Here is a 114,982-nt window from a genome sequence, read left to right on the forward strand (position 1 = left end):
CCCGATCATCACGCCACGCGTGAATTTGTCAGCCAGCCTATCGGAAAATCGGCAGACGTGATGTACAGCTATCTGTCGCTGGTTCAGGACGATCCGACCGTGCAGATTGTGAATAATGCGCAGCGCGATTATGCAGAGCGCTTTATTCAGGGCGATCCGGATCTGGCCAATCTGCCCGTGCTTTCCGCCGCCGCACCGTTCAAAGCCGGCGGCCGTAAAAACGATCCGGCCAGCTATGTGGAAGTGGAGAAAGGCCCGCTGACCTTTCGTAACGCAGCGGATCTTTACCTCTATCCCAATACGCTGGTGGTCGTAAAGGCCAGCGGTAAAGAGGTAAAAGAGTGGCTGGAATGCTCGGCGGGTCAGTTTAACCAGATCGATCCGGCCAGCACTAAACCGCAGCCGCTGATTAACTGGGATTTTCGTACCTATAATTTCGACGTTATTGACGGTGTGAGCTACCGAATCGACGTCACGCAGCCTGCCCGCTACGATGCGGAATGTCAGTTGATTAATGACAAGGCTTCCCGTATCCGCGATTTAACCTTCCAGGGAAAACCAGTCGATCCCGAGGCGACTTTTCTGGTGGCGACCAATAACTATCGCGCCTACGGCGGCAAATTTGCCGGAACCGGCGAGGATCACGTCGCTTTTGCTTCTCCGGATGAAAATCGCGCTGTCGTAGCGGCATACATTACGGCGCAGACCCGGGCGCATGGCGAGGTCAGTCCGCAGGCGGATAACAACTGGCGGTTGGAAAATATTAACGCTAAGGTCCCTCTGAATATCTTTTTTGAGACCTCGCCATCTTCAAAAGCAGCTGAATTTATTAAAAACCATGGCCAATATCCGCTGAAGCAAGCAGGCCAGGACGATATCGGCTTTGCGCTTTACCATATTGGCCTTAACTGACGAATCTTTCATAAAAAAGCCAGCCTGGCATACAAGGCTGGCTTTATTTATTACCAGTGGTAATAAACTTATGCGCCGGTAGAGGATTTCAGGCTATTAATGGAGTCAATACCATATTTGACCAGGCCAACCACGCCCGCACCAATATCGTTAATCGCACCGGAAATGTTTAACTCCAGTATTTTACCAATTCCGCCGCCCAGCTGGGAAACAGCGTCAACGGAAGAAGTTGTTAAGCCACCGGCAGAGGCGCCCTGGTCGATCACAGAACCGATAAGAAAGCCAATACCTTTGCCGATATCAGAAAAAAGCCCGGCGCCTGCAACCGCGGCAATTTCATTGTTGGTCAACTCGCGCATTTATAGTTCTCCTTGATAATAATATCATCAGCATTACTATGGCATTCATTGCCACGTCGAGAACTTATTTCAAAAAAGCGGCGTAGTCAAACCTTCCTTCAGGATCAAAATAATCCAGCAGGGTATTTTCAGAATCGGCTGAATATATTTTCAACGAGTGAGAAAAGGCTATTAGTTAAAGCATCCGCGTTATTTAACGCGTAATAAAATTCATATCAGGCAATATTGAGGAATAACAGGTCTCCTGCCGGAACAACAACAATCGTTATCCCGGCAGGATCGGCTGTTACAGAATTTCTAACAGCTCAACTTCAAACACCAGCGTGCTGAATGGCGGAATGGAAGCGCCAGCGCCGCGCTCGCCGTAGGCCAGGTTCTGTGGGATAACCAGCTCCCACTTTGAGCCGACCGGCATCAGGGTCAGCGCTTCGATCCAGCCCGGGATAACGCCGCTGACCGGGAACTCAGCCGGTTCGCCGCGCGCCACGGAGCTGTCAAACACGCTACCGTCGATCAGTTTGCCGGTATAGTGAACGCGAACGCGATCCTGGCGAGACGGGATAGCGCCGTCGCCCTGCTTGATGACGCTGAACTGCAGGCCGGATTCGGTGCTGCTCACGCCGTCACGCTGACCGTACTCTTCCAGGAATTTCTGGCCTTCGGCGGCCATCGCCTGCTGACGCTCGCGACGAACCACGTCGGCACGCTCGTGCACTTCACGCAGCGCGCGGTGAACAACGTCAACGGGCACAGCCGGGGAGTTCCCTTCCAGCGCGTCGCGCAGGCCAGCCAGCAGCGCTTCTGGCTGCAGCCCCTGCAGCCCGGATTCCAGCAGCTGCTGGCCAACCTGTAAACCGATACCGTAGCTTGCTTGTGCTTCTACGCTGTCTAAAGAAGGGGTAGTCATGGATTTTCCTTTACTGGTAATAAAACTGAGGACGAAGCATAACAGCGCAGGCAACAGGGGTAAAACGCCATCTTCTTCAGGTGACATTTTCAGCGTAAAAGGAAACAATAACGCTGCTCCGCTTACGCTATAAAAGCCGCGCGGAGAGTGCGCTATCAGCTATATTTCAGTAGAGGTTAACATGGGCCATATTGCCCGCAGACGAAGGAAACGCCGGCCGGCTTTGTTAAAGCGGTTTATTTTATTCGCGCGAGGATCGCGCAAGGAGGACGACGCCATGCCCGTCACTAAAGCGTCACCAGTATCGAAGTGGTTCAACTGGCTCTGGCACCTGGCGGATTCCGCGCGCTGGATGGATCCGCTGCCGTCTTTCCACCGTCGCGGCATTATCCTGGCCGGGGCGCTGGTTTTGCTGGCTTTTTTGTGGCCTTCGCCGCGACAGCCGGAGCAGACGGAGCGCCCCGTTAACGTTGAGCGCACCACAACAGACGTGCCGCTACAGGCGGAGCTTAGCGGTCGGGTGGATAACAGCCAGCAGCCTAAAGGCGATGCTCAGGGACAGTGGACAAACTACCAGATTGCCAACGGGCAAACGCTGGCGCAGCTGTTCCGCAACCACAATCTGCCGGTAAATGATGTATTTGCAATGGCCCGCGTGGAGGGCAACGACAAGCCGCTGAGTAATTTGCAGGCCGGTCAGGCGGTCAGGATCCGCCAGAATTCGCACGGCGTGGTGACGGGACTGGCCGTAACTACGGAGCAGGGGGAAATTTTATTTACCCGCCAGCCGGACGGCGCGTTTCTGCAGGTTCATTAGCCAAACAAAAACGCCGACGCGATGTCGGCTTTTTACATTACCAATCTGCTCAGAGAACGCTTTCCACAAACAAAAACGCCGGCACAAGGCCGGCGTTTTTAAGCGGTAGAGAAGCGATTAAGCTTCAGTAACCACGTTTACAGTCAGTTTAGCGAAGACTTCGCTGTGAACCTGGAAGTCCACTTCGTGCTCACCGGTAGTGCGCAGAACGCCGTTCGGCAGGCGAACTTCGCTCTTGGCTACTTCAACGCCGGCTGCAGTTACAGCGTCAGCGATGTCGCGAGTACCGATAGAACCGAACAGTTTACCTTCGTCGCCTGCTTTAGACGCGATGGTAACGGTGCCCAGTGCATTGATTTTCTCAGCGCGAGCGTTAGCAGCGGACAGAACGTCAGCCAGTTTGGCTTCCAGCTCTGCACGGCGTGCTTCGAAGAACTCAACGTTTTTCTTGGTAGCAGGAACAGCTTTGCCCTGTGGTACCAGGAAGTTACGAGCGTAGCCCGCTTTAACGTTTACCTGGTCGCCCAGGGTGCCCAGGTTTGCTACTTTATCAAGCAGAATAACTTGCATTACCTTATCCTCTTAAAGTCGTTAATTGACAACAGCCGTTACTGATGACGATCGGTATACGGCAGCAGAGACAGGTAACGCGCGCGCTTGATAGCACGAGCCAGCTGACGCTGGTATTTAGCGCGAGTACCAGTGATACGGCTTGGTACAATCTTACCGCTTTCAGTAATGTAGTTTTTCAGCGTTGCGATATCTTTATAATCGATCTCTTGAACGCCTTCCGCGGTGAAACGGCAGAACTTGCGACGACGGAAATAACGTGCCATTTGGCTAGTCTCCAGAATCTATCAATTCAATCTGCTCGGCATGCAGCACCGTCTTATTCAGCCCATTGCGCCCTTGATGGCTGCTAATGAAACCTGAAACGGTGACCGGCGTGCCGACCGTTATACTTTGAGTAATGGCCTGATGGGCTTTGCCGCTGATAATCACCGGCATGCGACACCAGGCTTGCCGGGTAAAACCGGCCTCCACCTGCATCGATCTGTGCTCAAGCACGAACTGGCAGTGTGGAATACCTGAGGGGCTTACTTTACGCATCGGCGTCTTGCACACGGTGCCAGACAGCGTCAGCCGATTAGCCTCCACGGTCAATTACTCTTCAGAATCCCCAGCATCTGCTTCATCAGAGGTTTCGTTAGCAAAATCTTCACGACGCTCACGGCGCTCGTCTTTCGCTTTAACCATCGGAGAAGCTTCAGTTACCGCGTGCTTAACGCGCATAACCATGCTGCGGATAACGGCGTCGTTGAAGCGGAAGTTAGTTTCCAGCTCATCGATCGCTTCCTGCGGCGCTTCAACGTTCAGCAGAACGTAGTGAGCTTTGTGCAGTTTGTTGATCGGGTAAGCCAGCTGACGGCGGCCCCAGTCTTCCAGGCGGTGGATCGTACCTTCTGCACCAGTGATGGTCGCAGAGTAGCGCTCGATCATGCCAGGAACCTGTTCGCTCTGGTCAGGGTGAACCATAAATACGATTTCGTAATGACGCATCGAATTTGCTCCTTACGGATTATTCAGCCTCCTGTCGGGGTCAACCGCGGCCCATGGAAGCAAGGAACGTTATAAGCCGTGACCTGACAACTATCGGGTCACAACCTGAGAATGCGGCTGAAAAATTGACGCGTAATCATACTGGCGGCGGGGGGGAAACTCAAGGTAAAGTCGCGGCCTGATGTAAATTATTTGTCAGCCTGAGCCAGGCTGCGGTGGGAAGCGAAAGGGATCAGGCAATTAGCCTGTTTTTTCGCCCCTGAAGCGCGACGGTAAAAAGCAAGAATTACTAATACACTTTATCGCGAACGGCGCTAAACTTACAGGGTGAAGACAAGACCCTGACGCCCGGCGTCAGATTTGTTACCTGATTGTGGAGTTGAATCATGAAAACCATCGCAATCGCCACCTTACTCGGACTCGCCCTTTCCACCCCCGCCCTTGCCGATACCGACTGTGGGCAGAGCGTAGCCAGCCAGGCGGCGAACAGCTACGTCTATGTAAACCGTATCGATTCGCCAACGGGACAGATGACGGACAAGCCTTTGGTGACGATCCCCGCTGCGCAACGACTGGCGCAGCAGCTGTGATCCCGTCTACAAATGACGTTTGAAAAATGCTGTCGTGGCTTCCAGCGCCGACGGCGTGATGCGATGCCCGATGCCCTGCTCCGTGAGAAACGTCAGCCCGGCATCGAGCTTCGCTTCTCTTAACGCTTTTTCCAGCCGCACGCTCTCTGCCACCGGTACCATCTCATCCGCTTCACCATGCCAAATCAGCAGCGGCCGATCGGCAATTTTCTCCAGCTGCCGACTGATATCATAATCCGCCAGCGGCGCCATTCGCTGAGCAAAAGCCTGCGCCTGCTCGGGCGTATGCACGGCCAGCGGCGGAAACAGCGTGTGGGACAGCGACATATAATAGCCCGACCCCATCAGGCAGGCGACGCTGGTAAAACAGGGGTAGCGCGCCATCGCGCCCAGCGCGGTCATGCCGCCCATTGAGGCACCCGCCGCCGCAAGGCGCGTACCCTCAATCAAATTCTGCTGCCGCAGCGAGGCTATAAGCTGCGGTACTTCATCAATATTGCTTTTCAGGATTTCCCAGAAGTGGGACAGGCGATATTCGCTATCGCCGTTATAGCGCGCGCCGTGCATATCCGCGTCGGGCAGGATCACGCGAAAGCCCGCCAGCGCCAGCGCCACGCCGAAATAGCTATAGACTTCTTTCGACGAGGTAAACCCGTGATAAAAAAGGATAGTAGGCAGCGGCTCGTCTCTTTTGCCTGTCGGCGCGGCGTGCAGACATTCAATCCCCGCAAAAAATTCCGTACTGACTTCAATCATCACTTTCCCCTTAAGTCGTTGCGCTGCAGGCTACAAATGCAAATAGCCAGCTAATCATGCTGTTATTTGAGTTTATTGCTTATTTAATTGATCTGCATGCTGAAGCGCTCACTAAATATTTTCTTTTTCCAGCCGTTAACCGTTATGACCCCCCTCTTTTAATACAGGCTATTTTATGAAATTTCTCGCATTTGGGCGCTGGAGCCTCGGCGTTAAGCTGTCGGTAATAACCTCGCTAAGCGTAGCCGCATTATTTTTAGTTTTAACGCTGGCGCTGACCAATAACGCGTCGAATCAAATGCAGGCATTAACGCTGGAAAATATGGAAAACCAGGTCGACGGTATCGGCGATATGGCCACCATGTTCAACAGCACGCTGAGGGAAGAAGTTGCTAACTATACCGCGCTTTTTCAAAGCTTTTTGCCGAAGCAGTTCTCCATCGATCCTGGCGAACGCGTAACGATTGGGGCCGAACAGGCGCCAGTCCTGCGTGCGGGGCTAAAAACGCTGAATCTGGACGAAAGCCTGGTGGATGATTTTCTGGCGCGCACCGGCGCTATCTCGACCGTTTTCGTGCGTACCGGCGACGATTTCCTGCGCGTGTCGACCTCGCTACGCAAAGAGAATGGCGAGCGTGCTATCGGCACCCGGCTGGATCGCGCCAGCCCGGCCTGGAAAATGGCGCAGCAGGGCCAGATCTTCCAGGGCGTCGCCATGCTGTTTGGCAAACGCTATATCACGCAGTATCAGCCGGTAAAAGACGCCAGCGGACAGGTGGTCGGCATTCTGTTTGTCGGCGTGGATATTACCAAACAGTACGCGTTGATTAGAGAAAAAGTGCTGGTGAAAAAGCTGGGCGAAAGCGGTCACTTCTCCGTGCTGAGCGATGCCGCAGGCAAAACACGCGGCCAGTATGTCTTCCATCCTGAACGCGAAGGCCAGCTGCCGGCCTGGCCGGAAGCCACCCGCCAGCTGCTGCTGAGCCAGACTTCTGGCAAGGTGGAAGTCAAAGACGCCAACGGCGAAACGCAGATCATGGCCTGGCATCATCTGCCAGACTGGCACTGGATAATTCTGGGCGAAGTCAATAAAGCCAGCCTGCTGGCGCCGATCCAACATACCCGCAATCTGTTCCTGACGCTGGGCGCCGCGCTGGTTGCGCTGTTCGCGCTGGGCTTTATCACCACCACGCATCGTTGGATAAGCAGGCCGCTACAGCAGGTCATCGAGCTGGCCGAGCACTACTCTGCCGGTAATTTGCAGGCCACGCTGGAAACCCGGCGCCATGATGAAGTGGGCAAGCTGATCGTCGCGATCAACGGTATCGGCGACGGCCTGGATCGCATCGTGTCTCAGGTTCGTGAAGCCGCTCAGGAGATCAGCAGCGGAACGGATGCTATCGCCTCCAGCAGCGAAAACATCAGCGAGCAGATCACGCGTCAGGCGGCCAGCGTGGAAGAAACCTCTGCCAGCATGGAGCAGCTGAGCGCTACCGTGGCGCAAAACGCCGCTAACGTTTCCCAGGCGTTGACGCTGGTAGGCGAAGCGGCGGCGGCGGTCGGTAAAGGCGGCGAAACGGTGACGCGTTCCGTGACGACCATGACCGACATCAAGAGCGCTTCACAGAGCATTGCCGATATTACTCAGGTAATTGAATCTATTGCTTTCCAGACCAATATCCTGGCGCTGAACGCCGCAGTGGAAGCGGCGCGCGCGGGCGAGCACGGTAAAGGCTTTGCGGTGGTGGCGGCGGAAGTTCGCGCGCTGGCGCAGCGCAGCGCCACGGCGGCCAAAGAGATTGACGGCCTGATTGAAAACTCGCTCAGCAAAGTGGTACAGGGCCACAATCTGTCCGAGCAGACGCGCCAGTCAATGGAGGATATCGTTGGCCGTATCGAGCAGGTGAAAGTGCTGATGAGCGAAATCAACGTTGCGTCTAAAGAGCAGTCGGCGGGCATTGGCCAGGTCAATATTGCCATGAACCAGATTGGCCAGGCGACGCACGAAAGCACCGAGCTGGTTGCCACCTCAGAGCTGACCGCGCAAGAACTGAGCCGCAAAGGCCATCACCTGACCGCTCTGGTGCAGGTTTTCCGCGTCAAGGCATAAAGCATCGGGATAGCTTACACTTCAGGCAGTCCATCAAGAGGAGTGCTTATGTCCAGGTTATCCCTGTTTTTCGTGCTGCTGCTTACGGGCTGTAGCCTGACCCAAACCACGCCGCAGCCGCCCCCGCCGGTACAGGCGCAGGCGCAGGAGATCACGCGCGCGCAGAGCATGACGCTGACGCGGCTCGGCACCGTCAGCGTGTCGGTACGCGGCTCGCCGGACGATGCCGCGCGGGCTATTGCCGCTAAAGCCAACGAGGCGGGCGCGAAGTATTACGTCATCCAGATGGTCAGCGAAACGGTCATGCCGGGCCGCTGGTATTCAACGGCGGTGCTTTATGGGCCGTCAGCTAATGCCGGTGGCGCGCAGTAGCAAACGCTGACAGACTTTTTCCGACAGCGGCGCCGGCCCGCGCAGCTGTCGGCACCAGGCGTCGGCTATGCAGGGTTCCAGCTGCCTCATGACCTGCACGCCGCAGGCCAGGTTGAACAGGCTTTCGCAGATTGCACGCGCCTGGGCTTCCTGCGGATGGCGCAGCAGCAGCTTTAACTGGCGCCAGGCACCGTCGAAGTAGCGGCTTTGCCCTTTCACCGCCTCAAACTCTCTGGCCAGCAGCTCCATGGCGGCTGGCTGCTTACTCAGCACGCGCAATACGTCCAGGCACATTACGTTACCGGCACCTTCCCAGATGCTGTTAACCGGCATTTCACGATAGAGCCTCGGCAGCTCGCTCTCCTCGCAGTAGCCGATACCGCCCAGCATTTCCATCGCCTCCGCGACAAAGCTGATGCCGCGTCTGCACACCACGTATTTCGCCGCAGGCGTAAACAGTCGGCTGAAGAGTTTGCCCGCTTCACCGCTTTCCGCCGACCACGCGCCGGCCAGCCGCAGCAGCATCGCCGTCTGCCCTTCCAGCAGCAGGGCCTGCGAGCAGAGCTGCTGACGCATCAGCGGCTGATCGATCAGGCTTTTGCCCTGCACCTGACGCTGATGGCAATGATAAAGCGCAATGGAAAACGCGCGGCGCATCATCGCATGGCTCGCCAGCGCGCAGTCAAAACGGGTATAGCCGCCCATTTTTAAAATCTGCCGGACGCCTTCGCCCTCTTCGCCAATCAGCCAGCCGCTGGCCGCAAAGAACTCCGCTTCGCTGCTGGCATTGGACCGATTGCCCAGCTTGTCCTTCAGCCGCTCCAGATGCACGGCATTACGGCTGCCGTCCGGCAGCAGGCGCGGCAGGAAAAAGCAGGAAAGCCCGCCTTTGGCCTGCGCCAGCACCAGATGCGCATCGCTTTGCGGCACTGAAAAAAACCATTTATGGCCGGTGAGCCGGTATTCGCCGTTGCCCACGGGTTCGGCGCGTGTGGTGTTGCTCAGCACATCGGTGCCGCCCTGTTTTTCAGTCATGCCCATGCCGATAAGCAGCCCGCGCTTGTGCTCGCCCGGCTGCAAATGCGGATCGTAACGGTCGGAAAGCAGCGGCGTAAGCCAGCCGCGAAAAGGCGCAGGCAGATGGGATTTCAGCAGCGGAATAGCGCCGAAAGTCATGGTGACAGGGCAAAGCGTGCCCGCTTCCACCTGGGCGTGCAGGATAAAGCGGGCGGCCCGCGCGACAAAGGCTGCGGGCGGCGCATTCTCCTGCCACGGCAGGTTATGCACGCGGTTGCTGCACAGCCCCTGCATCAGCAGATGCCAGGCGGGATGAAAGCGCAGATCGTCCAGCCGTTCGCCTACAGCATCGTAGCGCAGCAGCTCCGGCGGATAGCTGTTGGCCAGCCTGCCCAGCTCTGACGACTCGGCGCTGCCCAGCTGCTGCCCGACGGACGCCAGCAGATCGCAGTCCCAGCCCGCGCCTTCGCGCAGCACGGCCTCGCGCAGCGGCGTATCGGAAAGAAAAAGATTGCTGTTGGTCAGCGGACGGGGCTGATTAAAGACGTGGTGGGTACGGTTCATCCTGACCTCCTTCTGTAGGCACACACTCAGTATGCAAAAGAGGACGGCGCAGGCGAGGAGCAGAGAGGGATTTCGGGGCGCGGATCACGCCCCGGCGTGATTATTTCGCGCGCTGACGCACGGCCTCAAACAGGCAGATGCCGGTAGCGACCGATACGTTCAGCGAGGAAACGCTGCCCGCCATAGGAATGCTGATTAGCTCGTCGCAGTGTTCACGGGTCAGACGACGCATGCCTTCGCCTTCCGCGCCCATCACCAGCGCCATCGGGCCGGTCATTTTGCTCTGGTACAGCGTATGATCGGCTTCACCCGCCGTGCCGACGATCCAGACGTTGGCTTCCTGGAGCATACGCATCGTGCGCGCCAGGTTGGTGACGCGGATCAGCGGGACGTTTTCCGCCGCGCCGCTGGCCACTTTTTTCGCCGTGGCGTTCAGCTGAGCGGAGCGATCTTTCGGCACGATCACCGCATGAACGCCAGCCGCATCGGCGCTGCGCAGGCAGGCGCCCAGGTTATGCGGATCGGTTACGCCGTCCAGGATCAGCAGGAAAGGTTTCTCCAGCTTTTCCAGCAGATCCGGCAGATCGTTTTCCTGATACTGGCGGCCGGCTTTGACGCGCGCCACGATCCCCTGATGCACGCCGCCCTCGACCTGGCTGTCCAGCCACTGACGGCTGGCGACCTGGATCACGATGCCCTGCGCTTCCAGCGCCTTCACTACCGGCTGCAGACGGCGATCGTCACGGCCTTTAAGGATAAACACTTCCTGAAAGCGCTGCGGATCGCTGTCAAGCAGCGCCTGCACGGCATGGAGTCCAAAAACTATTTCACTCATTCACTGTTACTCAACTGGTCGTTACATGCCGCATCCGGGATGCGGCGAGGTTATGCGTCTGCCTGCCTTCAGGATGCGGGCGTATCGGTCTTTTTCGCGGCGCGTTTGGAACGCGTCGCGGCGGCGATTTTACGGCTTTTATCCGACGGCTTGCGCGGTTTTTTCTCGCTTTTCGCGCCGTCTGCCGCACCGACCTTGCTTTTGCCGTTGCGGAAGGCGCTGTCCGGCTCGAAGTTCACCTTTTTGCCCTGGTCGCGACGGCGTTTGCCGCTGTGCTGGGCGGCGGGTTTCTTCGCCCGATCGCGCTCGGTTTTGCCTTCGCCACGCGGTTTGCGCGCGCTTGAAATCAGCGCGAAGTCAATTTTCCGCTCGTCCATATGCACCGCGTCCACGCGCACTTCAACCGTATCACCCAGGCGATAGGATTTGCCGCCGGACTCGCCAACCAGGCGCTGCCCGATGGCGTCAAAGCGGTAGTAGTCGTTGTCCAGCGTGGAAACATGCACCAGCCCGTCGATAAACAGATCGTTTAAGCGAACGAAGAAGCCGAAGCCGGTAACGCTGGAGATCACGCCGGTAAAGGTTTCGCCCACCTGATCCTGCATAAAGTCGCACTTCAGCCAGTCGGCTACGTCACGCGTCGCCTCGTCCGCACGGCGCTCGGTCATTGAACAGTGCTGACCAAACTGCAGCATCTGCTGCATTTCGTAGTGGTAGCCGCCGGTTGGCGTGGTGTTGCCCTGCAGCGTGTTGTTCTCTTTCGCCAGCAGATATTTGATAGCGCGATGCAGCAGCAGATCGGGATAACGACGGATCGGCGACGTAAAGTGCGCATAGGACGCCAGCGCCAGGCCGAAGTGGCCGCGGTTTTCCGGGTCGTATACCGCCTGCTTCATCGAGCGCAGCAGCATGGTTTGCAGCATTTCGGCATCGGGACGCGAAGAGATCTGCGTCAGCAGCTCGGCATAATCCAGCGGATGCGGCTTGTTGCCGCCGCCCAGCGTCAGGCCCAGCTCGTTCAGCACGGAGCGGAAGCTTTTGATATTTTCTTCGCTCGGACGATCGTGGTCGCGGAACAGCGCCGGCTCGTGGTTTTTTTCCACAAAGCGCGCCGAAGCGATGTTCGCCAGGATCATGCACTCTTCAATCAGCTTGTGGGCGTCGTTGCGCGCCACCTGCTCAACGCGCTCGATACGGCGATCGGCGTTGAAGATAAATTTGGCTTCGTCGGTTTCAAAGGAGATACCGCCGCGCTGCTCGCGCGCTTTTTCCAGCACCAGATACATGCGGTGCAGCTCTTCCAGATCCTTCACCAGCGGCTGGTACTGTTCGCGCAGCTCCTGATTGCCCTGCAGGATGCTCCAGACCTTGTTATAGGTCAGGCGCGCCCAGGAGTTCATGACCGCTTCGTAATGCTTGTAGCCGGTCAGCTTGCCGGTGGCGGAGATGGTCATTTCACAGACCATACAGAGGCGATCCACCTGCGGGTTCAGCGAGCAAAGCCCGTTGGACAGCACTTCCGGCAGCATTGGTACCACCTGCGACGGGAAATAGACCGAGGTGCCGCGGTTAACCGCTTCGTCATCCAGCGGCGTGCCGGGACGAACGTAATAGCTGACGTCGGCGATAGCTACCCATAAGCGCCAGCCGCCGCCGCGTTTTCTTTCGCAGAAGACGGCGTCATCAAAGTCGCGGGCGTCTTCGCCGTCAATGGTGACCAGCGGCAGATCGCGCAGGTCTACGCGGCCCGCTTTGGCTTCTTCCGGCACTTCTTCCTTCAGCTGGGCGATCTGGCGCTCCAGCGCTTCCGGCCAGACGTGAGGAATATCATGGGTACGCAGCGCCATTTCGACGGCCATGCCGGTACCCATATTGTCGCCGAGCACTTCCACCACTTTACCGATAGCCTTGCTGCGACGGGTAGGACGCTGCATCAGCTCCACCACCACCACATAGCCCATACGGGCGTTCATCAGCTCTTCCGGCGGGATCAGGATATCAAAGCTCAGGCGGCTGTCGTCCGGCACCACAAAGCCGACGCCGGCTTCGGTAAAGTAGCGGCCGACAATCTGGTTATTACGCGGCTCCAGCACGCGCACTACGCGCGCTTCACGGCGGCCTTTGCGATCGGCGCCCATTGCCTGGGCCAGGATCACATCGCCGTGCATACACATCTTCATCTGCTCGGCAGAGAGATAAAGATCGTCTTTGCTGCCCTCGGCACGCAAAAAGCCAAAGCCGTCGCGATGGCCGATAACCTTGCCGCGCAGCAGATCGAGACGCTCCGGCAGCGCATAGCACTGGCGACGAGTGAACACTAACTGTCCGTCGCGCTCCATCGCGCGCAGGCGGCGGCGCAGCGCTTCGGTTTGCTCTTCGCCAGAGATAGAAAGTTCATCCGCCAGCTCTTCACGGCTGGCGGGCTTTTCGCGTTTATCTAAATGGGAAAGGATAAATTCGCGGCTGGGAATGGGGTTCTCATATTTTTCAGCTTCCCGTTCCTTAAATGGATCTTTTGACATAGCGGTTCCTCCGTTGTCATCAGCTGCGGAAAGAGGGTTGCTCAATTCGCAGCAATTGGTAGAGCGGATGGTTGTCGGTAACCAAATCGGCCAGCGTGTAGCCGTCCAGCACGGCGAGAAAACACTGTACGGCCTCGTGCAGCGCCGTTTTCAGGCGGCAGGCCGGGGTGATGTGGCAAAAGTCACTGTGGCAGTTCACCAGCTGGAGCGGCTCCATATCGCGGACGACCTGGCCTATCACGATCTCGCTGGCCGGTTTACCCAACCGGATGCCGCCGTTTTTGCCCCGTACCGCAGCGACATAGCCTGCCCGACTCAGCTGATTGATAATCTTAACCATATGATTACGCGAGACGCCGTAAGCCCCGGTGACTTCCGTGATGCTGGTCATCCTGCCTGCGGGCAGCGCGGCCAGAAAAATCAGCGCGCGTAAACCATAATCAGTGAAACTTGTTAGCTGCACGGTTACCTCAACGGCACGGCGCTAAACGCGCCAGCAATCCGCTCAAAAATGAGTGTGTTGTCAATGATGATAAACCAGCCTTCGCATTCGAGGCCATTTTATTTCAGTAAGCGCTGATAAAGAGAGGGCGGGACGAGAGAGCGGGAGAGGAAATCAGGCCGGATATTGTCCGGCCTGGCTAACATCTTATGCGTCAAAAGGGTCACGCAGGATCATCGTCTCGCTACGGTCAGGACCGGTAGAGATGATGTCTACCGGCACGCCGGTCACTTCTTCAACGCGCTTGATATAGTTGCGCGCCGCCTGCGGCAGGCCTTCCAGCGTTTTCACGCCAAAGGTGGTTTCGCTCCAGCCCGGCAGGGTTTCATAAATCGGCTCAATGCCTTCCCAGCCTTCTGCTGCCAGCGGCGTGGTGGTCACTTCGCGGCCGTCCGGCATACGGTAAGCGACGCAGATTTTAACTTCTTTCAGGCCATCCAGCACGTCCAGCTTGGTCATGCAGAAACCAGACAGCGAGTTGATCTGCACCGCGCGACGCACGGCAACCGCATCCAGCCAGCCGGTACGACGACGACGGCCGGTAGTGGCGCCGAACTCGTTACCCTGCTTGCACAGGAATTCGCCGGTTTCGTCGAACAGCTCGGTCGGGAACGGGCCTGCGCCAACGCGGGTGGAATAGGCTTTTACGATGCCCAGCACGTAATCCACATAGCGTGGGCCCAGACCGGAACCTGTCGCTACGCCGCCCGCGGTGGTGTTAGAAGAAGTTACGTACGGATAGGTGCCGTGATCGATGTCCAGCAGCGTGCCCTGCGCGCCTTCAAACATGATCAGGTCACCGTTTTTACGCGCGCCGTCCAGCAGTTCGGAAACGTCCACCACCATGCCGGTCAGGATATCGGCAATGGCCATGATATCGTTCAGCACTTTGTCGTAGTCGACCGCTTCTTCTTTGTAGTAGTTCACCAGCTGGAAGTTATGGTACTCCATCACTTCTTTCAGCTTGGCCGCAAAGGTTTCTTTATTGAAAAGGTCGCCAACGCGCAGACCGCGACGGGCAACTTTGTCTTCATAGGCTGGGCCGATGCCGCGACCGGTGGTGCCGATCGCTTTGGCGCCGCGCGCTTTTTCACGCGCCACGTCCAGCGCGACGTGATATTCCAGGATCAGCGGACAGGCTTCGGAGATAAACAGGCGGTCGCGTACCGGAAAGCCGCGATCTTCCAGACCCTTCATCTCTTTCATCAGCGCGGCCGGTGAAAGCACCACACCGTTGCCGATGATGCTGGTTACGTTTTCACGCAGAATACCAGAGGGAATTAAATGGAGGACGGTTTTTTCACCGTTGATGACCAGCGTGTGGCCCGCGTTATGACCACCCTGATAGCGAACCACGTATTTCGCACGTTCGGTCAGCAGGTCAACAATCTTTCCTTTACCTTCGTCACCCCATTGGGTGCCCAGTACGACGACGTTCTTACCCATTTCTAAAATCACCGATTGCTTAAAAATGGATTCTACCACCGTAAAACACGTCTTTCAGCTCTTTTAGCACACGTTTGCGTACTTTTTTACCCGTCGCGCGGTCCGGTGCCGACGGGCGCTTTTTCGTACCGTTATCCGCCGCCGTGGACGCTGACGCTATACCAGATCACCAGGCCCGCGACCACCAGCCCGCCGCCGAAACGACGCAGTAATCGGTCGGGAACCTGCGCCATCGTGAGGATCAAACGCCGCCAGATACGCGGCAGCAGCATCGGGCCAATCCCTTCTAAAATCAGCACTAATGCCAGCGCTAACCAAACATTTGCATTCATAAATGACGATCCGGAAAAAAGAGCCGTAGTATGCCACGGCTTTTTACCGGTTTGGCCGGGAAAATGAAAGAAATCATGTTAAAGCGCTAAAACTGTATTCCCGCTTTCAGCCACCACGAGCTGGCGCTGCTGGCGTGCTCGCTGCGTTGCCCTGAACCGTTATAAAAGCGGGACGAAGGCGCAAACCAGGCGGCGCTGGCCTCTATTCGGATATGCGGCGACGCTCGCCAGCCCGCCACGATATCCAGCGCCGATCCCAGCTTTTTCATACTCAGACGATCGTATTTAGCCTGCAGCGCCGTACTGTTTTTGACCTGCTGGCCCAGGCGATCCTGACGGTAGTAATGGCCGATAACATCAAGCGAAAGACGGTCAGTGATATTCACACCCACGCCTGCGGTGAGGATATGGATATTGCTTAGTTCAGGATCGAGCGTGTCGCCATAGATTTTATATTTCGCCAGGCCGCCGAACCGGGCCTCGTTCCCCTGTAATCCAGTCTGTCGATAGCGCCTGGAAACGATATCGCCATCGCGGTCGCCGCTGCCCCAGGCGTAGCCCAGCGTCAGCCGGGGACGTAACGCTATCTGTTTAAAGGTCAGCGTGACGCCGCCGTCCAGCGCATAGCCCCGCAGCGCCTGCCGCGCTTTTTGCCCGCGTACCGCGCCGATATCCAGCCAATGGCTGACCGGTGCCTGCGGAGGCGACCAGGATCGCAGCCCCATGTTGAGCTGCCTGTCGCCTTCTGCGGCGCGATTATACTGCCAGAAGCTATAGCCGCCGACTCGCCACTGTGGGTTGATCCCGTAACGAGAAAACAGCATCAGCAGCGTGGTCTTATCGCCGCGCGTGTGGCTATCCAGCAGGTTTCGCTGCCAGTAATTGACGCGTCCCACGCCTACTGCCGTTTTTAGCGCATCGCCAAAGCGCGCATGGACGCCATCCACGTTTTCATCAACCAGCCATTCCCGCTCGTCGCGCAGCAGCCAGCGCCCCAGCCGCAGTTCGGTTTCCGGCAGCAGCAGGTTATCAACACGCAGCCAGAGCTGGTTGAAGTTCAGCGTATCGGTGGTATTGCCGCCGCTTCCCGTCTGGCGCTTTCGTTTCTGGATCAGCTCCAGCTCGCTGAAAAAAGAGACCGGCTCGTCTTTAAATCCCCGCACGTTCAGCCGCAGCGTCGGCTCGGTTTCTGTTTGATTGCTGCGATCTTCGCCATATCTGAGCTTGCTGTTCTGCAGCGTTTTCGCCTCGTAAATCGCCCGCCAGTGAAAGCTGACCGGCTCTGCCTGCGCCTCGACCGGGTAAAAATGCGGCAATACTATAAGCACAAGCACGCCGCGCCGGATCATCAGCATCCTCTCCGTGCAGCCGCGTGCTTTAGCCGCGCCTCGCAAAGCGCCAGCAGACTGGCCGTTGTGTGGTGACGTTCAGGAAAGAGCAGGCTGATGGCGATATGGCGCGCCAGCGCCAGCGTGGTAAAAATGCTGATATTAGCGATATCCGCTGCGGCCGATCGCGCCAGCCAGGCCGCCAGAAAAGCATCTTCATGCACGGCCAGCGCTTTGTCGTCGCCGTAGTCCCGCAGCGCCTGCTCGCGCAGATGAGCGATATAGTTGCCTGCATCCAGCGATGGCGGCCCCAGGGCGGCAAGATCGAAATCCAGTACGGCAAGCTGCCCTGGCCGTGCGTCCGTCAGCAGCAGCTGGGCGGGATAGAAATCACGATGGAGAAAAAGGCCGGGCGTGGGGCTTAGCGCCAGCGCCAGCTGCTCACAGGCGCGGCTGACGTCGGCTATCCTGGCGGCCCATGCAGGGCGCGTCGTCGCGGCTTGTTTCAGCCGCTGCCGCAGCGTTTCCAGCTCGTCTTTTACCGACCAGCGCTTACCCGCAACGGCCCGCTGCGCGGCGCGGCTGTGCTGTAGCCGGGCCAGCGCCGTGCCGACCAGCTCGCCCGTTGCCGCCAGCTGTTTATTATCCGGCGACAGCGCTTCGGTGACGCGCTCACCGGCGATATGCTGCTGGAGCCAGAGATTTTGCGCTTCGAGCACGGCCAGAGGCTCAGGCACGATAATATCGCTGTCACCGCTAAAACCGTTGCGCCACAGCGCCTGCTGGACAAGAAAACCATGCGGCTCGAACCCTTTATAACGGTATTTGCCAATAATGCTCAGTTCGTCCGGCGCTGACGTCCAGCGCCAGGCCAGCACTGCGCGACGACCGGGCTTGTGGGTAACGAGCGTAGCCTCCTCCAGCATGGCGGCGGCAGGCAATCCCAACGCCTGACGCAGCAGCGGCGCTATGCGCGGCTTGCTCAGCAGCCCGGACAGCGCCGCTGACGGATCGGCGGGCGGCTCGCGCTGCGCCATCAGCTCTTCGGCCCGCTGCAACAGTTCGGCGATATGCTGCGGCCAGCCCGCCGTGCGCTTGCGAAACGGTTCAGCGGCCAGCTGCAACAGCGCCAGCGCCGTATAATCAGCCAGCAGCGGCGGCAGATGGCCGCGCTGCTGACGATATCCCTCATGTAGCGCGGCGACAATCCGCCTGGCCTGGTTTGGCGTCAGCGTTTTCTCAATGACCTGCAGTTCCAGCCTGGCCTGAAAAGCGGCCAGATCGACGGCGGGATGACCGGCTGTGGCTCTGTCCCAGTCAATCAACCGCAGCTGGCTCTCCACGGTGCGTTTGACCACCTGATCGACAGTGAAATCGCCGTGGATAACCACGCGCCGGAACAGGCGACCCGTCAGTTTTTTTGCCAATCCGGTTAACAGTGAGATAAATTTTTCTTGCTGGATGGGCGCCACAACCTTCAGCGTGTTCAGCACCTGCCATGCGTCCCTGATGCCGTCCGGCAGCGGCGCGTCTGGCAGCGATATTTTCAGGCTGTGCAGCCTGGCCAGTTTGCCTCCCAGCAGGAAAACATCCTGCTCCGTCAGGTTGCCGGCCTGCTCCACGCACAGCGTTTCCCCCTCAATCCAGCGGGCGATCAGCAATCGTTGCTCGGGCAGCGCCGCCAGCAGTTCAATTTCGCCGGTGGCGTGCCCCAGCCGGTTGCCTGTCAGCATTGCCTGATAACGTTCATCGCTGGCAAAACGCAGCGTGGCCCAGGGCCGACCGTTGCAGCGCAGCAGCGCCAGCAGCCTGCGTTCCGGCTTATAGCGCAGGATGTTCAGCTCAAGACGCGCCCCGACGGCAATGTCAGGCAGCCAGCTGCGCAGCTGCGCGTCCCGCTCACGCGAGCCATTCAGCAAAGCGAGACCGGGAAGCGCGCGATCGTGCTGTGGATAGCTCAGGATGATCCCCAGCTCGGGAATAGCCAGCGGGGCAAAAGGATCGCCGTTGTTAATGAGCTTTTGCCGTCTGGGATGCCGCCAGGAAACCTCGAAGCGCGTCAGCGTCAGCGCCTTGGCGGCCAGCCAGCGCCGCTCTCCGTCAGCGAACTGGAGGATCAGCGTTGCGACGCAGCTGGTGGCGGGTTTATAACGGATATAGTCGATTTTAAGCGAGCGCAGCCCGGCAAACGGCGGTAAAGCACGTATTTTTGCCGTCAGCAGATCTTCATCAAATAGCGCCGCCAGCCCCGGCAGGTCGCCGTCTTTCCCGATCGGTTCATGTTTATCCCGTAGCATAGGATACGTCCCTGTTGTTGCTTTGCTGTAGTGCCCACAGACAGGCGTAGCGCCCGCGCCTTTCCAACAGCAGCTCGTGCGTGCCCTGCTCAACGATTTCGCCCTCTTCCATTACGAGGATCCGCTGGGCTCGCGCGGCAAAGGAAAGGTTATGCGTTACGATAATCGTAGTGCGGCCAGCCATCAGCCGGGTCAGCGCGCCGGTCAACCGATGCTTGCTTTCGCAGTCCAGGCCCGTATCCGGCTCGTCCAGCAGCAGCACCGGGCTTTGCCTGACGGCGGCGCGTGCAATCGCGATACGCTGGCGCTGGCCGCCGGACAGCGAGTGTCCCCTTTCGCTGAGCACGGTGTCGTACCCCTGCGGCAGCCGCATAATAAACTCGTGCGCGCCTGCCAGCCTGGCGGCGGCGTAAACCTGTTCATCCGTCACGGCTTTCAGCGCCGCCATGGCAATATTTTCCCGAACGCTCAGGCCGAACAACAGGCTGTCCTGAGGCACATAGCTGATATTTTGCCGCACGCTTTTAATCGTACAGTGCCGAATATCCCGCCCGTCGAGCAGAATACGGCCCGCCTGCGGATCGTACAGCCGCAGCAGCAGGCTAAGCAGCGTGGATTTCCCCGTGCCGGAAGATCCGACAATAGCCAGCGACTCGCCGACGCCCAGGGAAAAGCTGATATGCCGCAGCGTGCCGTGCTGTTGCGAGGCCGAATAGCTAAAGCCGACGTCTTCGCAGCAGATTTCGCCGCGAACGCTGACCGTCTGCGCGTCCGGCCGATCGACAATTACCGGCCGGACATCCATCAGGCTGGTGACGCGCTCGCCTGCGGCCAGCGCTTTGGACAGGCGTCCGGCATATTTAGCGTACTCGCGCACAGGCCGAAATGAGTTTTTAAGGTAGGAGACAAAAATCAGCAAATCGCCGGGCGACATCTGGCTTTTCAATACTTCGCTTGCGCCATAATAGAGGACCGCTGCCGTGGCGAAAGCGATGATCAGATCGGCTTTCCGTTCCAGGCCCGCCAGCAGGCGACGGGACTGTACGTTTTGCCGCAGGCTTTTTACGTCGTCAACCGCGAAACGGCCGGCGGCGACGGGCTCCAGCGACAGCGCCTGCACCACGCCTATCGCACCGAGAAATTCAGCGGCGCTGGCAGCCAGCGCCCCTTCCCGCTTGCGCTGATCGCGGCTGACCTTATGCACCTTCACGCTGGTGCGACGAATGCTGAACAGCAGCAGCGGCATCAACAACAGCGACAGCAGCGTCAGTTTCCAGTTGATATAGAGCATCATGCCGAACATGCCGGTCAGGATCAGGATATTCGCCAGCATGGGCACCATCGCCGTAATCATCGCCTCGCGCAGCATGCCGATATCGTTGATCAGCCGCGTGGTGAGATCGCCGCTCTTCGCCTGATGATGAAAGCTTAACGACAGGCTTTGCAAATGACTGAACAGCGCCTGACGAAGCATGCTGATGATGCGATTGCCCGCCATCGCCAGGCCGACGGTGCTCAGGTAGCTCAGGCCGGCTTTGACGGCGGCAATCAGGATGACGCTGCCGGCGCAAAGCAACAGCAGACCCGCCGCGCTAAAATGGCCAACCAGCGTATTCAGCCTGCCCGTAACCGGCGCGCCAGGCTGCGCCAGCACCTCGTCGATAATAAAGGCCAGCGGCCACGGCTCCAGCAGGCGCATGCCCGTCGCCAGCAGCAGGAAAAGGAACGAACGCACGATTAAGCCGCGCTGCTGGCGAAGCCAGGGAGCGAAACGGGCAGCAATGGGCAGCCAGGGCAGAGACATTAGCTTGCGCTCCCGACAGGCATTTGCGCCAACCGCAGCGTCTCGCTGACTATTTTATCCCAGCTGTGATGCTCCGTGACGAAGCGTCGGGCGGCTACCCCCAGGCGCTGGCGCAGCAAAGGCTGGTCCACCAGCTGCCGAAGCAAAACGCAAAGCGCCGTGGCATCGCCCGGCTCTACCAGCATGCCCGTGACGCCGTGGTCAATCACTTCGGCAAGATGGCCGACCCGCGTTGCCACAACCGGCAGCTGCGCGGCCATATACTCATAGATTTTCAGCGGCGAAAAGTAGAAGTCCGCCAGCTGCGGATAGGGCGCGACGGCAATGTCTATCCTGTTCAGCCAGTCCGGCACCGTCGCCGGGCTAACGGCACCGGCGAAAGCGACGCCGGAAATCGCTCTCGCCTGCACCGTTTTTTGCAGTTTCTGCCGCTGTGGCCCATCGCCAACAATCAATAGCCAGACGTCAGGACGCTGCAGCTGGAGCAGTACAAAAGCATCCAGCAGCGTTTCTACGTCGTGCCAGGCCTTAAGCGTGCCGACAAAGCCGATGGTTATCGCTCCCCAGCTGGTTTCCGGCTGTGGCGGCGCGATGGGAGGCCGAAAGCGCAACGGATCGACACCGTTAGCAATAATGTGGATGCGTTCAGCAGAACCGGTAAAGTCAGTCAGCCACTTTTTTACGCCGGGCGAAACGGCAATAACCACCGTCGCGCTGGCAAGCAGCTTTTTCAACACCGCCACGGCCTTCTTTTCTGCCACCAGCTCGCGGTAGCGTTTTTGTTCCTCAATCAGCGGCGCGTTGACTTCCAGCACCGTGCGCCAGCCCTGTCGGTGCGCATACGCCAGTCCGGCGAAGCTCCACAGGGAATAGCGTTCATAGACCAAATCAAACGGGCCTTCCGCCTGGAGCGCCTGCTCCAGCTGAGAATTAACGGCCAGCGCCGTTTCAACCCGCGTCAGCGCATTGTCCACCGCTGGCGGATCGAAGGGATCGAGCGAAACAAGTTTGATCCCTTGTAGATCGTCGGGCGGCGTGGCAATGCGACGAGCAAAAAGCACGATCTTCGCGCCCTGTCGGAGAAGCGCGCGCAGCACTTCCTGAATATGGACGGATGCACCCTTACAGCCAAAAACGGGGATCCCGCTATCTGCACAGATGAAAGCAACTCGCATAAATGAAAATCCTTTTTTCATACGCAGAATTTATTTCTGCTGTGGAGTAAATATCTTTTGCATTTCCATGATGTTACGGTCGATGTCGTAGTCGCGAACAATCATCCTGCGCGCCTGCCTTGCCAGCTTTTCACGCATATCCTGCCCGCTCAGCAGCATCACTATCGCATCGGCCAGCCCGATGGCATCATCAGGGTCGACGCACAGCCCGGTTTGACCATCAATGACCAGCTCCGGGATCCCTGCCACGCGTGTGGAAATCACCGGTGTACCCAACGCCATCGCTTCAACCAAAATGGTTGGCAGACCGTCGCGATCGCCGTCCTCGCTAATGGTGCAGGGCGCAACCACCATGGCGCTCTCCTGCATCGCTGCCGCCACCTGCTGGCGCGGTAACAGACCGGTAAAAGTCACCTGTGCCTGTAGCTCGCAGGCCGCGACAGCCGCCTCAAGCGCCGCCCGTTCCGGGCCGTCGCCAATCAGCGTGCAGTGGAACGGAATGGCTCTGGCCTGCAGCTGCGCCAGGGCGGCAAGCAGCGTCCGAAACCCTTTTTTAGGCACCAGCCGCCCCACCGCCAGAATAGCGGCCTGCCGCCTGAGCGGGGAAAGCCAGGGAAACTGGCGCAGATCCAGACCGTTATAAAGCCGGCTGACTTTCTGCCGATCGCCGCCGTAACGCTCGCATAGCCAGGCAAGATTGTAATCGGACACGGTTATCACATGGCTGGCGTCCTCTATTTTGCGGGCCAGCCGGATATCCGTGTCATAGCGGTAATAGATGTCTTTTGCATGGGCGGTAAAAGACCAGCTTATGTTGCTGAACTTTGCACCAAGCCGCGCCACGGTAGCGGCCTGGGTGGCAAAATGCGCATGCAGATGCCGCAGTGCGTGCTGTCTGACGGCCAGCGCGAGCGCTATGCCCTGCGCCAGCTCGTGCACGTCGTGATCCCGCTCCTCTGCCAGCCGGGTGGCAAAATCAGGCAGCACCTCCAGTGCCTCTTTTACCAGGCTCCAGAAAAGTTCGGTGTTACGCTGCTTATTCGCCAGGCGAATAACCGGCGCTTTCACCGTGCCGATATCGGGCTGAAAATGCGTTTCCATCACCGGCCCGAGCGCAAAAATCGTCAGGCTGAGGCCCGTACGCTCATGCGCCAGGATTTCACTGACGACAAATGTTTCTGAGAAACGTGGGTAGCGTTTCAGCACGTAGCCCACGCGCAGCGGTTCAGACGCCATCAGACATACTCCCCGATACGCCTGCCGTTGAGTATTTGCCGGACGCTGACGGCTACCTTTTCCAGACCGTCAAAATTAAGCTTTTCACGCGGATTAACAAAATGGCGCGGCTGCTTCAGCCAGTCGCCCAGCCGTTCCTGGGTCAGATGAGCCGGATGCAGCGCGTCAATCAACCCCAGCGCGGCAAGTTTCGTCGCTCTGATCCACTGTTCCTGGCGGGGAGCGATGCGCGGCACAATCAGCGCCGTTTTATTAAAAGCCAGGATTTCCGTCAGGGTGTTATATCCGCCCATCGCAATAACGCGGCTGGCGTAGCGCAGCAGTTTTAGCGGTTCCGCCACGAATTCCACCACGGTTTTTTCAGGAAACCCTGCGGCCAGTTTTTTTAGCCGTAGCCGCTGCGGCTCGGGCATCATCGTTCCGGTCACTAATACGCCGCGCATCCCGTTGGGCAATACGGTGCTGACGAAGCTTTCCGCCAGGCGAAAGCCATCCTGCCCGCCGCCCACGACGCACAGCGCATAAGGCCGGGCGACAGGCGCAGCCTCATCATCACCAAAGCTTTGAATGCGGCGCGTCGCGTCCAGATAGCCGGTAAAAATCATCTTATTTTTGGTCGCGGCGTCAAAGTGATATTCGCGAGCCAAATCGTAAAGCGCCCTGTCGCCGTAAACCCAAATCGATGAATAAAATTTCCTGAGCGCCGCACTGTTTTCTTGCTTATGCCACTGTTTTTTCACCGCTTCGGGGTCGTCAATAATATCGCGCAGGCCTAATATCAGATGCGTTTTTTTAGCGGCCAGCAGCGGCAGACTGAGATCCAGCTCGCGCATGGCGCCGCGCGGCACGTTATCCACAATCATAATATCCGGCGAGAAAGCGTTGATAGCCGCGTAAATAATTTGCGAGCGGAGCCTGACCAGCGGCTGAACCTTTTTGCCCAACGCGCGGGGGCGATACTTTCCCTCTACGGTCTTCTGCCAGGAAGGCAGGATAAGGCTGTCTGCGCCGGGCGGCAGCATAAAGGCACCGGCTGCACGCACGCCTGAAATAAGCAATATCTCAGCATCAGGGCAGGCTGCTGTTATTGACTGACTGAGCAACATATTTCGGCGTATATGGCCGAATCCCATTGTATCATGTGAATAAAAGACACAGCGGGGATTTCTGGAAGGATCCATTTCCATTCATCCTGTTATTAACGCTATTTTAAGATGGCCGCCCGGTTATTTCACCCGTAAAACTCCCGGCTTATTTAAAAGCGGCAAACGCTTATCATGGTTAAATATTTGCAGCCATTAATCATTTAATAAAATAAGCGTAAAAAAAGGCTACACAAAGCGCGGCAGGCCGTCAACGGCAAGGGGGAAAAAGCGGAATAATCACATTTTTGCGAGAATATTAATTAATAATTAATTAACAAATGCATTACGCTTGCGGCGAGAAATAAAAAAGCCGGGGAGGATCCCCGGCCTGAGTGTGAAGATGCTTAGCGAGTCGCTTTGGAAGGCGACTGCATAAAGCGGAAGAAGTCGCTGTCCGGGCTCAGTACCATTACGTCCTGATTGCTGTTGAAGCTGCTGTCGTAGGCGCGCAGGCTGCGGATAAAGGCATAAAAATCCGGATCCTGACTGAAGGCGTCGGCAAAGAGTTTCGCCGCTTCGGCATCCCCTTCACCGCGCGTCATCAGCGCGGTACGCTGCGCTTCGGCCAGGGTGCGCGTGACCTCATAGTCAGCGCCCGCACGCAGTTTCTCTGCCTCTTCCTGACCCTGTGAACGCTGGCTACGAGCAACCGCTTCACGCTCGGCGCGCATACGATTGTAGATAGCGTCAGACACCTCGGTCGGCAGGTTGATCTGCTTGATACGCACGTCAACGACCTGAATGCCCAATGCCGCCATACTGTTCGGATTCACCGCTGGCTCTTTGCTGCTGGTTTCGCGCTCTACGCGCGCCGCAGCGGAAGCGATAGCATCATCGGCCGCTGGCGTGGCGATCTCGTCATCCTGGCCTGCGCTGCCGGTGTTCAGGGCGTCACGCACGTCGGTAGTCAACCGTCCACGCGAGTCGGTAACGATATCTTTAACGTCCAGACGACCAATCTCAGAACGCAGACGGTCGCTGAATTTACGTTTCAGCAGCACTTCCGCCTGCGAAACGTCGCCGCCGCCGGTAGCCAGATAGTAGCGGCTGAAATCGCTGATGCGCCATTTGATATAGGAATCCACGATCAGATCTTTCTTCTCTTTGGTGACGAAGCGATCGGCCTGGTTATCCATCGTCTGCAGGCGCGCGTCCAGCGACTTCACGGATTCCAGGAAAGGGATCTTGAAGTGCAGGCCCGGCGCATAGACCAGCGGTTTATTTTCATCGTCGCGCAGTACTTTGCCAAAGCGCATAACGATGCCGCGCTGGCCTTCCTGCACCACAAACAGCGATGCGTAAAGCACCACCAGCACCACAATTAATACCACGATTAATGGCTTACGCATCCTTAATCTCTCCCTTCGCGCTGGGTGTCGTTACGCTGAGCATTAACCCGACGCTGATCCATAATGCTGTCCGGGCTGAACGACGAGCCGTTGCTGGCGCGTTCATTGCTGCCCGAGGCTGCCGGCAGATGGAGCAGGCTGTTATTGTTCTGCCCCGCTGACGCTGGGGCGCTCTGGCCGCGCATCAGCTGATCCAGCGGCAGCACCATCAGGTTGTTGCCCTTATCGTTAACCAGCACCTTACGGGTGTGGCTCAGTACGCGCTCCATGGTTTCAATATAGAGACGCTCGCGGGTAATCTCCGGCGCGGCTTTATATTCCGGCAGCAGCTTGGCGAAGCGTGCCACTTCACCCTGCGCTTCCAGCACGGTACGCGTTTTATAAGCGCGTGCTTCTTCCAGAATACGCTGAGCCTGGCCGTTGGCGCGCGGCTGGACTTCGTTGGCGTAGGCTTCCGCTTCACGAACGTACTGCTCGCGGTTTTCACGCGCGGCAATGGCATCGTCAAAGGCGGCTTTCACCTCTTCCGGCGGACGAGCGGCCTGGAAGTTGACGTCCAGCAGCGTAATGCCCATATCGTAAGGGCGGATCGTCTCTTCCAGCTCGCGCTGGGTATCGCTACGCACGACGGTACGACCTTCTGTCAAAATGCGATCCATCGTTGAGCGGCCGATTACGCCGCGCAGCGCGCTGTCCGTCGCCTGGCGCAGGCTGTCGTCCGCGCTGGTTACGGCAAAAAGATAGCGTTCCGGGTTGGTCACGCGGTACTGCACGTTCATTTCCACGCGCACCACGTTCTCGTCCGAAGTCAGCATCGTTCCTGATGCAGCCAGTTCGCGTACCGCCTCAACGTTGACGGCACGAACCTGATCGATAAAGGTCGGCTTCCAGTTCAGGCCCGGCTCTACCAGATGGCTGAACTTGCCAAAACGTGTTACCACGCCGCGCTCCGCCTCTTTAATGGTATAGAAACCGCTGCCTGCCCAAATCACTACCGCAGCAACGGCAACGATGCCGATCAGGCGACCGCCGCGTCCCGGCGCCTGCTGGCCGCCGTCGTTTTTACCACCGCCGAAACCGCCAAGCTTTTTGCTTAACTTGCGGAAAATATCATCCAAATCAGGAGGCCCTTTATCGCGCCCTCCTTTGTTTCCCCCGGGGTTGCCGCCTTGATTATTGCTGCTCCCCCACGGGTCGCGGTCCTGTCCGTTATTCCCGGGCTGATTCCACGCCATGTTTCTGCTCCATTTATTGTGTATGCGGTGTTATCCCAGAGCCGGGATACGCGAGTCGGGCGTCAAACAATGTAATCCACCAGCTCCGGTTCCTGTTTACACAGGCGGCGCCAGTCAACGATGGGCATGCGTATCTGTAACCCTACGCTGCCGTCATCTTCATTCCACTCTTTTTCTATCGCCTGCAGCTGATAAAAGCGGCTGCGCAGCCGCCCCGCTTCCGGCGGCAGGCGTAAATCGTATTGGGCTATTTCGCCTGCCAGCCGCTCGGTCAGCGCCTGAAACAGCAGCGGAATGCCTTCGCCCGTTTGCGCGGAAACCCAGACGCGAACCGGCAGGTTTTCATCATTGCGATCGATCCTGGGGATAAAATCTTCCAGCGCATCAATCTTATTCATCACCTGTAGCGTCGGAATGTCGTTTGCTTCGATCTCTTCCAGCACTTCTTCTACAGCTTCAATATTCTCATCCACGCGCAGATCGGCGGCGTCGATAACGTGCAGCAGCAGCGTGGCCTGCCGTGTTTCCTGCAGCGTCGCTTTAAAAGCGGCGACCAGATCGTGCGGCAGGTGACGGATAAAGCCAACGGTATCCGCCAGCACCACTTCGCCTACGTCCGCCACGTCCAGACGACGCAGCGTGGGATCCAGGGTCGCAAACAGCTGGTTGGCGACATAGACCTCGGCAGAAGTAATGCGGTTAAAAAGGGTGGATTTTCCGGCGTTGGTATAGCCGACCAGCGAGAGCGTAGGCACATCGGCCTTGTTGCGCGCCTGACGTCCCTGATCGCGCTGCTTCTCTACTTTCTCAAGCCGGGAAAGGATAAGCGTGATGCGGTTGCGCAACAGACGACGGTCGGTTTCCAGCTGTGTTTCACCCGGGCCACGCAGGCCGATACCGCCTTTCTGGCGTTCCAGGTGGGTCCAGCCGCGTACCAGACGCGTGGCGAGATGGCGTAGCTGAGCCAGCTCGACCTGAAGTTTACCTTCGTGGGTACGCGCACGCTGCGCGAAGATATCCAGGATCAGGCCGGTGCGGTCGATTACGCGGCACTGGCACAACGCTTCAAGGTTGCGCTCCTGAGCCGGACTAAGGGCGTGATCGAAGAGCACGACAGAAGCGCCGCTGGCTTTAACCGCCTCGGCTATTTCTGTGGCTTTACCTTCACCAACAAAATATTTTGGATGTGGCGCCTTGCGGCTTCCGGTAATTACGCGTAGTGCTTCGACACCAGCGGAAGAGACAAGAGTTTCGAACTCCTGTAAATCTTCCATATCTCTGTCTTGGGAGAAATAGATGTGTACCAGTACGGCCTGCTCACCGGCATCATAACGGTCAAACAAACTTAAAACCTCTCAGAACCTTGTTGAACCTGCTTTACGATGGCCATACTGCCTGGGATCAGAGGCAAAATGCACATTTGCGCTAACTAGCGACGCCCGTTCGCCTTTTCCTGAGAAGAGGCGCGAGTCAGGGACATTGCCAGGACGGGCGAGCCGGCCCGTCCTGAAAGAAGAGCGATTACTCTGCGTCGTCACTTTCCTGCTGGGGCTGCGATGATGCTCCCTGATTACTGCCACCGTGATGATAGTTGCTGCTTCCGCCACCCGCGTTGTTGCTATGATGGGAGACCGGACGGGACGGAACAACGGTAGAAATGGCATGTTTATAAACCATCTGGCTAACCGTGTTTTTCAGTAAAATTACAAATTGGTCAAATGATTCAATCTGACCCTGCAGTTTAATACCATTCACCAAATAAATCGAAACCGGAACACGTTCGCGACGCAGTGCGTTCAAGAACGGATCTTGCAATGATTGCCCCTTAGCCATTCTATCTTTTCCTTATATGCTTGTTGTTTACTACTTAAGAGCTTGCGCTCTGAAATACTGCGTAAAAATTTGCGCACGATAACGCACCAATTGTACACAATCACCCAGCCTTCGCACTAAGAACCTGTAATACCTCTGCCAGCGCCGCCTCAGGTTGTTCGCTATCCAGCCAGTGAACATCCTTCCAGCCGCGCAGCCAGGTTATCTGGCGCTTGGCTAATTGCCGTGTTGCGCAAATTCCCCGATAAACCATTTCATCGTAATCGATCTCGCCCTGCAAAAATGACCACATCTGGCGATAACCCACACAACGAATGGAAGGCATGTCCGTATGCAAATCACCTCGTGCAAAAAGTGCCCGAGCCTCCGCTTCAAATCCTGACGCTAACATTTGCTGAAAACGCAGCGCGATACGCTGATGGATGGTTTCCCGCTCACGAGGAGCGATGGCAAACTGCACCACCTCGTACGGCAACGCTTCACCTGCGGTTTTCGTCAGTTCTGTTAAAGTTTTACCTGAAATAAAAAAAACTTCCAGTGCTCGCGAGAGTCTCTGGGGATCATTCGGATGAATACGATTTCCAGCAATGGGATCTATTTCACATAACTGACGGTGAAGCGCTTCCCATCCCTCTTCACTCGCCCTTTGCTCTATACGCTGGCGTACTTCAGGATCGGCCGGGGGCAACGGCGATAATCCTTCCAGCAGCGCCTTGTAGTAGAGCATGGTACCACCAACAAGCAGCGGGATACGCCCGCTTCGGGTAATCTCTGCCATTTCCGCCAGCGCATCGCGGCGGAACTCCGCCGCCGAGTACGTTTCAGCGGGATCGCGAATATCCAGTAAACGATGGGGCGCCAGCCGCAGCTCCTCTGCCGAGGGCTTGGCGGTGCCGATATCCATACCGCGATAAATCAGGGCGGAATCGACGCTAATCAGCTCAACCGGCAGCTGCTGGCGCAAGGCTATCGCCAGCGCCGTCTTGCCGGAGGCCGTAGGCCCCATCAAAAATATAGCCTTAGGCCGGCCAGCCGTAGATAAGTCACTCATGCTTCAGGGCATTCATCGCCAGTTCAGTATCAACATACTGTAGTAGTCCGGATGGCGGCGATTTAATCAGCTGCGGGCAAAGTCTTTCGACCTCTGCCAGCAGCGCAATCGCCTGCGAGTGATTCCAGTGCGGACGCTCGGTCACAGCGTGCCGCGCTAACCATTGCGCCACCTGCCTGACCGCAATTTCCGGCTGTTGAGCAAGGTAGCCTAACAGTTCTGGAATCAAGATTTGTAAATTTTGTTGGCGCAATGGTAAAGGTACGGCGCGCAGCGTGATGTGCTGCCCGTCCGCTTCCAGCTCTATGCCCATTTGCTGCAATAACGACGCTAAACGACTGGCAGCTTCGCGCTCCGGCTTCGCCATTTTTATCCTGACCGGGATCAGCAGCGGCTGCGGTTTTAACCCTTCTTCGCCAGGCTCCAGCTGCGCCTGCTTCAGCCAGCGCTCCGCCACCGGCAGCGAAATCAGAGCCAGGCGCTCGCGAGATTCCACCAGCGCAAAGTCGTTATGCAGCACGGTCAGCACGCGGCCAAAGCTTTCGCTGTGACCGCTGAGCGTTGGCTCGGGTTCAGGCTGCGCGCGTGCGCTTTTTGGCTCAACCGGACGCGACGACGCCTCGCGCGCGGCGGGCAATTCAGGCGTTTGCAGCAGCTGGCGATAGAGCGCGCCCTCTTTTTTCTGGTAGCCCGGCTCCTGATGTTGCCAGCCTGCCGCGGCTTTCCCGCCGCTGTTGCCTCCGCCGTTACTTCCGCCGTGGCCGCCAGCATTACCTTCACCATTACTTCCGCCGTTGCCGCCGCCATTACCTCCACCGTTACTGCCAGCGTTTCTGGCCGGTGCAGGCGCGGAAAAATGGTTGCCGCCCGCCGCCTGTCGGTTCTCTGGCTGCCAGCGCTCGGTCGGCGCTTGAGCCGTCACGCCCGGCAGCGTCTCCGCACCGGCTTCCTGCAGCACGCTGATCACGCCCTGATAGATAAAGTCATGCACCAGCCGCGACTGATGGAAACGCACTTCATGCTTGGCAGGATGCACGTTGACATCTACCTGATGCGGATCGATGGTCAGGTAAAGCACATAGGCAGGCTGATGGTCGCCCAGCTTATCCTGATAGGCCTGGCGGATAGCATGATTGATCAGGCGATCGCGCATCATGCGGCCGTTAACATAGCAATATTGCAGATCGGTAACGGCGCGAGCGCCGATCGGATCTGCGACCCAACCCTGTAGCATGAGATCGCCGTGCTGCCATTCGATAGCCAGCGCATGGCTGAGAAAAGCAGTTCCGCAGATTGCGCCCAGGCGGCGTTCACGCTGCTTGCTGTCGCTGACGGCGCGATACTGGCGGATAAGCTTGCCGTTATGGGTCAGCGAAAACGCCACGTCGAACCTTGCCAGCGCAATACGCCGGATCACCTCGTCGATATGGGTGAATTCGGTTTTCTCCGTGCGCATAAATTTCCGGCGGGCGGGCGTATTATAGAAGAGGTCCAGCACTTCAAGCGTGGTGCCGACCGGATGCGCCGCAGGCTTGATGGTCACGTCCATCTCTCGCCCTTCCGCGTAGGCCTGCCAGGCTTCCGCCTGTTCAGCCGTACGCGAGGTCAGCGTCAGGCGCGAAACGGAACTGATACTGGCCAGCGCTTCGCCCCGAAAGCCGAGGCTCATAATGGCTTCCAGATCGTCAAGCGTGGTGATTTTACTGGTGGCGTGGCGGGCCAGCGCCATCGCCAGCTCGGCTTTGCTGATGCCGCAGCCGTTATCGCGGATGCGGATCAGTTTGGCGCCGCCTTTATCGATCTCGATATCTATTCTTGTCGCGCCAGCGTCCAGGCTGTTTTCGACCAGTTCTTTCACCACCGACGCCGGACGCTCTACCACTTCACCTGCGGCAATCTGGTTGGCAAGCTGTGGCGGCAGTACCTGAATCGGCATAAAAGATCCTTGTTTACGAGGTTGGAATAGTTAACGTCTGCCCCAGCATAACATTTTGCGATTTCATATTATTCGCCTGCTGTATCGCTTTCGGGCTGACGCCATAGTGTGCGGCAATGGCGGTCAGCGAGTCACCGCGCACCACTTTATGCCGCTGCGGCCGGCTGGCGCTCACGCTCTGCGCGCCGGAAGCCGGCACTTTCAGCCGCTGGCCGACCCAAACGACATCCTTCTTCAACGTATTCATCGAACGCAGCATCGCCATGCTGACGCCGTAGTGGTCGGCAATCCCGGAAAGCGTCTCGCCTCTTTTCACCACGTGGCGCGTTACCGCACCGGCATAGCGCGTGCTGACCGGGGCGGGATTAGGCTGAACATCAACCGCCGTTGCGGACTGCAACGGTCGGTTTTCCTCCTTTGGGATGGATTGCAGCGGGTGCGCCAGGAAGTAGTTGCGCAGGCCTTTATAAATCGACTCGGCAATCTTCTGCTGGTAAGCGCTACTGCCGAGCAGTCGCTCCTCCGAAGGGTTACTGATAAAGCCGGTTTCCACCAGCAGCGAAGGGATATCCGGCGAGCGTAATACCCCCAGGCTGGCGTGTTCCGGGCGTCGTTTGTGCAGCGAGCCAACGCGCTGTAGCTGGGCGATAACCTTAACCGCTACGTCATAGCCAACGCGCTGCGAGTGGCCGAACTGCAAATCGAGCACCGCCTGGCTGAGATAGGGATCGGCCTGGCTGTTAGCCAATAGATCGCCCGCGCCGCCCAGCAGCTCCGACTGTTTCTCGTGCTGCTCCAGCCATCCCGCCATTTCGCTGTTGGCGCGGCGGTTAGAGAGTACCCAGACGGACGCGCCGGACGCGCTACGGTTCGGCGCGGCATCGGCATGGACAGACACCAGCAGATTAGCGTTCTGCTTGCGCGCCACGTCCGAGCGGCCCATCACGGAGATAAAATAGTCGCCGTCGCGGGTCATCACGCCTTTAAACATAGGATCGGCATTCAGCAACGCTTTTAATTTGCGCGCTATGGCGATAGTCACATTTTTCTCTTTCAGCCCGTTCGCGCCGATAGCACCCGGATCCTGGCCGCCGTGTCCGGCATCTATCGCCACGATAATAGCTTCGTCAACGGCACGCACCGTTCTGCCCGGCACCGCGACTTCGTTGCCGTTGCTGACCGCCGTAACGGCGTTGCCCTTAAACGGATTGTCTGCCGGAACGGGCCGCGAAACGCTGCTGACGGCGGCAGATCGCTGTGCCGGACGCGTGCCGTTGATGGTGAAAACCACGTTATAGGTGCTGCCGTTACGCTGGGTCACGGCGCGCGTTTTTCCCGGCTGCGTCAGCTCGAACACCAGCCGGATGCTCTGTTTATCCTTTGGCGTGCTGGCGCGAATACGCTTCACCATATTATCGCCGCTGAACGTCAACGGCAGGCCTTTGATCACGCCGCTCTGGCGAATATCCAGCACCACGCGTTCCGGATTGTGCAGCGGAAAGAAGCCATACACCGGTTGACCGCCGAAGCTCAGCGTGATCGAGGCCCTGTCGTTGCCGTTTGAAACCTGTATATCCGATAAATTAGCGGCCAGAGTGGAAAACGTACTCAGTAAAGCAGCCAGCAGCAGTCCCAGCTTGATCATTGTCCGTCTTTCTCCATGCGGGCCAGGATCGCCTCGCCCTCTGCCGAGCAGGCCTCAAGCTCTGCCTGACGGGCTTCGCCCTGATAACTGAGACGCAGTTCAATATCCGGCGGCGGAAGAAAGCCCGCGCCCTGCTGCGGCCATTCGACCAGGCAAAGGCTGTCGCCGCCGAAATAGTCGCGGATCCCCATGAATTCCAGCTCTTCAGGGTCGGCCAGCCGGTAGAGGTCGAAATGATAAATGCGACGATCCGGCAGAACGTAAGGCTCTACCAGCGTATAGGTCGGGCTTTTCACGTTGCCCTGGTGGCCCAGCGCCTGTAAGAAACCGCGACTGAACGTGGTTTTCCCCGCGCCCAAATCGCCATACAAATAGAGTGTTGCCGCGCTGTGACAGGCGCGGGCCAGGCTGGCTCCCAGTGCGAGAGTGGCAGCCTCGTCGGACAATGCGATAGCGGTCTTCATTCTTTTCTGTTCAGGATCTCTGGGTTAACAAACAGGTACAGCTCGGAAAACAGATCGGTCGCCAGCATCCCGCGCGTGCCCAGACGTTGCGATACGGCTTCCGCCGCGGCGCCGTGGGCCACGCAGCCCGCGCAGGCCGCCTCATACAGCGAGAGCTTCTGGCCTGACAAACTGCCGATAATGCCGGAAAGCACGTCGCCCATGCCGCCGGTCGCCATACCGGCGTTACCGACATCGGCAATCGCCATCTCGCCCGCTTCGCTGGCAATCAGCGTGCCGGCCCCTTTCAGGACCACCACGCCGCCGTAGCGTTTAGCCAGGCTGCGAGCGGCAAGTAAGCGGTCACTCTCTATTTCGCTGGTTTTTACATTAAGCAGACGGGCCGCTTCGCCCGGATGCGGCGTAATGACTCGATTTTGACGTTTATCGCCAGCGATTGCCAGCAGGTTAAGCGCGTCAGCATCCCAAAGCATCGGTTTAGACGATTTTTTTACTTTTTCCAGGGCATCTTTACCCCAGTCACGCTGCCCCAGCCCCGGGCCAATCACAATGACGTCGGCCCATTCCAGCGCCTCATCAAGCGCCCGATCGCTTAGCGTCTGTACCATTAGCTCGGGCCGCGCCGTTAACAGCGGTGAGACATTATCTTTGTGAGTAAGTACTCGCACTAAGCCTGCTCCGGCGCGCAACGCGGCTTCGCCCGTCATCCGGATGGCGCCAGCCGTTCCCTGATCGCCACCGATTATCACCAGCTTGCCATGGTCGCCCTTATGAGAAGTGGGCTTACGCGGCGGCAGCCAGCGCGTCAGCACGGAAGCATCGTAGCGCGCCATCGGTGCAGTTTGCCCTGCCAGCCAGGCATCCAGCCCAAGGGCATGGAAATGTAGCTGACCGACGCAATCCCGTGCTTTACCGGTCAGCAGACCCGGCTTAAGCGCGATAAACGTTAGCGTATGGGCGGCGTTAATAACTGCGCCGGGAGTGGTCCCGTTAGCAGCCACTAACCCGGAGGGTATATCTACGGCAAATACCGGCGCGCTGGCCGCATTCGCTTTCTCAATCAGCCGGGCGTATTGGTCGCCAGGGGCGCGGTTCAGCCCGGTGCCCAGTAGCGCATCGATAATAATATCGCTTTGTTCAGGCCAGGGCGTGTCCGCCGCATGGATTTCCCCGCCTGCCGCCAGCCACGCGTCGCGCGCCTGTGTCGCTTCTTCCGGCAGCGCCTTCGATCCTTCGCAGGCAATGACCGTCACCTCCTTCCCTGCCGATAGCGCCAGGCGAGCCGCAATAAAACCGTCGCCGCCGTTATTGCCGTGGCCGCACAGGATCAGCCAGCGTTTCTTCTCCGGGTACAGGGCCTGAACGTGGCGGAATGTCGCTTCGCCCGCCCGCTGCATCAGCTCAAACAGCGTGATCCCCAATGCGTCCGCGCCCTCGCGCTCAAGTTGCGCAATCGCCTCTACAGGCCAGACAGAATAGGGTAAACTGGTCGGGTTATTTAGCTGGTTCAGGTTAGTCATGTCGCATCCTCTCGATCTTTCTCAATTCGCCCTGGAAATTAAACAGTGGGGGCTGGAACTCGGCTTTCAGCAGGTCGGTATCTGCGATACCGATCTTAGTCTGGAAGAGCCGCGCCTGCAGGCCTGGTTAGACAAGCAATATCATGGCGAAATGGACTGGATGGCGCGTCACGGTATGATGCGCGCCCGCCCTCATGAGCTACAGCCCGGCACGCTGCGGGTTATCAGCGTGCGCATGAATTATCTGCCCGCTAAGGCGGCGTTCGCCAGCACCCTAAAAAATCCGCAGCTTGGCTACGTTAGCCGCTATGCGCTGGGACGTGATTACCACAAAGTATTGCGCAATCGCCTGAAAAAGCTCGGCGATCGTATCCGTGAGCGCTGCGAAGAGGCTGAGTTTCGGCCTTTTGTCGACTCGGCCCCGGTGCTGGAAAGACCGCTGGCGGCCAAAGCGGGGCTGGGCTGGACGGGCAAGCATTCTCTGATCCTGAACCGGGAAGCCGGCTCGTGGTTTTTTCTTGGCGAACTGCTGATCAACCTGCCTTTACCGGTCGATTCACCGCAGCAGGAGCAGTGCGGCCGCTGCGTCGCCTGCCTGACCACCTGCCCGACCGGCGCGATAGTCGAGCCTTACGTCGTGGATGCCAGGCGCTGTATCTCCTATCTGACCATTGAACTGGAAGGCGCCATTCCGGAAGAGTTCCGGCCGCTTATCGGCAATCGCATTTACGGTTGTGACGACTGTCAGCTAATCTGCCCCTGGAATCGCTACGGTCAGCTAACGGATGAGGATGATTTCAGCCCGCGCGCCGTGCTTCATGCGCCGCCCTTAACCGACCTGTTTGCCTGGGACGAGGCGACCTTTTTACGCGTGACGGAAGGATCGGCGATCAGACGTATCGGTCATCTTCGCTGGTTGCGCAACGTCGCGGTAGCGCTGGGCAATGCGCCCTGGTCAGAGGAAAACGTGGCGGCCTTACAAAACCGTCAGGGAGAAAATCCGATGCTGGACGAGCATATTACCTGGGCGCTGACCCGTCAGCTGGCAAGGCGAGCGGAAAACGCGATTGAGGTGCAGAGCGGCCAGCAAAAGCGGCTGGTGCGCGTCATAGAAAAAGGATTGCCGCGCGACGCATAAATAACCACGTAGGCTGCCTGCGTCGTTAAGCCACTTTTCCACACGCTGTGCATAAAAATAAAAAGCCGTTGTCATTCAACTGCCACAGAAAGCGCAAGCGATCTCTATAACATTTTGAAATATTAATTTTTCTTTATAAATCAAAAAGATAAAAAATGCGCGTAACGTCTTTTATTCCTGAATAGCAGGCAGGGGTAGATCGCAACCTGTGGATAACTCTGTTGAAGGTTATTCTGTACAGGCTGAAAAAAGCGAAACCCAGCCGCTAAAGGGCTGTGGATAACTCGATCAGAAATGATAATGATGAATGTTCTGGAGCGGGAAACGAGACTCGAACTCGCGACCCCGACCTTGGCAAGGTCGTGCTCTACCAACTGAGCTATTCCCGCAAAGAGATAATACTAAGAGTTAACCGCGTTAAAATTGTTAACTTGTTGATTTTAAAAGAATTGTTATTCTCTTATGGTCGAACGGGTGCGATTATGAACGTATCATTGAGCAAAAACAAGCTTTTTTCTGCTGTCTGCGGCTAATTGTTGCTGGCGATCGTCGCCTTGCTACGCATCTATGCGTAGGCTGACAGACAGGGTGATAAACGCTCCTCGAATGCAGAGTAAACCCTCGGGCTGCGCGTTTATACCTCATGGAGAGGCCCTTCCCCTTCTTACTATGTTGTTTCATCACTTCGGCTCGTTTCCCTTGTTGGCGTTCCCTGCCGGGCTGCTGCCTGCTCTTAAATCCTACCGGTCATCCTGAACAGGCGAACCGTTAGCTGATTTAACAAAGCCTGCTGTTTAGGGGCAGCCCTCGCCATTATCCTGACCTGCTCCACAGCTGGTCATTAGCACCTCTCATAGATAACCTTCGATAACCTGTTCTTATCCGTATTTCCAGCAGTGACGCCTCCATTAATTTTATTACTTTAAAACTCTTTATAAAAAATATTATCAGGAAGGGTTTGATGACAGTTATCCGCTGAAATGCCTTTATAGCCCATGCCAGCAATTTCTCCTTCGTACTCTCTGCGTGTTACAGGAACCGCAGGCTGCCCATGCTGAGTACTGAGCGCAAGGCCGGCTGATGTTTCCCTTTTCCATTTTAACGGCAACAGGCATATCCTGAACGAAAGTAAGCCGCCCCCCTAAAATTAATGTCAACATTCTCAGCACAAGCAGAGAGGTTATGAACCATTAACCGCAAAACCCATTAAAATGTTGCTTTATAGTTAAACACTCAAGGCTAATGTTTGCCCGATCATCACGTTATCATCTGAATAAAGTAAACCATCGGATTGTGAGCAGTCTGAAACTTCTAAAAAAACAATTCATTACCTCGCTAACCATCCCGTTCTTCCTTAAAAAATCATTAAATATTAGCCAATTATATCTGATTCCTTTTATTTTTCGCTTAGCCTGTTATTTTCTCCTGTCTTAATTAAGGGTCGTCCAACTATTACCTGCCCTCGGTTACATTTGTGGCCCCCTGCCTGCCTTTTTTATGTTCCCATACAAGCAGATACGCTGGATCTCACTTTTTCCAGCCTGACACCAGGCTATGTTAAAAGTTATTAATATCTTCATCATATATAATTTACCCGGCTATTTAATTTACGGCTAAAGTGATTCATCCGACCAGTAAAAAAAAGATTGAATACAGGGGAAGTTGGCCGCACACTTACTTATGACATTTCTTTGTTATTGCAAAGGATAAAAGCATTGACAAAGATACGCGTTCTGGTGTTTACGGTAAGAATTGATAATTAAAAGGTGTTAAAGCATCCCAGCGCCGTCGACTTTATTTTTAAAAAATTACATTAATTAACAGTAAAACAGACGCGCGCGCCTGACGAGGCAAAAAAATTTCAGGCTCAGCCATGCGCCTGTGGCTGGTTATTAAAAACACATAACAATATCTTCAGGATATGCCACTTATTAAGGACGATAAGCACCATGGATAATAAAGATTCTATTGTTTATTGCATTAACAATCAGATCCATTTTGTTCCTCAGCAGAATAAGCTTATCTCGTGCAAAACGGGAAAAGAGCACGTCACTTACGTTACCGCTTCGCGCTGTTTGCATTTGCTGATTTGCCAAAGCGGGGAAATGGTCTCTCATCATTCCCTGTATGCGGCGGGCTGGGAAAATCATGGGAAAATTGTCACCCCGAATACGCTTTATCAGACTATTTCAAAATTAAGAAAGCAGCTACAGGATGCCGGACTGACGGAAAATATTATTCAGACTCACCCGCGTCGGGGATGGAGTATCAGCGACAAGGTTCCCATTGAGGAAAAAGCGATCGGTGCCATAGCGGATACGATGCTCCAGCAGCAAGGTCTGAAAGGGTTTTGTAGAAAAATTTTTAGCGCTTATCCAAAAAAAATGCTGACTTCCATTGCTCGTTTCCGCTAATCCGCTGTAGCGACGTCCTGTTACAAGCGGGTTCAGCATAACGCATCAGGCAGGGAAGGGTTCCGTGACGTAGCCAGTCCCTGTATTCGTTGTTATTACGCTGCGAGGAGGCGTAAATAAAGGAAGTGCTGCGCCATCTGTTACTCAACAGAAACGGCCAGGCTGGGTCTCAAAAGCAGGTAAGTTTATAAGATTGTGAAATCAGAAACAGAGGGAAAATGGGATAACTACTGACATCAGGATAGGTTACAAAAAGCATTTTGGGAGGATAATACTGGAGCGGGAAACGAGACTCGAACTCGCGACCCCGACCTTGGCAAGGTCGTGCTCTACCAACTGAGCTATTCCCGCTTGGGGTGGTGCAGTAAAACGTTTTGGAGCGGGAAACGAGACTCGAACTCGCGACCCCGACCTTGGCAAGGTCGTGCTCTACCAACTGAGCTATTCCCGCTTGGGGTGGTGCAGTAAAACGTTTGGAGCGGGAAACGAGACTCGAACTCGCGACCCCGACCTTGGCAAGGTCGTGCTCTACCAACTGAGCTATTCCCGCTTGGGTGGTGCTGTAAAACGTTTGGAGCGGGAAACGAGACTCGAACTCGCGACCCCGACCTTGGCAAGGTCGTGCTCTACCAACTGAGCTATTCCCGCTCTGCGTATCAGGTAAAAACTCTTCCTGTACGGGGAGCGCATTATACGAGAAATGAGAATCGCCGCAAGCCTGCAACGCCACTTTTTTTCGCTTTGCCGCCTGATTGCTGACAAAACCAGCATAACGCTAATTTTGTCAGCGCTTCGCTCCTAGAGTTGGATAAAATGCTCGCGGTACCAGGCCAGCTCGGCAACCGACTCCCGAATATCATCCATCGCCTGGTGCGTGCCTTGCTTTTTAAAACCGGCAAGGATTTCCGGCTTCCAACGGCGCGCCAGCTCTTTCAGCGTGCTGACGTCCAGATAGCGATAGTGGAAGTAGGCCTCCAGCTCCGGCATATATTTAAACAGGAAGCGACGATCCTGAGCGATGCTGTTGCCGCAGATTGGGGAACTGTTCTCCGGCACCCACTTTTTCAGGAACGCCAGCGTCGCCTGCTCGGCGGCGCGATCGTCGTACTGACTCGCTTTCACTCGCTCCACCAGCCCGCTGTTGGTATGGGTGTTCACGTTCCACTCATCCATCAGCGCCAGCTGCGCATCGGACTGATGGACGGCGAACACCGGTCCTTCCGCAAGGATATTCAGATCGGAATCGGTCACCAGCGTGGCGATTTCGATAATACGATCCTGTTCCGGGTCCAGGCCGGTCATTTCAAGGTCAATCCAGATCAGATTACTGGCATTTACTGTCATAGGGTTTCTCGCCGTGGCTTATATCATCAAACGTTAGGGTGTATCATAAACGTTTTGCCCTGTCAGGGCGAAGCTAAGCCTGTGAGGAAGCGTGAGCAAGAACAAACTGTCTAAAGGTCAGCAACGTCGCGTCAGTGCCAACCATGAGCGCCGTCTGAAGCAGCGCGCCGACAAGCCGGAGCCGGATGATAGCCTGTTTGGTGAAGCGCGCGACGGCGTGGTGATCAGTCGTTTCGGGATGCACGCCGACGTGGAAGATGCGGACGGCAGCGTCCACCGCTGTAATATTCGCCGCACCCTTCGTTCGCTGGTGACCGGCGACCGCGTACTCTGGCGGCCCGGCGTGCAGAGCGCCAAAGGCATTGTGGAAGCGGTGCACGAGCGCACCTCGGTACTGACCCGTCCTGACTTCTACGACGGCGTAAAGCCGATTGCCGCCAATATCAATCAGATCGTTATCGTCTCGGCTATTCTGCCGGAGCTGTCGCTGAATATTATCGACCGCTATCTGGTGGCCAGCGAAACGCTGGATATCGAGCCGCTGCTGGTGCTGAATAAAACGGATCTGCTGGATGACGAAGGCATGGCCTTTGTGCAGGAGCAGATGACTATTTACCGCAACATCGGCTATCGCGTCGTGATGGTCTCCAGCCATCGCAAGCAGGGCCTGAGCGAACTGGAAGCCGCGCTGGTTGATCGCGTCAGCATTTTCGCCGGCCAGTCGGGCGTAGGGAAATCCAGCCTGCTTAATGCGCTGCTGGGGCTGGACTCTGCGGCAGAGATCCTCACCAACGACGTTTCCGACGTCTCCGGTCTTGGTCAGCACACCACTACCGCAGCCCGTCTTTACCACTTCCCTAACGGCGGTGACGTTATCGACTCGCCGGGCGTGCGCGAATTCGGTTTATGGCATCTGGAGCCGGAACAAATCACCCGCGGATTTGTCGAATTCCGTGAGTTTTTAGGTCACTGCAAATTCCGTGATTGCAAACATGACACCGATCCGGGCTGCGCTATCCGCGAAGCGGTAGAACGCGGCGATATCGACGAGTCGCGTTTTGCCAACTACCACCGAATTCTGGACAGCATGTCGGATATGCAGCTAAAAACGCGACGCAGTTTTTCTGAAAACAGCGACTGAGATCCGCGCGGCGGGCGTCGTAGCCTGAATGCACGGACGCTGTTACAATCCGCACCCTTAATTATTTCAGAAAGCCAGGAGGCTATTGTGTTGGATCGTCTGAAGCTCGGCCTGAATGCTGTTTTGCCGAAAAAAGGCCTTACTGAACTGGCCGGTTGGGGCGCAGGCAAGCGCGCCGGCTGGCTGACTAAAGCCGTTATCGATATTTTTGTCTGGTTCTACAAAGTTGATATGAAAGAGGCGCAGAAGCCCGATACCGCCAGCTACCGGACCTTTAACGATTTCTTCGTGCGTCCGCTGCGTGACGAGGCTCGCCCGATTGAAACCGATCCTAATCTACTGGTGCTGCCATGCGATGGCGCAATCAGCCAGCTGGGCCATATCGACGAGGATCGCATCTTCCAGGCGAAGGGCCATACCTATACCCTGGAAGCGCTGCTGGCGGGCGACGTCGCGATGACCGATATGTTCCGCAACGGCGAGTTTGTCACCACTTACCTGGCGCCGCGCGACTATCACCGCGTGCATATGCCGTGCAACGGCATCCTGCGTGAGATGATCTACGTGCCGGGCGATCTTTACTCCGTGAACCCTTTGACGGCGCAAAATATCCCTAACCTGTTTGCCCGTAACGAACGCGTTATCTGCCTGTTTGATACCGAGTTCGGCCCGATGGCGCAGATTCTGGTCGGTGCCACTATCGTCGGCAGCATCGAAACCGTCTGGGCGGGCACGGTAACGCCGCCGCGCGAAGGCGTGATCAAACGCTGGCGCTGGCCGGGCGCGGAGGAAGAGGGATCGGTAGTGCTGCTGAAAGGCCAGGAAATGGGCCGCTTTAAGCTGGGATCGACCGTTATCAACCTGTTCGCCGAAGGTAAAGTGAAACTGGCGGAAAGCCTGACGCCGGAAACCACCACGCGTCTGGGCCAGCCGCTGGCTATCGCGCTGCAAAAAACCAGTGCTGAAGAAGTCTTACATCACCCATAGCAGAGACGTATGTTACGCCTGATAGTTATTCTTTTCGTGGGCTGGACGCTGCTCCAGCCCGCCTGGGCCGCCAGCGCCCCCGACGCTGCGCAGATTAAACAGGCCCTGGAAGAGGCGAAGTCCAGTCAGGACACGCCCAATCAGGCGGAAATCGTGGATGCGCTTCAGTCAGCGCTAAACTGGATCGATGACCAACAAAAGTCGCAGGCCAACGCCAGCGACTATCAGCAGGTTATTGACGATTTTCCCCGCCTTTCCCGCGAATTACGCCAGCAGCTGGTCGTGCTGGGCGACAGCAGCAAAACGGTGAGCGCTACCATGACGGCGGCGGAGCTGGATCAGGAGATCCTGCAGATCAGCAGCCAGCTGCTGGAAGAAGGCCGCCAGGCGCAGCAGGAGCAGGATCGCGCCAGGGAAATCAGCGACTCTCTGGCCCAGCTGCCGCAGCAGCAAACCGACGCCCGACGCGCGCTGAATGAGATTGAACGGCGCCTTCAGGCTCAGCCCACCCCCACCACGCCGCTCGCTCAGGCGCAGCTCTCCGCACGCCAGGCAGAGTCGGCAGCGCGCAAAGCCCGCGTCGATGAGCTGGAGCTGGCGCAGCTGTCGGCCAACAACCGTCAGGAGCTGGCGCGGATGCGCGGCGAGCTTCACCAGCGTAAAGCCACCCAGCTGGATGCGTATCTGCAGGCGCTGCGCAATCAGCTGAACAGCCGCCGTCAGCGCGAAGCCGAAATCGCGCTGGAAAAAACGGAACAGCTGGCGGAAAACAGCGGCGAGCTGCCGCAAAGACTCAGCGAACAGTTCCGTATTAACCGGGAGCTGTCCGCCGCGCTGAATGAACAGGCGCAGCGCATGGATCTGGTCGCCTCGCAGCAGCGTACCGCCGTTAATCAAACTATTCAGGTTCGCCAGGCGCTGAGCACTATCCGCGAGCAGTCGCAGTGGCTCGGCGTCTCCACGGTGCTGGGTGAAGCCCTGCGCGCGCAGGTGGCTCGCCTGCCGGAAATGCCCAAACCGCAGCAGCTGGATAACGATATGGCCCAGCTGCGCGTCCAGCGGCTGCGCTATGAAGATCTGCTGGAGCGCCAGCAGCAGCTGCGTCAGCTCCGCCAGGATGACGGCACGCCGCTAACCAGCGAGCAGCGCCGCATCCTCGACGCCCAGCTGAAAACCCAGCGCGAGCTGATTGGCTCGCTGCTTTCCGGCAGCGACAACCTGATCCTGGAAGTGACCAAGCTTAAAGTCGCCAACGGTCAGCTTGAGGACGCGCTGCGGGAAATCAAAGAGGCGACGCATCGCTATCTGTTCTGGACGGCGGATGTCGGCGCGCTGCATCTCGACTTCCCGCTGCTGCTGATGCGCGATCTACGCAATCTGCTGTCGCTGAATACGCTGGGCCAGCTGGGCGGCGCGCTGGTGATGATGTTTACCAACCGGGAAACCGTGCTGCCCATTATCGGTGCGGTTTTGCTGGTAGGCTTCAGCCTGAGTTCGCGCCGACACTATCGTGATTTCCTGGACCGTTCCGCCAGTAAGGTGGGCAAAGTCACTCAGGATCGCTTTGGGCTGACCATGCGCACCGTGTTCTGGTCGATTCTGGTGGCGCTGCCGCTGCCGGTGCTGTGGATGGCGCTGGGCTACGGTTTGCAGCACGCCTGGCCCTACCCCGTCGCCGTGGCGATTGGCGACGGCATCACCGCCACCGTGCCGCTGCTGTGGGCCTTTATGATCAGCGCGGGCTTTGCCCGCTCTAAGGGATTGTTTATCGTCCACTTCCGCTGGCAGCAGAATCGGGTGGCGCGCGCGATGCGCTTCTATACGCTCTGCATCGGCTTTGTGGTGCCGCTGATTATGCTGCTGATAGGCTTTGATAACCTGGACGAGCGCCATTTCTCCGCCACGCTGGGCCGCCTCTGCTTTATCCTGATCTGCGGCGCGTTGAGCCTGGTGACCATCAGCCTGAAACGCGCGGGCATTCCTCTTTACCTGGATAAAGAGGGCAACGGCGAAAACTTTATCAGCAATATCTTGTGGAACATGATGATCTGCATTCCGCTGATCGCCGCGCTGGCTTCCTGCATCGGCTATCTGGCCACCGCGCAGGCGCTGCTGGCCAGGGTGGAAACCTCGCTGGCTATCTGGTTCCTGCTGCTGATTATCTATCACATTATTCGCCGCTGGATGCTTATTCAGCGTCGCCGCATCGCTTTCGATCGCGCGCGCAACCGACGGGCGGAAATACTGGCCCAGCGCGCCAAAGGTGAAGAGGAAACCACGGCTACGCAAAGCACGGAAACGGAAGTCGACGAGCCGGTTATCGATCTGGACGCCATCAGCGCCCAGTCGCTGCGGCTGGTACGCTCCATCCTGACGCTGATTGCGCTGGTGTCGGTTATTGTGCTTTGGTCAGAGATCCATTCGGCGTTCGGCTTTCTGGAGAACATCAGGCTGTGGGATGCCAGCACCACGGTGCAGGGCGTGGAAAGCCTGGAGCCGATCACGCTCGGCTCGGTGCTGATTGCGATCCTGGTGCTGATTATTACCACGCAGCTGGTGCGTAATATGCCGGCGCTGCTTGAGCTGGCGCTGCTCCAGCACCTTAATCTGACGCCCGGTACCGGTTATGCCATCACCACGCTGACCAAATACACGCTGATTCTGGTTGGCGGCCTGGCCGGGTTCTCAATGATCGGCATCGACTGGTCGAAGCTGCAATGGCTGGTGGCGGCGCTGGGCGTGGGGCTGGGCTTTGGATTACAGGAAATTTTCGCCAACTTTATTTCCGGCCTGATTATCCTGTTTGAAAAGCCGATCCGCATCGGCGATACCGTTACCATTCGCGATCTGACCGGCAGCATTACGCGGATTAACACGCGCGCGACGACAATCACCGACTGGGATCGCAAAGAGATTATCGTGCCGAATAAGGCCTTTATTACCGAGCAGTTTATTAACTGGTCGCTCTCCGATTCGGTTACGCGCGTGGTGCTGACTATTCCTGCGGCGGCGGAAGCCAACAGCGAAGAGGTAACCAACGTGCTGCTGACCGCCGCGCAGCGCTGTCAGTACGTGCTCGACACGCCGCCACCGGAAGCGTTCCTGGTGGATTTGCAGCAGGGCATTCAGCTGTTTGAGCTGCGCATTCACGCGGCGGAAATGGGCCACCGGATGCCGCTGCGCCACGAGCTGCATCAGCTTATTTTGCAGGGCTATCACGAGCACGGGCTGGAGATGCCTTTCCCACCGTTCCAGGTGCGTATGGAAACCATCGGGCGCAAAACGCCGGTCAACAACGGCGTGCCGGCGGCCAGAACGTATAAATCAGGCGGGCTGTAGACGCAGAACGGCTAAATCAGGCGGGCTGTTAATACAGGCCAGAACGGTTAAATCAGGGGGGCTGTAGACGCAGGCCAGGGCGCAATCCCTGGCCTTTTTTCTGGCGACTTAACAGCGGTCGACGGAGAACGCGATCACTTCGCTCAGCTGCGACGCCTTAAGCGCCAGCATCACAATGCGATCCACGCCCAGCGCCACGCCGGAGCATTCCGGCATGCCGTGCGCCAGCGCGTCCAGCAGATTAGTGTCAATCGGCTGCTGCGGCAGGCCAAGCGCGGCCCGCTTGCGGTTATCCTGCTCAAAACGCTGGCGCTGCTCGCGGCTGTCGGTCAGCTCACGGAAGCCGTTGGCCAGCTCAATGCCTTTGAAATAGACCTCGAAGCGTTCCGCCACGCGGTGATCTTCAGTGCTGATCTCCGCCAGCGCCGCCTGGCTGGCCGGGAAATGGTACACAAACGCCGGTTTCTCTTTGCCGATTTGCGGCTCCACGCCCGTGACAAACAGCAGCTGCAGCAGCGTGTCGCGGTCTTCCTCGCGGTTAGCCAAATCGCCCACGCCCAGCTTTTCCGCCACTTCACGCATTTGCGCTTTATCCGCCGACAGCGGATCCATCTCCAGATGACGCAGAAAAGCCTGCTGATAGGAGAGCGTTTCCGCAGGCGCGCATTCCAGCACCTGCTGTAGCAGATCGTCCACCTCGTTCATCAGCCGGTACATATCGTAATGCGGCCGATACCACTCCAGCATGGTGAACTCAGGGTTGTGATGGCGTCCCGCTTCCTCATTACGGAAGCAGCGGCAAAGCTGGAAAATCGGCCCGCTGCCCGCTGCCAGCAGCCGCTTCATATGGTATTCCGGGCTGGTCATCAGGTAGAGATCCAGCCCCTGCGCCGCACCCGGCCCGACAAAACGCGTCTGAAAAGGAAACAGGTGGATGTCGGTTACGGTTGCCTGGCTCATCGCCGGGGTTTCCACTTCCAGCACCCCACGATCGGCAAAGAAACGCCGGATTTCAGCCATTATCGCTGCCCGTTTTAACAAGTTGGTGACGGGCGCGCTCGGCTGCCAGCTGGCCGTATCGCTCATAGTTTGTACTCCTCAGGGATCAGGGTGAAGCAGTCTACCCGAGGCGCTTCGTACAAACAAACCTGCGCCGGTAAAAAAAACGCGCGCCCGATACAGCGTCCACTGCGGAAAACGTTAACCCCTTAACATTATTGCCGTCATTTTTTCACCTGTTTGCCTGAGCATATCAATTTTACCCGCTACCGCCGGTTTTATACTGCTGTCTCCGTTAACCGAGGGTATCCCCTCATCCTTTCTATAACGGCCTGACAGGGAGAATATCGTGCAAACTTTTACTGCCGATCTGGTGATTGTCGGCGCGGGCGGTGCCGGGCTGCGGGCGGCCATCGCCGCTGCGGAGGCCCACCCCACGCTTTCCATTGCGCTGGTTTCAAAAGTCTATCCCATGCGCAGCCATACCGTCGCCGCTGAAGGCGGTTCCGCCGCCGTCACGCAGGCGCATGACAGCTTCGATCTGCATTTTCAGGATACCGTTTCCGGCGGCGACTGGCTGTGCGAACAGGATGTGGTGGACTACTTCGTGCAGCACTGCCCGCAGGAGATGGCCCAGCTGGAGATCTGGGGCTGCCCCTGGAGCCGTCGTGAAGATGGCTCGGTCAACGTGCGCCGCTTCGGCGGCATGAAAATCGAGCGCACCTGGTTCGCCGCCGACAAGACCGGCTTCCATATGCTGCATACGCTGTTTCAGACCTCGCTGAAATATCCGCAGATTACTCGCTTCGATGAGCATTTCGTTCTCGATCTGCTGGTGGATAACGGCGAGGCGCGCGGGCTGGTTGCCATGAACATGATGGAAGGCGCGCTGATAAAAATTCTGGCGAAATCGGTGGTGCTGGCAACCGGCGGCGCGGGGCGCGTCTATCGCTATAACACCAACGGCGGCATCGTTACGGGCGACGGCATGGGAATGGCGCTGCGTCACGGCGTGGCGCTGCGGGACATGGAGTTTGTGCAGTATCACCCGACCGGACTGCCCGGCTCCGGTATCCTGATGACCGAAGGCTGTCGCGGCGAGGGCGGCATCCTGGTTAATAAAGACGGCTATCGCTATCTGCAGGATTACGGTATGGGGCCGGAAACGCCGCTCGGCCAGCCCAAAAACAAATATATGGAGCTGGGGCCGCGCGACAAGGTGTCGCAGGCTTTCTGGCATGAGTCGCAGAAAGGCCGCACCATTCATACGCCGCGCGGCGAGGTCGTCCATCTCGATTTGCGCCATCTGGGCGAGAAAAAACTGCTGGAGCGGCTGCCGTTTATCTGCGAGCTGAGCAAAGCCTACGTCGGCGTCGATCCCGTTACCAGCCCTATCCCTATCCGTCCGACGGCGCACTACACCATGGGCGGTATCGCTACGGACGCCAGCTGTGAAACCACTATTCGTGGGCTGTTTGCCGTGGGCGAATGCTCGTCGGTAGGCCTGCACGGCGCTAACCGGCTGGGATCGAATTCGCTGGCGGAGCTGGTGGTGTTTGGCCGTCTGGCCGGTGAAAACGCCGCCGTCAGGGCGCTGGAAAATCGTAACTTCGCCACCGCCGCGCTGGATGCCCAGGCCCGCGACTGCGAGCAGCGGCTGAAGGCGCTGGTTAATCAGCCCGGCGACGAGCGCTGGTCGACGCTGCGTGATGAAATGGGCATGACGATGGAGGAAGGCTGCGGTATCTACCGCACGCCGGAACTGATGCAGCAGACTATCGACAAGCTGGCGGAGCTGAAAGCGCGCTTCGGCCGCGTGCGCATCCGCGACAGTTCCAGCGTCTTCAACACCGAACTGCTCTATGCCATTGAGCTGGAGCACGGGCTGAACGTGGCGGAATGTATGGCGCACGCGGCTTTCGCGCGTAAAGAGTCGCGCGGCGCACACCAGCGTCTGGATGAGGGCTGCCGCGAGCGCGACGACGAGCGTTTTTTGCAGCACTCGCTGAGCTTTTTCAACGCGCAGGGCGCGCCGACCATCGCCTGGGGCGACGTCGTGATTACCCGGCTGCCGCCGGCGAAACGCGTTTACGGCGCGGAATCAGAACATAAGGAGGCGCAAAATGGCTGACCAGGCGCATTGCAACATTGCCATCCAACGCTATAACCCGGAAACGGATAAGGCACCTTACTTTGTCACCTACCCGGTTCCGTGGGACGAGCAAACCTCGCTGCTGGACGCGTTGGGATATATCAAAGACAACCTGGCCGGCGATCTGTCCTTTCGCTGGTCATGCCGCATGGCTATCTGCGGCTCCTGCGGCATGATGGTGGACGGCGTGCCAAAGCTCGCCTGTAAAACCTTCCTGCGCCACTATCCGCAGGGGATCCGCGTAGAGCCGCTGGCTAACTTCCCCATCGAGCGCGATCTGGTGGTGGATATGAGCCGCTTTATCGAGAGCCTGGCGGCAATCAAGCCCTGGATTATCGGCGATTCGTCGCAGGCGCAGAACGGCCCCAACCGGCAGACGCCGGCGCAAATGGCGCGCTACCACCAGTTTGCCGGCTGCATCAACTGCGGCCTGTGCTACGCCGCCTGTCCGCAGTTCGGGCTTAACCCGGAATTTATCGGCCCGGCCGCTATTACGCTGGCCCACCGCTACAACCTCGACAGCCGCGACAAAGGCAAACGCGCGCGAATGCCGCAGCTGAACGGCGATAACGGCGTCTGGCCCTGCACTTTTGTTGGCTTCTGCTCGGAGGTCTGCCCGAAACATGTCGATCCGGCCGCCGCTATCCAGCAGAGCAAAGTGGAAAGCGCCAAAGACTATCTGATCGCCAGCCTCAGGCCACAATAAGGAGTTGCCAGATGAGTTCTAAACGCAATGCTTATCACCGCCCGGTTACGGCCGACTGGTGGCGAAAAACGGGTTTCTATCGCTTCTATATGCTGCGCGAAGGCACGGCGCTTCCGGCGCTCTTGTTTAGCGTAGAGCTGATTTTCGGGCTGTACGCGCTAAAGCACGGCGCGGAAAGCTGGGCAGCCTTCGTGAATTTTCTACAGCATCCCATGCTGCTGCTGTTGAACCTGATTGCGCTGGCCGCGGCGCTGCTGCACAGCAAAACCTGGTTTGAGCTGGCGCCTAAGGCGTCGATTATCGTTATTGGCGACAAGAAGCTGTCGTCCGGGCCGATTGTTAAAAGCCTGTGGCTGGCGATGGCGCTGATTAGCCTTGCCATGCTGGCCGCTGTTCTGCTGGTAAGGGAGGGATAATGAAAAATAAAAACCGTTCTGACGAGCCGTTGTTCTGGGGCATGTTTGGCGCGGGCGGCATGTGGGCCGCGCTGGTGTCGCCCGTTGTGGTGCTGCTGGCGGGTATCATGATGCCGCTGGGACTGGGCGCGCCGTCGGCCTTCAGCTTTGAGCGCATCCTTGGCTTTGCGCAAAGCTGGCCGGGCCGCCTCTTCCTTTTTCTGGCTATCGTGCTGCCGCTCTGGTGCGCGGTGCATCGGCTGCACCACATGACGCACGACCTGAAAATTCATCTTCCCGCCAGCAAATGGATTTTCTATGGCCTGGCCGCCATTTTAAGCATCGTCACCGCGATTGGCGTACTGACGCTTTGATAACCGGGCGGCTTCGGGCCGCCTGCGCAAAATGGCCTATACTTAAGCAGTTCAAACGCAAAGGAATCGCTTATGTCTCTCTGGAAAATGCTGGCCGCAGGCGCCGGCGCCCTTCTCTCTGTCGCCTGTACCACCACGCCGCCGAAAGGCGTCACGCCCATCGAAGGCTTCAACGCCGACCTTTATCTGGGCAGCTGGTATGAAATCGCCCGTCTGGATCACCGTTTCGAACGCGGCCTGGATCACGTGACCGCCACCTACAGCAAGCGCGACGACGGCGGGCTGAAGGTGATCAACCGCGGCTTTAACGTCAAAAAACAGCGCTGGCAGGAAAGCATCGGCAAAGCCTACTTTACCGGTTCGCCAAGCCAGGCGGCGCTGAAAGTCTCCTTCTTCGGGCCTTTTTATGGCGGCTACAACGTGATCGCGCTGGATAAAGACTATCAGCACGCGCTGGTCTGCGGGCCAAACAGAAACTATCTGTGGATTTTATCGCGCACGCCGCAGCTCGACGGCAAGGTAAAAGAAGAGCTGACGGCGAAGGCGCGTCAGGCCGGTTTTGACGTGAACAAGCTGATTTGGGTGAAGCAGGATTAATACCCTGTGAAGGCTGAAAACAAGAAGGCCGGTGTGCAAACACCGGCCTCTCTTTTACTGAGCGCTTCGCTGGATCGCTCGTCCGCCTGCGGACACGTCTTCGCCTACCCCACGGGTGGTATTACAGGCGGTAAGCGCAGAAGAGAGCACCAGAACGGAAAAGATCGCGACAATACTTTTCTTTAACATAACCAGTTCCTTTTAATTAGAAGTAAAGTACAGCGTGTTAAGCATAGTCGTAATTTCGCGAATGCGTCTGGCGAGGCGGAAAGGAAGACGGGAACTCAGCTGACAGCGTGTGAGATGACGCCGCCCAGGTGCCGGGCGTCTTTGCCGAAGCCGTGGAAAATATTGCGCTCAGCGCGCAGGCCGTTAGAGTGACAGCAATAAAAGAGGCGGTTTATGGGGCGGGAAAAAATAAGGGCCCGCGCAGGCAGGCCCATACCACTTATTTTACGCGAGAAACGTATTCGCCCGAACGGGTGTCTACTTTAATCACTTCGCCAATCTGTACGAACAGAGGCACTTTCACTACCGCGCCGGTAGAAAGTTTGGCTGGCTTGCCGCCGGTACCGGCAGTATCGCCTTTCAGGCCTGGATCGGTATCCACGATCTCCAGCTCAACGAAGTTTGGCGGCAGAACCTGAATCGGCTTGCCGTTCCACAGCGTCACGATACACTCTGCGTTGTCCAGCAGCCATTTTGCCGCGTCGCCAACGGTCTTCTCTTCGACAGGGTGCTGTTCGAAGGTTTCCGGGTGCATAAAGTGGTAGAACTCGCCGTCGTTGTACAGGTAGTTCAGGTTGGTATCTACTACGTCTGCGCCTTCGGCGGAGTCGGTAGACTTAAAGGTCTTCTCAACGCGAGTGCCGGTCAGCAGACGACGCATTTTCACACGTGCGAACGCCTGGCCTTTACCTGGCTTAACAAACTCGCTGGATTCGACGGCATAAGGCTCGCCTTCGAACATGATTTTAAGACCGGGACGGAAATCGTTGCTAGAATAAGTCGCCATAAAGGCCCTCTACAATTTAATACTGGTACTTAGCCAAAAAAATGGCACACATTGTAACCCTAAATACCCCTTCGCGAGAAGAATGGTTGCATCAACTTGCAGATGTAATCACCGACCCTGATGAATTATTACAGCTTTTAGGCCTTGATTCACATCCTGAGCTTCGGGGCGGCGCCAACGCGCGCCGTCTTTTTGCTCTGCGCGTGCCGCGCGCTTTTGCGGCAAGAATGCAAAAGGGCGATCCGCAGGATCCGCTGCTGCTCCAGGTGATCACCCAAAGCCAGGAGTTTATCGATGCGCCAGGTTACAGTACCGATCCGCTCGACGAGCAAAGCAGCGTAGTGCCGGGTCTGTTACATAAATATCATAATCGCGCGCTGCTGTTGGTGAAAGGCGGCTGCGCCGTCAACTGCCGTTACTGCTTCCGCCGTCATTTTCCCTATTCGGATAACCAGGGCAACAAGCGCAACTGGCAGCAGGCGCTGGAGTATATCCGACAGCAGCCGCAACTGGATGAAATAATTTTCTCCGGCGGCGATCCGCTGATGGCGAAAGACAGCGAGCTGGCGTGGCTGATAACCGAGCTGGAGCAGATCCCGCACGTGAAAAGGCTGCGTATCCACACTCGTTTGCCGGTGGTTATCCCTGCGCGTATCACGGCTGCGCTTTGCCAGCGGCTGGCAGAGACACGGCTGCAAACGCTGCTGGTCACCCATATCAATCACGCGCGCGAGATTGACGACGAGCTGCGGGAAGCCATGCGGCAGCTGAAGCGAGCGGGCGTCACGTTGCTGAACCAGAGCGTGCTGCTGCGCGGCATCAACGACAGCGCCGCCACGCTGGCGGAGCTCAGTAACGCGCTATTCGACGCCGGGATCCTGCCCTACTATCTGCACGTGCTGGATAAAGTCCAGGGCGCGGCGCACTTCTACGTTTCCGACGAGCAGGCGAGGAATATTATGCGGGAACTGCTGAGCCAGGTTTCCGGCTATATGGTGCCGAAGCTGGCAAGGGAGATTGGCGGTGAGCCAAGCAAAACGCCGCTTGATTTGCAGCTGCGTCAGCAATAAAAAAACAGGAGAAGCGGCAGTCTTCTCCTGTCCGGGTAATCCGTGCTGCTAACGCCTCAGGGACACTTATAAACCTGACCGCTCATTTTGCTGTCCAGCGGCGCGAAGCTTGACCAAATGTTCTGCGTTGGGCTGGTTGCGCCGTAAATCACGTTGCCGCCCATTTCCGCCGCGCGATTGCGTAGATCGTTAGCCGCGCCGCGCAGAGAGCTGCTTTCACCGCCGCCCGCACCGCTCAGCCAGTTGCTTTGTGAGCCGGTCAGGTTGCCCAGCAGCTGACAGCTGCTTGCCGGTTGTTGGTCGGTGAAGGTGACGCGTTCACCTGCTGAACTCAGTTTGGTAGAGCTGCTACAGCCCGCCAGCAGCACCGCCGCGACAGAGAGCCCCAGCAAGACGTTAATCCGCATTTTAATCTCCATTATTATTAACAGACTCATCCGCAGATTAACATAAAATCGGCGATACGCCTGAACTTCTGCTGCGCCGATGAAAAAAAGAGTCGACGGGCATGGCAAAAGAAAGGGGAAAGCGCCTGCTTGATCATAAAATGCCAATATTAGTTTTCATAACTATCGCATTTTATATACATACCCATTGCAAGATGCCGTCGCAACCCGATGATGTTTAGGATTATTCTTTATAGCGTTGAATGCCGGTTTAATTTAATAAGAAAAGGGATGTTATTATAAATAAAATAAATCCTACCCACCACGCTTTCTCCTTTATTTCTTAAGGCATCACAATGTTTTCAACACCGGTAATAAAAAAACTGAAACTCGTTGGCACAGGGTGCAGCTTATTAATTTTAACAAATTACTTACCTCTCGCCTTTAGCGCCCCTAATATAGTCAACATTAATAACGAGCATGTTTATATTTATACGCCGCAAAGCGAAGAAACCCTTTTTAACGTTACCAATGGCGGCAGCTTAACCATCAGCAACGCGGAAGCGGGGTTTACCCCCTCGCCGCAATCGCATCTGTTTAGCGATTCAACGCTGTCGTTGAACAGCAATGCGATCTTTTCAGGCGATATAGACAGCAATAACAGCCATATTATTTTTTCTGACAGTACCTATACCGGGAATATCAGGCCGCTCTCCTCAGCCAGTCTGGGTGACATTTATATTAATGCCTCTGTCGTAAACGGCAGTATCAGGACCGGACAAAATAACCATAATAAAACGGTAACCATTAAGGACGACGTTTTTAATGGACAGGGACGAGTTTCCCCTTTATCTGTCTATAGCGGCAGCCTGATTGTTGAAAACAGTAAACTTAATAACCATAACTTTGCGGTGATGGATATCAGAAATACTAATTCCGCCATTTTGCAAAAGATTGATATCAACAGCACCAGTGATTATACGGGCGCAATGGCGATAGGCGTCACCGGCATCCTGCTTCAGGATGTCGATAACGTTGATATTATGAATTCTGTTATTACCAGCGACGGAACGGCGATCAGAATGCGTAACAGCGCTGACGACGGCGTGCTGGACAATTTGTTTATCAGCAACTCCACACTGTCGGCTAAGGCAGCCTCGGCGCTCGAAGCCGCTAACAGCGATATGATCATTTATAACTCAACGTTAAATACCGCCAGCAACGGCGATGAAATAGCCTGTTATGCGGGGAGCGCCGCCATCAACGGCTGCGGGGCGTTGCATGTGGAAGGCGCTAATGTTTTCGTCAGTCAACACTCCGTTATCAACAGCAACAACGTTGGCGTATTTATAACGGGAGAAAATAAAACCCAGTTTGACGTCAGCGACTCTTCCATCAACGCACAGAAAGCCGTTTTCAGCGTTAACCAGGGTAATGCCGCCATCGCCCTCCGCAACAATTATTCGTCAGGCTCCCCTTCTGTCACCAGTAAAGAAGGTAAGCTGCTGGAAGCGCTTAATAATAGCCGGGTGGATTTCTCACTCTATAACATTTATGCCAGGGGTGATATTTTTGCGGATGACAGCAGCCGGGTGAACGTTCTTTTAAGCGGCGCCAGCCAGCTGGAAGGCAATATAACCGGTGTGGGTACGCTGGAGATCGGCCGAAGCGCGCAGTGGAAAATGACGGCGGATAACCACATTAAACAATTGTTATTTATCGGCGGCTCGATTCTGATGCCGGATGTTGACCCGAATGATAAATATCATACCTTAACGATCGACAGCCTCACCGGCGCCGGCCTGTTTGCGCTGAATACCAGTTTGCAGAAGATGCAGGGCGATATGCTCAATATTACCCGCGACCTCTATGGCACGTTTTTACTGCGCGTGGCGAACAGCGGTGCGGAGCCTGACGATCCAGACGCCATGCTCAAGGTAGTGCAGGGACCGACCAATACGGCGCTGTTTGCGCTGTATGGCGGGAAAGTGGATGCGGGCGTCTGGCAGTACGATCTGATCCAGAAAGATAATGCATGGTATCTGGCTAACAGCGCCCGGCCTGATGCACCCGATACGCCTGACGTGCCCGATACGCCCGATACGCCTGATAACCCTCCGCAGCCTTCGCTTACGCCTTCGGCAGATGCCGTATTGAACATGGCTGCGGCGCCAGGGCTTATTTTTACTAACGAACTGCAAAACCTGCGTCAGCGTCGGGGCGATCTTCGTGACCGGGAAGCCGGAGATGGCGGGCTCTGGGGGCGTTATCTTCACCAAAACACCCGGATAAACAGCGCGACGAGCCGCTGGAAGCTGGGCCAGAACGGCTTTGAACTGGGCGGTGGTAAAGCCGTTGCGGCAGGTCAAGGCAACTTGCTTGTCGGCGTAATGGCCTCCATCACCAATAATTCCGTCAGGGATGTTCGTGGCGGCAACAGCCAGATTGACAGCTACGGTATCGGGACGTACGACAGCTGGTTTGCCGATAGCGGCCTGTATCTGGATACGACAATCAAAATGAACCGCTTTAATAGCCGGCTGCACACGCGCATGAGCGACGGCGTGGCGGTCAGCGGCGGCTACAATCAGTACGGCTTGGGTGGCGCACTGGAGGGCGGCTGGCATGTCGTACTGGCGGATGACTATTGGGTGGAGCCTTTTGCCAGAATGATGGCTTTTCGGGCTGACGGAAGCCAAATGACGCTGAGCAACGGCATGAGAGCGCAAATTTATCAGCCATCCCTGGTGCAGGCCGAAACAGGATTGCAGATGGGTAAACGCGTCCGGCTCGGTAAAGCCGTGCTTGATCCTTACCTGAAGGCCAGCGTAACGCACGGACTCGCCAAATCCGCTAAAGTCCGGCTGAACGATCGCTGGGATTTTAACGATGCCGCTAACGCCAGCGCAGGAAGCTACGGCGCGGGGATCGATATCAGCCTTGCCAGGGATGCTTCACTGTATAGCGAACTCACCTATCAAAAAGGGCGTGCTGTTGAATCCCCTCTGACCGCCAATCTGGGCTTTCGCATCGGCTTTTAGGCATAAAAAAACCTGCCATCGCTGGCAGGTTTTTTTCTTTCAGGGGCTGGGTGCCGACTTACATCATGCCGCCCATGCCGCCCATACCACCCATGCCGCCGCCTGCACCTAAGTCTGGCGCGTCAGCTTTTGGCAGGTCAGTGACCATGCACTCGGTGGTGATCATCAGGCCCGCAACGGAAGCCGCGTACTGCAGCGCAGAACGGGTAACTTTAGTTGGGTCCAGGATACCGAAGTCGATCATGTTGCCGTATTCTTCGGTCTGCGCGTTGTAACCGTAGTTACCGTCGCCCGCTTTCACGTTGTTAGCGACCACAGATGGCTCTTCGCCTGCGTTAGAAACGATCTGACGCAGTGGGGATTCCATTGCGCGCAGCGCAACTTTGATACCCACGTTCTGGTCTTCGTTCTGGCCTCTCAGCTCGGACAGCAGAGCCGCCACGCGCACCAGCGCCACGCCGCCACCGGCAACCACGCCTTCTTCTACTGCCGCACGGGTAGCGTGCAGAGCATCTTCAACGCGAGCTTTCTTCTCTTTCATTTCAACTTCAGTTGCTGCGCCCACTTTCAGCACGGCCACGCCGCCTGCCAGTTTCGCTACGCGCTCCTGCAGTTTTTCACGATCGTAGTCAGAGGTCGCTTCTTCGATCTGCTGACGGATCTGCGTTACGCGGCCAGAGATCACAGACTCTTCGCCCACGCCATCGATGATGGTGGTGGTGTCTTTGTTGATCACAACGCGTTTTGCCTGACCCAGGTCTTCCAGCGTCGCTTTTTCCAGCTCCATACCGATCTCTTCAGAGATAACGGTACCACCGGTCAGCACAGCGATATCCTGCAGCATAGCTTTACGACGGTCGCCGAAGCCAGGTGCTTTAACCGCAGCCACTTTCACGATGCCGCGCATGGTGTTAACCACCAGAGTCGCCAGCGCTTCGCCTTCAACGTCTTCAGCGATGATCAGCAGCGGCTTGCTTGCTTTTGCCACAGCTTCCAGCACCGGCAGCATTTCGCGGATGTTGGAGATTTTTTTGTCAGCCAGCAGGATGAACGGTGATTCCAGCTCAACCGCACCGGTTTCCGGCTTGTTGATGAAGTAAGGAGACAGGTAGCCGCGATCGAACTGCATACCTTCAACCACGTCCAGCTCGTCCTGCAGGCCGGTGCCTTCTTCAACGGTGATCACGCCTTCTTTGCCCACTTTTTCCATCGCCTGAGCAATCAGGGTACCCACGCTCTCATCGGAGTTAGCGGAGATGGTACCAACCTGAGCAATGGCTTTGGAATCGGAGCAAGGAACGGAAAGTTTTTTCAGCTCATCAACCGCAGCGATAACGGCCTGATCGATACCGCGCTTCAGATCCATCGGGTTCATGCCCGCGGCTACGGCTTTCAGACCTTCGGTGATGATAGACTGTGCCAGCACGGTGGCGGTGGTGGTGCCGTCGCCCGCTGCGTCGTTCGCTTTAGAGGCAACTTCTTTCACCATCTGCGCGCCCATGTTTTCGAACTTGTCGTCCAGCTCGATTTCACGTGCAACGGAAACGCCGTCTTTGGTGATGGTTGGTGCGCCGAAGGATTTATCCAGCACTACGTTACGGCCTTTCGGGCCCAGGGTTACTTTTACTGCGTCTGCCAGTACGTTAACGCCGCGGAGCATTTTAACACGAGCGTCGTTGCCAAATTTTACGTCTTTAGCTGCCATTATCAATATCCCTTAAATTCGTTTCGTTCAATGAGTTACGTAAATTACGCTTCAACAATTGCCAGAATGTCGCTTTCAGAAATGATCAGCACTTCCTGGTTGTCGATTTTCTCAGTTTTCGCACCGTAGCCTTCGCTGAAAATCACGACGTCACCGACTTTTACGTCCAGTGGCTTCACTTCGCCATTTTCCAGGATACGGCCATTGCCAACAGCCAGCACTTCGCCGCGGGTAGATTTCCCTGCTGCTGAGCCGGTCAGAACGATGCCACCAGCCGATTTAGATTCCACTTCTTTACGCTTGACGATAACACGGTCGTGCAATGGACGAATTTTCATTGATAGCTCTCCTTTGAGAAGTCCAATCAGTCATTTTGGGATGAATGCCGGGCTTCACTGGCACCGGCCTCGTGACGCAAGAGATAGGGACAGCGCCCGACCCTTTCAAGGGGTAAAAAATAAAAATTTTGCTTCTGCGTCACAACTGCACAAATAACAGTCAGCGAAACGGCGGATAAAAGAAAAGGCGGGTTGCCCGCCTTTCTGAAGATTACTGCCTGTCGTGCTTGTCGTCGTGTTCGATAAGCGTGGTGTCTTTACGCTCATACTCGCCGTCCACGGTATAGCCGCTGTCCGGCCCCGCGCCAGGCCCGCGCCAGCTACGCAGGTGCGGCATCAGCTTCAGCGTCAGGTGTTTTTGCACCGGCGGCAGCAGCAGCAGCAGGCCCAGGAAGTCGGTAAAAAAGCCGGGCAGCAGCAGCAGAAAACCGGCCAGGATCAGCGAGACGCTTTTTAGCATCTCTGCCGCCGGGCTTTCCCCCGCCGCCAGCTTTTGCTGCATCAGCATAAAGTTCTTCATGCCTTCGTTTTTCACCAGCGAAATACCGATGCACGAGCTGAACACCACCAGCAGCAGCGTCAGCAGCACGCCCATCACATGGGCAACCTGGATAAAAATAGTGATCTCAATCCAGGCGAGAACAAAAAGTACTAAAAACGGTAACCAGCGCACCGCAGTCTCCTGTCGGTTAGAGCCGCCATGCGCCAGGCATAGCGGCGAAAAAAGGATCGTATCGATTAAAGATGGGCACGTCGCCCCGTCTTTTCAACCGTCAGCGGAAAATTCCCTGCCGCCTCGTCAGATAAACAACGGCAACACGACGGCCAAAAAAACCTCGCGATAAAGTGAAAAGCGTCAATATTTTAACGAATATAGTGATGCTCCTGATGACGCAAAACGTTAACATATCGGTCCCGGACTGATGGCGACTCATGGATCATTCTGACTCTGGCTAGTATAACCGGCAGCAATCACAAGAAGGTGCTCATGGCTAACGACATTCGTATCGAAGAAGACCTGTTAGGTATGCGAGAAGTTCCGGCGGATGCTTACTACGGTGTTCATACGCTGCGTGCGATCGAAAATTTCTATATCAGTAACAGTAAGATCAGCGATATTCCGGCCTTTGTTCGCGGCATGGTGATGGTAAAAAAAGCGGCCGCGATGGCCAATAAAGAGCTGCAAACCATTCCCCGTAATGTTGCCAACGCCATTATCAAAGCCTGCGATGAAGTGCTGATTAACGGCAAATGTATGGATCAGTTTCCGGTTGATGTCTATCAGGGCGGCGCCGGGACCTCGGTCAATATGAACACCAACGAGGTGCTGGCCAATATCGGCCTGGAGCTGATGGGCCATCAGAAAGGGGAATATCAGTTTCTGAACCCCAACGATCACGTCAATAAATGCCAGTCCACCAACGACGCCTACCCTACCGGTTTCCGCATCGCGGTTTACAGCTCGATCCTGCAACTGCTGGACGCTATCGGCAACCTTAGCGAAGGCTTCGAGCGTAAAGCCATTGAGTTCAACACCATCCTGAAAATGGGCCGTACCCAGCTACAGGATGCCGTGCCGATGACGCTGGGCCAGGAATTCCACGCGTTTAACGTGCTGCTGAAGGAAGAGATCAAAAACATCCTGCGCACCGCCGAGCTGCTGCTGGAAGTTAACCTGGGCGCAACGGCTATCGGCACCCGCCTTAACACGCCGGATGGTTATCAGCAGCTGGCCGTACAGAAGCTGGCGGAAGTCAGCAATCTGCCGTGCGTACCGGCGGAAGATTTGATCGAGGCGACCTCGGACTGCGGCGCTTACGTCATGGTGCACAGCTCGCTGAAGCGCCTGGCGGTGAAGCTGTCGAAAATCTGTAATGATTTGCGCCTGCTCTCTTCCGGCCCGCGCGCCGGCCTGAACGAAATCAACCTGCCGGAACTGCAGGCCGGCTCTTCTATTATGCCTGCCAAGGTCAACCCGGTCGTGCCGGAAGTGGTTAATCAGGTCTGCTTTAAGGTTATCGGCAATGACGTGACGGTGACGATGGCGTCAGAAGCGGGCCAGCTCCAGCTGAACGTAATGGAGCCGGTCATCGGCCAGGCGCTGTTTGAGTCGGTGTCTATCCTGACCAACGCCTGCGCCAACCTGCTGGAGAAATGCGTGGACGGCATTACCGCCAATAAAGCGGTTTGCGAAGCCTACGTCTTTAACTCAATCGGCATCGTTACCTATCTGAATCCTTATATCGGCCACCATAACGGCGATATCGTCGGCAAGATTTGCGCCGAAACGGGTAAAAGCGTGCGCGAAGTGGTGCTGGAGCGCGGCCTGCTGACCGAAACGGAGCTGGACGACATTTTCTCGACCCAGAACCTGATGTATCCGGTTTATAAAGCGAAACGCTACACCGATGAAGAGTAATCCGCCGCGGTAAGCGAAAAAAGGCACGTTGGTTCACAGAACGACGTGCCTTTTTTTATGCCGCAAGTTACATGCTATCAACCAATTCATAACCAAACAGACCAGGGGAGCAAACTATGATTTTACCTGAGCTTATTGTCGTGCTGGCGGCGATCTATCTGGGCGCGCGACTGGGCGGCATTGGCATCGGCTTCGCTGGCGGCGTGGGCATGCTGATCCTGACGCTGGGGTTTCAGATTAAGCCAGGTGCAATCCCGTTCGATGTGATTGAAATCATCATGGGCGTGATCGCGGCTATTGCGGCAATGCAGGTCGCGGGCGGAATGGATTATCTGGTCAGCCTGGCCGAACGCCTGCTGCGCAAGCATCCGCGCTATATCACTTTTCTGGCGCCGCTGGTGACCTACGCAATGACGCTGCTGGCCGGCACCGGCCATACGGCATTCTCCACGCTGCCGGTGATTGCCGAGGTGGCGAAGGAACAGGGCGTTCGCCCTTCCCGCCCGCTTTCTATTGCGGTAGTCGCCTCGCAAATCGCCATTACCGCCTCGCCTATTTCCGCCGCCGTGGTGTTCCTTTCCGGCATTCTGGAGCCGAAGGGCGTCAGCTATCTGGGCCTGCTGGCCGTGGCGATCCCTTCCACGATGGTCGCAATCTTCATCGCCGCGATGATCACCAATTTTCTGGGCAAAGAGCTGCATGAGGATCAGGTTTATCAGCAGCGTCTGGCAAAGGGCGAAGTTACGCTGCGCGGCGAAACGGTATTTAAAGAGAAACCGGGCGCGAAGCTATCCGTACTGCTGTTTTTGATCGGCATTATAGCCGTCGTGCTTTACGCCACCGCGATTAGCGAAACCGTTGGGCTGATCCAGAACCCCGTGCTGCCGCGCAACGAAGCTATTGTGATTTTTATGCTGACCATTGCGGCGCTGATCTGCCTGAGCTGTAAAGTAGATACCGCAAAGATCCTCTCCGCCAGCACGTTCCGTTCCGGCATGAGCGCCTGCATCTGCGTGATGGGCGTCGCCTGGCTGGGCGATACCTTTGTCAAAGCGCATATCAACGAAATTCAGGATTTTGCCGGCAGCCTGCTGCGCGACTATCCATGGATGCTGGCGGTGATCCTCTTTTTTGCCTCCACCCTGCTTTATTCGCAGGCCGCCACCACCAAAGCATTGATGCCTGCGGCGCTGCTGCTGGGCGTGTCGCCGCATACCGCGATAGCCTCTTTCGCCGCCGTCTCGGCGCTGTTCGTGCTGCCTACCTATCCTACGCTGCTGGCCGCCGTGGAAATGGACGATACCGGCTCGACACGCATCGGAAAATTCGTTTTTAATCATTCTTTTATCGTGCCCGGCACGCTGGCGATTGCGCTGTCGGTCGCCTTTGGCTTTCTCTTCGCCAATCTGTTCCTGTAGCGATAAGGGCGGGCTGCGTTGACGGCCCGCCTGGTTAAACCCCGCCTTAACCACACCCTTTCCGTTTCTTCCAGTGCGACATCCTGCAACAGCCGCAGCCGCCAGGCCGTGATATAGTCTGCGCCTTGCATAAGATCTCCGCCGCGTCGGAGTCTGCCTGTTTTCTGGTTTATATCGGTAGTGGAAAAATGATCCCTGTCATGATGAAACGCATCACAACCTGCCTGCTGCTGGCGCTGATCGCCTTCTTTAGTACGGGTGCCAGCGCCTCGCTGTTTGGTAACAACGCCAACAGCCACTTCGGCACCGTCGACCAGGCCTTCAGCTTTGATTTCAGCCAGCGGGCCGATCGGCTGACGCTCAGCTGGACGGTGAAGCCCGGTTACTACCTTTATCGCCAGCAAATCTCCCTGACCACACAGGGCGCGAAGCTGGCCGACTGGGCGCTGCCCGCGGGCAAACCGCATGAAGACGAGTTTTACGGCAAAACGGAAATCTATCCCGACAGCCTGACGGTGCCTTTAACGCTGCTGGAAGCGAAAAAGGGCGCGACGCTCAGCGTAACCTGGCAAGGCTGCGCCGCCGCCGGTTTTTGCTATCCGCCGGAAACCCGCAGCGTGCCGCTGAACGAAGTGACGGCCGCCAGCCAGCCGCCAGCGGATGCGGAAAGCGCGGCCTCCGGCACGCAAACTGAGGCAGGTAACGCGATTTCCAATACGCAAACTAATGCAGAAAATGCTGCTTCCGGTACGCAAGCCGATGCGGGCAAGGTGGCCTCGGATGCACAAACTAATGCAGGCAATGCGGCCTCCGCTATGCAGACCGATGCAGGCAATGCGGCCTCGGATGCGCAAACTAATGCAGGCAATGTTGCCTCCGCTATGCAGACCGATGCAGGCAATGCGGCCTCCGGCACGCAGACCGACGCCCTCGTCGGGCAACCCGCGCAACCGGATCATAAACTGCCCTTCTCGCCGCTGTGGGCGCTGCTGATCGGCATCGGCGTTGCCTTTACGCCGTGCGTGCTGCCGATGTATCCGCTGATCTCCGGGATTATCCTTGGTGGCAACCGCCGCTATTCGCTGAAGCGCCTGTTTGCGCTGGCTATGGTCTATGTACAAGGTATGGCGCTGACCTATACCGCGTTGGGCGTGATCGTCGCCGCTGCCGGGCTGCGTTTTCAGGCCGCGTTGCAGTCGCCAGCGGTGCTGATTGGCCTCTCCGTGCTGTTTATTCTGCTGGCGCTGTCAATGTTCGGGCTGTTTACGCTCCAGCTCCCCTCTGCGCTGCAAACCCGGCTAACGCTGTTAAGCAATCGTCAGCAGGGCGGCTCGCTGCCGGGCGTCTTTTTGATGGGCGCGCTGGCCGGTCTGATCTGCTCGCCCTGTACTACCGCGCCGCTCAGCGCCATCCTGCTTTATATCGCGCAAAGCGGCAACATGCTGGCCGGGGCGGGCACGCTCTGGCTTTACGCCGTGGGCATGGGGCTGCCGCTAATCCTGGTGACGCTGTTCGGCAACCGCCTGCTGCCGAAAAGCGGCGCGTGGATGCAAACGGTAAAAGAAGGCTTTGGCTTCGTGATTTTGGCGCTGCCGGTCTTCCTGCTTGAGCGCGTGGTGGGCGACGCCTGGGGACTGCGTCTGTGGAGCCTGCTGGCCGTCGCCTTTTTCGGCTGGGCCTTTATCAGCCTGAAATCCGCTAACGGCTGGCTGCGCCTGGGGCAGATCCTGATGCTGGCGGCGGCGCTGGTCGCGGCCCGTCCTTTGCAGGATTGGGCGTTCGGTACGCCTGCAGCGGCAAGCCGCACGACGTTAAGCTTTACGCGCATCGCCACCGTCAGCCAGCTCGATCGGGCGTTGCAGCAGCATAACGGCATCACCATGCTGGATCTCTATGCCGACTGGTGCGTAGCCTGTAAGGAGTTTGAAAAATATACGTTCAGCGAGCCGCAGGTACAGAATGCGCTGAATAAAACGCAGCGGCTACAGGCGAACGTCACGGCTAATAATGCAGAAGACAAAGCGCTGCTGGCACGGCTGAACGTGCTGGGGCTGCCTACCATCCTGTTTTTTGACGCCAGCGGCAAAGAGATCCCCGGCTCGCGCGTGACCGGTTTTATGGATGCCGCAGCCTTCCGGGAGCATTTGCAGAAATTGTCGCAGTAAACGACACTAGAGAAGAATTTTACGGTCGCGACCGTAAAGTAATGCATTCAAGAGGAGAGTCGCTTGCAACGTGAACAGGTACTCGAGCATGCACTGAACGTACTCGAGCAGAACGGGCTGGCCCCCTCCACCTCTTTCGCCATGATGGCGGAGGCGGCAGCCTGCCAACAGGAAGATTTGCAACGCTACTGGCCCGACCGCGAGGCGCTGCTCTATGACGCCCTGCGCTATCACAGCCAGCAGGTTGATATCTGGCGGCGCAAGCTGCTGCTGGATGACACTATGGGGCCAGCACGCAAGCTGCTGGCGCGTTATCAGGTGCTGGAGGAGGCCGTTAACAATAACCGCTATCCCGGCTGCCTGTTTGTGGCCGCGTGCAGCTTTTATCCGCAGCCGGACCACCCTATCCATCAGGTTGCCGAACAGCAGAAGCGCGCTTCCTGGCAATATACCCACGAGCTGTTGACCCAGCTGGAAACCGATAACCCGGAACTGCTCGCTCATCAGATGGAGCTGATTCTGGAGGGCTGCCTGAGCCGGCTGCTGGTGAAACGCAACGTGCAGGAAGTGGTGACGGCCCGTTCGCTGGCGGAAGACGTGCTGAGTATCGCGCTATGCCGTAAGAATGGCGCACTGAGCTAGTGCGCTGAGCCGTAAGCGCCGAAGCCTTCTGCGGCCTCAGAGCGGCGCGCTAAACTGTAAACACGGAAGCCTTCTGCGATCTCAGAGCGGCGCGCTGAGCCGTAAGCGCGGTGGTGCGTTTAATCAGCGTCCTGTACTGTAAGTGCGCCGCGCCGCACAGGTCGTCGCGTTCTTTGACAAAGGAAACGCACACGACGGAAGCCTGAAAGACAGGCTGTCCCGAATGGATTTGCATAACTTTCAGGCTGACTGTCTGAAAAGCAGGCAGTCAGTCACGCTTTAACGCTTTTTTATGACAAAGCCGTTGACGGCGGGCGGCCTTTACGGTTTAATGCGCCCCGTTGCCCGGATAGCTCAGTCGGTAGAGCAGGGGATTGAAAATCCCCGTGTCCTTGGTTCGATTCCGAGTCCGGGCACCACTATTCCAAACCCTCGCTTATGCGGGGGTTTTTGCTTTATGCGTCAAAAAATCACTGGATTACCAGTAGATATTATCCTTCTCTCTGTCTGCCCCCGCTTCCCGATGGTGCCAAATGGGCATTCTGCCCCACGTATTTTGTTGTACTGACGCTTTGATGCCCCAGTAAGTCTTTCACCAGCGTAAGATTCCGTTCCGACGATGTTATCAGCGCCGTCGTGAGGTTATGGTGAAAATAATATGGCGAGACGGCAAAACCACATTCCTATCCGGTATTGATGGTTTTGAGATCCGATGTGACACGGGAATAGTCGAACCAGAAACGCCCCTGTTCTGGCCGGTCAGCCTGAACGGCAGCAACGCGAGCACGTTCAAGTGCTGCCTGTATTTGAATCAATAGGTGCTGGGCAGACGCCAGCTCATCTTTTTCAGATGCATGGACGGGTAACGCGATCAGCAATGTCAGCCCCAGCAAACAGCCGGCTCGTCAGGTTAAGCACTCCTCAGTGATTTAGGGTGCTGTGAGGGTGCGATAAATGTGAAGACGGGTCAGGGGATAACTGTTTATGGTTTTTTGATAATTTTCGTATTAACAAATAGCAAGCCAAAGCGCTATACAAGTTGATTAGTAGAGACAACAATATATCTATCGCTGCGTTATCATTAGCGAATTATTACTGTCTGATCCAGAAGGTTAGAAAATAGCATGACGTTATCATCAGGTAGGGTGGAGTTCACAGAAGCAACCAGAAAAATGGTCATGGAGGAAGCCGGATATTGTTGTGCAAATCCTGGCTGCCGTATGCATTTACTTGAGTTCTACACCGAACAAAATAAAACTCGAAAACTGGGCGATGTAGCCCATATTTATTCTGCTGTTAGCCTGTCGGGAAGTGGCCCTCGATCCAACCCACATATGACGCCTGAACAACTCAGCGCTCAAACTAACGGAATATACCTTTGTACAACTTGCCATCGTCGTGTCGATAATTGTGAACTGATGTTCCCAGCAGAACATCTTTTTCAGTGGAAAAGAGAGGCGCAACAGAGTAATAACCCCGAGGGGAGAGACCGCTGGAAGAATCCAGGATATGGACGAACGACGCTTGACGACTGTCGGGAAACAGAAAAATACCTCCACTTCACCAGTCCTTTTATTGACACTATCTATCAATTTTGTTTAAAGGTTCAAGGAACTCAGTTCCGAACTTTCAGAGTTGATCACAAGATTATCGTAACGCTCTGGGGGCTTGCCAGAAGAGGAATAGGCCTGCCTACCTTTAATATATACTCCCACCAATTTAGAAATAAAATCTTTGAACTACAGCGAATAGCAGAAGAACTTATCAAGCTGCTTCCCGAAAATACACAACTGGATTCGGGATCCTATTATAAAGGCGATGAACCGCCATTTTTACCAGGTTTTCCCTCTGGCGTACTTGTTTATATTGACGGTCGAGTACAGGCATTATCTGAGTTAATACAGCAATGGCGGATGATTCAGCTATGCTGGGAAAATGAAGTGAGTATGTATCAAATTTAAAATACTTCCCTTACTGACGCGCCAGTAACCGTTTTTACAGGGCTTGTCTGCTGACGACAGCGCACAAAAGCCAGTTTTGTGCGCCGCCGCCCAGCTTACTACTCTAGTACGAAGGAGCTGACTGCGCGCTCTGCACTTCTTTCCGATACTGGTTTGATATTTGCTCAGCCTTATAAGAAGAAGCGATACTGCAAGACCGTAAGTTATCTAATCTAAACACCTTGTTTTCATTACATTTAACTAAAAATGTATTGAACTCCTCGGGGTTCGAATCAGCCCACTGTTCAATCTTTATAGTTTGAGCATCTTGTTGTTGAGCATTGCTGGCCAGAACTGGTGCGCTTAGCACTATCGTTCCCAGCATGAAACTAAAAATGAATCCCTTCATATATTCTCTCCTGTCATTAATCACCTGCATATTTTTCACTCAGATATCAATCAGGATCAACTACTAAAGGTACTTTTTAAACGAAGCTGTGGTCACCGTCACTGCAATACCCAGCAAAATAGCGGCGGGCAACAGCAGCAGGTTGGGATATACCGCCGTTGGCCACGACAGATACAGCATACAGGGACATAAATTGCGGGTTTCACCATTCGTTTTGCATGGTGATACACAAAACTCGACGCCTACCCGACGCGTGGCGGCTGTTTCATTACATGCCACAGGATTTTTACCGCGACGTCAGTTCGATGAGCAGACCAAAGTTGACGATGAAAATTATCGGTTATGGCCCTAATGCAAAAATCATCTTCGCCTTACAAGGGATTACCCTAAATACTATTTTTAATAGAGATGGCTGACGCGCAGTAAGCTGAAACGTTATCCATCAGCCAGTAAAGAAGCTCCGACGGTATGGCCCCGCTCCCGAATCTGATCCAGGCATAACTGGTTGCCTATTCTGGCAAACGGCCGGTTTTTCGGCAAATCCAGCAGGTGTCATCCAATCCCGTGCAAAATGGAGCCGACATTGGCTATAAGATATGCACCACGCCTCCATGTTGCGCCGTGCATACAAGCAACTAATTTATTGCAATAATTCTGTCGACAGCCTTAAGCGTTTTTTCCCGATGTGCAATAATAACTCTTGTAATATTGAGCTTTTTAACTTCTCCATTTACAAACCGCTCACTATTACTATCAAGAGAGCTTGTCGCCTCATCCATGAACAGAATAGAAGGCTTTTTATAAAGTGCGCGGGCAATAAAAACTCGCTGCTTTTGCCCACCTGACAGTCCTTCACCCAGTTCTCCAATTAGCGTGTCATAACCCATAGGCATTTTCATAATCACATCGTGAATATAGCTGGTTCTGGCGCACTCTATCATCCAGCTTTCATCTACATTCTCTACAAATCCGCAGATATTTTCACGTATTGAACCAGAGAATAACCTGTCGTCCTGCATGATACAGGCAATCATTTTATGATAGTTATTTATTCCCGTCTGACGGATATCAATCCCATTAACGATTACCTTACCGGTATCAGGTTCAAGCAGCCCGCATAATATTTTCATCAATGTGGTCTTGCCCGAACCAGAGTTACCTGTTATCGCTACACTTTCGCCTGGTGAAATTGAAAACGACAGGCTGCTGAATATCGCAGCTGACTGACTATCGTAGCTGTAGCTGATATCTGATATTTCCAGCGATACCGGATTCATAGTCGCGATATAGTCGATATCCGCTTTTTTTTCTTCCCGTTGATGTAAAGCGATATCCGCAATACGTTCATTATGCAGACTCATGATGCGCAGTTGCAGGAGAAAGTTTGTTAGTGAAGCAATCCTGTCGGAAAACTGGCCACGAAACGCACCAAATGCTACAAACATACCTATGGTCATTTGGTTATCGATAACAAGCCCAGCGCCCAGCCATAAAATAGCAATCTGATCGCATGTAGCTACAAACGTATTTACTCCGCCAAAAAGGAGATCCATCTTATTTAATTTGATACCAGAATTTATCGCATCAATTTTCAAATTCAGCCAGTGTGTTCCGCGCCTTTCCGTCATTCCCTGTATTTTGACCGTGGCTATACCATACAATGTCTCCATAAAATAGGAGCTGGCACGCGCACCTCTGACAAGCGTTTCTTCTGAAACCTGACGGTAATGACCATAGGTCAATAGCCGAATAATAACATAGACCGCAGTAAAACCCAGTACAAACCAGGTTAACCAACCACCATATAGCGCCATCATTATCAGGACACTGACGACCATAATACTGTCTATGATGGCGCCAACAACGCTGGTCGTAAAGGTAGAACGTAGCGTATCCAGCGAGCCAAAACGAGAATTAATATCACCCAGCCTGCGCCTTTCAAAATAAGTTAAAGGAAGCCTTAACAAATGATTAAACAGGCCAGACTGCCATTGCACATTAATAAAAGTCCCCATAACCAGTGAAGACCAGGCTCGAACAATGCCCGTTGCCGCTCGCAGAAATATAAAGAACATTAATCCGAAACAAATCAAAGTTAATAATCCTTTATCGCTTGCCGGAATAGCATGATCCATCACCAGCTGCGTACCTATCGGCATCACCAGATTGATGGCCTCAATAATTACTGACAGGAAAAATATTTTTGCCAGCATACTTTTAATGCCATAAATACTACTAATCAGCGTACGCAGGCTCAGGCGATTCTTAACCGTTTGTTCTGTAAATTCACTGCCGGGCCAGACTTCCAGCGCGACACCGGTAAAGTGTTGCGACATTTCTTCAAGCCCGATATGCCTTCGTCCTCTGGCAGGATCGTGCAGAATAAAACGGTTGCGTTTCACGCTGACCAGCACGACAAAGTGGTTAAAATCCCAGTGAAGTATGCAGGGCATTTTCAGCGCGCCCAGCTCGCTTAGGGCCAATGACAGAGGACGGGTCGCCATCCCCAGCTGTTCTGCAATACCGTTGAGACCAGCAAGATTGGCACCGCGCGTCGATAAATTGAACCGCTGTCGCAACGATATCAAATCAATGTTTTTGCCGTAGTGTCCGCATACCATCGCCAAACAGGCGAGTCCACATTCTGAAGTCTCTGTCTGATGAATAACCGGAACTCGCCGTTGCCACCGCAAATCCAGTTGATTCACAATCTTTTTAAAAGCAGTGCTACTCATCTACCTGTCCTGTGGCGCTGTGCTTCATGTCATAGAGTGGTGAAAGCATCCACTGGTAAATTTTTCTTTTTTCCAGAAATAATGTGCTTTGCGCTTTCATACCATTTTCCAAAGGCAGAAATTTCCCGTCATAAGTAATAATCTGCTTTTCAGGTTTAACGATTACCTTATACCAGGGGCCAGAGGTGCCTGATGAATATCCAGGAGATCCCTGATAAGTGAGCATCTCTTTTGCTGTGGCTGGCGTCCTGGTGATGGTCGTCACCGTTGCGGAAAACTGGCCGAATTTTTCTGCCGGAAAAGCCTCATAACGGATATTAACTTTATCTCCCGGTGAAATATAAGGTACAGCATCATTAGGCACCCAAATAATGAGATAATAATGATCAATGACCTGAGGGAGAAGCTGTAGCAGACTGTCCCCAGCATTTACCATTTGCCCTGGCGTGACGCTCATTGAATCTATTTTCCCGTCAGAAAGAGCACGAATAACGATTTCTTCGCCCTCGTCGGTGTCAACCAACTCTTTTTGTAAGTCGAATTGCTGTAGTTCCATCTGATAAATGCGATTATCAAATTCTGCCGCCTGCGTCTGAACCTGGCTTGCAAGATTGGTTACCTGTAACGCATTTTGTTCATTCTGCCCGCTCAGGTTAAGAAGATTATTTTGCTGCTGATAATACAGTGCCACCTGATTAGTCAACTGATCTTTGGTGATCAGTCCTTTTGATTGGTATTTCCGGTAGTTCTCCATATTACCTTTCATGATATTTATGCCCTCTTCAGCTCGTCTGATAATATCTGATGAGCGTCGGAATGCATCACTGTATTGCATATGTTGTTGTTCTAACATAGCCAGTGTGACTTTTTTATTTTCTTTCAGGTGGGAGATAATATTCCTTACGCGAACCAGCTGGCTTTCAATATCCCTCCGACGATTTTCACTGACGACGCCGCCTGGCGTGCTTTTGCTAACGTCCAGTTGATAAACAGGGTCACCTTTTTTTATGATATCCCCTTCATGGACAAACTGCTTCACCACGATCCCTTGTACGCTGGAGTAAATATTAATTGCCCGTGGCCAGGTAGTAATTTCTCCGCTGACATTAACTCGACGCGTATAGGTTCCTTCTGTAATAAATACCAGAAAAGCCACCATGAAAGTGACAGAGACTAATATAACCAACCAGAGCGGAATGCCCGGCAATAAGATCGCACGCCCATGCCATTGCATTTTCCTGTTTTCTATTGCTTCCTTACGAAACAAATTTTCTTCCTCGGAATGTTTCGACTCTAATTTTCTTCCTACGGCTTAACCAGCGCACTGGTTCTTCACCCCAAGGTCGTAGTTGGGAAAAACGCTCAATAGCCTTGCGGCCAAAACCGGGTTTGCAGCAAAAATCGAGGATCCAAACCCTGCCGTCTTCATTCCATTCAGAAGGGTGCAGTCGGAATTTTGGATCGTCAAGCAATCTCTTTTCCGTATCTGCAGCCAGGTATGCCCAGGTGATATAGGCCAGTGGAAAACCCTGCACGTCGAAAAGAAATTTTATTTGGTGGTGCTGTATCGCGTATTCGGTCCAGAGCTGAATAGTTAAAACCGGATAGAGGCTGTAATTACGGTTATGGAGCATACAGCTAACGGCAAAACCAATCTGTTCCTGGGCTGACCATGTATCCTGGCCATCTACGGTTTCCTGTATATACAATGTCATTGTTTTCTCGCCTGGTGCCCGTGAATGGCTAATGCGCTACTGCCTAATACGTCGTTAGCAAATGTCTGCATTTTGATCCCCATTGCGACGAATGCCTGCCTCAGAGACACAACATCTTTTTCATGCGTTTTTAGCAGATGCGCTATTTCTTCAAACATTTGCACTTTGCCTAAACAGGCTCGGGGCAGCAGTTTTTGTCGCGCGCTCTGCTCCATTTCTTTTATCATTGTGGCGTTATCAACTCCCTGCTCATGGCAAGTGCTGGTCAGCCAGCCTATGGCGTCGGTATAACTTCGCAACAGTTCCGGAAAGCGGTTATCCTCCTCCAGGTCATTATCATGTAAACCTCTTTGTCCCTGGCAGCGCTGGATTAAACCTGTAACAATGTTTTCCAGTGAAAATCTATTCTTTTCAACGCGATACGGCATGTTGCCAAGCCTGGCAATAAATGCCACAAAGTTTTTAACTAAAGGTTTTAGCGTTTCAGGCACTGGTTTCTGTAAGGGAATGGTTATACCCAACAATTCCAAATAGCCACGGTAGCAAGCGTCCTGGAAAGCCTGTTGAAAGACGTCTTCTGTCTGCTGACGGGCAGTCACCGTGAATCCCGGATCGAACAGATATTTACCTGCGTACAGGCAAAGATTGGATAGCCCCTTTTGCAACGTTGCTGGCTCTTTCATCAGCGCCATAAGCCTGAGATGGTATTCAAAGCTATCGCTACTTTCGTCCGGGAACAGACAGTTCAGGCCATTAAAATCCAGCAGCTTGCCGTCCATTGAGATATTGGATGGCGACGTCGTTAACCTCAAAAAACGTGTCCGGCAAAATGCCATTTGCCGTGCCTGGCGTCTGGCAAGCTCACATAATCCTTCGATGCAGTAACGCTGCGGATCGCGATAAGCCCGCTCGCTAAAGCCATCTGGCGGCATCGGCAAACTTATCGGCAACTGGCGGATGACAGAACTCACCCGTCGGGCATCATGCAATAGTTGCCCGGCATAGTCAGGCTGCGGCCGAAAATAGGGTGCCCGTTCGAAATGAGCCGGACGCACTACAGGCTCACGGATCAGCAGCGCCCGCCGCGAAGAGCCTGCCGCAAGTTCACCGGCGTTGGCAATATCATTGTCGATAAGTAAAACTGCGCGCGTTTGCACCGCGCCATAAGGGAGAATTTGCCCCAGCACTTCGCTCCATAAAGCTTCATAAAGCGCATGAACGGCGCTCAATGTACCATTTGAGTGACGTTCGTCTGAGCCCTTACCCACCAAGGGATTAGCCCCCATTCCTTTCACCTGATAATGCCCGTCAAAACCGCAGCGGGCACCGCCGCCGTTGCGCTGAATGCCGCTACCGCCATAACGCTCCGCATAAAACTTTTTGGTCGCAGCGGAACGGGCTGGATCGATCAGATAGCTACAGGCGTTGCGTAGTGCTTCTGGATCTTCAACGTCCGCAGCGCACCACAGCAACGAGGATGACACTTGTTGGGCATAAAAAGGCACCAGATTTTCTGCCAGGCCTGAAAGCAAAGAGGAATGACTCATTTGCTGGCATTCTCCAACGTGTTTTGATGATATGCGTTTTGCTTCTTTTTAGGCGGGTAATTTCCAACGCGCTTAAATAGGGTCATAAGATACATAATAAGCAGCGGGTATTTTATTGAGCATTTTCTTATCCAAAAAGAAATAGCAGAAGATAAAAAGGGTACAGAATTTATAATAAAGAGCCTTTAGACACTACAGGAACAAAATTAAATTTTTTTTAAAGTTATCAAAGCGTCAGTATTGCGTCAATGATTACGCTAGTGCCAGCTAATGATAATTTCATTTAATATAATTTAACTGCGTTATTTTTTAGGGCCATGTATACATAAACTACCCGAGCATAATTTAGCCAGACAAAAATAGACTGCGGTATCATTTTTATTACCTCTCAATCCCGCCGGGAAAATAGCGACCAATTAAAAGGTAAGGTTTGTAGAACTTATAATCACGAACAGATGAAACTAATTTTTTATTGCTTACTGTAAAGATAGCGTTATTATACTTTACAAAAATGTACAATCAGACAACATCAAAGGAGAATAAAATGCGCAATTTAAGTATTGAAGAAATGCAGTTAGCCAGCGGGGCTGCGGATATTGTGGGCGCTGCTCAGACTATCGGTTCTGCCGTTGGTGGCACCGCTGGCGCCTATGCAGGAGCAGAAGAAGGAGCCTTAATCGGTGCCGGCATGGGCGGGCCTGCCGGTGCCATTATTGGTAGCGGTGTAGGTGCAGGCGTTGGTTACTTTGGCGGTGATGCCATTGGCTCGGCTATCTCTGCCGGTTACGATGCCGTCGGTAGCTATTTTGGCGGCGATTCAGCCTCTTCTTCATCGTCTTCAGGCGCTTAACCTGTTTTACCTGCGGGCGGCTGCTCTGTATTGAAAGGAAATTAGTAAGTGAATACTCGCTATACGCTTCATCGACTGAGCCTGCTTGACCAGTGGCGTTTTGACCGTTTTCGCCTGCTCTTTTGCATCGCCGTCGTGCTTATTTTTTCCGCCGTGATTTACTGGGTTCTGCCTTTGTTTGGTCATGGCAATGTACAGAACGGTTTTGTCGGAATGTTGTGCGGACTTTCCGTTAATTTCTGGCTGACTTGTATAGGCCGCCTGCGTATTGATTCTGTCGATTATGTGGACAAGCTGGCAGTAATCCTGGAGCGTTACAAATATAAAAAAAATGGTTTGGGCTATTACGACATCCCGGCGCATCGCTATATGAAATTTAAATCTCAGCGGATTTATCTCAACAGAAAAAACGAAACCCTGGTGATTACCGGTCCCTATAACATCCTGAAGAAAGTTATTAAGCAGCTTAATGCCGGCGCACCTTCTGAAGATGCGACTAAATAGTCTCAATCTGAGGCGTACCTGACAGACAAAACGCTGATCATTATTTCTTGTAGAGAAGGGTTTTCCCATGCGCGTTCTTTTTATCGGCCCTCCTTTATATGGCCTGCTATTTCCCGTGCTATCTCTGGCTCAGGGATTTCGCGCTAACGGACATGAAGTGCTAATCGCCAGCGCCGGAAAGTTTGCACAGAAGGCTGCCGAAGCAGGTCTGGTGACGTTTGATGCTGCGCCAAATCTTGATTCCGAATCCGAATACCGACGTCAGGAAGAGAAACGAAAAAAAAGCAATAAAACAGGAAACTTCTCTTTTTACAGTGACCAAATGGCCGACCGGCTTATAGAGCTGGCTGGCAAATGGCGGCCCGACCTGATCGTCTATCCTCCGCTTGGCGTGGTCGGCCCCCTGATCGCGGCCAAATACCGTATTCCTGTTGTGATGCAGTCGGTGGGTTTCGCCCATACGTCATGGCATATAAAAATGGTGACGCAATCGTTGGCCGATGCCTATGCTCGTCATGGCGTTACTGCACCGCCGCGCGATCTTGCCTGGATTGATGTTACACCGCCGAGCATGAGCATCCTGAAAAATGAAGGCGAACCCGTCATTTCTATGCAGTACGTTCCCTATAATGGGGGCGCCGTCTGGCAAAAATGGTGGGAGAGAACCCCGACACGAAAGCGTTTGTTGGTTAGTCTTGGCACCGTTAAACCCATGGTCGATGGCCTGGATTTAATTTCGTGGGTCATGGACTCGGCAGATGACGTGGATGCTGACATTATTCTTCAGCTGGCGGCCAATGCACGCGTTGGCCTACGTCAGCTTCCGCCAAATGTAAGACTGGTCGACTGGATCCCGATGGGCGTATTTCTCAACGGCGCAGATGGATTTATTCATCACGGCGGCGCAGGCAACACCCTGACAGCCTTACGCAGCGGCATCCCTCAGATAGTGTTTGGCGAAGGTGCCGATCGACCTGTTAACGCCAGAGCTGTTGTTGAGCGAGGCTGTGGGATCATACCCGGTAAAAATGGCATCACAAGCGAAGGGATCAATACCTTTTTGGGCAATAAAGCATTGCGCGAAGCTTCGGCACAGGTTGCCGTGGAAATGGCTGCACAAGCCAGCCCTTCAGACGTTGCAAAAGAGCTTGTTACAAGGCTAAGCGGTTAATCATCGTCAGCTGCGCTATTTGATCCTTACGCCAACAGATAATAACTATGGCCAGTCAGGCTTTTGGCTGGACTCTATACTGCAAAAACAGCTTCGATTTCATTAACGCAAATGAATGTTAGCAACGTTTGCTTTTAACGCTTTGTTGTCTGTTCATGCCTCGGGCTTAGTTCTTATTCTCATCAGTGCCTGTTCAACTTTCTCCGCATTCTGCTCCGGTATAACTTCTTTATTAGCTATGCCGGTTTGGTCACCTGACGCTGTGCGGTATGTCTGAACATAATGTTCTGACCGGCAGCTACAGCAATAAATTTATCTTGCTGGGGTATGTGATAAAGATTTGTCGATCCGGAGGGACGAAGTCGATGCTGATAAAGAAGCCATTTGATGAAAAAAGGGTTGCGTAAGCGCAGAAATATCACAGGCGATACGCTCACCGGTTACACATTCGGCTAATCATTTTAACGCCGCCATCCTTACCTGAGTTTATTATATCGCGAAGGCCAGATGCGCTCCGGCTCGGTGTCCAGGGCTATGGCAATCAGCCTCTCCCCTTTTGGCCAATGGCGGTTCAGCGCATTGGCCAGCGTGGACGAGGCCAGCCCAGCCTCGCGGGAAACGGCAGACAGCGTCGTGCCTCTCTTCTTCAGCTCGGCAATGATATCTGCCGGGTGCCAGTCCTTATCGGTTATCTCTGTCATCCTTGTCAGCTTCCATCAGACGTTGCTTGTTGAGTATCACTAAACAACTACGATGTTAAGTAATGCTAAACAGTAAGTCAATGTATGATTGTTGATGGTGTTACTGATGATCCCAGCTCGTTTGAAAGCCGCCCGTCTCCATGCTCGTCTGACTCAGGAAAAGCTGGGCGTTCTGGCAGGCATTGAAGAGGAAACGGCGCGCTCGCGCGTTTCGCAATACGAAGGCGGGATCCATCGTCCAACGTTTGAAACGATGTGCGCCTTTGCAAAAGTGCTCAACGTGCCGGAATGCTATTTTTATACGATTGATGACGCCTTCGCCGAGACGATTTTAGCGCTCTGGCACCAGAGACAACGTCCCGCCTGACGCCGCTTTAACAGTGGCCCTGTCGCTTTTCAGACAATCGCCAGCCCTGCGGTCGCTCCCCTTATTTCACAAGCTGTACGCCTGTTCCGATGTCTTTTCCTCTGTCGCCAGAAGCAAAAAAACCATCGTCAGGCTTGATCGTTTCCCGTAAATGATAATACTGTGTTTATATACAGCTTATTTCGGGATAACCCCATGAATTTACTTCGTCCGGTCGAAGTCCGCGCGCTTCTGCGGCTGCCGCTCTTTATGAGCCGCGTGCCCTGCGGCTCACCTGCCAGCGCGCACGACCATGTTGAACAACGTCTGGACTTAAACGATCTGCTGGTGCAGCGGCCGGAGAGCACCTATTACATTCGCGTCAGCGGCGACTCAATGAAGGATGCCGGGATCGATGACGGTGACCTGCTGGTGGTCGATAACGGTATTGCCGCCGATCACGGCGATATCGTGGTCGCGGCGGTAAACGGCGAGTTCACGGTAAAAAAGCTGCAGCTGCGCCCGGACGTGCGGCTACTGGCGATGAACAAGGCCTGGCCGCCGATAGTGCTGGCGGAAGAAGAGCAGCTGGATATTTTTGGCGTGGTGACCTTCACCATTAAGGCGATGGAGTAAGCCATGTTGAAAAATCGGGTTTACCGCGCCTGCGCCTCTGACGTTCAGACTTCGCCGCCGCATCAGGTTAAGTTTTTGTTCAGTCGGCTGCACGAGCTGGTGCCGACTAATAATGATCTGAGTGGTGAGAAACGTTAGTTAATTTGATGCTTTTCAGGTCAGCAGCTCTGGAGTGTTGTTTGGTCTGCTATGAGCGAAATATAGACTTTCATACCCTGGAACTTACGCTATTAGGTGATTCAGGGTATACGCTTGCTGGTTACGAATATTGAGCGTCGCGTTTCGTATGATCGATAAATGCTCAGTGCGTTGATTCCAAATTTCTTCTGACAGAGTAATAGCTCTATCTGAGCTGATTATATTTTCAGCATATACATTACATATCATCTTCTTTACTGAATCGTCTAAAGTTAATGCTGCAAATATTAAGAACAGGATTTTATTATGAAATGTTTTCGCATCAACAGCTTTGGTAGTCTGGACGCCCTTAATATGCGTATTGAAGACGAGCCGAAACCATCCCGAAGAGAAGTGCTGGTCAAAGTCAGAGCCTGTAGCCTTAACTACCGCGATCTCTCAATGCTCTTTGGCAAAGGAACGCTTTCTCCACGCAAAGGCCTCATTCCGCTATCTGACGGGGCCGGTGAAATCGTCGAGACAGGTGATGATGTGAGCCGATTCCGTAAAGGAGACAGAGTCGCAGGCATATTTTTCCCTAACTGGCAGGCTGGCGCCTTAACTCAGGATACTGGAAGAGGGGCATGGGGACTGGAAGAGGATGGATGGCTGACTCAGTATAAAGTTATCAGTGAGGAGGCGCTGGTCTCCATTCCGCAGCATCTCTCTTTTGAAGAGGCTTCCACCTTGCCTTGTGCGGCAGTGACTGCGTGGAACAGCCTGATGAAACCGCGACAGCTTAAAGCAGGCCAGACGGTTCTTATACAGGGCACCGGCGGAGTATCGTTGTTCGCAGTGCAATTTGCAAAGCTACTGGGCGTAAAAGTGATTGCCCTGACCTCAACTCAGGAGAAAGAGCAGCTACTCCGTGAGCAGGGCGCTGACCATATAATTAATTACACACAGCATTGCGACTGGTATCAGCAGGTCAGAGAATTGACGGAAGGCAGAGGTGTGGATCGTATTGTAGAAGTTGGGGGGCCAGGAACCATAGCTCACTCCATAAAATCCTGTACGAAGGGTGGCGAAATTATTCTGCTTGGCTTTGCTTCCGGGGGTAACAGCATGCTGAACTTTATGGATATCTATGCAAGTGGTGCAGTGCTTATGCCAATGAGTGTGGGCTCGCGTGAAGACTTTGAAGACATGAACAGAGCTATCTCTCAGGCACAACTTCATCCTTTAATTAGTAGGACTTTTACGTTTGACGATGCGGTAGAAGCCTGGCGCTTTATGCAGGGGAAAAAACACACGGGCAAAATTGTTATTACTCTTCAATAGATTAAAATAGCGGCAGGATTTAAGCGTGCTGTGTAGATGATTCAGAGCCGGTATGGTTTGAACAGATCAGTCACTATGGCCGTAAACGCTGTAAAATAAAGGGGCCTGAGTTGGCCCCTGTTAAACTGTTTTAATTATTGAAAGAGTTTTCGCGAGCCGCAGTCCGTCGTGATGCCAGGATCCCCAGATGGCTCACCAGGGCCAGTGCTGCTACTGTGCCAGCGAAATAAGGCAGGTTGCTGGCGTGGATGCCGTAAGAAATCAGTAACCCACCGCAGATAGTCCCTACCGCACCGCCTAAATAATTGCTGGAACTGTTCAGCGCTACCACAGCTGCGCCGTGCTCCGGCTGCATTCTGAGCAAACTGTGCTGTTGAGGAGCAAGCGATGACCAACCTGTAGCTCCCCAGAGGATGAAAGAGAGAAAGGCGAACGCCGGCCCATACTGAGAAGTAATCGGTATGCTCAACAGCGACAGGGCCATAATCAGCAAAATGAAGACCAGTAAAATGGCGGGTTTTTTACACCAGTCGATCACATGGCCCACACTGAAGCTTGCTATCATCCCGCCAATGCCCCACGCCCATAAGTAAGGCGTAATAGCATTCACATCAGAGACTTCCTTAAGCACGGGCGCAATGAAAGTATAAAGGCCAAGACTGGCGAGTGCCGTCAGAAAGGTGACACCAACGGTTGCAGCTACCTGACGATTGCCTAACATCTTAAAGCGAGCCGATAACGAAGGCGGTGTTGAAACGGTGATATCAGGAAAGCCCGCTACCACGCCAATCAGCCCAACGACACCAATAACGGTTACCAGCCACAAGGTGCTTTGCCATCCAAAGTGGGACGAGAGGATTAGCCCCAAAGGCACGCCAATTACCGTTCCGGTGCTCATGCCGCCCAGGATCATGCTCAGCGCGCGGCCCTTACGTTCCGGACTAACCAGGGCCGCCGCCGCCGCCGCTGCAACCGGTGAGAAAAGCCCCGCCCCTGTTCCTGCAATCGCCCGAAAGAATAATAAAGTATGCAGGTCGGGACTTAATGCGCTGCCGATATTCGCAACGGAAAAAATCACTAACGCGACACTAAGAATTTTACGAACAGATTTTCCGGCCAGAAGGGCGGAAAACAGAGGGGCGGCAACAGCATAACAAAGCGTAAACGCAGTGACGGTCTGGGCATTTTGAGCTTCACTAGTGCCATAGGTGAGTCCGATTGCCGGCAGTATACCGGCGATGACATACGCATCCAGACCTAAAGCGAACATTCCTATGGATAAGAAAATAATCTTTTTCATATAACCTTCAAACAATGGTGAAACCGCCTAGCCTAATTGCTCAAGGCTGCCATCTTCAGTGAACAATTCCCTTTCATCTTTAAGGACATAGTTTGCCGGGCCAAGTCGGCGCACTTTATGCTCAATCGTGTTAAGCAGCCTCTGTAATCTGAGCGAAGTATCGAGATCGGCAAAAGCGTGTTCAGGCGGTAAGTTATTCAGAAGATAATGAATGACTTCCCGCACCTGCTTCCTGAGCTTCTGAATTGTTTTTAACGCCTGTTCAGACTCATCGAAAGAGGTGGTAAATGCCTGAATCAATTCGTCACCCTGCTTTGTGTGCTTCCATAGCCTGAGATGGTCATTGTCCCACTCAGGCGTATCAAACGTCAGCCGGGCATACACCAGCTCTTTTTCTGGCGATGAAAAGATAAAATCGAGCGTACGCTGACGAATTATATTGGTAAAGCTGCTATAGCCGGTGATAAGGGCTTCTCCAAGCCGGGCAGTAACTGACACGCTATCAAGGATGTTATCGCCAGATATGGAAAAGTTAGATTCTGTCCCAATAGCGGCATCAAGCTCCAGATGCTCATTTATGCCCGCCACCCATTCCACCAGATCAAGAGAGTGAATAATTTCACTGGGTACGCCACAGGTAGTTCTGTGGTCGTGTATCCTGTCTTTTCCCCAAATGAAGTTTGCCCGTAGCAGAGTGAGGCTGTTATCGCGAATATAATTTTTTAAATAGTCGGTGGCTTCAGAATACCTTTCAACCATATCCATACAGAATCCAAGCGTATTGACGAGCGCCTGCCGGATGCGATGAAGATCGTCTGCCGAATTAACCAGCGGTTTCTCACAGATAATAAAACCGCTATAGCCCTCCAGCTGGAAAAGGACTTCAGCATGATTTCCATCTGAGACCGCCACAACAATAACATCCGGGAGGTGCTGCTTAAGCGCTTGTTCAATATTAGAATAGTAAGTGAACGGCAGATCTTTCTTACTTACTGCGACATAAGCATAGTTAAATTCAGTCGCCCTGAATTCCCCTTCTAAGGACTGAAAAGCGTTGATATACCTTTTCCCGGCATAGCCGGGACCAATAATAAGAACATTTAACGCGGCCATTTTTCCTCACAGTATTTTGATCAGAAGATCTTCACCTGAATTTTTGAATCCAAGTTTTCTGTACAGCGCATCACCTGCTGGCGTTGTTTGCAGCACTACCTTTCCTGCATCCCTGGCGCTAAACCATGAAAATAAAGCAGAAAGAAGAAGGCTGGCGAGGCCATTACCTCGCCATTCTGGCGCCACTACCACAGACTGAATCCATCCCTGCACGCCGTTCAAAATGCCAGGCATGGGCGCTCGTTCATCCAGAATGCCCGTTGCGCAGGCAATTATGTTGTCCGCTTCGTCATGTATAACCACAACCCTCACATTACCTGTGGGTTCATTAAGCTTCTGAAGAAGCCACTTTTGGTAGTGCAGCTGCCACGCTAAGTCTTCCTCGGATGAGGTCGCAGAATAGTGGGCGTCGCCGTCGCTGAGGAGCAGCTTCCGAAGACGAATTAACCCTTCAATATCCGCTGTTCCGGCTGTCACGCATTTCGCGCTGAGGGGGGGGCTGGTTTCCAAAACTTTCATGCGACAGTATTTAACTCCTGAGGTGATTTTTGAATAAAAGGCACGTCCATTATGCGGAACACTTCTTCCAGAGCATCTGCCAGAGCGTAGATTTGTGCTTCAGAATGGCCTGGCGTCACGTTTACTCGAAATCTTTCTGTGCCAACCGGTACGCTAGGAAAGTTGATAGGCTGAAGATAAATGCCTTTTTTCTCAAGAAGGTAACGTGCCGATTTTTTACATTTATCCGCACTTCCTATTAGTACTGGCAGGATGTGAGTGGTACTGATCGGCATTACCGGGATGTTTTTTTTCAGAAGGAGTTTCCTGAGCAGCGCTGTTTTCTTATGCAGCTCATCTCGCTCTGCGTTCGAGCTCTTCAGGTGCTGAATGCTCGTATAGCAGGCGGCAGTGATTGCCGGCGGTAATGAAGTTGTAAATATAAACCCAGAGGCAAAAGAGCGGATAGCGTCGATAATCAGCGCGCTTGCAGTAATATAACCACCGATAACGCCGATAGCTTTCGCCATTGTTCCCTGGATAATATCTATCTGGTCGGCTATACCAAGACCGGCAGCAATACCCGCCCCGTTGGGGCCATACATGCCTATGGCATGAACTTCATCAATATAGGTCAGCGCGTTATATTTTTTTGAAAGCGCGACAATTTCTTTAACTGGCGCGATGTCACCGTCCATTGAGTAAACGGATTCGAATATAACGATTTTAGGACGGTCAACAGGCTGCTCTGAAAGTAGTCTTTCCAGATCTTTAACATCATTGTGACGGAATATTTTTCGCTCAATAACAGTACTGCGGATACCATTGATTATTGATGCATGATTCGAAGCATCGGAAAAGACAACGCAGTCATCGAAGAGTCTGAGCAAGCACTGAATGGTGGCATCATTTGAGCTGTAGCCAGTAGGAAATACCAGGGCCGCTTCTTTACCATGCCAGTCAGCAATAGCGTTTTCTAGTTTTTCAAAATAGGAGTGCGTACCGCCAATGTTTCTGGAACCACCCGATCCCGCGCCATACTGTTCAATTGCTTGATGCATGGACTCAATAACTTGGGGATTTTGTGACATATTTAAATAGTCATTACTGCACCAGACTACCACTTTTTTCTGGTCATCATCGCCGGTATAGGCTTCCGGATACGAACCCTTAATCCGGTTGATGGTTTGAAACGTGCGATACTGTCCGCTAGCCTTAAGATCAGAAATCCTTGATTCAATAAATTCACTGTATTTCAATGAGTTAATCATTTTCTTGCGGCCTACTTTAACGTTAAATGTAAAGTTATGTTTAAGAGGTCGACAATGATAACTAAGTTAATCTAATGATTCATTGCTTGTTTGTAACTTAATGTTGCGTTTTTGTTATAAGACGATGTGTTAGGCTTGGCAGGACTTATATATAACTAAAGCTTATTTAAAAAGGCTGTTTTGTGAACAATTTTATTAGAAAACTCACGGAGCTGATTAAAAAACACACTTCCCTGTAATAGGCGACTTCTCTTTTTGAGATAAACCTCATGCTTGAGGATAAGTATTAATGATGAACTACTTGAGCTGATACACACAGGACTTCAGGTGGTAGCCATGCCGCTCGGCGATAGCAGGCTGGCCGGTGTTTACAGGCGGTGATTGACGCTGCTGGCTGTTCAGTAAAGGCATTATTAGCTCGCCATTCGGGGATGCAATGGTATCTCCCGGTCTCCGTCTTTTAGACAGCTTATCGCTGAAGCGCAGGCGCTATTAAAGGAAGGCAGAATATCATCGACTCCTCTAACGTCTAATACCTGAGAGGTTATTGGTGCCATTAAGGTACATAATATAAACGAAGCCATAATCTGATGGCTGTCATTCTTTGCTCTGATTATAACCAAGATAGTGTTAAGTGAGTATCCAGTTCAAAACAGCGGAGCTGCATCTGGTCGGAATGTCCGCTTCGGCAAAAGCGGACATTCAGTCCGGTTGAGCCTCCCTACCTGAGGCGATTGAGTCTGGCGAGCAGTGCGCAGCCAGGCCTGAATGCCGCTGAGAGTGACACTGATGTCAAACATCTCAGCGCGCCCGGCGTAGCCGGTTACAGGCATATACAGCGCTGCCGAACTATACCTTCCTCTGAACGGCTTAAACTAACTCCCAGCAAAAAATGAGCTACGGTAAACCCTTTTAACTACGGTGAACGGGCTTTACGGCGCTTGCGACGTTAAGTCCTGGCGTCTGCAGCTTACTGCTAACGCCAGGGGAAATATATCTCCCAGCGACAGCCATAGCACTTAACACGTTAGCCGCTAACTTAAGTAAGCAACCGATACAAAACACATAATAAAAGTTAGTAGGTAAATACTTCTTAAAATCATTGGCTTATTAATAACTAATTGTTAGTTTCATTCAGATACAATGATTGCTATCTCTGCGCCTGCAACGGCGGCTTTTGCATTATCGATCGTTACCGACCTGCCGTAGCGGGCAGCCGCGTGCTGATTGATGTGGCAGGCCGCTGCGAATGGGCGCGTATCGGAAATAATCCACAACGAATCGTCACCGATTGCGGGCAAACGATTGAGGGTAATCAGCTACAGGAAGCGATCATACTGGGGGTAGTAATCCGCGAGGTGGTGCCCACCTACCCATTTAATCACTCTGACATAAGCTTAATTGGCAACGATTAGGAAAATTCGTAAATCTCTGTTGCTGAATAAAAGAAATGTGGTATTTTTATTCATACAAAGGGATATGAAGAGGATATTCAGAGGGAACATGAACAATTCTTATGTTATCAATAATGCTATAAAGTTTAGCCCGGCTGATAATAAGCTATTTTTTTTAAACGGTACAGCTGATGCCATTACTCTTAACCACCCGGCCAGCCTGTGTTTTCTTGAATTAATAAGAAAACAGGGTGAGATAATCACTCAGCAGGATTTTATGAATGAGATATGGCATAAAAATGGAAAATATGTAACAGCCAATACTTACTATCAAAATATTTGCCTGCTACGTAAATGTTTAAAAAAAACCGGGCTGGACGAGAACACTATTGTCACGGTGCCCCGTAAAGGACTGATGCTGCCACGATCCGTTGAAATCAAAATCCTGCCCGTAGCTTCAGCAGACCCGCTTAATCATATGGAAGGCAGGCTGGCGGCCTGCAGCCAGCCTGAACCTACCGTCGGAACCGCCCCGACTGAAGTCGCTTCGCCGGGCATTAAGCCCGCGGCAGAACAAGCTTTCTCCGATTCGCCAGGAGTTAAGCCATGTGCATTGATACAAGGAACGCAGAGAAAAAAAGCAATGCTGAAGTTCCCCCATGCAGGCTGGAAACGATATAAAACATCTTTCTTATTCACGCTTTTATTCTTTTTTGATTTTATTATAACCATCAAAGTTTTCCCTTAAACACCTACCATAAATATTAATTAACAGTTCCGGATGGATTTTATCCATTCGGATCAAAAAGCACAAAACACCATAAGAAGAAGGAAAGCTTCACACTCTTTAATACGTGGATGGGCGGCCATCTTTTCTGCTGTTGCATATAGCAGATAAGAAGGAAGATCGGCGAACGCCGTTCTGAAAAAAATCTCCTGTGAATAAGATATAATTCAACAGCCCTGCTGTAGACTTCACTATCTTGTTACTATAAGAATAGCGATAGGCCAGACCACTTCAGGCGCCTGCTTCACTTATTTTTATCATTAAATGGCGCGATGGATCTTAAACAGTGGACTGAGCAGCAATGACTTTGACAGGTGCAGGAGGCATCAGTGATAACTATGGGAAAAAATCTTATCGGTAAAAAAAATGGCGTGATCTTCATTATCAATGAAGAGATCACGTTTGATCCTGATAAATGCATTATAAGGAATATCATGCATAACCAGGAAATCAGGCTGAATATGCCTGCCAGCCGTTGTCTTACTCTGCTGTTAATGAATCCGCATTCCGTGATATCCAGGGAGCATTTCCTTGAAGAGGTTTGGCAAAAAAACGGCGTTGTCGTCTCACAAAACACTTATTACCAGAACATATCAATATTGCGCAAAACTTTAAAGCAGGCCGGATTAAGTGGTGAATTTATTGTTACCGTTCCTCATAAGGGGCTAACCTTATGCCAGAACATTACGATAACACACCAAAAAATCAGAGAAACGGGTCCGGAGAATGATGTTATTAAAATGTCATACAATAAAATCCATAATATGAAAATAGCACCACAAGCGGAGAAAAAGGAGAGCTCCCGGAAGGCCCTTCCTTTTTTTAATCGAGGGGAAATCCGATTTTTTTTCACGGACGGAGATGAATGCAGGCACATCTTCTCGATGATCCTTATCGCTTTGATAATCTCTGTCATCATAACATTGATTAACAGTTATGCTGTAAATGCCAAAGGGATCACCCCCACCACGAAAGAGCAAAAAAGCGAATTAGCTTTTTGTTTTGCAAAACAAAACACCGACTGTTCTGAAATTGTTTTAATGAACAGAAGGTTCTCTCTTTCACAAAATCACGCTGTGATTCACAAGTCCCCCAACCTTAGTCTGTTCAGATGAATCTCATCAACAACATAAATTCACAATGCTTCATATAGACTACTTCCAAATCTTACGATTATATTATCGGCGCTGCATCAGCTTGCAGGCAACAGATAATTCCCGTTGCTTTTAGCGTATCGGCTATAGGTTACCGGGAATGCCTTATTTAAATTGCATTATCAGGATTATTATTAACAAGGAATAGCACTATGAAAATTTATAACGCGCTGTCAGCGCTGGCTTTATTAACCATTTTCTCTACTACTTCCGCAGCTGCCGCAGACGGGACAATTAACTTTAAAGGCAGCATTATCGATACTGCCTGTACTGTTGACCTCGACGGTGCTGGCGCGACAACCATGGATGTTATCATGGGAAATGTTCATAAATCCGCGTTTAGCGGCGTAGGATCAACGGCTGGCGGCAGTGCCAGCGCCACTAAATTTACTCTTACCCTGAAGGACTGTCCGGCAACCGCAGCCACGGCAAAAATAAAATTTGATGGTATCGCCTATGCAGGTGATAACACCGTGCTGGCTTTGACTGATGAAGCAGGCGTTGCAACAGGCGTAGGTATTCAGCTCTCCGACAGCAGTGGCGTTCTGCCTTTATATACCGAGTCAGCTTCCTATCCGCTGACTTCTGGTACCACTTCCAATACTCTGGACTTCTATGCTCGCTATATCCAGAAAGCGGCTACCGTCACTGCTGGCCCGGCTAACTCCGTAGCGACTTTTACCGTTAATTATTAATTTGCTGAACGTTAACACCATCCGTTACGGATGGTGTTTTTCATCGCTCCCAGGAGGATAAAACATGCGACATTTCCATATTTTCCTGTTTCTTATCGGGATGTTAAGTATCTCAGGCGCCAACGCTGGCGTCATTATTGGGGGTAGCCGGCTGATTTACGAAGGAAACAAAAAAGAAAAAGCGATCGGTATAGAAAACCCGGATACCTCTCCTTATTTAATCCAGTCATGGGTCGAAGATGAACAGGGAAATACCATTAAAGATACGCCCCCTTTTATTGTCACGCCGCCTTTATTCAGAATGGATGGCGGTCAAAAGAACCTGCTGCGCATTATTCGGGGAGCACGTGCATTGCCTCAGGATAAAGAGTCTCTTTATTGGCTCAATATCAAGTCTATTCCCTCATCATCAGAAGAGAACAGAAACACGCTGCAAATAGCCGTGCGCTCCCGACTCAAACTGATTTACAGGCCAGATGCCCTTTCGGGAGAAACAGCGGAAAAGCATACTGATGAGCTGGTCTGGAAAACAGAAGGAACAACGTTAACCGTTACCAACCCTTCTGATTACTATATGAATTTTATGTTTATAAAAATTAATAATAACAGTATTACCGAAGGTGGACTGGTCGCGCCACGCTCATCCGCAACCTTTAAACTTCCGGCCAGCAATGTTGCTGGCAGCATCAGCTGGAAGTTAATAAATGATTATGGCGGTATCGGCGAGCTACACCATGCTTCACTTTAATTTTAAAGGATGAATCACGAAAGTTTTTTTAACTTTTGCAACTTTCGACCCACCTGTACTTACGCAATGGAATGTGATTATGTATGGAACCTCATCTGCCAGATGTAAGAAAAAAATTAGCCGTTGCCTTTGGCCACTGATGCTGCCAGCCCTGCTGGCTGGTCTGATTGAAAAGCAGGCTAATGCGAGGGAGATGTTCAACCCCAATTTTCTCCAAACCAGCAGCGGAAGTACGGAGATAACCGATCTGTCGGTATTCGAGAATCCGCAGTCTCAGGCGCCGGGCGATTATGTAGTCGATATTTTTATTAACGATAGCTTTGTCGAAACTAAAAAAATCACCTTTTTTAGCCACGAGCGGTCAGCAAGCGAGAAGGTTCTACAGCCCTGTTTAAGCCTGCAACTGCTGGCTTCCTACGGCGTGCGCACCACGGCCTTTCCGGATTTAAAAGAGAACGCGGCGGGATGCGTTGCGGTTACCGCGATACCGCAGGCCTCTGTCACCTTCAATTTTAATACTCAGCGACTGATGTTAAGTATTCCGCAAGCAGCACTGCGCACCAGCGTCAGGGGATTTATTTCGCCAGAGCAGTATGATGAAGGGCTGACGGCGCTTTTCCTGAACTACCGATTTTCTGCGGCTAATAATTATGCCCGTGACATTCATGCTCACGACAGCGACAGCCAGTACCTTAATCTGCGCCCCGGATTGAACATGGGAGCATGGCGGCTACGCAATTACACCGCCTGGAACCGCAGCAGCACCTCAAAAGATAAAGGCAAATGGGATGCCGTCTATACCTATCTGCAACGTAATATTATTCCGCTGAAAGCGCAGCTTACCGTAGGCGAAAGCACCTCGCCTGCCGATATCTTCGAAAGCGTGCCTTTTCTTGGCGCGCAGCTGGTTACAGATGATGAAATGCTACCGGAGAGCCTGCGCGGTTACGCTCCGGTAGTACGAGGAACGGCCCGGACAAATGCTCAGGTTATTATTCGCCAGAACGGCTATATCATTTATCAAAGCTATGTTGCGCCGGGCGCTTTTGAGATCGCCGACCTGTACGCTACCGGCGGCAGCGGTGATTTATACGTCACCATCAAAGAAGCCGATGGCAGTGAGCAGAATCTGGTTGTGCCTTATGCTTCCCTGCCGGTACTGGCGCGTGAAGGCTATCTTAAATACAGCTTCACCACGGGTAACTATCGTCCTTACGACAGCGCCGTTGATGAAAGATATTTCAGCCAGGCGACGGTTATCTACGGCCTGCCCTGGAATATTACGCTGTTTGGCGGCTTACAGGCTGCCGCAAACTACCAGTCGCTCGCCTTCGGCATCGGTAAAAATTTTGGCGGCCTGGGCGCGTTCTCTGCCGACGTGATTAATGCCTGGTCAACGGTAAAAGACCAGGGCAAAACCGACGGCCAGTCCGTACGACTCCGCTACAGTAAAAACTTTTATGAAACGGGGACTAACTTTGCCATTGCCGGTTACCGCTATTCGACCCGTGATTACTATTCTCTGCCCGAGCTGATGGATACCTGGCGTTCAGGCTACAGCTCATTGTACCGGGAACAGGCGCGTAACCGCACGGAGCTGACGCTGAACCAGCATCTGGGCCAGTCCGCAGGCGCCCTGAGCCTCAGCCTGTTACGGGAAGACTACTGGCGTACCAACCGCCGGATGGAGTCGGTTTCTACCAGCTACAACAACAGTTATAACGGCATCAGCTACGGCGTAAGCTACAGCTTTAACCGTAATTCGTCTGACTTCTCCGGCAATCGCACTGACGCCAAAGATCGGATCTTTTCCTTCAACGTTTCCATGCCGCTGAGTCGCTGGCTGCCCAACAGCTGGGCGAACTATACGGTGACCAGCAGCAAACCGGGAAGCGTCAGCCACAGCGCTGGCCTGAGCGGTACGGCGCTGGAAAACAACAACCTTGCCTGGAACCTGCGCCAGGGGTATGCCAGCCAGGGGACGGGCAACAGTGGCAATCTTGACGCCGATTATCGCGGTACTTACGGTGAGGTCACCGCCGGTTATGGCTATGACCAGACGATGAAAAGAGTGAGCTATGGTGCCGAGGGCGGCGTGATTATCCATAGTAAAGGCGTCACTTTGAGCCAGCCCTTTGGCAATACGGCAGCGTTAGTGGAGGCGGAAGGCGCCAGCGGCGTACAGTTAATTAACCAGACCGGCGTTAAAACGGATTTCCGTGGTTATACCGTTGTACCGAACGTTGCCCCTTATCGTCGCTCAGATATTGCGCTTGATACCACCACGCTGCCTGAAGATGTCGATCTGGCGTTAAGCACTCAAAGTGTAGTGCCCACACGAGGTGCGATTGTTCATGCCCGTTTTTCCGCCCGGGTAGGCGGCAGAGGGATCATGACGCTGACGCATAACGGCCAGCCGGTTCCTTTTGGCGCAATGGTGGTGGAGGCTAATGAACAGGATAAGCAGGGATATATTGTCGGAGAAGCCGGCCAGGTTTATCTCAATGGGCTTAAACCTTCAGGGACTTTGCTGGTGCAATGGGGTAAAGCCAAAGAACAGCAGTGTCGCGTGAACTATAAGCTATCTGAAAAGAAAACCGGGAACGGTGTTCAATCTTTGACTGGCGTCTGTCGGTAATTGGAAAGGATTCATTCTGCTGGGCAGAAGGAGTATTGCAGCAATGAGAGTTTTTAAATTTAGCCTGAAAGTAAGAATAATTTTTTTATTATTATCCCTGCCCTCGTTTTCTTGCGTTGGAAGCTGCGTAATGGGTTCGACAGTTAAAGCCTCGACCGGCGCATTAACATTAGCGGTGGATCCAAGAGTGAATATAGGGGAACAAATAGGTATCCGCTACGGTAAGGGATTTGCCGGTCAGACATTTACCGTTATCTGCACAGGAAGCACGCCTTATCGCTCCGCCTCTCTGTTAACGGCCAGTACAACTGTAGCAGGTGCCTATGAAACAGGAATTGCAGGTGTGGGCGTCATCATTAGCGATCTTTACAAGGCAGGCGTAAACGTTCCTCTTAATACATCCGTTTCACCCAATTCGCTGACGCCCTGGGTAAACCAGAATGAAGTCAAACTGACCTTTGTAAAAACTGGCCCAATAACGCCTTCAGCAATCGGTAGTAAGGTTTATGCCAATTTCTATCTGAACGGCGGAGCCTTTGCAACGCTGACGGTAAACAGCCTGGCCATTATTCAAAAAAGCTGTCTGGCGGATGTGAATTCACAAAATCAAACTGTGAACCTCGGCAGCCCAAACCGCAGTGAGTTCAGCGGCGTGGGCAGCACGGCTGCCTCTTCAGAACGCAACTTTAGCGTAATACTACAGTGTGAAGCAGATAATATTCCGGTTCAGGTAACGTTCAATCCGGTAGGAAATTCATCCGCTGACGGCCTGCTGGAAATTGATGCGGATGCGGAAGCAGCGGCGGGCGTCGGCATTGAGGTTCTGGACAGTAGCAGAACCCCGCTTACTTTTGCTGCGGCAAAGACTTACCACGCCGCAGCGGAAAAAAGCATCGAAATCCCATTGATTGCCCGCTACAAACAAACCGGAGAGATTTCACCAGGGAAAGCCAATGCCGCCATGACTTTTACTATTACTCAAAATTGATGCTGGCTGACATTTGAAGTTAAAAAATTTATATTCAATTCAGAATTCATAAGATATACATGCAGTCAAAACTAACAAATTAATTCCTCAAGAGTGCGTTTAACCTGCATTCTGAACAATGACCATAGAACTTTTCAGGAAAAATTCACATAAAACAGTATTAAAGCCACTTGAATGACGAAGGAAAAACGCATTAATATTTACGCCTCGGTTTTACGCGAGAAGTAAAAACAGGAAGGGCTTATTTATATAAGTCCATAAAATAAAAAAGGAGTAGTAAAATGAAAGAACTTTCAGTAATGGAAATGAACGATGTTTCTGGCGCCTATAGCTGGGACTTCACTAACTTCTGGACTGCTGGCGCAAGCCTTATCGGTAATGCTGCCGAACTGGTTGGTTCTGCAGCACTTGGCGCTGCCGTTGGTGGCGCAGCTGGCGCAGTAATTGGTGGTAAGCACGGCGGAGATGGCGGTGGTATCCTGGGTGTGGGTATCATCGGCCAGGGAGTTGGTATGATTGGTGCTGGCATTATTGGTTCAATTTGCTTCGGTATCACGGGCGCATTATTTGGTTGGGATAACACCACTAAATATGCAGAAAACGCAATCAATGGCCTGATAAACGGAACGATTTACTAAATCCGCATGGTTATCAAGAGCCACTCCGGTGGCTCTTTTTTTCTCTCTGGAAACTCCTATGGATAACAATAAAAATAAAAGCCTGTTCCGCAGCGACGCGTTGGATTATCAGCGCCAGAAGTGGACAGGAAAGGCGCTGCTTATTTCTAAGATACCAGCATCTGTTATTACAGGATTTTGCCTGCTTTTTCTTATCGTAGTTATACTGGCTATGATCTTCTTTGATTACAGCAGACGTATTGATGTTGATGGTGAAGTGATTACCCTTCCTCATGCTATCAATATTAATTCACCACAGCAGGGTTATATCACCACCACCTTTGTTAAGGTTGGCGATCGCGTTAAAAAAGGCGATCCGCTGTATGAACTGGACGTTGCCCGTATTACCTCTTCAGGAAACGTCAGCAGCGCCGCCGTCGAATCCATTAAAATTCAGACCGCTAATCTTCACGCAATGATTGCTAAGTTAGAAAGTAATAAAGCGTCTACGCTGGAAAACCTGCAGTCGCAGGTAGACAGCTATGCAAAGGCCCATAAAGAAACCGAGAAGATGGTTAACAGCGCCCGCGAAGGCGTAAAGAAAATGAACGAAAGCCTGAATAATTATGAAAAATATTTAAAAAAAGGGTTAATTACTCAGGACCAGCTTAATTATCAGCGCGCGCAGTCGCTTTCCCAGCAGAGCGCTTATCAGGCGCTGAACAGTCAGAGTATTCAGGAAAAAATACAGCTTTCGCAATTACGCAGCGATAAATTTACGCGTGCCGCAGATTTTGACAACCAGATTATTCAAAATAAATCCCAGCTGAGCGATCTGGAGCGACAGCTGGCCGAATATAAAGCAAATAACAGTATCATTATCAGTGCAAAACTGGACGGTATTATCGAATCGCTTAGCGTAACGCCGGGCCAAATGGTAGAGACCGGCGCCAGCCTGGCGCAGATTAAGCCGGTGGATAACGTGCACTATTTTTTATTGCTCTGGCTTCCGGATAACAGCCTGCCCTATGTAAAAGTGCAGGACGGCATTAATATCCGCTACAACGCTTTCCCTGCTGATAAGTTTGGGCAATTCCCCGGGAAAATCATCTCGATTTCCTCTGTCCCTGCCTCGCCGCAGGAGATGAGCACCTATAGCAGCGGTGCCCGCCAGGAGAAAGGCTCTTATTACAAAGTTCTGGTTGCCATTAACGATACAGAATTCAGTGATAAGGGAAAAAAACTGCAAATATCTGGCGGCCTTCAGGCCAGGGTCATCGTCTTCCTTGAGAAAAAGCCGTTATATCAGTGGGCGATTGCGCCTATAAATAAAATAAAAAATAGCGTGAGTGGAGTTGTCAATGACAGGTAAGTCACTTTTTGAAAAAATTAACAGCAAAATAAATTTTTCACTGCGCCGTAAAGTTCCGAAAATTTTGCAGTCGGAGTCCTCAGAGTGCGGGCTGGCTTGCCTGGCGATGGTCTCTTCTTACTACGGTCTGAACGTCGATTTATTTAACCTTCGTCAGAAGTTCGGCGTATCAACCAAAGGCGCGACCTTAAATCTTGTGGCCGGCATCGCCTCGCAGCTTCAGCTGAAAACCCGCGCGCTTTCGCTGGATATCAATGAGGTCGGTAAGCTGAGAACGCCCTGCATTTTGCACTGGGATATGAACCATTTTGTTGTCCTGGTGAAAGTGCGCCACAACTCATTTGTGATCCACGATCCGGCCTTCGGGCGGCGGGTGGTGGGTATGAAGGATATGTCCAACCACTTTACCGGCGTGGCGCTGGAGCTGTGGCCGGATAAGGAATTCCACAAAGAGACGGTAAAAACCCGGCTGCGCCTGCTGGATCTGATGAAAAATATCAATGGTCTGCCTGGCGCGCTGTTAAAAATATTCGCGCTGTCAGTCGTCATTGAGTCGATTAATCTGCTCCTGCCGGTAGGAACTCAGCTGGTGACTGACCATGTTATCCAGGCGCATGATTACGATCTGCTAACCGTGATCTGTCTCGGCCTGATTATCTTTACCCTGTTTAAAGCCTTTGTCAGCGTAATACGGGCATGGACCTCGATCGCGCTGGGCACGTTGACGGATGTGCAGTGGAAGACCACGCTGTTCGATCATCTGATGAAGCTGCCTTTATCCTTTTTCGAAAAGAGGCATCTTGGCGATATTCAGTCCCGTTTTTCCTCGCTGGACGCCATCAGAACAACATTTACCAACAGCATCGTTACCGGGATTATCGATACCATTATGACTATCGGGCTTTTTGCGATGATGATGGTTTACGGCGGCTGGCTGGTCTGGGTCGTGATGGGCTTTACCCTTTGTTATGCACTGATGCGGCTGGTTACCTATCGCCTGTATCGCCAGCTGTCAGAAGAACAGATTGTCAAAGGCGCCAAATCCAGCTCACACTTTATGGAAACGCTTTACGGTATTTCCACCGTAAAATCCCTTGGTATCGATAATATTCGCTCCAGCCACTGGCTTAATCTGAATATCGACGCCACCAATACCGGCATTAAAATTACCCGGTTTAATATGATGTTTGGCGGCATCAATACCCTGGTCAGCACGCTGGATCAGGTGGCCATACTCTGGCTGGGGGCTTCCATGGTGATTGATAATAATATGACCCTGGGGATGTTTATGGCTTTTAACTCCTACCGGGGACAATTTTCCCAGCGCGCTGGCAGCCTGATCGATCTGGCGCTGAGTCTGCGAATGCTCTCGCTTCATAATGAAAGGATTTCCGACCTTATTTTCACCGAGGCAGAAGAAGCCGTCGCGCCACGGGCTATTTTCAGGCCCGGAGAAGGTATTGCGCTTAACGTCAAACAAGTCAGCTATCAATATGATGCGTTATCAAAACCGATTTTTACCGATCTGAATATTGCTGTTCAGCCCGGGGAAAGCGTTGCTATCGTCGGCCCTTCCGGCGTCGGGAAAACGACCTTGCTTAAAGTCATGAGCGGCCTCCTTATGCCCACCAGCGGCGAAATTCTGGCCGGAGGCCTGGATATTCATAAAATCGGGTTGAATAACTTCCGGCAAAGCATTGCCTGCGTGCTGCAGGATGACCGGCTTTTTTCAGGATCTATCGCGGACAATATCTGCGGTTTTTCCCCGGATGCTAACCGGGAGCTGATTATGGCGTGTGCGGTTTACAGCAATATTCACCACGAAATAATGAGTATGCCGATGGGCTATGAAACCCTGATTGGCGAGTTAGGCGCAGGCATTTCCGGCGGTCAAAAACAGCGGCTGTTTATTGCCCGAGCGCTTTACCGGCGTCCCAGCATCCTGTTTATGGATGAAGCAACCAGCCATCTTGATATCGAGAATGAAAAGGCCATTAATAACGCCATCTCCTCGCTTAAAATCACCCGTATTATCGTGGCCCACCGCCCTTCCACCATCGCCTCTGCCGATCGCGTAATTGAGCTATAGCGGCCCGATTTAAAGCCCGCTGAAAAGCGGGCTTCAGAGCAGCCTATGCGGAATTACTTCGCGTAGGCTTCGGTGGTGATGGTCAGCTTCACGTCGTCGCTGACGGCCGGCACATATTTATCCAGCTTAAAGTCGGAGCGTTTAAAGGTGGTGGTGGCATCAAAGCCAACCGCTTCCTTCTTCACCATCGGGTGCATGCCCTGCTTGTTCAGCACCGCATGCAGCACGACAGGTTTGGTGATGCCCTTGATGGTCAGGTCGCCGTGTACATCCAGGGTATTTTTACCGGTGCTGACCACTTTTGTGCTTTTAAAGGTCGCATTCGGATATTTGGTCACGTCGAAATATTCCGGGCCTTTAAACTCTTCGGTCAGCTTGTCTACGTGCGTATCAATGCTGTTGACCGGAATAGTCACGTCCACTTTAGAATCGCTGACTTTAGCGGCATCAAAATCAATATTGCCGGTAACATCAGACAGATCGGCCGTTGGATGGGAAAAACCGAAGTGGGTCCACGAAACAACAACGGAGGTATGCCCGCTGTCCATTGCGTAATTAACGGGCGCGGCGGCAGAAAATTGTGACCAGAGAGCGGAGCTGATTAATAACGGTAAAGCGACTTTCTTGATTAACGTCATGCCGGTTGTCCTTATTTTCACCAGGAATGTTTAAGGATAGTGCAGCATTAACGGTTTGCCCGATAGTGAAGATATTTGACCGGCTTTGTCAAAAAGATTAGCCAACAGCAAAGGATCCTGGCGATCGAGCGGGACGACCGGGGATCCCTTTTGCAAGATTATCCGGACGCAGCAATGCCTTAACAGCTATCGCCGCGTCCCGTGCGAAAAGCGCGGCTTTAAGCTTTGGCCACAAACGCTTTTACCACATCCTGCCACGGCGTGGTCGCCCGGCCGATCAGACGGCTTAAAGTATGGCTGTCATCATACAGCGCGCCTTTGGCCGCATTGGCATCCGAATCCGCCAGCATCTCTGCCAGCCCGTCAGGCAAACCGGCCGCTTTTAACGCGGCGGCAAAGTCGTCCTGAGGCAAATTTTGATAACGTACGGCTTTACCGCTGGCCTGGGCGATTTCCGCTGCGAACTGCGTCAGCGTATAGGCCTCGTCGCCCGCCAGCTCGTAAACTTTATCAACAGGCGCGTCGCTGGTCAGTACAGCAGCCGCCGCTTCAGCATAATCCTGACGGGTAGCAGAAGCGATTTTGCCCTCGTCGGCCGCACCAATAAACACGCCGTGCGTCAGCGCTGGCGCAATGCTGGCGGCATAGTTTTCGCTGTACCAGCCGTTGCGAAGAATAACGTAAGGCACGCCGGATGCAATCAGCGCCTGCTCGGTTGCCCGGTGTTCATCGGCCAGCCCCATCGGCGAGCTGTCGGCATGAAGCAGGCTGGTATAGGCCAGCAGCTTAACGCCTGCCGCTTTGGCCGCCTCGATGGCCGCTTTATGCTGCGCCTCACGCTGGCCGACCTCGCTGGAGGAAATCAGCAGCACTTTATCCACGCCGCGAAAAGCGTCGGCCAGCGTCTGCGGTTGGTTATAATCGCCCTGGCGTACCTGAACGCCCAGCGCGGCGAGGTCGGCCGCTTTCGCCGGCGAACGCACCACGGCGACCAGCTCTTCGGCAGACGTTCTTTTCAGTAAAGCATCAATCACCAGGCGGCCAAGCTGGCCGGTTGCTCCGGTTACTGCAATCATAATGTTCTCCTTAGCGGTGATAAAAGCGCATCCGGATTAGCCCCGGAAGCGTTGTGTTCAATCAGCCTATGCCATACACTAACCAAAAGTAAGTACTTACAGGTTTGTTAGTATGGAAAAAAATAGTTCCTCAATCGTTTCGCTTCGCGACAGGCTGCAACGCGGCGAACTGTTGAACCGCGACTGTCCGTCGCGCGAAGTATTAAAACGCCTGACCGGCCGCTGGAGTTTGCTGGTGCTGATTGCGCTGGAGAACGACACGCTGCGCTTTGGCGAACTGCGGCGCAAAATAGGCGGCGTCAGTGAAAGAATGCTGGCGCAAACGCTGCGTTTTATGGAGGAAGACGGCTTTGTGGAGCGTATCGCTTATGAAGTGATCCCGCCGCACGTTGAATACAAACTTACCGTGTTGGGTCATGAAGCGCGCGACCGCATTACGGGCCTGGCCGACTGGATCGAGGTTAATCTGCATCAGATTATTGATAACCGCCGCCAGTTTTCAGCAGAGGAATAAATCTGTATTCGGCGGCGGCCAACGCCATGCTGCTGATTTGCTCCTTTTCCCTTCCCGGCAAAACGGTTGATAAAGTTCACCTTACCCAGTGATGGCATATTATTTTCGCCGACCCTAAATAAAAAAGGCCTTCATAATGAAGGCCTTTAATAATTAAGCGCGCCATTTATCGCTTCGGCGCCGCATCCGGATACATCGCCAGCAGGCGACGCGTAACGCCGTTTGTCCAGCCGAATCCATCCTGCAACGGATATTCGCCGCCGCCCGCTAATACCGGCGCGCGGCCGGCAACGTTATATTTCTCCACCATCTTATGGTGACGATGATAGGTAGCGCCCGTTACCTGAAGCCAGCGTGCGGCTATTTCTTTCGCCAACAGCTCTTCACCGTAGTTATTAAAACCCTTGATCGCCATCCACTGCATCGGCGCCCAGCCGTTGGGTTTGTCCCACTGCTCACCGGTTTCTTCTACCGTAGTCAGCACGCCACCCGGCGCCAGCAGATGCGAGCGTACCGCCGCAGCGGTGGCAGCCGCCTGCTCCAGGCTGGCCATTCCTACGTAAAGCGGCGTCACGCCAGCCGCCGAGAAAGCGCCTTTTTCGCGCTCCCGCCAGTTGTAGTCGCGGTACAGCTCGGCCTGTGCGTCCCATAACCAGGCATCGACCGCTTCACGGCGGCGCACGGCTTTTTGCTGAAACAGTTCTGCGGTCGCACGATCGTTTTTACGGGCAGACAGGCGAGCGATCGTGGTTTCCAGCTTGTAGAGAAACGCGTTTAAATCGATCGGCACAATGCTGGTGGTCTGGATGCTTTCCAGCCGTCCTGCTTCGCTCAGCCAGCGGGAGGAAAAGTCCCAGCCGGAAGCCGCACCCGCCCGCAGATCGCGATAAACCTCGCTGGAAGGACGCGCCGAGTTTCTGGCGGTTTCCACGTCTTCAATCCAGGATTCGTCGCGCGGCGTATCGCGATCGTCCCAGTAGCGATTCAGTACCGATCCGTCCGGCATCATCACCACATGACGCCATGCTTCGCCGGACGTCAGCGACTCCGTGCCGTCCATCCAGAAGTCATATTCACGCTTCAGCTGACGAAGATAACGCTGCGCCTGGCTAACGCCATCTTTTTCAAACAGTTCGACCATCAGCGCAAACACCGGCGGCTGCGAGCGGCTCAAATAATAGGTGCGGTTGCCGTTTGGAATATGGCCATATGTGTCGATCATCCACGCAAAGTTATCCGCCATCTGGCGCAGCAGATCGGTCTGTCCGCCAGCCGCGAAGCCCAGCATGCTGAAGTACGAATCCCAATAGTAGGTTTCGCCAAAGCGGCCGCCCGGCACGACATAAGGTTCCGGCAACGGCAGCAGCGAAGAAAATTCAGAATGCTTTTCCGGCTTGCGCGTCAGTACCGGCCACAACGAGTCAATATGCTCGCCCATGCTTTTTGCCGGATCGGCCACGTAGCGGCTGTCGTTAATTTTCGGCAGGTCGAAATTCTCCAGCACAAAGGCCAGCAGGTTAAAATCCTCTCGCTCGCGCTGAATAAAGTAGCGGTAGAGGATCATCTCCGGTTCGATTTTCGGCGCGCAGTCTGCAAAGGTTTTGCTGTCGGCAAAGATCCTTGCGCTCTGCACGGCTTCAAAGAGTTCCTGGTAGCGATCGGAAGGCGTCAGAATATCCGGCGCGGGCAGTCCCTGAATGGGTTCAGGCTGCGGTTCGGCCAGCATATCCAGCGCTTCATAATCGTGATAATAAGCTTCGTAATCTGCCAGGTTATTGTCAATGGTCAGGTCGTTATGATTAAAAGCGATAAAAACCTCCTGATGTCGATGATTGACAATGTGGTGTACGGTTAATTATGTATAAGGTTAAGTATAGTACTCGTGTCTCATAGTGCAAATAAGCGCGAATATGACAGAAGTTAAGATAATATTTCAAAAAATAAACAAACAAAGAATAATGGCTATTTCCATCCTTGATTAAAGGAATAGCAAGAGGTGAAACCCCTCTTACATTTTCTGAAAAAAATGAAATAAAGCAGCCGCCCTCTCTTTAGCAGGTTCAGGCCCACCTTGCCCCATCTTTCGGGCTTCCGCCTGTTGCTTCTTTCTGCTTGCCCGCAGTCGGTACAAAGCAGCTTCAATCGAAAATTAAAGCGATGCTTTTTCATTCTTTGAAAAATTATTTAAATTTCTCATTTACATTAAATTTAAACGGCCGAATACTAATGCGGGTCAAATGCTGTTATGGCGATGGCAGCGATAAGTTTATCTGATAGCAAACCAGCCCTTTCAAATACGATTAAGGAAATCTCTTGGCACCGGTAGTAAATAAATCCGCAGCGTTGCACTCGGAAAGTCTTACAGATGAAGACGACAGTTTAGTTTCTCCCGTTAATTCTCCTGATATAAATAAAACCTATATTATTCGCGGCACGCGCAGATTTATGCACGCCACGCTGGCGCTGTTCTGCGCCGGCCTGTCCACCTTCGCCGTACTGTACTGCGTGCAGCCTGTGCTACCTGTTTTTTCGCAAAGCTTTCATCTGACGCCTGCGCAAAGCAGCCTGTCGCTGTCGGTAACCACCATCATGATGGCGCTGGGGCTGCTGGTGACCGGGCCGCTGTCGGACGCCATCGGCCGTAAATCGGTGATGTCCGTTTCGCTGCTGCTGGCCGCCTGCTTTACGCTGATCTGCGCCACCATGAGCAGCTGGGAAGGCGTGCTGGCGATGCGCGCGTTGACCGGGCTGGCGCTAAGCGGCGTCGCGGCGGTGGCAATGACCTGGCTGAGTGAGGAGCTGCACCCGGTTTTCCTCTCTTTCTCTATGGGCCTTTATATCAGCGGTAATTCGATTGGCGGCCTGGTTGGGCGGCTCTCTACCGGCATGCTGGCCGATCACTTTTCCTGGAACGTTTCGCTGTTCGTGGTCGGCCTGTTCGCGCTGACGGCCGCCGGGCTGTTTTTCCGCCTGTTGCCCCCTTCGCAGCACTTCCGCGCCACTTCGCTGCGGCCGCACCAGCTGCTGGTCAACTTTATGTTCCAGTGGCGGGATATGGGATTACCGATGCTGTTCCTGGTCGGCTTTATTCTGATGGGCAGCTTCGTGACGCTGTTTAACTATGTCAGCTTTCGCTTTCTGGCCGCGCCTTTTTCCCTCAGCCAGACGGTGGTCGGTCTGCTCTCCGTCGTCTATCTGACCGGCACTTACAGCTCGCCGAAGGCGGGCGTGATGACCGCTCGCTACGGGCGCGGCGTGGTGCTGATGGCTTCGCTGCTGTTGATGCTGGCCGGCCTGATCGCTACCCAGTTCACCACGCTGTTGCTGGTGCTGCCAGGCCTGATGCTGTTCGCCGCCGGTTTTTTCGCCGCGCATTCGGTCGCCAGCAGCTGGGTCGGTCACCGCGCCCGTCGCGCCAGAGGCCAGGCTTCTTCGCTCTACCTTTTCTTTTATTACCTGGGATCGAGCGTGGCGGGGACGCTGGGCGGCGTGTTCTGGCACGGCTACGGCTGGGCTGGCGTCTCCGCATTTATCGCCGTGATGCTGCTGGGCGGGCTATGGCTGGCTAACAAACTGCGCCAAATTCCCGTGCTGGTGAAAAAAGTCCGTTAGTTTTACGGGGCGGCTCGCATTCTCCGCCCCGAACCGCTTCTGCTTAATTTACTTCCCCCTGCGCAGCCATTAAGCTACGGCCACCCGAAAGGTTCCTGTCGCTCATTGTTCAAGGAATAGTGTTATGTCGCTCCACCTCTGGCTTGCCTATGCCGGTATTATTGCCGTTCTTATCGCCGTTCCCGGCCCTTCTGCGTTGGTCAGCATGACGCACGGGCTGCGCTACGGCCGACGCCGCGCGCTGGCGACGGTGATCGGCGGCGTGATGGCGGCCATGACGCTGATGACCGCATCGGCGCTGGGGCTGGGCGCGATCCTGGCGGCCTCCACTACCGCCTTTACCGTGCTGAAAGTGGTCGGCGCCGCCTATCTGATCTGGCTGGGCATCAGCGCCTGGCGCAACAGCGCGCCGGCAGAAAGCATCGTTATCAGCGGCCAGCCGCAGGCGATGCCCGGCCTGCTTAAACTGTTTCGTAAAGGCTATATGGTCGGCATCAGCAATCCCAAAGACCTGCTGTTTTTCGCCGCGCTGTTTCCTAACTTTGTGGAAGCCAGCCAGCCGCACGCTGTCCAGTTCGCCACGCTGGCCGTCACCTGGGCCGTCACGGACTGCGGCCTGATGTTCGCTTACGCCTGCGCCGGTCGCCGCCTTTCTGGCGTATTTGCCAACCCGTCGCGCCTGCGCCTGCTTAATCGTGCCGTCGGCAGCCTGTTTGTCTTTGCGGGCAGCGCGCTGGCAATCTCCGCCCGCTAATGAGCGACGTCGAAAACCTGCACGCGATGGTGATTTTTGCCCGCGTGGTAGAAACGCTGAGCTATACCGAAGCGGCAAAACAGCTGGGGATATCCAAGTCGGCGGTCAGCAAAGAGATCGCCGCGCTGGAAATACGCCTGGGCGCAAAGCTGCTGCTGCGCACCACGCGCAAGATCGCCGTAACCGAGGTCGGCATGACCTGGTATCACTACTGCGCGCGCATTCTCAGCGAGGTAAAAAGCGCCGAGCTTTTTATTCGCCGCTTCCACGAGGAGCCGACCGGCAGCCTGCGCGTCGTCGCGCCGGTTACCTTCGGCTGCCAGTGCATCGTGCCGGTGCTGAACCAGTTCGTGGCGGGCAATTTGCACGTCAGCGTAGATCTCGACCTTACCGACAGGCCGGTGAATCTGGTGGACGATAATCTCGATCTGGCTATCGTCATCCGCCGCGACAGGCCGGAACATCCGCACTGCCTGCCGCTGATGGATATCAGCTGGGGGCTTTACGCCGCGCCAGCCTACCTTGAGCGTTTTAGCGCTATCCAACGGCCGGAAGATCTGACGCGCCACGACTTTATCCTGTTTCGTGGCCCGGCCCATACTATCTCGCTGCCCTTTCGCAAAGAGAAGCAGAAGCGGGATATCGAGGTGCGCAGCCGGTTTCGCGCCAATAACAGTACCGCGCTGGTTAATTCAGCGGTGGCGCAAACGGGGATAGCCTATCTGCCGGATTACGTCGCCCTACAGGCGGTGGAGGAAGGAAAACTCTGTCGGGTACTGCCGGAATGGGAAATGGATCTTTATAAATCCTGGATCCTGACCAAAGAGAACGGCCTGATCTCGCCGCGCGTCAGGCTGTTTATCGCCGCGCTGCAGAAAGCACTGAGGTAAGGCGGAACCGAAGCTCCGCCCTGCATAATCAGTAGTAGTTGCCGTGGCGGTAATCCCAGGTGGTAAAGGTGTCTGACAGCATCGACATGATTTTATCCACGTCCAGCCCTTTACGGATCAGCACCGGACAAGGCGTAATGTTGCGCTCACCCTTCTGCTCCGGCACCAGCTTGCCGTTTTCATCCACCATCGCCACCATCACGCCCTGCTCGTAGCGGGTTTTCTCCGATTCGTTAGGCTGGATAGACTTCACGTAGTCGTTGGCTTCGATAATCAGATCCGCCTGGGATTCGATACGCTCGCCGATGCCTTCGACCAGGCCACGGTTGCCTTTGCCTGATGGGTTAGCCGAACTGGCGAAGGAGAATTTACCGTGGTTTTCCCACAGCTCTTTCGCCAGTTTCTCGCCGGGCACGCCGAATTTAATCACGAAGCAGCTGGTCTGACGGCGATCCATCATCAGATCTTTTGAACCGTCTTCCGGGATACGCGCCACCGCCTCTTCTTTCCACGGCAGGATGCAGCCCAGCAGCACGTCTTTGTCCCAGTGCTGCTGATACAGCGATTCAATTTCCGGGTTCAGCTGCGCCAGCTCTTTCAGCTGCTCCAGCGAGCCACACAGCACCACGCCCGGCTTATTGCGGTTGCGCTGCTTGGCGTCGAACTTGCGCTCCAGGCCTTTCGCATCGGAAGTCATGATGATGTAGCCCACTTTGGTCGGGCAGACGATCATGCCGCCGTCGGCAGACAGGATATTTACCGCTTCCGGCTGCAAGCCGCCGTTCCAGTGAATGGTTTTATTGCTCATGATTGCCCCTGCCAGTATAAGAGTCATGTGGGGGTCAGCGCCTTTTTGGCCTGCCCGGATAACTTCATCCTAACGCAGGCGGCTTTTTTCGCAACAGTCAGGCGCCTCTTTCGGCTATTGTTTCCACCAGGAAACAATTGTTGCAGAATGAGGCCGGATAGCGCCGCCAGACCTGCGGAACAAAGAAAGTTGAACCCTTCGCGGATTTTCGCCACTCACCTTTTTTAGCCTGAGCGAGCACCCTATGCAGATTGCCTTTTTCGCCGAGCAAGATCGGCTTGCCTTAAGCAGTTGGTTTACGTCGCAGGCCGACGTTACGCAGTGGGCCGGGCCGGGCGTCGCCTGGCCGCTGGAAGAGTCGTTTCTCGCCACGCTGCTGGATTCCGCCAGCCAGCAGCCTGCCAGCCTGCTTACTTTTGCCGGAAAACAGGCGGGCGAACTGGCTGCCGTGGCGCAGACAGGCTTTGACTGGAACAACCATCTGGCCTGCCTCTGTCGCGTGGTGGTCAATCCAGCGATGCGGGGACAAAATCTGGCGGAGCACATGCTGCGCCAACTGATTGCGACGGCTTTTCAGCAGGAAGGCATCGAGCGTATTGAGCTACGCGTCTACACCTTTAATCAGGCGGCGATACGTACCTACGAGAAGCTGGGTTTTGTGCGGGAAGGCGTACAGCGGCAGGGCGTGGCGGTAGGAGAAGCGCGCTGGGACTGCGCGCTCTATGGCATGCTGCGTCAGGAATATGTGCAGCCTGAAGCAGCGCGCCGCGCGTAATGGCCGTCACGCGCGGCGCCTGTAGCATCAGGCCGGGATAAGTTTTTCCGCCTTCAGCCTGTCAAACAGCGCGAAAAACGCATCGCGCGTGGGCTGATAACCGGTAAAGCCCGCCTTGCGGCTTTTGCTGACGTCGGTAAAGACCTCCATCGGGCGGCCCAGATCGGCGTCAGTATGCCACCAGGAAACCAGCCGGTTGATATCCGCTTCCTTGAGGTCGAACTGCTGCGCGATGGCTTTCCACTGCTCTGCCGCCGCATCCATCCGCCCTTCCAGCGGCTGCATCTCGTCCGGGTAAGGCGCGGCTTCCACGCCAAAATAGTCGGCGATCTGGCCCCACATCCATTTCCAGCGGAACACGTCGCCGTTGACCACGTTGTAATCTTCATTCTGCGCCGACGGCGTGGTCGCGGCCCATTCCAGCTGCTGCGCCAGCACGCTTGCGCTGGTCATATCGGTCACGCCTTCCCACTGCGCTTTCGAGCCGGGGAAGATAAACGGCTGGCCGGTCTGCTTGCAGAGGCTGGCATAAACGGCCAGCGTCTGGCCCATGTTCATCGCGTTGCCCAGCGCAAAGCCGATAATGGTATGCGGACGGTGCACGCTCCAGGTGAAGCCATACTTCTTCGCGCCCGCAAAGACTTCATCTTCCTGCGCGTAATAGAAGTTATCGACAGGCTGGCGGCCCTGCTCTTCGCGGAACGGCGTCATTGGCACCGCGCCTTTGCCATAGGCGTCAAACGGCCCCAGATAGTGTTTAAGGCCGGTGACCAGCGCCACGTGGCCGCCTTTCAGGCCGTCGCCCAGCGCGTCGATCACGTTACGCACCATCGCGCCGTTTACGCGGATATTCTCTTTTTCATTGGCCTGACGCGACCAGACGCTGAAGAAGACCTTATCAACCTTCAGGTCAGCCAGCGCTTTCTTAACGGATTCAGCATCGGTAAGGTCGGCGGTCAATGCCGTGCAGCCCGCCGGCACCGCCGTGCGGCCGCGTGAAAGGCCATAAACTTCCCAACCGTCGCCGGTCAGCTGCTCTGCCAGTGCGGTACCGATAACGCCGCTGACGCCGACAATAAGTGCGCGTTGTTGCATAAATTTTCCTCCTGATTGCTAATTCATTAAGCTTAATAGAGAATTAAAATCCTATTAGAGGTATAAATTCATATTATTTGAGAATATGAGTCATGAATAATGATCGGTCGGGATCGCCTTAAAGATATCACCCCCTTTGTCGCCAGCGTGGAGCACGGCAGTTTTACCGCCGCCGCCGATTCGTTGCATCTGACCAGTTCAGCCATCAGCAAAAGCGTGGCAAGGCTGGAAGCCCGGCTCGGCTCGCGGCTGTTTGAACGCACCACGCGACGACTGGCGCTGACGGATGCCGGTCAGGCCTTTTATGAAACCTGTACGCGTGTGCTGAGCGAGCTGGCGGAAGCGGAATCCGTACTGGCCGCCCAGCGCGCCATTCCGGTCGGACGGCTGCGGATTGCCGTGCCCAACACCTTTGGCCGGATGCGGGTGATGCCGCTTATCAACGAATTTTGCCAGCAGAACCCGGAGATGCAGATTGCCCTCTCTTTCTCCGATCGCTTTGTCGATCTGTTTGAGGAAGGCGTGGATATCGCAATACGCATTGGCGGCTCGACAGATTTTCCGCCCTCGCTGGGCTGCCGCTTTTTGGGTAATGAAAGGCTGATCTTCTGCGCTTCGCCGGACTATCTGGCGCAGCACGGCGTGCCCGACTCTTTGCAGGCGCTGACCGAAAGGCGAGCCATTGTTTACGATCGGGTAGATGGCAGCACCAGTCCGTGGCATATCCGTTCGCCGGATGGACGAACGATAACCCGAACCCTGCCTTATCGGATGGCGTTGGGGGATGGCGAAGCCCAGGTCGCCGCCGTAGTAGCCGGACTCGGCGTGGCGCAGATGGCGACCTGGCTGCTGGAAAAAGAGTTGGCCAGCGGCGCGCTGGTACCGATCCTGCCAGAGCTGGCGGTAGAAGGTCTGCCGCTGTTTATCGTCTGGCCGCGCAGAAAGCAGCTGCTGCCGAAGATCGACGCGCTGCTTGCCACGCTGGATCGGCTGAAAATCAGTCAGTAGCGGGTTTATTTACGTTGATGCGCCACGGCACGCCGAACTTATCGATCAGCGTACCGAAACCGGCCGCCCAGAAGGTTTCTTCCCATTCCAGCGTGACCTTACCGCCAGCGGAAAGATTATCGAACCAGCGTTTGCCTTCGGCAGGATCGTTGCTCGACAGGCTGACGGCAAAACCGTTATAGCTTACCGCTTCCGCGCTGTCGCTCATTTGCAGCTCGCCGTCGCCGATGTGCAGCAGCGCGTGCATGATTTTATCATCCGCTGGCTGTTCCGCGCTTGGGCTGTTCTGTTTCTGCGGCTGCTGTTTTTTCTCCGCAGGCACGTCACCCCAGGTCATTTTAACCGTCAGTTCGGCTCCCGTGGCCTGCTGATAAAAAGCGATAGCCTCTTCACAGTTTCCCGAAAAGTATAAATAAGGCGAAAGTTGCATAACATCTCCTTCGTTTGAGGTATGTGCTGAAGAACAAGCTCGAAGAAAGTGTAGCAGGCGACTGAGATCTGGCGCTTATTACATGTTACAGGTTAATAACATATGCAAAGAAGACAAAGGATAAGCGGTTTATGAATGCCTTAAAGCAGCACAGTAACAGTAGTCGGAAAGGGACGACAAAGCGCGTCACGGCGCTTTGTCGTCGTGGCCTCAGGCTTTTCTTGTCCGACGGACGATAACTTTTTCCGTCAGCAGCTCCAGCAACAGATAGCCGGCGCACGCCGCCACAAAGGAATTAATGGTAGACACGCCCCATGCCATATTCAGTCCAATATAACCGCCCAGCAGCGTGGCCAGGATCGCGGGCCAGCCGGTAAATGTCGTTTCCGCAGGCAAACTGCCGTCGTGACCGGAACGCCGTAAGGCAAGGCTGTACTTCTTCAGCAGGAAATACTCCGTCAGCATCACGCCCAACGCTGGCGGCACAATAACGCCGAGCAAATTCAGAAAATCGACAAAGTGATCCAGAATGCCCAGCACCGACAGCGTAGTGCCCAGCACGCCCAAGGCCAGCGTGACGGGTCGATAATTTAATTTTATGCCGCTAAGGCTTTCTACGGCATTAATCACGCCAAGCGCCGAGGAGTAAAGATTCAAATCGTTGACCCTTAGCGTAGAAAAAATAACGGCAAACAGGCCAGCCGTGCCGGAAGCCAGCGTGATGATAGACATCACGTCGCCTGTATTCAGCTTACGCGCGATAAAGATCGCCAGGCCGTTGATAATGAACTCGCCCAGAACAATGGTCGCCAGCGTGACGCCGAAAACGTGGCTGCCTTTTCGCGAGTAGCGCGTCAGGTCGGGCGTCATCAGGCTGGCAAGAATGGCGCCGCCTACCACCAGCGTGATGCCCGCGTTCACCGACAGCACCTCTTTACCTGCCGGGGAAACGGCCATTGCCTGCACATGATCGGTAGCCAGCGTCTGCCAGGCAATCCAGGCGATCAGCGCAATAAAAACCGGTACGGCGATGCGTGCCGTAAAGCGCAGCGCTTTGAAACCAAACGCCACCAGCACGGTAAGAAACAGGCCGGAGATCGTTGCTGCTGTTCGGAAGCTAAGCGTATCGGAAAACGCGGCGCTCAGCGATTTGGCAAAAATCGCATTCTGTATACCAAACCAGCCTAATAAACTGATCGCCACCACGACGCCGATCAGTGCCGACCCCGTTCGGCCAAATCCGCACCAGCGCGCCAGCAAGCTGCCGGACAACCCTTCTTTCATACCGATATAGCCAAAACCAAAGGTGACCAGGCCAAATAACAGGCTGCCTACCAGAATGGCCGTCAGCGCCGCCGACAGGCTCATGCTGTCGCCCAATACCGCGCCTAACATAAATTGATCCAACGCGGTAAGCATTCCCATATGGACGATAGCCACGCTCAGAAAAGAGACGCGGTTGTGTTGTGGCACGCGTTCCAGAGGAAAATCATTGTGTTGCATAGAAAATTCCGTGTTAAATAAAGTTAATCCCTTTCTTCATCAAACGGGCAGGGATATAGTTTTCCAGATTATGAGCGATACAATATTCTTCAAATTGCTTCAACGAATGCACGTCAGCTTTCTGATATATCGTATATACCCGATTTTCAATTGTTTTTACGCTGACGTTAAAGATACTAGCGATCTCTTTTGCCGTATACCTTTGCAGCATCAGAAAGATAATATCCAGCTCGGACGGCGTAAATAATTTATTTTCCGTAGCGGTCGTCAGTACGCCAGGCTTTTTGTGATTAATAAACTTCAGCGGCGTCAGCGTATCGAGCGGTCTTGCATTCCAGATAGTGCCGATACAGTTTCCCTGTTCATCGAATACCGGCAGTTTTTCGCTGATATAAGGTGAAAGCGTTTCCCGGCCATACCAATAATGCGTTTCAATGACCGCGACTCTTCCCAAATGCTCTTCTGTCCGACGATCGTGCTCCCGCAACGCTGCCGAACATTCCGCCCAACCAGCCGGGAACTCATCATCCCAGGCACCTTCAACCGTGAATGATGCAGGCGTATTGGTATAAAGGTAAGCGGCCTTGTTCATATAAAGATGTCTGGAATCAAGGTCTTTAATACCCCAGGGCTCGTTCAGATGCTCCATCATAGCGATAAAGCTCCGAAAAGCGCTAATTTTCGCATTAGTGGGCGGCATAGCTTTTTCCGTATTATCAGAACATTTTCTGTAAATAGAACCGCGTATATTTGCCCAGGTAGCCTTCCATGCTGCCATAGACGTTGTAGCCCAGTTTCTCATAAAAGCCTTTCGCCTGAAAATCAAAGGTATCCACATAGGACATGCGACAACCGCGATTTCTGGCGACCTCTTCCGCTTTTATCATCAGCTCCCGGCCCTTACCCTGCCCGCGTGCGGCTTCGCCAACCCAGAGATACTGCACTTCTAAGCCCTGCCACCACGTCCGCGCCACCAGGCCGCCGAGGATCTGGTTTTGCTCGTCCCGCAGCGTAAGGAAAAGCGGTGTAATATCCACTTCGTCAAACTGGCTGTTATGTTTCCATAAATTATCAATAACGAACTCTTCATCCGGTAAAGAAGGATTATCCGTGACAACGATTTCCATTATTTCTCCCGTTGTAAATTAACGTCCAGTCCGCAGCCAATAACATTTTGACGATAGTAATTCAAGAGGATTTTCTACCGTGTTATTCAATGCGGGTTCGTCTTTATTATACGGAAATAAATTATAAAATAAGTAGTCATTTAATTTTCAGTCAATGCCGACACCAGGGAAATTATTACACCGTGCAACTAATCAGATTGCATCTAATCTGACGCAAAAATTAAGAGGCACGTCTTTTCTGAAATAACAGACACCTCCTGGAGCAGCACGCTAAAAATAGCGGGAGGACTAAAAAATAAAGCAAAAAAAAACGGCCAGTTTGCTGGCCGTTTTCGATCGTAAAGTCGCTTATTTCACTTCAGTCAGCTTCTCAATATCCACGCTGCCCTGCTGTTCAGCGTCGTTTTTACGCACTTTCGCCACGTCGCTGGCGCTAACCTGCTCTTTGGCCGTATTGCCCCAGCTGGTGCGGATAAAGTTCACCACGTCGGCGACCTGCTGGTCGTTCAGCCGCCAGCCGAAAGCCGGCATGGTGATGGCAGAAGGGGCACCCTTCACGCCCGGTAGCGTCGCGCCGCTGATAACGATATGGATAAGCGAGGTTGGATCTTCCGCCAGCACCACAGGATTGCCGCTCAGCTGCGGGAAGAAGCGCTTATAGCCGCTGCCGTCCGTTTTATGGCAGGCCGCGCAGCTGTCGACGTACACCGACGCGCCCGGTTTGCTGTCGTCGCCCTTCCACAGCGCCTTCGCTACCTTGTCATCCGGCGTAAAGCCGACCTGATTTAAGTCTTTCGCGCCCAGGGATTTCAGATAGCGCGCAATGGCGGTGATATCTTCGTCGCTTAAATGCTGCAAACTGTGCTGCACCACTTCGGTCATGCCGCCAAAGGCCGCGGTACGATCGTTGCGGCCATAGCGCAGGAACTGCGTCAGATCGTCTTCGCTCCAGCGGCCCAGTCCGTCACGGCTGTCGCCGCGCAGGTTGTTAGCGGTAAAGCCGTCAATCGGCGAGCTGCTGCCGGAAAGGTAGTCGCTGCCTTCGCCGTCGTTCAACGCTTTTTCCTGCATGGTCAGGCTACGCGGGGTATGACAGGCGCCGCAGTGGCCCAGGCCTTCCACCAGATACTGACCGCGAGCCAGCACCGCATCCTGCCCTTTAATCGCCTGGAAAGCTTTTACGTCCGGTGCAAACAGCCCGCGCCAGATCGACAGCGGCCAGCGCATCGACAGCGGCCAAGGAATGTCGCTTTTCCTGTTTTCGGCCTCAACCGGCTTCACGCCATGCATAAAGTAGGCGTAAAGCGCGTGCATATCCTCATCGTTAACCACGGCATAGGAAGGATAAGGCATCGCCGGGTAGAGCGTGTCGCCGTTCTTCGCTACGCCGTGGCGTACCGCTTTCTGAAAGTCGTCATAGCTGTAATCGCCAATGCCGGTTTTCTTATCGGGCGTGATGTTGGTGGAGTAAATCTTGCCAATGGGCGTCGCCATCGCCAGCCCGCCGGCAAAAGATTCGCCACCCATTTTGGTATGGCAGGCCACGCAGTCGCCCGCGCGCGCCAGATACTCGCCGCGCTTGATCAGATCGGCGCCGTTATCCTCCGCCGCCGCAACAAAGGTGGTCATACCCAGCATCAGAGCCGGGATCAGCATTTTCATCATGGTCATCCTTACGCCTGCACCAACGGACCTGGACTTGGAAGGTACTGTTCACGAATCGCTTTCGCTGACCAGTAGGTCAACGCCGCCACCATGCCGGTCGGGTTGTAGCCCAGACCCTGCGGGAAGGCGGACGCGCCCGGAACAAACACGTTCGGCACATCCCAGCTTTGCAGATAGCGGTTAACCGCGCTGGTTTTCGGATCTTCGCCCATGATCGCGCCGCCGTTCATATGCGTGGTCTGATACACGGTGGTGTCGAAATGCGTACCCGGCATTTTCGGCGCGCCGCTGATCAGTTTCGGGTTCATCGCTTCGGCGATTTTGTGCATCCGGCCATGCATAAACTGCGACATTTTGATGTCGTTTTCCTGCCAGTCGAAGGTCATACGCAGCAGCGGCTGGCCGAAGGCATCCTTGTAGTTCGGATCCAGATCCAGATAGTTGTTGCGATAGGACTGGTGCGCGCCGTGCGCGTCCATCGAGACATGATGCGTATAGTGATCGGCGACCGCCGCTTTCCACTTGCTGCCCCAGCCTGGCGTGCCCGGCGGCGTCGGCAGGCCGGAGATCGGCTTCACGCCCGCCTGGTTAACCCAGAACGGCGAGCCGCCGACAAAGCCATATTTGCCGTGGTCGAAGTTATCCGCGTTGAAGTCGTCCACGCCCACGCCCGCGCCGCCCGCGCCGATAAAGTTGTTGGTAAAGACGTCTTTATCAAAGAAGGCCTTGATGGTGGAAATATTCTGATAGGCAAAGTTACGGCCTACGGTGCCTTCGTTAGTGACCGGATCGTAAGGCTTGCCGATGCCGGACAGCAGCATCAGGTGCACGTTATGGAACTGGAAGGCGGACAGGATCACCAGGTCGGCGGGCTGCTCGATCTGGCGGCCAAGCGCATCGACATAGGTCACGCCGGTAGCGCGCTTTTTGTCGTCGGTCAGGTTGACGCGCAGCACGTTGGCGTTTTCGCGCAGCTCAAACTTCGCTTCCTGACGTAGCGCAGGCAGCACGTTAACGTTCGGCGACGCTTTGGAATACATATAGCAGGCGTAGCCGCTGCAATAGCCGCAGAAGTTGCACGGCCCCATCTGCGCGCCGTAGGTGTTGGTGTACGGGCCGGAAGTATTGGCGGAAGGCAGATCGTAAGGATGATAGCCAACGGATTCAGCGGCCTGCGCGAACAGCTGCGCGGAGAAGGTTCGCTTCTGCGCGGGCAGCGGGAACTTGTCGGAGCGATCCGGCGCGAACGGGTTGCCGCGTCCCTGCTGGCCGACGACTTTGCCCTTAACGCGCCATTCCGAGCCGGAGGTGCCAAACACTTTTTCGGCCTTATCAAAAAACGGCTCCAGCTCGTCATAGGTGACGCCGAAATCCTGAATGGTCATGCCCTCAGGAATAAACTTTTTGCCGTAGCGCTCTTCATAGTGGCTGCGCATCCGCAGCTCGATCGGATCGACGCGGAAATGCACGCCTGACCAGTGCAGGCCCGCGCCGCCGGTGCCGGTGCCGGGTAAAAACGCGGCAAGCTGGCGATAGGGCTGCGCGGTCTGCGCCGAGTTATGGCGGATGGTCACGGTGCTTTTGGAGAGATCCTGGAACAGCTTTTTACGGATGTTATAGGTCAGCTCATCAATAACCTGCGGATACGCGCCGTCAGGATAGGTGTCGCGATGCGGGCCACGCTCCAGCGCAACCACGTTCAGGCCCGCTTCGGTCAGCTCTTTCGCCATGATCGATCCCGCCCAGCCGAAGCCTACGATCACCGCATCTACTTTTTTCATTACGTTTGCCATGCTTATGCTCTTTCCCCACGAATCGACACCGGCGGGAACGGATAGCGCTCGCCCCGTTCAACCCAGTCCATAAAATCAGCGCGCGCGCCCGGAAAGCCGATCAGCTTCCAGCCGACCATATTCTGATTGCCGCCATGCACAGGATCGCTGAAGAAGCCTTCGCGCGTGTTCTGTAACAGGAAAGAGAAGAAAACCTTAGCCGGAACCTGTTTGAATTCGGCTTTGCCGGCTTCAAAGGCCTGTAGCAATGCGTCCTGCTGGTCGTGGCTCAGGTCGGCGAACGCTTTGCCGTGCTGCGCTTTGGAGAAAGCATCCGCGTCCGCCAGGCCCAGGCGGTAAATATCGCGCGGGATCAGCGGGTACTGATAGCCCAGCTCTTTGTCGGCATCGGGATGGAAAGGCCCCTGCATATACCAGTTGGAACCGGTCGCGTAAGGCGTGTTCATCTGACGATCGATATATTCCGGCACGCCCGCTTCCAGCGCGCCGGGGCCGCGTTCGTCGGCAGGGATCAGGCGCGCCACGGCCGCCTTAATAAAAGCGTACTCTTCCGGGGTAAACCAGGTGGGCTGGTAATCGCGGGCCTGCTGCGGCCCTGCAGGCTCGGGCGCGGCTACGGCTGCGGCTGGCGCGGTTAACGCGCCCAGGCCCGTGCTGCCAATCGCCACGGCGGGCGCAAGCGTAATGGTTCTCAGCAGAAAGTCCCTGCGGGAGCTTCCGATCGTTTCTTTTGACATGACATTGCCTTTTAAAATGGCCTGGTTGTTCGGCTGTAAGCATTCGTGATGGGAGACCCGCTAGCCTGTTTTTTTATAAAAATCGGGCGCTAGCGTGATCTGAATCAATGTTACCGGTAACAATTTATGGATTTTAACAGGAATCGGCGCAAAAAATTAGCGTAAATAAACAAAATGGCACAATTTCATTAACAACCAGGCAGGCGGAAAGAGAGAGGCACGTCACCAGAGAGGGCCAGCGTGCAGCCTGGCGTTGTAAGGGATGAGCTACTGAAGAACGCGCGGCCGCAGCAGAACCAGCACGCAGCCTGGCGTTGTGGTGGTTAAGCCGCAGAAAAGCACGCGGCAGCAGAACCAGCGCGCAGCCTGGCGTTGTAAGGGATAAGCTACTGAAGAACGCGCGGCAGCAGAACCAGCGCGCAGCCTGGCGTTGTAAGGGATAAGCTACTGAAGAACGCGCGGCCGCAGAAGGCCAGC

General features: G+C 54.3%; 103 protein-coding genes, 6 tRNA genes and 2 pseudogenes (1 of these 111 only partly in view). 45 read left to right on the forward strand and 66 right to left on the reverse strand.

The genetic code is table 11. The features are described 5' to 3' along the window. Positions 1–912: the end of a bifunctional 2',3'-cyclic-nucleotide 2'-phosphodiesterase/3'-nucleotidase gene (locus QZH36_RS11835; protein ID WP_301730298.1), read on the forward strand. Its footprint begins 1,026 nt before the window's first position; only the last 912 of its 1,938 coding nucleotides appear in the window; its start codon lies beyond the left edge, outside the window; its stop codon occupies positions 910–912. A gap of 68 nt (positions 913–980) precedes the next feature. On the opposite strand, the gene QZH36_RS11840 is transcribed toward QZH36_RS11835, so the two are convergent. Both QZH36_RS11840 and bamJ read right to left on the reverse strand, forming a co-directional pair. Next, a complete protein-coding gene (locus QZH36_RS11840; RefSeq protein ID WP_253455849.1) occupies positions 981–1,271 on the reverse strand; it encodes a hypothetical protein in 291 nt (96 codons plus the stop codon). A 286-nt stretch (positions 1,272–1,557) separates the two neighbouring features. Continuing rightward, the gene (gene bamJ / locus QZH36_RS11845; protein ID WP_125290327.1) at positions 1,558–2,178 is read right to left on the reverse strand and encodes a BamJ family beta-barrel-assembly machinery protein; all 621 of its coding nucleotides are present in this window, start codon (positions 2,176–2,178) and stop codon (positions 1,558–1,560) included. A 277-nt stretch (positions 2,179–2,455) separates the two neighbouring features. Here bamJ and QZH36_RS11850 point away from each other — a divergent pair, with 277 nt between their 5' ends. Continuing rightward, entirely contained in the window at positions 2,456–2,995 is a 540-nt protein-coding gene (locus QZH36_RS11850) for an OapA family protein (RefSeq protein ID WP_301730299.1), read from the forward strand. A 117-nt stretch (positions 2,996–3,112) separates the two neighbouring features. On the opposite strand, the gene rplI is transcribed toward QZH36_RS11850, so the two are convergent. Genes rplI through rpsF form a run of 4 tightly spaced genes read right to left on the reverse strand, consistent with a single transcriptional unit; the run spans position 3,113 to position 4,555 of the window. After that, positions 3,113–3,565 (reverse strand): 50S ribosomal protein L9, encoded by a 453-nt coding sequence (gene rplI, locus QZH36_RS11855; protein WP_125290325.1) that lies wholly within the window; start codon positions 3,563–3,565, stop codon positions 3,113–3,115. A 38-nt stretch (positions 3,566–3,603) separates the two neighbouring features. Beyond that, positions 3,604–3,831, reverse strand: a complete 228-nt coding sequence (gene rpsR / locus QZH36_RS11860; RefSeq protein ID WP_000135199.1) for a 30S ribosomal protein S18 — start codon at positions 3,829–3,831, stop codon at positions 3,604–3,606. Positions 3,832–3,835: 4 nt separating this feature from the next. Then, on the reverse strand, positions 3,836–4,153 hold the full coding sequence (gene priB / locus QZH36_RS11865; RefSeq protein ID WP_125290423.1) for a primosomal replication protein N: 318 nt from the start codon (positions 4,151–4,153) through the stop codon (positions 3,836–3,838). 6 nt (positions 4,154–4,159) lie between these two features. Further along, positions 4,160–4,555, reverse strand: coding sequence for a 30S ribosomal protein S6 (rpsF, locus tag QZH36_RS11870; RefSeq protein WP_125290324.1), 396 nt, complete (start codon positions 4,553–4,555; stop codon positions 4,160–4,162). Between the two features lie 386 nt (positions 4,556–4,941). Between rpsF and QZH36_RS11875 the strand changes: the two genes are divergently transcribed. After that, positions 4,942–5,145, forward strand: a complete 204-nt coding sequence (locus QZH36_RS11875) for a hypothetical protein (RefSeq protein WP_253455853.1) — start codon at positions 4,942–4,944, stop codon at positions 5,143–5,145. Between the two features lie 6 nt (positions 5,146–5,151). Here the strand turns inward: QZH36_RS11875 and yjfP are convergent, their stop codons facing one another. Next, complete coding sequence (gene yjfP / locus QZH36_RS11880) at positions 5,152–5,901, reverse strand: esterase (protein ID WP_253455855.1); 750 nt, start codon at positions 5,899–5,901, stop codon at positions 5,152–5,154. A 175-nt stretch (positions 5,902–6,076) separates the two neighbouring features. On the opposite strand from yjfP, the gene QZH36_RS11885 reads away from it, so the two are divergent. Continuing rightward, the gene (locus tag QZH36_RS11885; protein ID WP_301730300.1) at positions 6,077–8,011 is read left to right on the forward strand and encodes a methyl-accepting chemotaxis protein; all 1,935 of its coding nucleotides are present in this window, start codon (positions 6,077–6,079) and stop codon (positions 8,009–8,011) included. A 48-nt stretch (positions 8,012–8,059) separates the two neighbouring features. Then, a complete protein-coding gene (gene bsmA / locus QZH36_RS11890; RefSeq protein ID WP_301252902.1) occupies positions 8,060–8,383 on the forward strand; it encodes a biofilm peroxide resistance protein BsmA in 324 nt (107 codons plus the stop codon). Here bsmA and QZH36_RS11895 read toward each other — a convergent pair. From QZH36_RS11895 to nnr, 21 genes are all read right to left on the reverse strand, one after another. Further along, positions 8,357–9,964 carry an isovaleryl-CoA dehydrogenase gene (locus QZH36_RS11895; protein ID WP_301730301.1) on the reverse strand — a complete coding sequence of 536 codons (1,608 nt, stop codon included), beginning with the start codon at positions 9,962–9,964 and terminating at the stop codon, positions 8,357–8,359. The genes bsmA and QZH36_RS11895 overlap by 27 nt on opposite strands. 100 nt (positions 9,965–10,064) lie before the next feature. After that, positions 10,065–10,799 carry a 23S rRNA (guanosine(2251)-2'-O)-methyltransferase RlmB gene (gene rlmB / locus QZH36_RS11900; RefSeq protein WP_253455864.1) on the reverse strand — a complete coding sequence of 245 codons (735 nt, stop codon included), beginning with the start codon at positions 10,797–10,799 and terminating at the stop codon, positions 10,065–10,067. A gap of 68 nt (positions 10,800–10,867) precedes the next feature. Further along, a complete protein-coding gene (rnr, locus tag QZH36_RS11905; RefSeq protein WP_301730302.1) occupies positions 10,868–13,321 on the reverse strand; it encodes a ribonuclease R in 2,454 nt (817 codons plus the stop codon). A gap of 19 nt (positions 13,322–13,340) precedes the next feature. Continuing rightward, complete coding sequence (nsrR, locus tag QZH36_RS11910; RefSeq protein WP_253455868.1) at positions 13,341–13,784, reverse strand: nitric oxide-sensing transcriptional repressor NsrR; 444 nt, start codon at positions 13,782–13,784, stop codon at positions 13,341–13,343. 186 nt (positions 13,785–13,970) lie between these two features. After that, positions 13,971–15,269 (reverse strand): adenylosuccinate synthase, encoded by a 1,299-nt coding sequence (locus QZH36_RS11915; protein ID WP_253455869.1) that lies wholly within the window; start codon positions 15,267–15,269, stop codon positions 13,971–13,973. Between the two features lie 131 nt (positions 15,270–15,400). Further along, a complete protein-coding gene (locus QZH36_RS11920) occupies positions 15,401–15,601 on the reverse strand; it encodes a DUF2065 domain-containing protein (protein WP_125290314.1) in 201 nt (66 codons plus the stop codon). Between the two features lie 86 nt (positions 15,602–15,687). Beyond that, positions 15,688–16,929 (reverse strand): alginate export family protein, encoded by a 1,242-nt coding sequence (locus QZH36_RS11925; RefSeq protein WP_301730303.1) that lies wholly within the window; start codon positions 16,927–16,929, stop codon positions 15,688–15,690. 20 nt (positions 16,930–16,949) lie between these two features. Then, positions 16,950–19,226, reverse strand: a complete 2,277-nt coding sequence (locus QZH36_RS11930; RefSeq protein WP_301730304.1) for a phosphotransferase — start codon at positions 19,224–19,226, stop codon at positions 16,950–16,952. Further along, positions 19,213–21,030: an ABC transporter ATP-binding protein gene (locus tag QZH36_RS11935; RefSeq protein WP_301730305.1), complete on the reverse strand. Its 1,818-nt coding sequence runs from the start codon at positions 21,028–21,030 to the stop codon at positions 19,213–19,215. The genes QZH36_RS11930 and QZH36_RS11935 overlap by 14 nt, the downstream gene beginning before the upstream one ends. Next, positions 21,030–22,205: a glycosyltransferase family 4 protein gene (locus QZH36_RS11940; RefSeq protein WP_301252893.1), complete on the reverse strand. Its 1,176-nt coding sequence runs from the start codon at positions 22,203–22,205 to the stop codon at positions 21,030–21,032. Before QZH36_RS11940 ends, QZH36_RS11935 begins: the two co-directional genes overlap by 1 nt. Before the next feature lie 30 nt (positions 22,206–22,235). Continuing rightward, the gene (locus QZH36_RS11945) at positions 22,236–23,441 is read right to left on the reverse strand and encodes a glycosyltransferase family 4 protein (protein ID WP_301730306.1); all 1,206 of its coding nucleotides are present in this window, start codon (positions 23,439–23,441) and stop codon (positions 22,236–22,238) included. Continuing rightward, positions 23,441–24,463, reverse strand: a complete 1,023-nt coding sequence (locus tag QZH36_RS11950; RefSeq protein WP_301730307.1) for a glycosyltransferase family protein — start codon at positions 24,461–24,463, stop codon at positions 23,441–23,443. Before QZH36_RS11950 ends, QZH36_RS11945 begins: the two co-directional genes overlap by 1 nt. 467 nt (positions 24,464–24,930) lie before the next feature. After that, entirely contained in the window at positions 24,931–25,935 is a 1,005-nt protein-coding gene (gene hflC / locus QZH36_RS11955; protein WP_253455887.1) for a protease modulator HflC, read from the reverse strand. A 2-nt stretch (positions 25,936–25,937) separates the two neighbouring features. Next, positions 25,938–27,170: an FtsH protease activity modulator HflK gene (gene hflK, locus QZH36_RS11960; RefSeq protein WP_125290307.1), complete on the reverse strand. Its 1,233-nt coding sequence runs from the start codon at positions 27,168–27,170 to the stop codon at positions 25,938–25,940. A gap of 62 nt (positions 27,171–27,232) precedes the next feature. Continuing rightward, positions 27,233–28,513 carry a ribosome rescue GTPase HflX gene (gene hflX / locus QZH36_RS11965; protein ID WP_253455889.1) on the reverse strand — a complete coding sequence of 427 codons (1,281 nt, stop codon included), beginning with the start codon at positions 28,511–28,513 and terminating at the stop codon, positions 27,233–27,235. A 178-nt stretch (positions 28,514–28,691) separates the two neighbouring features. Next, positions 28,692–29,003 (reverse strand): RNA chaperone Hfq, encoded by a 312-nt coding sequence (gene hfq, locus QZH36_RS11970; RefSeq protein WP_246760812.1) that lies wholly within the window; start codon positions 29,001–29,003, stop codon positions 28,692–28,694. Positions 29,004–29,103: 100 nt separating this feature from the next. Next, on the reverse strand, positions 29,104–30,054 hold the full coding sequence (gene miaA / locus QZH36_RS11975; protein ID WP_301730308.1) for a tRNA (adenosine(37)-N6)-dimethylallyltransferase MiaA: 951 nt from the start codon (positions 30,052–30,054) through the stop codon (positions 29,104–29,106). Then, positions 30,047–31,990, reverse strand: coding sequence for a DNA mismatch repair endonuclease MutL (gene mutL, locus QZH36_RS11980; protein ID WP_301730309.1), 1,944 nt, complete (start codon positions 31,988–31,990; stop codon positions 30,047–30,049). Before mutL ends, miaA begins: the two co-directional genes overlap by 8 nt. A 13-nt stretch (positions 31,991–32,003) precedes the next feature. Then, a complete protein-coding gene (gene amiB, locus QZH36_RS11985; RefSeq protein WP_253455896.1) occupies positions 32,004–33,635 on the reverse strand; it encodes an N-acetylmuramoyl-L-alanine amidase AmiB in 1,632 nt (543 codons plus the stop codon). Then, positions 33,632–34,099, reverse strand: coding sequence for a tRNA (adenosine(37)-N6)-threonylcarbamoyltransferase complex ATPase subunit type 1 TsaE (gene tsaE / locus QZH36_RS11990; protein ID WP_253455898.1), 468 nt, complete (start codon positions 34,097–34,099; stop codon positions 33,632–33,634). The genes amiB and tsaE overlap by 4 nt, the downstream gene beginning before the upstream one ends. Continuing rightward, a complete protein-coding gene (gene nnr, locus QZH36_RS11995; RefSeq protein WP_301252883.1) occupies positions 34,096–35,619 on the reverse strand; it encodes a bifunctional ADP-dependent NAD(P)H-hydrate dehydratase/NAD(P)H-hydrate epimerase in 1,524 nt (507 codons plus the stop codon). The genes tsaE and nnr overlap by 4 nt, the downstream gene beginning before the upstream one ends. On the opposite strand from nnr, the gene queG reads away from it, so the two are divergent. Next, positions 35,618–36,757 (forward strand): tRNA epoxyqueuosine(34) reductase QueG, encoded by a 1,140-nt coding sequence (gene queG / locus QZH36_RS12000; protein ID WP_301730310.1) that lies wholly within the window; start codon positions 35,618–35,620, stop codon positions 36,755–36,757. The two genes, nnr and queG, sit on opposite strands and share 2 nt — an antisense overlap. Positions 36,758–37,070: 313 nt before the next feature. On the opposite strand, the gene QZH36_RS12005 is transcribed toward queG, so the two are convergent. Both QZH36_RS12005 and QZH36_RS12010 read right to left on the reverse strand, forming a co-directional pair. After that, positions 37,071–37,146, reverse strand: a tRNA-Gly gene (locus QZH36_RS12005). A 533-nt stretch (positions 37,147–37,679) separates the two neighbouring features. Further along, entirely contained in the window at positions 37,680–37,865 is a 186-nt protein-coding gene (locus QZH36_RS12010; protein ID WP_301730311.1) for a hypothetical protein, read from the reverse strand. Between the two features lie 841 nt (positions 37,866–38,706). Here QZH36_RS12010 and QZH36_RS12015 point away from each other — a divergent pair. Continuing rightward, on the forward strand, positions 38,707–39,171 hold the full coding sequence (locus tag QZH36_RS12015) for a winged helix-turn-helix domain-containing protein (RefSeq protein ID WP_253455906.1): 465 nt from the start codon (positions 38,707–38,709) through the stop codon (positions 39,169–39,171). 275 nt (positions 39,172–39,446) lie between these two features. Here QZH36_RS12015 and QZH36_RS12020 read toward each other — a convergent pair. The 5 genes from QZH36_RS12020 to orn form a co-directional block, all read right to left on the reverse strand. Further along, a tRNA-Gly gene (locus QZH36_RS12020) sits at positions 39,447–39,522 on the reverse strand. Positions 39,523–39,546: 24 nt separating this feature from the next. Further along, positions 39,547–39,622: transfer RNA gene (locus QZH36_RS12025), tRNA-Gly, on the reverse strand. A 23-nt stretch (positions 39,623–39,645) separates the two neighbouring features. Further along, positions 39,646–39,721: transfer RNA gene (locus QZH36_RS12030), tRNA-Gly, on the reverse strand. A gap of 22 nt (positions 39,722–39,743) precedes the next feature. After that, positions 39,744–39,819 (reverse strand) — tRNA-Gly (locus QZH36_RS12035). Between the two features lie 150 nt (positions 39,820–39,969). Then, positions 39,970–40,515: an oligoribonuclease gene (orn, locus tag QZH36_RS12040; RefSeq protein WP_253455908.1), complete on the reverse strand. Its 546-nt coding sequence runs from the start codon at positions 40,513–40,515 to the stop codon at positions 39,970–39,972. A gap of 91 nt (positions 40,516–40,606) precedes the next feature. Here orn and rsgA point away from each other — a divergent pair, with 91 nt between their 5' ends. The 3 genes from rsgA to mscM all read left to right on the forward strand — a co-directional run bounded on the left by rsgA (position 40,607) and on the right by mscM (position 45,982). Beyond that, on the forward strand, positions 40,607–41,656 hold the full coding sequence (rsgA, locus tag QZH36_RS12045; protein ID WP_253455910.1) for a small ribosomal subunit biogenesis GTPase RsgA: 1,050 nt from the start codon (positions 40,607–40,609) through the stop codon (positions 41,654–41,656). 87 nt (positions 41,657–41,743) lie between these two features. Next, a complete protein-coding gene (asd, locus tag QZH36_RS12050) occupies positions 41,744–42,643 on the forward strand; it encodes an archaetidylserine decarboxylase (RefSeq protein WP_253455913.1) in 900 nt (299 codons plus the stop codon). Positions 42,644–42,652: 9 nt separating this feature from the next. Beyond that, positions 42,653–45,982 carry a miniconductance mechanosensitive channel MscM gene (mscM, locus tag QZH36_RS12055; RefSeq protein ID WP_253455916.1) on the forward strand — a complete coding sequence of 1,110 codons (3,330 nt, stop codon included), beginning with the start codon at positions 42,653–42,655 and terminating at the stop codon, positions 45,980–45,982. A gap of 108 nt (positions 45,983–46,090) precedes the next feature. On the opposite strand, the gene epmA is transcribed toward mscM, so the two are convergent. Then, on the reverse strand, positions 46,091–47,068 hold the full coding sequence (epmA, locus tag QZH36_RS12060; protein WP_253455919.1) for an elongation factor P--(R)-beta-lysine ligase: 978 nt from the start codon (positions 47,066–47,068) through the stop codon (positions 46,091–46,093). A 262-nt stretch (positions 47,069–47,330) separates the two neighbouring features. On the opposite strand from epmA, the gene frdA reads away from it, so the two are divergent. The 5 genes from frdA (at position 47,331) to QZH36_RS12085 (ending at position 51,205) form a co-directional block, all read left to right on the forward strand. Continuing rightward, positions 47,331–49,112: a fumarate reductase (quinol) flavoprotein subunit gene (gene frdA / locus QZH36_RS12065; RefSeq protein WP_253455921.1), complete on the forward strand. Its 1,782-nt coding sequence runs from the start codon at positions 47,331–47,333 to the stop codon at positions 49,110–49,112. Next, on the forward strand, positions 49,105–49,839 hold the full coding sequence (locus tag QZH36_RS12070) for a succinate dehydrogenase/fumarate reductase iron-sulfur subunit (RefSeq protein ID WP_301730312.1): 735 nt from the start codon (positions 49,105–49,107) through the stop codon (positions 49,837–49,839). Before frdA ends, QZH36_RS12070 begins: the two co-directional genes overlap by 8 nt. 11 nt (positions 49,840–49,850) lie before the next feature. Continuing rightward, on the forward strand, positions 49,851–50,255 hold the full coding sequence (gene frdC / locus QZH36_RS12075; protein ID WP_301730314.1) for a fumarate reductase subunit FrdC: 405 nt from the start codon (positions 49,851–49,853) through the stop codon (positions 50,253–50,255). Then, the gene (frdD, locus tag QZH36_RS12080) at positions 50,255–50,608 is read left to right on the forward strand and encodes a fumarate reductase subunit FrdD (protein ID WP_253455928.1); all 354 of its coding nucleotides are present in this window, start codon (positions 50,255–50,257) and stop codon (positions 50,606–50,608) included. The genes frdC and frdD overlap by 1 nt, the downstream gene beginning before the upstream one ends. 72 nt (positions 50,609–50,680) lie before the next feature. After that, positions 50,681–51,205, forward strand: coding sequence for a lipocalin family protein (locus QZH36_RS12085; protein ID WP_253455930.1), 525 nt, complete (start codon positions 50,681–50,683; stop codon positions 51,203–51,205). Positions 51,206–51,259: 54 nt separating this feature from the next. Here the strand turns inward: QZH36_RS12085 and QZH36_RS12090 are convergent, their stop codons facing one another. Together QZH36_RS12090 and efp are read right to left on the reverse strand one after the other, a co-directional pair. Then, positions 51,260–51,394, reverse strand: a complete 135-nt coding sequence (locus tag QZH36_RS12090; protein WP_034939964.1) for an entericidin A/B family lipoprotein — start codon at positions 51,392–51,394, stop codon at positions 51,260–51,262. A gap of 259 nt (positions 51,395–51,653) precedes the next feature. Next, positions 51,654–52,220 carry an elongation factor P gene (gene efp, locus QZH36_RS12095; RefSeq protein WP_125290277.1) on the reverse strand — a complete coding sequence of 189 codons (567 nt, stop codon included), beginning with the start codon at positions 52,218–52,220 and terminating at the stop codon, positions 51,654–51,656. A 41-nt stretch (positions 52,221–52,261) separates the two neighbouring features. On the opposite strand from efp, the gene epmB reads away from it, so the two are divergent. Continuing rightward, positions 52,262–53,290, forward strand: a complete 1,029-nt coding sequence (epmB, locus tag QZH36_RS12100) for an EF-P beta-lysylation protein EpmB (protein WP_253455932.1) — start codon at positions 52,262–52,264, stop codon at positions 53,288–53,290. A 56-nt stretch (positions 53,291–53,346) separates the two neighbouring features. On the opposite strand, the gene QZH36_RS12105 is transcribed toward epmB, so the two are convergent. After that, positions 53,347–53,697, reverse strand: a complete 351-nt coding sequence (locus tag QZH36_RS12105; protein ID WP_253455934.1) for a DUF4156 domain-containing protein — start codon at positions 53,695–53,697, stop codon at positions 53,347–53,349. 893 nt (positions 53,698–54,590) lie between these two features. Here QZH36_RS12105 and QZH36_RS12110 point away from each other — a divergent pair. Beyond that, complete coding sequence (locus QZH36_RS12110) at positions 54,591–56,717, forward strand: autotransporter outer membrane beta-barrel domain-containing protein (protein ID WP_301730315.1); 2,127 nt, start codon at positions 54,591–54,593, stop codon at positions 56,715–56,717. 58 nt (positions 56,718–56,775) lie between these two features. Here QZH36_RS12110 and groL read toward each other — a convergent pair whose 3' ends face one another. The 3 genes from groL to QZH36_RS12125 all read right to left on the reverse strand — a co-directional run bounded on the left by groL (position 56,776) and on the right by QZH36_RS12125 (position 59,433). Next, complete coding sequence (gene groL, locus QZH36_RS12115) at positions 56,776–58,422, reverse strand: chaperonin GroEL (protein WP_125290274.1); 1,647 nt, start codon at positions 58,420–58,422, stop codon at positions 56,776–56,778. Between the two features lie 44 nt (positions 58,423–58,466). Then, positions 58,467–58,760 (reverse strand): co-chaperone GroES, encoded by a 294-nt coding sequence (locus tag QZH36_RS12120; protein ID WP_125290273.1) that lies wholly within the window; start codon positions 58,758–58,760, stop codon positions 58,467–58,469. 211 nt (positions 58,761–58,971) lie between these two features. Further along, positions 58,972–59,433: an FxsA family protein gene (locus QZH36_RS12125; RefSeq protein WP_253455937.1), complete on the reverse strand. Its 462-nt coding sequence runs from the start codon at positions 59,431–59,433 to the stop codon at positions 58,972–58,974. Positions 59,434–59,748: 315 nt separating this feature from the next. Here QZH36_RS12125 and aspA point away from each other — a divergent pair, with 315 nt between their 5' ends. The 5 genes from aspA to QZH36_RS12150 all read left to right on the forward strand — a co-directional run bounded on the left by aspA (position 59,749) and on the right by QZH36_RS12150 (position 65,823). Beyond that, a complete protein-coding gene (gene aspA / locus QZH36_RS12130) occupies positions 59,749–61,179 on the forward strand; it encodes an aspartate ammonia-lyase (RefSeq protein ID WP_253455939.1) in 1,431 nt (476 codons plus the stop codon). A gap of 116 nt (positions 61,180–61,295) precedes the next feature. Beyond that, positions 61,296–62,597, forward strand: a complete 1,302-nt coding sequence (locus tag QZH36_RS12135) for an anaerobic C4-dicarboxylate transporter (RefSeq protein ID WP_301253285.1) — start codon at positions 61,296–61,298, stop codon at positions 62,595–62,597. 200 nt (positions 62,598–62,797) lie between these two features. Beyond that, positions 62,798–64,762 carry a protein-disulfide reductase DsbD gene (dsbD, locus tag QZH36_RS12140; protein ID WP_301730316.1) on the forward strand — a complete coding sequence of 655 codons (1,965 nt, stop codon included), beginning with the start codon at positions 62,798–62,800 and terminating at the stop codon, positions 64,760–64,762. A gap of 63 nt (positions 64,763–64,825) precedes the next feature. After that, positions 64,826–65,404, forward strand: coding sequence for a division control transcriptional repressor DicD (dicD, locus tag QZH36_RS12145; protein WP_253455949.1), 579 nt, complete (start codon positions 64,826–64,828; stop codon positions 65,402–65,404). Between the two features lie 343 nt (positions 65,405–65,747). Beyond that, positions 65,748–65,823, forward strand: a tRNA-Phe gene (locus tag QZH36_RS12150). Between the two features lie 267 nt (positions 65,824–66,090). Here the strand turns inward: QZH36_RS12150 and QZH36_RS12160 are convergent. Continuing rightward, positions 66,091–66,297: pseudogene (locus QZH36_RS12160) on the reverse strand (integrative conjugative element protein, RAQPRD family); the annotation flags it as partial. Between the two features lie 231 nt (positions 66,298–66,528). On the opposite strand from QZH36_RS12160, the gene QZH36_RS12165 reads away from it, so the two are divergent. Further along, positions 66,529–67,365: a hypothetical protein gene (locus QZH36_RS12165; protein WP_301253281.1), complete on the forward strand. Its 837-nt coding sequence runs from the start codon at positions 66,529–66,531 to the stop codon at positions 67,363–67,365. A gap of 103 nt (positions 67,366–67,468) precedes the next feature. On the opposite strand, the gene QZH36_RS12170 is transcribed toward QZH36_RS12165, so the two are convergent. The 6 genes and pseudogenes from QZH36_RS12170 to QZH36_RS12195 all read right to left on the reverse strand — a co-directional run bounded on the left by QZH36_RS12170 (position 67,469) and on the right by QZH36_RS12195 (position 73,750). Beyond that, entirely contained in the window at positions 67,469–67,753 is a 285-nt protein-coding gene (locus QZH36_RS12170; RefSeq protein ID WP_253455955.1) for a hypothetical protein, read from the reverse strand. Positions 67,754–67,816: 63 nt separating this feature from the next. Then, positions 67,817–67,992, reverse strand: a pseudogene (locus tag QZH36_RS12175) (IncC plasmid conjugative DNA transfer DtrJ family protein); the annotation flags it as partial. Positions 67,993–68,388: 396 nt separating this feature from the next. Further along, positions 68,389–70,488: a peptidase domain-containing ABC transporter gene (locus QZH36_RS12180; protein ID WP_301730317.1), complete on the reverse strand. Its 2,100-nt coding sequence runs from the start codon at positions 70,486–70,488 to the stop codon at positions 68,389–68,391. Continuing rightward, positions 70,481–71,755 (reverse strand): HlyD family secretion protein, encoded by a 1,275-nt coding sequence (locus QZH36_RS12185; RefSeq protein ID WP_253455960.1) that lies wholly within the window; start codon positions 71,753–71,755, stop codon positions 70,481–70,483. The genes QZH36_RS12180 and QZH36_RS12185 overlap by 8 nt, the downstream gene beginning before the upstream one ends. Further along, positions 71,745–72,203, reverse strand: a complete 459-nt coding sequence (locus tag QZH36_RS12190) for a toxin-activating lysine-acyltransferase (protein WP_253455963.1) — start codon at positions 72,201–72,203, stop codon at positions 71,745–71,747. The genes QZH36_RS12185 and QZH36_RS12190 overlap by 11 nt, the downstream gene beginning before the upstream one ends. Then, positions 72,200–73,750 (reverse strand): MchC protein, encoded by a 1,551-nt coding sequence (locus QZH36_RS12195; RefSeq protein ID WP_301730318.1) that lies wholly within the window; start codon positions 73,748–73,750, stop codon positions 72,200–72,202. Before QZH36_RS12195 ends, QZH36_RS12190 begins: the two co-directional genes overlap by 4 nt. Positions 73,751–74,294: 544 nt before the next feature. Between QZH36_RS12195 and QZH36_RS12200 the strand changes: the two genes are divergently transcribed. The 3 genes from QZH36_RS12200 to QZH36_RS12210 all read left to right on the forward strand — a co-directional run bounded on the left by QZH36_RS12200 (position 74,295) and on the right by QZH36_RS12210 (position 76,275). Continuing rightward, the gene (locus QZH36_RS12200) at positions 74,295–74,600 is read left to right on the forward strand and encodes a hypothetical protein (RefSeq protein WP_253455969.1); all 306 of its coding nucleotides are present in this window, start codon (positions 74,295–74,297) and stop codon (positions 74,598–74,600) included. Between the two features lie 48 nt (positions 74,601–74,648). After that, positions 74,649–75,104, forward strand: a complete 456-nt coding sequence (locus QZH36_RS12205) for a hypothetical protein (protein ID WP_253455971.1) — start codon at positions 74,649–74,651, stop codon at positions 75,102–75,104. 67 nt (positions 75,105–75,171) lie between these two features. Beyond that, entirely contained in the window at positions 75,172–76,275 is a 1,104-nt protein-coding gene (locus QZH36_RS12210; protein WP_253455974.1) for a glycosyltransferase, read from the forward strand. A 476-nt stretch (positions 76,276–76,751) separates the two neighbouring features. On the opposite strand, the gene QZH36_RS12215 is transcribed toward QZH36_RS12210, so the two are convergent. Next, positions 76,752–76,967, reverse strand: coding sequence for a helix-turn-helix domain-containing protein (locus tag QZH36_RS12215; RefSeq protein WP_301730373.1), 216 nt, complete (start codon positions 76,965–76,967; stop codon positions 76,752–76,754). Positions 76,968–77,082: 115 nt separating this feature from the next. On the opposite strand from QZH36_RS12215, the gene QZH36_RS12220 reads away from it, so the two are divergent. The 4 genes from QZH36_RS12220 to QZH36_RS12235 all read left to right on the forward strand — a co-directional run bounded on the left by QZH36_RS12220 (position 77,083) and on the right by QZH36_RS12235 (position 79,416). After that, on the forward strand, positions 77,083–77,343 hold the full coding sequence (locus QZH36_RS12220) for a helix-turn-helix domain-containing protein (protein WP_253455977.1): 261 nt from the start codon (positions 77,083–77,085) through the stop codon (positions 77,341–77,343). 195 nt (positions 77,344–77,538) lie between these two features. Then, positions 77,539–77,958: a translesion error-prone DNA polymerase V autoproteolytic subunit gene (umuD, locus tag QZH36_RS12225; protein ID WP_253455981.1), complete on the forward strand. Its 420-nt coding sequence runs from the start codon at positions 77,539–77,541 to the stop codon at positions 77,956–77,958. A 3-nt stretch (positions 77,959–77,961) separates the two neighbouring features. Continuing rightward, the gene (locus tag QZH36_RS12230) at positions 77,962–78,096 is read left to right on the forward strand and encodes a hypothetical protein (protein WP_301253274.1); all 135 of its coding nucleotides are present in this window, start codon (positions 77,962–77,964) and stop codon (positions 78,094–78,096) included. A 306-nt stretch (positions 78,097–78,402) separates the two neighbouring features. Then, entirely contained in the window at positions 78,403–79,416 is a 1,014-nt protein-coding gene (locus tag QZH36_RS12235; RefSeq protein WP_301253272.1) for a zinc-dependent alcohol dehydrogenase family protein, read from the forward strand. 130 nt (positions 79,417–79,546) lie between these two features. Here the strand turns inward: QZH36_RS12235 and QZH36_RS12240 are convergent, their stop codons facing one another. Genes QZH36_RS12240 through hemA form a run of 4 tightly spaced genes read right to left on the reverse strand, consistent with a single transcriptional unit; the run spans position 79,547 to position 83,598 of the window. Beyond that, positions 79,547–80,731 (reverse strand): MFS transporter, encoded by a 1,185-nt coding sequence (locus QZH36_RS12240; RefSeq protein WP_301253271.1) that lies wholly within the window; start codon positions 80,729–80,731, stop codon positions 79,547–79,549. Positions 80,732–80,743: 12 nt separating this feature from the next. After that, positions 80,744–81,829 carry a Gfo/Idh/MocA family protein gene (locus QZH36_RS12245; RefSeq protein ID WP_301253270.1) on the reverse strand — a complete coding sequence of 362 codons (1,086 nt, stop codon included), beginning with the start codon at positions 81,827–81,829 and terminating at the stop codon, positions 80,744–80,746. A gap of 6 nt (positions 81,830–81,835) precedes the next feature. Continuing rightward, positions 81,836–82,348, reverse strand: a complete 513-nt coding sequence (locus QZH36_RS12250; protein ID WP_301253268.1) for a GNAT family N-acetyltransferase — start codon at positions 82,346–82,348, stop codon at positions 81,836–81,838. Further along, positions 82,345–83,598 carry a 5-aminolevulinate synthase gene (gene hemA, locus QZH36_RS12255; RefSeq protein ID WP_301730320.1) on the reverse strand — a complete coding sequence of 418 codons (1,254 nt, stop codon included), beginning with the start codon at positions 83,596–83,598 and terminating at the stop codon, positions 82,345–82,347. Before hemA ends, QZH36_RS12250 begins: the two co-directional genes overlap by 4 nt. Positions 83,599–85,101: 1,503 nt before the next feature. Between hemA and QZH36_RS12260 the strand changes: the two genes are divergently transcribed. The 9 genes from QZH36_RS12260 to QZH36_RS12300 all read left to right on the forward strand — a co-directional run bounded on the left by QZH36_RS12260 (position 85,102) and on the right by QZH36_RS12300 (position 96,080). Then, positions 85,102–85,740, forward strand: a complete 639-nt coding sequence (locus QZH36_RS12260; RefSeq protein ID WP_301730321.1) for a transcriptional regulator — start codon at positions 85,102–85,104, stop codon at positions 85,738–85,740. 377 nt (positions 85,741–86,117) lie between these two features. Further along, positions 86,118–86,894, forward strand: a complete 777-nt coding sequence (locus QZH36_RS12265) for a transcriptional regulator (RefSeq protein ID WP_301730374.1) — start codon at positions 86,118–86,120, stop codon at positions 86,892–86,894. A 191-nt stretch (positions 86,895–87,085) separates the two neighbouring features. Beyond that, positions 87,086–87,628, forward strand: a complete 543-nt coding sequence (locus QZH36_RS12270; RefSeq protein ID WP_301730322.1) for a fimbrial protein — start codon at positions 87,086–87,088, stop codon at positions 87,626–87,628. 64 nt (positions 87,629–87,692) lie between these two features. Further along, positions 87,693–88,376 (forward strand): fimbrial biogenesis chaperone, encoded by a 684-nt coding sequence (locus tag QZH36_RS12275; RefSeq protein WP_301730323.1) that lies wholly within the window; start codon positions 87,693–87,695, stop codon positions 88,374–88,376. 193 nt (positions 88,377–88,569) lie between these two features. Beyond that, positions 88,570–91,014 (forward strand): fimbria/pilus outer membrane usher protein, encoded by a 2,445-nt coding sequence (locus QZH36_RS12280; protein ID WP_301730324.1) that lies wholly within the window; start codon positions 88,570–88,572, stop codon positions 91,012–91,014. A gap of 43 nt (positions 91,015–91,057) precedes the next feature. Continuing rightward, complete coding sequence (locus QZH36_RS12285; protein WP_301730325.1) at positions 91,058–92,002, forward strand: fimbrial protein; 945 nt, start codon at positions 91,058–91,060, stop codon at positions 92,000–92,002. A gap of 281 nt (positions 92,003–92,283) precedes the next feature. Next, entirely contained in the window at positions 92,284–92,640 is a 357-nt protein-coding gene (locus QZH36_RS12290) for a hypothetical protein (RefSeq protein WP_301730326.1), read from the forward strand. Between the two features lie 58 nt (positions 92,641–92,698). Next, the gene (locus QZH36_RS12295; RefSeq protein ID WP_301730327.1) at positions 92,699–93,991 is read left to right on the forward strand and encodes an HlyD family secretion protein; all 1,293 of its coding nucleotides are present in this window, start codon (positions 92,699–92,701) and stop codon (positions 93,989–93,991) included. Further along, positions 93,981–96,080, forward strand: a complete 2,100-nt coding sequence (locus QZH36_RS12300; RefSeq protein ID WP_301730328.1) for a peptidase domain-containing ABC transporter — start codon at positions 93,981–93,983, stop codon at positions 96,078–96,080. Before QZH36_RS12295 ends, QZH36_RS12300 begins: the two co-directional genes overlap by 11 nt. A gap of 53 nt (positions 96,081–96,133) precedes the next feature. On the opposite strand, the gene QZH36_RS12305 is transcribed toward QZH36_RS12300, so the two are convergent. Then, positions 96,134–96,718 (reverse strand): YceI family protein, encoded by a 585-nt coding sequence (locus tag QZH36_RS12305; RefSeq protein WP_253456007.1) that lies wholly within the window; start codon positions 96,716–96,718, stop codon positions 96,134–96,136. 218 nt (positions 96,719–96,936) lie between these two features. Further along, entirely contained in the window at positions 96,937–97,794 is an 858-nt protein-coding gene (locus QZH36_RS12310; RefSeq protein ID WP_253456010.1) for an SDR family oxidoreductase, read from the reverse strand. Positions 97,795–97,906: 112 nt separating this feature from the next. Between QZH36_RS12310 and QZH36_RS12315 the strand changes: the two genes are divergently transcribed. Then, positions 97,907–98,308, forward strand: a complete 402-nt coding sequence (locus QZH36_RS12315; RefSeq protein WP_253456013.1) for a winged helix-turn-helix transcriptional regulator — start codon at positions 97,907–97,909, stop codon at positions 98,306–98,308. Between the two features lie 166 nt (positions 98,309–98,474). On the opposite strand, the gene treF is transcribed toward QZH36_RS12315, so the two are convergent. After that, the gene (treF, locus tag QZH36_RS12320) at positions 98,475–100,118 is read right to left on the reverse strand and encodes an alpha,alpha-trehalase TreF (protein ID WP_301730375.1); all 1,644 of its coding nucleotides are present in this window, start codon (positions 100,116–100,118) and stop codon (positions 98,475–98,477) included. A gap of 503 nt (positions 100,119–100,621) precedes the next feature. On the opposite strand from treF, the gene QZH36_RS12325 reads away from it, so the two are divergent. From QZH36_RS12325 to QZH36_RS12335, 3 genes are all read left to right on the forward strand, one after another. Continuing rightward, on the forward strand, positions 100,622–101,920 hold the full coding sequence (locus QZH36_RS12325) for an MFS transporter (protein WP_253456016.1): 1,299 nt from the start codon (positions 100,622–100,624) through the stop codon (positions 101,918–101,920). A 124-nt stretch (positions 101,921–102,044) separates the two neighbouring features. Further along, on the forward strand, positions 102,045–102,674 hold the full coding sequence (locus QZH36_RS12330) for a LysE family transporter (protein ID WP_301252144.1): 630 nt from the start codon (positions 102,045–102,047) through the stop codon (positions 102,672–102,674). Beyond that, positions 102,674–103,564, forward strand: coding sequence for a LysR family transcriptional regulator (locus QZH36_RS12335; RefSeq protein WP_301730330.1), 891 nt, complete (start codon positions 102,674–102,676; stop codon positions 103,562–103,564). The genes QZH36_RS12330 and QZH36_RS12335 overlap by 1 nt, the downstream gene beginning before the upstream one ends. A 28-nt stretch (positions 103,565–103,592) precedes the next feature. Here QZH36_RS12335 and QZH36_RS12340 read toward each other — a convergent pair whose 3' ends face one another. Further along, a complete protein-coding gene (locus QZH36_RS12340; protein ID WP_125290242.1) occupies positions 103,593–104,372 on the reverse strand; it encodes an L-threonylcarbamoyladenylate synthase in 780 nt (259 codons plus the stop codon). Between the two features lie 244 nt (positions 104,373–104,616). On the opposite strand from QZH36_RS12340, the gene QZH36_RS12345 reads away from it, so the two are divergent. After that, entirely contained in the window at positions 104,617–105,147 is a 531-nt protein-coding gene (locus QZH36_RS12345) for a GNAT family N-acetyltransferase (RefSeq protein WP_253456023.1), read from the forward strand. 27 nt (positions 105,148–105,174) lie between these two features. On the opposite strand, the gene QZH36_RS12350 is transcribed toward QZH36_RS12345, so the two are convergent. Then, the gene (locus QZH36_RS12350; RefSeq protein WP_253456026.1) at positions 105,175–106,242 is read right to left on the reverse strand and encodes an SDR family oxidoreductase; all 1,068 of its coding nucleotides are present in this window, start codon (positions 106,240–106,242) and stop codon (positions 105,175–105,177) included. A gap of 99 nt (positions 106,243–106,341) precedes the next feature. Here QZH36_RS12350 and QZH36_RS12355 point away from each other — a divergent pair, with 99 nt between their 5' ends. Beyond that, on the forward strand, positions 106,342–107,250 hold the full coding sequence (locus QZH36_RS12355; protein WP_445235125.1) for a LysR family transcriptional regulator: 909 nt from the start codon (positions 106,342–106,344) through the stop codon (positions 107,248–107,250). On the opposite strand, the gene yjdN is transcribed toward QZH36_RS12355, so the two are convergent. The 7 genes from yjdN to QZH36_RS12390 all read right to left on the reverse strand — a co-directional run bounded on the left by yjdN (position 107,240) and on the right by QZH36_RS12390 (position 114,505). Continuing rightward, positions 107,240–107,680 (reverse strand): VOC family metalloprotein YjdN, encoded by a 441-nt coding sequence (yjdN, locus tag QZH36_RS12360; RefSeq protein WP_125290238.1) that lies wholly within the window; start codon positions 107,678–107,680, stop codon positions 107,240–107,242. The two genes, QZH36_RS12355 and yjdN, sit on opposite strands and share 11 nt — an antisense overlap. 210 nt (positions 107,681–107,890) lie before the next feature. Further along, positions 107,891–109,183, reverse strand: a complete 1,293-nt coding sequence (locus QZH36_RS12365; RefSeq protein WP_301730333.1) for a cytosine permease — start codon at positions 109,181–109,183, stop codon at positions 107,891–107,893. A 13-nt stretch (positions 109,184–109,196) separates the two neighbouring features. Continuing rightward, a complete protein-coding gene (locus QZH36_RS12370) occupies positions 109,197–109,883 on the reverse strand; it encodes a helix-turn-helix transcriptional regulator (RefSeq protein WP_301730377.1) in 687 nt (228 codons plus the stop codon). A 16-nt stretch (positions 109,884–109,899) separates the two neighbouring features. Continuing rightward, complete coding sequence (locus tag QZH36_RS12375) at positions 109,900–110,310, reverse strand: GNAT family N-acetyltransferase (RefSeq protein WP_301730334.1); 411 nt, start codon at positions 110,308–110,310, stop codon at positions 109,900–109,902. Between the two features lie 348 nt (positions 110,311–110,658). Continuing rightward, positions 110,659–111,972, reverse strand: a complete 1,314-nt coding sequence (locus QZH36_RS12380) for a c-type cytochrome (protein ID WP_370734837.1) — start codon at positions 111,970–111,972, stop codon at positions 110,659–110,661. An 11-nt stretch (positions 111,973–111,983) separates the two neighbouring features. Beyond that, the gene (locus tag QZH36_RS12385) at positions 111,984–113,768 is read right to left on the reverse strand and encodes a GMC family oxidoreductase (protein ID WP_253456038.1); all 1,785 of its coding nucleotides are present in this window, start codon (positions 113,766–113,768) and stop codon (positions 111,984–111,986) included. A gap of 2 nt (positions 113,769–113,770) precedes the next feature. After that, positions 113,771–114,505 carry a gluconate 2-dehydrogenase subunit 3 family protein gene (locus QZH36_RS12390; RefSeq protein WP_301730335.1) on the reverse strand — a complete coding sequence of 245 codons (735 nt, stop codon included), beginning with the start codon at positions 114,503–114,505 and terminating at the stop codon, positions 113,771–113,773. Positions 114,506–114,982 lie beyond the last annotated feature (477 nt).

The organism is Erwinia wuhanensis (assembly GCF_030484085.1).
GTDB classification, from domain to species: domain Bacteria; phylum Pseudomonadota; class Gammaproteobacteria; order Enterobacterales; family Enterobacteriaceae; genus Erwinia; species Erwinia aeris.

What these genes read in the sequence shown, in the direction of transcription:
- QZH36_RS11840 (WP_253455849.1), bottom strand. Translation starts at nt 1,271, where the DNA reads ATGCGCGAGTTGACCAACAATGAAATTGCCGCGGTTGCAGGCGCCGGG.
- bamJ (WP_125290327.1), bottom strand. Translation starts at nt 2,178, where the DNA reads ATGACTACCCCTTCTTTAGACAGCGTAGAAGCACAAGCAAGCTACGGT.
- QZH36_RS11850 (WP_301730299.1), top strand. Translation starts at nt 2,456, where the DNA reads ATGCCCGTCACTAAAGCGTCACCAGTATCGAAGTGGTTCAACTGGCTC.
- rplI (WP_125290325.1), bottom strand. Translation starts at nt 3,565, where the DNA reads ATGCAAGTTATTCTGCTTGATAAAGTAGCAAACCTGGGCACCCTGGGC.
- rpsR (WP_000135199.1), bottom strand. Translation starts at nt 3,831, where the DNA reads ATGGCACGTTATTTCCGTCGTCGCAAGTTCTGCCGTTTCACCGCGGAA.
- rpsF (WP_125290324.1), bottom strand. Translation starts at nt 4,555, where the DNA reads ATGCGTCATTACGAAATCGTATTTATGGTTCACCCTGACCAGAGCGAA.
- QZH36_RS11875 (WP_253455853.1), top strand. Translation starts at nt 4,942, where the DNA reads ATGAAAACCATCGCAATCGCCACCTTACTCGGACTCGCCCTTTCCACC.
- yjfP (WP_253455855.1), bottom strand. Translation starts at nt 5,901, where the DNA reads ATGATTGAAGTCAGTACGGAATTTTTTGCGGGGATTGAATGTCTGCAC.
- QZH36_RS11885 (WP_301730300.1), top strand. Translation starts at nt 6,077, where the DNA reads ATGAAATTTCTCGCATTTGGGCGCTGGAGCCTCGGCGTTAAGCTGTCG.
- bsmA (WP_301252902.1), top strand. Translation starts at nt 8,060, where the DNA reads ATGTCCAGGTTATCCCTGTTTTTCGTGCTGCTGCTTACGGGCTGTAGC.
- QZH36_RS11895 (WP_301730301.1), bottom strand. Translation starts at nt 9,964, where the DNA reads ATGAACCGTACCCACCACGTCTTTAATCAGCCCCGTCCGCTGACCAAC.
- rlmB (WP_253455864.1), bottom strand. Translation starts at nt 10,799, where the DNA reads ATGAGTGAAATAGTTTTTGGACTCCATGCCGTGCAGGCGCTGCTTGAC.
- rnr (WP_301730302.1), bottom strand. Translation starts at nt 13,321, where the DNA reads ATGTCAAAAGATCCATTTAAGGAACGGGAAGCTGAAAAATATGAGAAC.
- QZH36_RS11915 (WP_253455869.1), bottom strand. Translation starts at nt 15,269, where the DNA reads ATGGGTAAGAACGTCGTCGTACTGGGCACCCAATGGGGTGACGAAGGT.
- QZH36_RS11920 (WP_125290314.1), bottom strand. Translation starts at nt 15,601, where the DNA reads ATGAATGCAAATGTTTGGTTAGCGCTGGCATTAGTGCTGATTTTAGAA.
- QZH36_RS11930 (WP_301730304.1), bottom strand. Translation starts at nt 19,226, where the DNA reads ATGCTACGGGATAAACATGAACCGATCGGGAAAGACGGCGACCTGCCG.
- QZH36_RS11935 (WP_301730305.1), bottom strand. Translation starts at nt 21,030, where the DNA reads ATGTCTCTGCCCTGGCTGCCCATTGCTGCCCGTTTCGCTCCCTGGCTT.
- QZH36_RS11940 (WP_301252893.1), bottom strand. Translation starts at nt 22,205, where the DNA reads ATGCGAGTTGCTTTCATCTGTGCAGATAGCGGGATCCCCGTTTTTGGC.
- QZH36_RS11945 (WP_301730306.1), bottom strand. Translation starts at nt 23,441, where the DNA reads ATGGCGTCTGAACCGCTGCGCGTGGGCTACGTGCTGAAACGCTACCCA.
- QZH36_RS11950 (WP_301730307.1), bottom strand. Translation starts at nt 24,463, where the DNA reads ATGCTGCCGCCCGGCGCAGACAGCCTTATCCTGCCTTCCTGGCAGAAG.
- hflC (WP_253455887.1), bottom strand. Translation starts at nt 25,935, where the DNA reads ATGCGTAAGCCATTAATCGTGGTATTAATTGTGGTGCTGGTGGTGCTT.
- hflK (WP_125290307.1), bottom strand. Translation starts at nt 27,170, where the DNA reads ATGGCGTGGAATCAGCCCGGGAATAACGGACAGGACCGCGACCCGTGG.
- hfq (WP_246760812.1), bottom strand. Translation starts at nt 29,003, where the DNA reads ATGGCTAAGGGGCAATCATTGCAAGATCCGTTCTTGAACGCACTGCGT.
- miaA (WP_301730308.1), bottom strand. Translation starts at nt 30,054, where the DNA reads ATGAGTGACTTATCTACGGCTGGCCGGCCTAAGGCTATATTTTTGATG.
- mutL (WP_301730309.1), bottom strand. Translation starts at nt 31,990, where the DNA reads ATGCCGATTCAGGTACTGCCGCCACAGCTTGCCAACCAGATTGCCGCA.
- amiB (WP_253455896.1), bottom strand. Translation starts at nt 33,635, where the DNA reads ATGATCAAGCTGGGACTGCTGCTGGCTGCTTTACTGAGTACGTTTTCC.
- tsaE (WP_253455898.1), bottom strand. Translation starts at nt 34,099, where the DNA reads ATGAAGACCGCTATCGCATTGTCCGACGAGGCTGCCACTCTCGCACTG.
- queG (WP_301730310.1), top strand. Translation starts at nt 35,618, where the DNA reads ATGTCGCATCCTCTCGATCTTTCTCAATTCGCCCTGGAAATTAAACAG.
- nnr (WP_301252883.1), bottom strand. Translation starts at nt 35,619, where the DNA reads ATGACTAACCTGAACCAGCTAAATAACCCGACCAGTTTACCCTATTCT.
- QZH36_RS12015 (WP_253455906.1), top strand. Translation starts at nt 38,707, where the DNA reads ATGGATAATAAAGATTCTATTGTTTATTGCATTAACAATCAGATCCAT.
- orn (WP_253455908.1), bottom strand. Translation starts at nt 40,515, where the DNA reads ATGACAGTAAATGCCAGTAATCTGATCTGGATTGACCTTGAAATGACC.
- mscM (WP_253455916.1), top strand. Translation starts at nt 42,653, where the DNA reads ATGTTACGCCTGATAGTTATTCTTTTCGTGGGCTGGACGCTGCTCCAG.
- epmA (WP_253455919.1), bottom strand. Translation starts at nt 47,068, where the DNA reads ATGAGCGATACGGCCAGCTGGCAGCCGAGCGCGCCCGTCACCAACTTG.
- QZH36_RS12070 (WP_301730312.1), top strand. Translation starts at nt 49,105, where the DNA reads ATGGCTGACCAGGCGCATTGCAACATTGCCATCCAACGCTATAACCCG.
- frdC (WP_301730314.1), top strand. Translation starts at nt 49,851, where the DNA reads ATGAGTTCTAAACGCAATGCTTATCACCGCCCGGTTACGGCCGACTGG.
- frdD (WP_253455928.1), top strand. Translation starts at nt 50,255, where the DNA reads ATGAAAAATAAAAACCGTTCTGACGAGCCGTTGTTCTGGGGCATGTTT.
- QZH36_RS12085 (WP_253455930.1), top strand. Translation starts at nt 50,681, where the DNA reads ATGTCTCTCTGGAAAATGCTGGCCGCAGGCGCCGGCGCCCTTCTCTCT.
- QZH36_RS12090 (WP_034939964.1), bottom strand. Translation starts at nt 51,394, where the DNA reads ATGTTAAAGAAAAGTATTGTCGCGATCTTTTCCGTTCTGGTGCTCTCT.
- efp (WP_125290277.1), bottom strand. Translation starts at nt 52,220, where the DNA reads ATGGCGACTTATTCTAGCAACGATTTCCGTCCCGGTCTTAAAATCATG.
- epmB (WP_253455932.1), top strand. Translation starts at nt 52,262, where the DNA reads ATGGCACACATTGTAACCCTAAATACCCCTTCGCGAGAAGAATGGTTG.
- QZH36_RS12105 (WP_253455934.1), bottom strand. Translation starts at nt 53,697, where the DNA reads ATGCGGATTAACGTCTTGCTGGGGCTCTCTGTCGCGGCGGTGCTGCTG.
- QZH36_RS12110 (WP_301730315.1), top strand. Translation starts at nt 54,591, where the DNA reads ATGGATATCAGAAATACTAATTCCGCCATTTTGCAAAAGATTGATATC.
- groL (WP_125290274.1), bottom strand. Translation starts at nt 58,422, where the DNA reads ATGGCAGCTAAAGACGTAAAATTTGGCAACGACGCTCGTGTTAAAATG.
- QZH36_RS12120 (WP_125290273.1), bottom strand. Translation starts at nt 58,760, where the DNA reads ATGAAAATTCGTCCATTGCACGACCGTGTTATCGTCAAGCGTAAAGAA.
- aspA (WP_253455939.1), top strand. Translation starts at nt 59,749, where the DNA reads ATGGCTAACGACATTCGTATCGAAGAAGACCTGTTAGGTATGCGAGAA.
- QZH36_RS12135 (WP_301253285.1), top strand. Translation starts at nt 61,296, where the DNA reads ATGATTTTACCTGAGCTTATTGTCGTGCTGGCGGCGATCTATCTGGGC.
- dsbD (WP_301730316.1), top strand. Translation starts at nt 62,798, where the DNA reads ATGATGAAACGCATCACAACCTGCCTGCTGCTGGCGCTGATCGCCTTC.
- QZH36_RS12165 (WP_301253281.1), top strand. Translation starts at nt 66,529, where the DNA reads ATGACGTTATCATCAGGTAGGGTGGAGTTCACAGAAGCAACCAGAAAA.
- QZH36_RS12170 (WP_253455955.1), bottom strand. Translation starts at nt 67,753, where the DNA reads ATGAAGGGATTCATTTTTAGTTTCATGCTGGGAACGATAGTGCTAAGC.
- QZH36_RS12180 (WP_301730317.1), bottom strand. Translation starts at nt 70,488, where the DNA reads ATGAGTAGCACTGCTTTTAAAAAGATTGTGAATCAACTGGATTTGCGG.
- QZH36_RS12190 (WP_253455963.1), bottom strand. Translation starts at nt 72,203, where the DNA reads ATGACATTGTATATACAGGAAACCGTAGATGGCCAGGATACATGGTCA.
- QZH36_RS12195 (WP_301730318.1), bottom strand. Translation starts at nt 73,750, where the DNA reads ATGAGTCATTCCTCTTTGCTTTCAGGCCTGGCAGAAAATCTGGTGCCT.
- QZH36_RS12200 (WP_253455969.1), top strand. Translation starts at nt 74,295, where the DNA reads ATGCGCAATTTAAGTATTGAAGAAATGCAGTTAGCCAGCGGGGCTGCG.
- QZH36_RS12210 (WP_253455974.1), top strand. Translation starts at nt 75,172, where the DNA reads ATGCGCGTTCTTTTTATCGGCCCTCCTTTATATGGCCTGCTATTTCCC.
- QZH36_RS12220 (WP_253455977.1), top strand. Translation starts at nt 77,083, where the DNA reads ATGATCCCAGCTCGTTTGAAAGCCGCCCGTCTCCATGCTCGTCTGACT.
- umuD (WP_253455981.1), top strand. Translation starts at nt 77,539, where the DNA reads ATGAATTTACTTCGTCCGGTCGAAGTCCGCGCGCTTCTGCGGCTGCCG.
- QZH36_RS12230 (WP_301253274.1), top strand. Translation starts at nt 77,962, where the DNA reads ATGTTGAAAAATCGGGTTTACCGCGCCTGCGCCTCTGACGTTCAGACT.
- QZH36_RS12235 (WP_301253272.1), top strand. Translation starts at nt 78,403, where the DNA reads ATGAAATGTTTTCGCATCAACAGCTTTGGTAGTCTGGACGCCCTTAAT.
- QZH36_RS12245 (WP_301253270.1), bottom strand. Translation starts at nt 81,829, where the DNA reads ATGGCCGCGTTAAATGTTCTTATTATTGGTCCCGGCTATGCCGGGAAA.
- QZH36_RS12250 (WP_301253268.1), bottom strand. Translation starts at nt 82,348, where the DNA reads ATGAAAGTTTTGGAAACCAGCCCCCCCCTCAGCGCGAAATGCGTGACA.
- hemA (WP_301730320.1), bottom strand. Translation starts at nt 83,598, where the DNA reads ATGATTAACTCATTGAAATACAGTGAATTTATTGAATCAAGGATTTCT.
- QZH36_RS12260 (WP_301730321.1), top strand. Translation starts at nt 85,102, where the DNA reads ATGAACAATTCTTATGTTATCAATAATGCTATAAAGTTTAGCCCGGCT.
- QZH36_RS12265 (WP_301730374.1), top strand. Translation starts at nt 86,118, where the DNA reads ATGGGAAAAAATCTTATCGGTAAAAAAAATGGCGTGATCTTCATTATC.
- QZH36_RS12270 (WP_301730322.1), top strand. Translation starts at nt 87,086, where the DNA reads ATGAAAATTTATAACGCGCTGTCAGCGCTGGCTTTATTAACCATTTTC.
- QZH36_RS12275 (WP_301730323.1), top strand. Translation starts at nt 87,693, where the DNA reads ATGCGACATTTCCATATTTTCCTGTTTCTTATCGGGATGTTAAGTATC.
- QZH36_RS12280 (WP_301730324.1), top strand. Translation starts at nt 88,570, where the DNA reads ATGTTCAACCCCAATTTTCTCCAAACCAGCAGCGGAAGTACGGAGATA.
- QZH36_RS12285 (WP_301730325.1), top strand. Translation starts at nt 91,058, where the DNA reads ATGAGAGTTTTTAAATTTAGCCTGAAAGTAAGAATAATTTTTTTATTA.
- QZH36_RS12290 (WP_301730326.1), top strand. Translation starts at nt 92,284, where the DNA reads ATGAAAGAACTTTCAGTAATGGAAATGAACGATGTTTCTGGCGCCTAT.
- QZH36_RS12295 (WP_301730327.1), top strand. Translation starts at nt 92,699, where the DNA reads ATGGATAACAATAAAAATAAAAGCCTGTTCCGCAGCGACGCGTTGGAT.
- QZH36_RS12300 (WP_301730328.1), top strand. Translation starts at nt 93,981, where the DNA reads ATGACAGGTAAGTCACTTTTTGAAAAAATTAACAGCAAAATAAATTTT.
- QZH36_RS12305 (WP_253456007.1), bottom strand. Translation starts at nt 96,718, where the DNA reads ATGACGTTAATCAAGAAAGTCGCTTTACCGTTATTAATCAGCTCCGCT.
- QZH36_RS12310 (WP_253456010.1), bottom strand. Translation starts at nt 97,794, where the DNA reads ATGATTGCAGTAACCGGAGCAACCGGCCAGCTTGGCCGCCTGGTGATT.
- QZH36_RS12315 (WP_253456013.1), top strand. Translation starts at nt 97,907, where the DNA reads ATGGAAAAAAATAGTTCCTCAATCGTTTCGCTTCGCGACAGGCTGCAA.
- QZH36_RS12330 (WP_301252144.1), top strand. Translation starts at nt 102,045, where the DNA reads ATGTCGCTCCACCTCTGGCTTGCCTATGCCGGTATTATTGCCGTTCTT.
- QZH36_RS12335 (WP_301730330.1), top strand. Translation starts at nt 102,674, where the DNA reads ATGAGCGACGTCGAAAACCTGCACGCGATGGTGATTTTTGCCCGCGTG.
- QZH36_RS12340 (WP_125290242.1), bottom strand. Translation starts at nt 104,372, where the DNA reads ATGAGCAATAAAACCATTCACTGGAACGGCGGCTTGCAGCCGGAAGCG.
- QZH36_RS12345 (WP_253456023.1), top strand. Translation starts at nt 104,617, where the DNA reads ATGCAGATTGCCTTTTTCGCCGAGCAAGATCGGCTTGCCTTAAGCAGT.
- QZH36_RS12350 (WP_253456026.1), bottom strand. Translation starts at nt 106,242, where the DNA reads ATGCAACAACGCGCACTTATTGTCGGCGTCAGCGGCGTTATCGGTACC.
- QZH36_RS12355 (WP_445235125.1), top strand. Translation starts at nt 106,342, where the DNA reads ATGATCGGTCGGGATCGCCTTAAAGATATCACCCCCTTTGTCGCCAGC.
- yjdN (WP_125290238.1), bottom strand. Translation starts at nt 107,680, where the DNA reads ATGCAACTTTCGCCTTATTTATACTTTTCGGGAAACTGTGAAGAGGCT.
- QZH36_RS12365 (WP_301730333.1), bottom strand. Translation starts at nt 109,183, where the DNA reads ATGCAACACAATGATTTTCCTCTGGAACGCGTGCCACAACACAACCGC.
- QZH36_RS12370 (WP_301730377.1), bottom strand. Translation starts at nt 109,883, where the DNA reads ATGCCGCCCACTAATGCGAAAATTAGCGCTTTTCGGAGCTTTATCGCT.
- QZH36_RS12375 (WP_301730334.1), bottom strand. Translation starts at nt 110,310, where the DNA reads ATGGAAATCGTTGTCACGGATAATCCTTCTTTACCGGATGAAGAGTTC.
- QZH36_RS12380 (WP_370734837.1), bottom strand. Translation starts at nt 111,972, where the DNA reads ATGAAAATGCTGATCCCGGCTCTGATGCTGGGTATGACCACCTTTGTT.
- QZH36_RS12385 (WP_253456038.1), bottom strand. Translation starts at nt 113,768, where the DNA reads ATGGCAAACGTAATGAAAAAAGTAGATGCGGTGATCGTAGGCTTCGGC.
- QZH36_RS12390 (WP_301730335.1), bottom strand. Translation starts at nt 114,505, where the DNA reads ATGTCAAAAGAAACGATCGGAAGCTCCCGCAGGGACTTTCTGCTGAGA.